The sequence below is a fragment of the Streptomyces violascens genome, assembly GCF_014649955.1.
Classification (GTDB): Bacteria; Actinomycetota; Actinomycetes; order Streptomycetales; family Streptomycetaceae; genus Streptomyces; species Streptomyces violascens.
On sequence record NZ_BMUA01000016.1, the window covers coordinates 1 to 111,827 of the forward strand.

At 70.2% G+C, this 111,827-nt stretch carries 109 protein-coding genes and 4 pseudogenes (1 of these 113 running past the window's edge); 63 read left to right on the forward strand and 50 right to left on the reverse strand.

Features of this window, described 5'->3' with window-relative positions:
• Nucleotides 1–165 (forward strand): annotated as a pseudogene (locus IE206_RS26845) (IS256 family transposase); the annotation flags it as partial.
• A 233-nt stretch (nt 166–398) separates the two neighbouring features.
• Here the strand turns inward: IE206_RS26845 and IE206_RS26850 are convergent.
• Together IE206_RS26850 and IE206_RS26855 are read right to left on the reverse strand one after the other, a co-directional pair.
• Nucleotides 399–1,250 carry a DUF4344 domain-containing metallopeptidase gene (locus IE206_RS26850; protein WP_189966418.1) on the reverse strand — a complete coding sequence of 284 codons (852 nt, stop codon included), beginning with the start codon at nt 1,248–1,250 and terminating at the stop codon, nt 399–401.
• A 278-nt stretch (nt 1,251–1,528) separates the two neighbouring features.
• Nucleotides 1,529–1,678: a hypothetical protein gene (locus tag IE206_RS26855; RefSeq protein ID WP_189966421.1), complete on the reverse strand. Its 150-nt coding sequence runs from the start codon at nt 1,676–1,678 to the stop codon at nt 1,529–1,531.
• Nucleotides 1,679–1,885: 207 nt separating this feature from the next.
• Between IE206_RS26855 and IE206_RS26860 the strand changes: the two genes are divergently transcribed.
• Complete coding sequence (locus tag IE206_RS26860) at nt 1,886–2,770, forward strand: peptidoglycan recognition protein family protein (RefSeq protein ID WP_189966423.1); 885 nt, start codon at nt 1,886–1,888, stop codon at nt 2,768–2,770.
• Between the two features lie 2 nt (nt 2,771–2,772).
• Complete coding sequence (locus tag IE206_RS26865; RefSeq protein ID WP_189966425.1) at nt 2,773–2,988, forward strand: hypothetical protein; 216 nt, start codon at nt 2,773–2,775, stop codon at nt 2,986–2,988.
• A gap of 114 nt (nt 2,989–3,102) precedes the next feature.
• Here the strand turns inward: IE206_RS26865 and IE206_RS26870 are convergent, their stop codons facing one another.
• Both IE206_RS26870 and IE206_RS26875 read right to left on the reverse strand, forming a co-directional pair.
• Entirely contained in the window at nt 3,103–3,873 is a 771-nt protein-coding gene (locus IE206_RS26870) for a hypothetical protein (RefSeq protein ID WP_189966427.1), read from the reverse strand.
• 396 nt (nt 3,874–4,269) lie between these two features.
• Nucleotides 4,270–4,683 carry a hypothetical protein gene (locus IE206_RS26875; RefSeq protein WP_189966429.1) on the reverse strand — a complete coding sequence of 138 codons (414 nt, stop codon included), beginning with the start codon at nt 4,681–4,683 and terminating at the stop codon, nt 4,270–4,272.
• A gap of 404 nt (nt 4,684–5,087) precedes the next feature.
• On the opposite strand from IE206_RS26875, the gene IE206_RS26880 reads away from it, so the two are divergent.
• The 18 genes from IE206_RS26880 (at nt 5,088) to IE206_RS26965 (ending at nt 18,345) form a co-directional block, all read left to right on the forward strand.
• A complete protein-coding gene (locus IE206_RS26880) occupies nt 5,088–5,642 on the forward strand; it encodes a hypothetical protein (RefSeq protein WP_189966431.1) in 555 nt (184 codons plus the stop codon).
• A 597-nt stretch (nt 5,643–6,239) separates the two neighbouring features.
• Nucleotides 6,240–6,632 (forward strand): GNAT family N-acetyltransferase, encoded by a 393-nt coding sequence (locus tag IE206_RS26885; RefSeq protein ID WP_189966432.1) that lies wholly within the window; start codon nt 6,240–6,242, stop codon nt 6,630–6,632.
• Between the two features lie 220 nt (nt 6,633–6,852).
• Nucleotides 6,853–7,185: a hypothetical protein gene (locus IE206_RS26890; RefSeq protein WP_189966434.1), complete on the forward strand. Its 333-nt coding sequence runs from the start codon at nt 6,853–6,855 to the stop codon at nt 7,183–7,185.
• A gap of 512 nt (nt 7,186–7,697) precedes the next feature.
• A complete protein-coding gene (locus tag IE206_RS26895; RefSeq protein ID WP_189966437.1) occupies nt 7,698–9,380 on the forward strand; it encodes an LAGLIDADG family homing endonuclease in 1,683 nt (560 codons plus the stop codon).
• 71 nt (nt 9,381–9,451) lie between these two features.
• Complete coding sequence (locus IE206_RS26900; RefSeq protein ID WP_189966439.1) at nt 9,452–10,597, forward strand: hypothetical protein; 1,146 nt, start codon at nt 9,452–9,454, stop codon at nt 10,595–10,597.
• A gap of 89 nt (nt 10,598–10,686) precedes the next feature.
• Nucleotides 10,687–11,532 carry a helix-turn-helix domain-containing protein gene (locus tag IE206_RS26905; RefSeq protein ID WP_189966441.1) on the forward strand — a complete coding sequence of 282 codons (846 nt, stop codon included), beginning with the start codon at nt 10,687–10,689 and terminating at the stop codon, nt 11,530–11,532.
• Between the two features lie 226 nt (nt 11,533–11,758).
• Entirely contained in the window at nt 11,759–12,172 is a 414-nt protein-coding gene (locus IE206_RS26910) for a hypothetical protein (protein WP_189966443.1), read from the forward strand.
• Nucleotides 12,169–12,687 (forward strand): hypothetical protein, encoded by a 519-nt coding sequence (locus tag IE206_RS26915; RefSeq protein ID WP_189966445.1) that lies wholly within the window; start codon nt 12,169–12,171, stop codon nt 12,685–12,687. Before IE206_RS26910 ends, IE206_RS26915 begins: the two co-directional genes overlap by 4 nt.
• A 678-nt stretch (nt 12,688–13,365) precedes the next feature.
• Nucleotides 13,366–13,719: a hypothetical protein gene (locus IE206_RS26920; protein ID WP_189966448.1), complete on the forward strand. Its 354-nt coding sequence runs from the start codon at nt 13,366–13,368 to the stop codon at nt 13,717–13,719.
• Between the two features lie 79 nt (nt 13,720–13,798).
• Entirely contained in the window at nt 13,799–14,107 is a 309-nt protein-coding gene (locus IE206_RS26925) for a hypothetical protein (protein WP_189966450.1), read from the forward strand.
• Nucleotides 14,108–14,245: 138 nt separating this feature from the next.
• Complete coding sequence (locus IE206_RS26930) at nt 14,246–14,554, forward strand: hypothetical protein (protein ID WP_189966452.1); 309 nt, start codon at nt 14,246–14,248, stop codon at nt 14,552–14,554.
• An 82-nt stretch (nt 14,555–14,636) separates the two neighbouring features.
• Nucleotides 14,637–14,945, forward strand: a complete 309-nt coding sequence (locus IE206_RS26935) for a hypothetical protein (RefSeq protein ID WP_189966455.1) — start codon at nt 14,637–14,639, stop codon at nt 14,943–14,945.
• The gene (locus tag IE206_RS26940; RefSeq protein WP_189966457.1) at nt 14,945–15,121 is read left to right on the forward strand and encodes a hypothetical protein; all 177 of its coding nucleotides are present in this window, start codon (nt 14,945–14,947) and stop codon (nt 15,119–15,121) included. The genes IE206_RS26935 and IE206_RS26940 overlap by 1 nt, the downstream gene beginning before the upstream one ends.
• A 2-nt stretch (nt 15,122–15,123) precedes the next feature.
• Nucleotides 15,124–15,573 carry a hypothetical protein gene (locus IE206_RS26945; RefSeq protein ID WP_189966459.1) on the forward strand — a complete coding sequence of 150 codons (450 nt, stop codon included), beginning with the start codon at nt 15,124–15,126 and terminating at the stop codon, nt 15,571–15,573.
• Entirely contained in the window at nt 15,570–15,806 is a 237-nt protein-coding gene (locus IE206_RS26950) for a hypothetical protein (protein ID WP_189966461.1), read from the forward strand. Before IE206_RS26945 ends, IE206_RS26950 begins: the two co-directional genes overlap by 4 nt.
• Nucleotides 15,803–16,816 (forward strand): DUF3560 domain-containing protein, encoded by a 1,014-nt coding sequence (locus IE206_RS26955; RefSeq protein WP_189966463.1) that lies wholly within the window; start codon nt 15,803–15,805, stop codon nt 16,814–16,816. Before IE206_RS26950 ends, IE206_RS26955 begins: the two co-directional genes overlap by 4 nt.
• A 143-nt stretch (nt 16,817–16,959) precedes the next feature.
• On the forward strand, nt 16,960–17,580 hold the full coding sequence (locus IE206_RS26960; RefSeq protein WP_189966466.1) for a hypothetical protein: 621 nt from the start codon (nt 16,960–16,962) through the stop codon (nt 17,578–17,580).
• A 552-nt stretch (nt 17,581–18,132) separates the two neighbouring features.
• A complete protein-coding gene (locus IE206_RS26965; protein ID WP_189966467.1) occupies nt 18,133–18,345 on the forward strand; it encodes a hypothetical protein in 213 nt (70 codons plus the stop codon).
• Between the two features lie 413 nt (nt 18,346–18,758).
• Here the strand turns inward: IE206_RS26965 and IE206_RS26970 are convergent, their stop codons facing one another.
• Entirely contained in the window at nt 18,759–19,991 is a 1,233-nt protein-coding gene (locus tag IE206_RS26970; protein WP_189966469.1) for a hypothetical protein, read from the reverse strand.
• 404 nt (nt 19,992–20,395) lie between these two features.
• Between IE206_RS26970 and IE206_RS26975 the strand changes: the two genes are divergently transcribed.
• Nucleotides 20,396–21,610, forward strand: coding sequence for an IS110 family RNA-guided transposase (locus IE206_RS26975; RefSeq protein WP_189966733.1), 1,215 nt, complete (start codon nt 20,396–20,398; stop codon nt 21,608–21,610).
• Between the two features lie 15 nt (nt 21,611–21,625).
• Here IE206_RS26975 and IE206_RS26980 read toward each other — a convergent pair whose 3' ends face one another.
• On the reverse strand, nt 21,626–22,339 hold the full coding sequence (locus IE206_RS26980) for a hypothetical protein (RefSeq protein WP_189966471.1): 714 nt from the start codon (nt 22,337–22,339) through the stop codon (nt 21,626–21,628).
• 326 nt (nt 22,340–22,665) lie between these two features.
• On the opposite strand from IE206_RS26980, the gene IE206_RS26985 reads away from it, so the two are divergent.
• The 10 genes and pseudogenes from IE206_RS26985 to IE206_RS27030 all read left to right on the forward strand — a co-directional run.
• Entirely contained in the window at nt 22,666–22,998 is a 333-nt protein-coding gene (locus tag IE206_RS26985; RefSeq protein ID WP_189966473.1) for a hypothetical protein, read from the forward strand.
• Between the two features lie 154 nt (nt 22,999–23,152).
• Nucleotides 23,153–24,214, forward strand: a complete 1,062-nt coding sequence (locus IE206_RS26990; protein ID WP_189966475.1) for an N-6 DNA methylase — start codon at nt 23,153–23,155, stop codon at nt 24,212–24,214.
• A 111-nt stretch (nt 24,215–24,325) separates the two neighbouring features.
• On the forward strand, nt 24,326–24,709 hold the full coding sequence (locus tag IE206_RS26995) for a hypothetical protein (RefSeq protein WP_189966477.1): 384 nt from the start codon (nt 24,326–24,328) through the stop codon (nt 24,707–24,709).
• A gap of 95 nt (nt 24,710–24,804) precedes the next feature.
• A complete protein-coding gene (locus IE206_RS27000) occupies nt 24,805–25,233 on the forward strand; it encodes a DUF6197 family protein (RefSeq protein ID WP_189966479.1) in 429 nt (142 codons plus the stop codon).
• Between the two features lie 210 nt (nt 25,234–25,443).
• Nucleotides 25,444–27,117, forward strand: coding sequence for a ParB/RepB/Spo0J family partition protein (locus IE206_RS27005; RefSeq protein ID WP_189966481.1), 1,674 nt, complete (start codon nt 25,444–25,446; stop codon nt 27,115–27,117).
• Nucleotides 27,118–27,283: 166 nt separating this feature from the next.
• Entirely contained in the window at nt 27,284–27,934 is a 651-nt protein-coding gene (locus IE206_RS27010; RefSeq protein WP_189966482.1) for a hypothetical protein, read from the forward strand.
• A 189-nt stretch (nt 27,935–28,123) separates the two neighbouring features.
• Entirely contained in the window at nt 28,124–28,495 is a 372-nt protein-coding gene (locus IE206_RS27015) for a hypothetical protein (RefSeq protein ID WP_189966484.1), read from the forward strand.
• Between the two features lie 64 nt (nt 28,496–28,559).
• The gene (locus IE206_RS27020) at nt 28,560–29,528 is read left to right on the forward strand and encodes a YgjP-like metallopeptidase domain-containing protein (protein WP_189966485.1); all 969 of its coding nucleotides are present in this window, start codon (nt 28,560–28,562) and stop codon (nt 29,526–29,528) included.
• Between the two features lie 602 nt (nt 29,529–30,130).
• A complete protein-coding gene (locus IE206_RS27025; protein ID WP_189966487.1) occupies nt 30,131–30,697 on the forward strand; it encodes a hypothetical protein in 567 nt (188 codons plus the stop codon).
• 569 nt (nt 30,698–31,266) lie between these two features.
• Nucleotides 31,267–31,569: pseudogene (locus IE206_RS27030) on the forward strand (type II toxin-antitoxin system PemK/MazF family toxin); the annotation flags it as partial.
• Here the strand turns inward: IE206_RS27030 and IE206_RS27035 are convergent.
• Nucleotides 31,523–32,422: a TIGR02452 family protein gene (locus IE206_RS27035; protein WP_189966492.1), complete on the reverse strand. Its 900-nt coding sequence runs from the start codon at nt 32,420–32,422 to the stop codon at nt 31,523–31,525. The pseudogene IE206_RS27030 and the gene IE206_RS27035 overlap by 47 nt on opposite strands.
• A 136-nt stretch (nt 32,423–32,558) precedes the next feature.
• On the opposite strand from IE206_RS27035, the gene egtA reads away from it, so the two are divergent.
• Genes egtA through egtD form a run of 4 tightly spaced genes read left to right on the forward strand, consistent with a single transcriptional unit; the run spans nt 32,559 to nt 36,824 of the window.
• Nucleotides 32,559–33,812 carry an ergothioneine biosynthesis glutamate--cysteine ligase EgtA gene (egtA, locus tag IE206_RS27040; protein ID WP_226599561.1) on the forward strand — a complete coding sequence of 418 codons (1,254 nt, stop codon included), beginning with the start codon at nt 32,559–32,561 and terminating at the stop codon, nt 33,810–33,812.
• A complete protein-coding gene (gene egtB, locus IE206_RS27045; RefSeq protein WP_189966497.1) occupies nt 33,809–35,110 on the forward strand; it encodes an ergothioneine biosynthesis protein EgtB in 1,302 nt (433 codons plus the stop codon). The genes egtA and egtB overlap by 4 nt, the downstream gene beginning before the upstream one ends.
• The gene (gene egtC / locus IE206_RS27050) at nt 35,110–35,862 is read left to right on the forward strand and encodes an ergothioneine biosynthesis protein EgtC (RefSeq protein WP_189966499.1); all 753 of its coding nucleotides are present in this window, start codon (nt 35,110–35,112) and stop codon (nt 35,860–35,862) included. Before egtB ends, egtC begins: the two co-directional genes overlap by 1 nt.
• Nucleotides 35,862–36,824, forward strand: coding sequence for an L-histidine N(alpha)-methyltransferase (gene egtD / locus IE206_RS27055; RefSeq protein WP_189966502.1), 963 nt, complete (start codon nt 35,862–35,864; stop codon nt 36,822–36,824). Before egtC ends, egtD begins: the two co-directional genes overlap by 1 nt.
• A gap of 54 nt (nt 36,825–36,878) precedes the next feature.
• On the opposite strand, the gene IE206_RS27060 is transcribed toward egtD, so the two are convergent.
• Entirely contained in the window at nt 36,879–37,325 is a 447-nt protein-coding gene (locus IE206_RS27060; RefSeq protein WP_189966504.1) for a nitroreductase family deazaflavin-dependent oxidoreductase, read from the reverse strand.
• 234 nt (nt 37,326–37,559) lie between these two features.
• Between IE206_RS27060 and IE206_RS27065 the strand changes: the two genes are divergently transcribed.
• On the forward strand, nt 37,560–38,048 hold the full coding sequence (locus tag IE206_RS27065; protein ID WP_189966506.1) for a DUF2243 domain-containing protein: 489 nt from the start codon (nt 37,560–37,562) through the stop codon (nt 38,046–38,048).
• A 14-nt stretch (nt 38,049–38,062) separates the two neighbouring features.
• Nucleotides 38,063–38,890, forward strand: coding sequence for a cytochrome c oxidase assembly protein (locus IE206_RS27070; RefSeq protein WP_189966508.1), 828 nt, complete (start codon nt 38,063–38,065; stop codon nt 38,888–38,890).
• On the opposite strand, the gene IE206_RS27075 is transcribed toward IE206_RS27070, so the two are convergent.
• From IE206_RS27075 to IE206_RS27085, 3 genes are all read right to left on the reverse strand, one after another.
• The gene (locus IE206_RS27075; RefSeq protein WP_189966510.1) at nt 38,870–40,231 is read right to left on the reverse strand and encodes an NAD(P)/FAD-dependent oxidoreductase; all 1,362 of its coding nucleotides are present in this window, start codon (nt 40,229–40,231) and stop codon (nt 38,870–38,872) included. The two genes, IE206_RS27070 and IE206_RS27075, sit on opposite strands and share 21 nt — an antisense overlap.
• A 210-nt stretch (nt 40,232–40,441) precedes the next feature.
• Nucleotides 40,442–40,942, reverse strand: coding sequence for a peptidylprolyl isomerase (locus IE206_RS27080; protein WP_189966511.1), 501 nt, complete (start codon nt 40,940–40,942; stop codon nt 40,442–40,444).
• Nucleotides 40,943–41,017: 75 nt separating this feature from the next.
• Nucleotides 41,018–42,271 carry an extracellular solute-binding protein gene (locus IE206_RS27085; protein WP_226599562.1) on the reverse strand — a complete coding sequence of 418 codons (1,254 nt, stop codon included), beginning with the start codon at nt 42,269–42,271 and terminating at the stop codon, nt 41,018–41,020.
• Between the two features lie 238 nt (nt 42,272–42,509).
• Between IE206_RS27085 and IE206_RS27090 the strand changes: the two genes are divergently transcribed.
• Nucleotides 42,510–42,731: a dodecin gene (locus tag IE206_RS27090; RefSeq protein ID WP_053725434.1), complete on the forward strand. Its 222-nt coding sequence runs from the start codon at nt 42,510–42,512 to the stop codon at nt 42,729–42,731.
• A 186-nt stretch (nt 42,732–42,917) separates the two neighbouring features.
• On the opposite strand, the gene IE206_RS27095 is transcribed toward IE206_RS27090, so the two are convergent.
• Complete coding sequence (locus tag IE206_RS27095) at nt 42,918–43,406, reverse strand: phosphatase domain-containing protein (RefSeq protein ID WP_189966513.1); 489 nt, start codon at nt 43,404–43,406, stop codon at nt 42,918–42,920.
• An 81-nt stretch (nt 43,407–43,487) separates the two neighbouring features.
• On the opposite strand from IE206_RS27095, the gene IE206_RS27100 reads away from it, so the two are divergent.
• From IE206_RS27100 to IE206_RS27115, 4 genes are all read left to right on the forward strand, one after another.
• Nucleotides 43,488–44,510 (forward strand): LLM class flavin-dependent oxidoreductase, encoded by a 1,023-nt coding sequence (locus IE206_RS27100; protein WP_189966515.1) that lies wholly within the window; start codon nt 43,488–43,490, stop codon nt 44,508–44,510.
• 55 nt (nt 44,511–44,565) lie between these two features.
• Nucleotides 44,566–46,953 carry an ATP-binding cassette domain-containing protein gene (locus tag IE206_RS27105; protein WP_189966517.1) on the forward strand — a complete coding sequence of 796 codons (2,388 nt, stop codon included), beginning with the start codon at nt 44,566–44,568 and terminating at the stop codon, nt 46,951–46,953.
• Nucleotides 46,954–47,063: 110 nt separating this feature from the next.
• Nucleotides 47,064–48,812 carry a carbohydrate binding domain-containing protein gene (locus tag IE206_RS27110; protein ID WP_189966519.1) on the forward strand — a complete coding sequence of 583 codons (1,749 nt, stop codon included), beginning with the start codon at nt 47,064–47,066 and terminating at the stop codon, nt 48,810–48,812.
• Between the two features lie 199 nt (nt 48,813–49,011).
• Nucleotides 49,012–49,683 (forward strand): hypothetical protein, encoded by a 672-nt coding sequence (locus IE206_RS27115; RefSeq protein ID WP_189966521.1) that lies wholly within the window; start codon nt 49,012–49,014, stop codon nt 49,681–49,683.
• Between the two features lie 57 nt (nt 49,684–49,740).
• On the opposite strand, the gene IE206_RS27120 is transcribed toward IE206_RS27115, so the two are convergent.
• Genes IE206_RS27120 through IE206_RS27130 form a run of 3 tightly spaced genes read right to left on the reverse strand, consistent with a single transcriptional unit; the run spans nt 49,741 to nt 53,184 of the window.
• Entirely contained in the window at nt 49,741–50,496 is a 756-nt protein-coding gene (locus IE206_RS27120) for a succinate dehydrogenase/fumarate reductase iron-sulfur subunit (protein ID WP_189966523.1), read from the reverse strand.
• Entirely contained in the window at nt 50,493–52,478 is a 1,986-nt protein-coding gene (locus IE206_RS27125; RefSeq protein ID WP_189966525.1) for a fumarate reductase/succinate dehydrogenase flavoprotein subunit, read from the reverse strand. Before IE206_RS27125 ends, IE206_RS27120 begins: the two co-directional genes overlap by 4 nt.
• A 1-nt stretch (nt 52,479) precedes the next feature.
• Nucleotides 52,480–53,184, reverse strand: coding sequence for a succinate dehydrogenase (locus tag IE206_RS27130; protein ID WP_189966528.1), 705 nt, complete (start codon nt 53,182–53,184; stop codon nt 52,480–52,482).
• A gap of 84 nt (nt 53,185–53,268) precedes the next feature.
• Between IE206_RS27130 and IE206_RS27135 the strand changes: the two genes are divergently transcribed.
• A complete protein-coding gene (locus IE206_RS27135) occupies nt 53,269–54,171 on the forward strand; it encodes a LysR family transcriptional regulator (RefSeq protein ID WP_189966530.1) in 903 nt (300 codons plus the stop codon).
• Nucleotides 54,172–54,187: 16 nt separating this feature from the next.
• On the opposite strand, the gene IE206_RS27140 is transcribed toward IE206_RS27135, so the two are convergent.
• The 3 genes from IE206_RS27140 to IE206_RS27150 all read right to left on the reverse strand — a co-directional run bounded on the left by IE206_RS27140 (nt 54,188) and on the right by IE206_RS27150 (nt 58,391).
• Entirely contained in the window at nt 54,188–56,362 is a 2,175-nt protein-coding gene (locus tag IE206_RS27140) for a putative bifunctional diguanylate cyclase/phosphodiesterase (RefSeq protein ID WP_189966532.1), read from the reverse strand.
• Nucleotides 56,359–57,171, reverse strand: coding sequence for an SAM-dependent methyltransferase (locus IE206_RS27145; protein WP_189966534.1), 813 nt, complete (start codon nt 57,169–57,171; stop codon nt 56,359–56,361). The genes IE206_RS27140 and IE206_RS27145 overlap by 4 nt, the downstream gene beginning before the upstream one ends.
• Nucleotides 57,172–57,428: 257 nt before the next feature.
• Nucleotides 57,429–58,391, reverse strand: a complete 963-nt coding sequence (locus tag IE206_RS27150) for an SCO0930 family lipoprotein (protein ID WP_189966536.1) — start codon at nt 58,389–58,391, stop codon at nt 57,429–57,431.
• Nucleotides 58,392–58,617: 226 nt separating this feature from the next.
• On the opposite strand from IE206_RS27150, the gene IE206_RS27155 reads away from it, so the two are divergent.
• From IE206_RS27155 to IE206_RS27165, 3 genes are all read left to right on the forward strand, one after another.
• The gene (locus IE206_RS27155) at nt 58,618–59,226 is read left to right on the forward strand and encodes a hypothetical protein (RefSeq protein ID WP_189966538.1); all 609 of its coding nucleotides are present in this window, start codon (nt 58,618–58,620) and stop codon (nt 59,224–59,226) included.
• 24 nt (nt 59,227–59,250) lie between these two features.
• On the forward strand, nt 59,251–60,012 hold the full coding sequence (locus tag IE206_RS27160; protein ID WP_189966540.1) for a bestrophin-like domain: 762 nt from the start codon (nt 59,251–59,253) through the stop codon (nt 60,010–60,012).
• Nucleotides 60,013–60,209: 197 nt separating this feature from the next.
• Nucleotides 60,210–60,764 carry a hypothetical protein gene (locus IE206_RS27165; protein ID WP_189966542.1) on the forward strand — a complete coding sequence of 185 codons (555 nt, stop codon included), beginning with the start codon at nt 60,210–60,212 and terminating at the stop codon, nt 60,762–60,764.
• An 89-nt stretch (nt 60,765–60,853) separates the two neighbouring features.
• Here the strand turns inward: IE206_RS27165 and IE206_RS27170 are convergent, their stop codons facing one another.
• The gene (locus tag IE206_RS27170) at nt 60,854–61,342 is read right to left on the reverse strand and encodes a hypothetical protein (protein ID WP_189966544.1); all 489 of its coding nucleotides are present in this window, start codon (nt 61,340–61,342) and stop codon (nt 60,854–60,856) included.
• Nucleotides 61,343–61,673: 331 nt separating this feature from the next.
• On the opposite strand from IE206_RS27170, the gene IE206_RS27175 reads away from it, so the two are divergent.
• Nucleotides 61,674–62,333, forward strand: coding sequence for a class F sortase (locus tag IE206_RS27175; protein ID WP_189966546.1), 660 nt, complete (start codon nt 61,674–61,676; stop codon nt 62,331–62,333).
• A 12-nt stretch (nt 62,334–62,345) separates the two neighbouring features.
• Here the strand turns inward: IE206_RS27175 and IE206_RS27180 are convergent, their stop codons facing one another.
• Entirely contained in the window at nt 62,346–63,191 is an 846-nt protein-coding gene (locus IE206_RS27180) for a polysaccharide deacetylase family protein (protein WP_189966548.1), read from the reverse strand.
• A 129-nt stretch (nt 63,192–63,320) separates the two neighbouring features.
• Nucleotides 63,321–66,593 (reverse strand): bifunctional lysylphosphatidylglycerol synthetase/lysine--tRNA ligase LysX, encoded by a 3,273-nt coding sequence (gene lysX, locus IE206_RS27185; RefSeq protein ID WP_189966550.1) that lies wholly within the window; start codon nt 66,591–66,593, stop codon nt 63,321–63,323.
• 71 nt (nt 66,594–66,664) lie between these two features.
• On the opposite strand from lysX, the gene IE206_RS27190 reads away from it, so the two are divergent.
• Nucleotides 66,665–67,144 (forward strand): universal stress protein, encoded by a 480-nt coding sequence (locus IE206_RS27190; protein WP_189966552.1) that lies wholly within the window; start codon nt 66,665–66,667, stop codon nt 67,142–67,144.
• A gap of 17 nt (nt 67,145–67,161) precedes the next feature.
• On the opposite strand, the gene IE206_RS27195 is transcribed toward IE206_RS27190, so the two are convergent.
• Nucleotides 67,162–68,352: a CapA family protein gene (locus IE206_RS27195; protein WP_189966554.1), complete on the reverse strand. Its 1,191-nt coding sequence runs from the start codon at nt 68,350–68,352 to the stop codon at nt 67,162–67,164.
• 287 nt (nt 68,353–68,639) lie between these two features.
• On the opposite strand from IE206_RS27195, the gene IE206_RS27200 reads away from it, so the two are divergent.
• Entirely contained in the window at nt 68,640–69,260 is a 621-nt protein-coding gene (locus IE206_RS27200; RefSeq protein ID WP_226599563.1) for a sigma-70 family RNA polymerase sigma factor, read from the forward strand.
• On the opposite strand, the gene IE206_RS27205 is transcribed toward IE206_RS27200, so the two are convergent.
• Nucleotides 69,161–69,367, reverse strand: coding sequence for a zf-HC2 domain-containing protein (locus IE206_RS27205; RefSeq protein WP_189966558.1), 207 nt, complete (start codon nt 69,365–69,367; stop codon nt 69,161–69,163). The genes IE206_RS27200 and IE206_RS27205 overlap by 100 nt on opposite strands.
• 122 nt (nt 69,368–69,489) lie before the next feature.
• Between IE206_RS27205 and IE206_RS27210 the strand changes: the two genes are divergently transcribed.
• A complete protein-coding gene (locus IE206_RS27210; protein ID WP_189966561.1) occupies nt 69,490–69,984 on the forward strand; it encodes a hypothetical protein in 495 nt (164 codons plus the stop codon).
• 26 nt (nt 69,985–70,010) lie between these two features.
• Here IE206_RS27210 and IE206_RS27215 read toward each other — a convergent pair whose 3' ends face one another.
• From IE206_RS27215 to IE206_RS27230, 4 genes and pseudogenes are all read right to left on the reverse strand, one after another.
• Nucleotides 70,011–71,192 carry a sensor histidine kinase gene (locus tag IE206_RS27215; RefSeq protein ID WP_189966562.1) on the reverse strand — a complete coding sequence of 394 codons (1,182 nt, stop codon included), beginning with the start codon at nt 71,190–71,192 and terminating at the stop codon, nt 70,011–70,013.
• Entirely contained in the window at nt 71,189–72,868 is a 1,680-nt protein-coding gene (locus tag IE206_RS27220; RefSeq protein ID WP_189966564.1) for a sodium/solute symporter, read from the reverse strand. Before IE206_RS27220 ends, IE206_RS27215 begins: the two co-directional genes overlap by 4 nt.
• A gap of 80 nt (nt 72,869–72,948) precedes the next feature.
• Nucleotides 72,949–73,302: pseudogene (locus IE206_RS27225) on the reverse strand (hypothetical protein); the annotation flags it as partial.
• A 44-nt stretch (nt 73,303–73,346) separates the two neighbouring features.
• On the reverse strand, nt 73,347–74,093 hold the full coding sequence (locus IE206_RS27230; RefSeq protein WP_189966566.1) for a LytR/AlgR family response regulator transcription factor: 747 nt from the start codon (nt 74,091–74,093) through the stop codon (nt 73,347–73,349).
• Nucleotides 74,094–74,216: 123 nt separating this feature from the next.
• Between IE206_RS27230 and IE206_RS27235 the strand changes: the two genes are divergently transcribed.
• Entirely contained in the window at nt 74,217–74,837 is a 621-nt protein-coding gene (locus IE206_RS27235; RefSeq protein ID WP_189966568.1) for a zf-HC2 domain-containing protein, read from the forward strand.
• A gap of 7 nt (nt 74,838–74,844) precedes the next feature.
• On the opposite strand, the gene IE206_RS27240 is transcribed toward IE206_RS27235, so the two are convergent.
• The 7 genes from IE206_RS27240 to IE206_RS27270 all read right to left on the reverse strand — a co-directional run bounded on the left by IE206_RS27240 (nt 74,845) and on the right by IE206_RS27270 (nt 85,860).
• Nucleotides 74,845–75,705 carry an Fpg/Nei family DNA glycosylase gene (locus tag IE206_RS27240; protein ID WP_189966570.1) on the reverse strand — a complete coding sequence of 287 codons (861 nt, stop codon included), beginning with the start codon at nt 75,703–75,705 and terminating at the stop codon, nt 74,845–74,847.
• 29 nt (nt 75,706–75,734) lie between these two features.
• On the reverse strand, nt 75,735–77,069 hold the full coding sequence (locus IE206_RS27245) for a wax ester/triacylglycerol synthase family O-acyltransferase (protein WP_189966572.1): 1,335 nt from the start codon (nt 77,067–77,069) through the stop codon (nt 75,735–75,737).
• Between the two features lie 220 nt (nt 77,070–77,289).
• Nucleotides 77,290–79,284: a SpoIIE family protein phosphatase gene (locus IE206_RS27250; protein ID WP_226599984.1), complete on the reverse strand. Its 1,995-nt coding sequence runs from the start codon at nt 79,282–79,284 to the stop codon at nt 77,290–77,292.
• A 368-nt stretch (nt 79,285–79,652) separates the two neighbouring features.
• Nucleotides 79,653–80,861 (reverse strand): DUF6777 domain-containing protein, encoded by a 1,209-nt coding sequence (locus IE206_RS27255; protein ID WP_189966576.1) that lies wholly within the window; start codon nt 80,859–80,861, stop codon nt 79,653–79,655.
• An 88-nt stretch (nt 80,862–80,949) separates the two neighbouring features.
• The gene (locus IE206_RS27260; protein ID WP_189966578.1) at nt 80,950–83,304 is read right to left on the reverse strand and encodes an alpha-L-fucosidase; all 2,355 of its coding nucleotides are present in this window, start codon (nt 83,302–83,304) and stop codon (nt 80,950–80,952) included.
• A gap of 173 nt (nt 83,305–83,477) precedes the next feature.
• Nucleotides 83,478–85,505 (reverse strand): alpha/beta hydrolase family protein, encoded by a 2,028-nt coding sequence (locus IE206_RS27265; RefSeq protein ID WP_189966580.1) that lies wholly within the window; start codon nt 85,503–85,505, stop codon nt 83,478–83,480.
• 181 nt (nt 85,506–85,686) lie between these two features.
• Complete coding sequence (locus IE206_RS27270; protein ID WP_189966582.1) at nt 85,687–85,860, reverse strand: hypothetical protein; 174 nt, start codon at nt 85,858–85,860, stop codon at nt 85,687–85,689.
• A 343-nt stretch (nt 85,861–86,203) separates the two neighbouring features.
• Between IE206_RS27270 and IE206_RS27275 the strand changes: the two genes are divergently transcribed.
• A complete protein-coding gene (locus tag IE206_RS27275; RefSeq protein ID WP_189966585.1) occupies nt 86,204–86,776 on the forward strand; it encodes an inositol oxygenase family protein in 573 nt (190 codons plus the stop codon).
• A 74-nt stretch (nt 86,777–86,850) separates the two neighbouring features.
• Here IE206_RS27275 and IE206_RS27280 read toward each other — a convergent pair whose 3' ends face one another.
• The 4 genes from IE206_RS27280 to IE206_RS27295 form a co-directional block, all read right to left on the reverse strand.
• A complete protein-coding gene (locus IE206_RS27280) occupies nt 86,851–88,377 on the reverse strand; it encodes an SDR family NAD(P)-dependent oxidoreductase (protein ID WP_189966587.1) in 1,527 nt (508 codons plus the stop codon).
• A gap of 197 nt (nt 88,378–88,574) precedes the next feature.
• Nucleotides 88,575–90,917 (reverse strand): GH92 family glycosyl hydrolase, encoded by a 2,343-nt coding sequence (locus IE206_RS27285; RefSeq protein WP_189966588.1) that lies wholly within the window; start codon nt 90,915–90,917, stop codon nt 88,575–88,577.
• A gap of 220 nt (nt 90,918–91,137) precedes the next feature.
• Nucleotides 91,138–91,686 carry a Clp protease N-terminal domain-containing protein gene (locus tag IE206_RS43215; protein WP_189966590.1) on the reverse strand — a complete coding sequence of 183 codons (549 nt, stop codon included), beginning with the start codon at nt 91,684–91,686 and terminating at the stop codon, nt 91,138–91,140.
• Between the two features lie 2 nt (nt 91,687–91,688).
• On the reverse strand, nt 91,689–91,931 hold the full coding sequence (locus IE206_RS27295; RefSeq protein ID WP_053730920.1) for a hypothetical protein: 243 nt from the start codon (nt 91,929–91,931) through the stop codon (nt 91,689–91,691).
• A gap of 349 nt (nt 91,932–92,280) precedes the next feature.
• Here IE206_RS27295 and IE206_RS27300 point away from each other — a divergent pair, with 349 nt between their 5' ends.
• Complete coding sequence (locus tag IE206_RS27300; protein ID WP_189966592.1) at nt 92,281–93,210, forward strand: DMT family transporter; 930 nt, start codon at nt 92,281–92,283, stop codon at nt 93,208–93,210.
• Here the strand turns inward: IE206_RS27300 and IE206_RS27305 are convergent.
• Nucleotides 93,180–94,349: a transglycosylase family protein gene (locus tag IE206_RS27305; protein WP_189966594.1), complete on the reverse strand. Its 1,170-nt coding sequence runs from the start codon at nt 94,347–94,349 to the stop codon at nt 93,180–93,182. The genes IE206_RS27300 and IE206_RS27305 overlap by 31 nt on opposite strands.
• Nucleotides 94,350–94,580: 231 nt before the next feature.
• Here IE206_RS27305 and gnd point away from each other — a divergent pair, with 231 nt between their 5' ends.
• Nucleotides 94,581–96,023 (forward strand): NADP-dependent phosphogluconate dehydrogenase, encoded by a 1,443-nt coding sequence (gene gnd, locus IE206_RS27310; RefSeq protein ID WP_189966596.1) that lies wholly within the window; start codon nt 94,581–94,583, stop codon nt 96,021–96,023.
• A 27-nt stretch (nt 96,024–96,050) separates the two neighbouring features.
• On the opposite strand, the gene IE206_RS27315 is transcribed toward gnd, so the two are convergent.
• The 7 genes from IE206_RS27315 to IE206_RS27345 form a co-directional block, all read right to left on the reverse strand.
• A complete protein-coding gene (locus IE206_RS27315) occupies nt 96,051–96,317 on the reverse strand; it encodes a hypothetical protein (RefSeq protein ID WP_189966598.1) in 267 nt (88 codons plus the stop codon).
• Between the two features lie 175 nt (nt 96,318–96,492).
• Nucleotides 96,493–97,119 (reverse strand): aspartate/glutamate racemase family protein, encoded by a 627-nt coding sequence (locus IE206_RS27320; protein ID WP_189966600.1) that lies wholly within the window; start codon nt 97,117–97,119, stop codon nt 96,493–96,495.
• A gap of 2 nt (nt 97,120–97,121) precedes the next feature.
• Entirely contained in the window at nt 97,122–97,493 is a 372-nt protein-coding gene (locus IE206_RS27325) for a GNAT family N-acetyltransferase (RefSeq protein WP_226599988.1), read from the reverse strand.
• Nucleotides 97,490–97,918, reverse strand: a complete 429-nt coding sequence (gene panD, locus IE206_RS27330; protein ID WP_189966604.1) for an aspartate 1-decarboxylase — start codon at nt 97,916–97,918, stop codon at nt 97,490–97,492. Before panD ends, IE206_RS27325 begins: the two co-directional genes overlap by 4 nt.
• 156 nt (nt 97,919–98,074) lie before the next feature.
• The gene (locus IE206_RS27335) at nt 98,075–98,599 is read right to left on the reverse strand and encodes a DoxX family protein (protein ID WP_189966606.1); all 525 of its coding nucleotides are present in this window, start codon (nt 98,597–98,599) and stop codon (nt 98,075–98,077) included.
• 111 nt (nt 98,600–98,710) lie between these two features.
• Nucleotides 98,711–99,652, reverse strand: a complete 942-nt coding sequence (locus IE206_RS27340; protein ID WP_189966608.1) for a M56 family metallopeptidase — start codon at nt 99,650–99,652, stop codon at nt 98,711–98,713.
• A complete protein-coding gene (locus tag IE206_RS27345) occupies nt 99,649–100,044 on the reverse strand; it encodes a BlaI/MecI/CopY family transcriptional regulator (protein WP_189966610.1) in 396 nt (131 codons plus the stop codon). Before IE206_RS27345 ends, IE206_RS27340 begins: the two co-directional genes overlap by 4 nt.
• Nucleotides 100,045–100,167: 123 nt before the next feature.
• Here IE206_RS27345 and IE206_RS27350 point away from each other — a divergent pair, with 123 nt between their 5' ends.
• Together IE206_RS27350 and IE206_RS27355 are read left to right on the forward strand one after the other, a co-directional pair.
• Nucleotides 100,168–100,842: a DedA family protein gene (locus IE206_RS27350; protein ID WP_226599565.1), complete on the forward strand. Its 675-nt coding sequence runs from the start codon at nt 100,168–100,170 to the stop codon at nt 100,840–100,842.
• A 43-nt stretch (nt 100,843–100,885) separates the two neighbouring features.
• Nucleotides 100,886–101,563 carry a phosphatase PAP2 family protein gene (locus tag IE206_RS27355; protein WP_189966614.1) on the forward strand — a complete coding sequence of 226 codons (678 nt, stop codon included), beginning with the start codon at nt 100,886–100,888 and terminating at the stop codon, nt 101,561–101,563.
• Nucleotides 101,564–101,633: 70 nt separating this feature from the next.
• Here IE206_RS27355 and IE206_RS27360 read toward each other — a convergent pair whose 3' ends face one another.
• Both IE206_RS27360 and IE206_RS27365 read right to left on the reverse strand, forming a co-directional pair.
• Nucleotides 101,634–101,834, reverse strand: a complete 201-nt coding sequence (locus IE206_RS27360; protein ID WP_189966617.1) for a hypothetical protein — start codon at nt 101,832–101,834, stop codon at nt 101,634–101,636.
• Nucleotides 101,835–102,181: 347 nt separating this feature from the next.
• Nucleotides 102,182–103,396, reverse strand: a complete 1,215-nt coding sequence (locus tag IE206_RS27365) for a polysaccharide deacetylase family protein (RefSeq protein ID WP_189966619.1) — start codon at nt 103,394–103,396, stop codon at nt 102,182–102,184.
• 306 nt (nt 103,397–103,702) lie between these two features.
• On the opposite strand from IE206_RS27365, the gene IE206_RS27370 reads away from it, so the two are divergent.
• From IE206_RS27370 to IE206_RS27380, 3 genes and pseudogenes are all read left to right on the forward strand, one after another.
• On the forward strand, nt 103,703–104,707 hold the full coding sequence (locus IE206_RS27370; RefSeq protein ID WP_189966621.1) for an SPFH domain-containing protein: 1,005 nt from the start codon (nt 103,703–103,705) through the stop codon (nt 104,705–104,707).
• Nucleotides 104,704–105,601: pseudogene (locus IE206_RS27375) on the forward strand (hypothetical protein). Before IE206_RS27370 ends, IE206_RS27375 begins: the two are co-directional and overlap by 4 nt.
• A 146-nt stretch (nt 105,602–105,747) precedes the next feature.
• Nucleotides 105,748–106,005 carry a hypothetical protein gene (locus IE206_RS27380; RefSeq protein WP_189966623.1) on the forward strand — a complete coding sequence of 86 codons (258 nt, stop codon included), beginning with the start codon at nt 105,748–105,750 and terminating at the stop codon, nt 106,003–106,005.
• Nucleotides 106,006–106,029: 24 nt separating this feature from the next.
• Here IE206_RS27380 and IE206_RS27385 read toward each other — a convergent pair whose 3' ends face one another.
• Entirely contained in the window at nt 106,030–106,854 is an 825-nt protein-coding gene (locus IE206_RS27385) for an SAM-dependent methyltransferase (RefSeq protein WP_189966625.1), read from the reverse strand.
• A 384-nt stretch (nt 106,855–107,238) separates the two neighbouring features.
• Between IE206_RS27385 and IE206_RS27390 the strand changes: the two genes are divergently transcribed.
• The 3 genes from IE206_RS27390 to IE206_RS27400 are packed head-to-tail and all read left to right on the forward strand — an operon-like array spanning nt 107,239 to nt 110,821.
• Nucleotides 107,239–108,585 (forward strand): discoidin domain-containing protein, encoded by a 1,347-nt coding sequence (locus tag IE206_RS27390; protein ID WP_189966627.1) that lies wholly within the window; start codon nt 107,239–107,241, stop codon nt 108,583–108,585.
• Entirely contained in the window at nt 108,585–109,844 is a 1,260-nt protein-coding gene (locus tag IE206_RS27395; RefSeq protein WP_189966629.1) for an MFS transporter, read from the forward strand. The genes IE206_RS27390 and IE206_RS27395 overlap by 1 nt, the downstream gene beginning before the upstream one ends.
• On the forward strand, nt 109,841–110,821 hold the full coding sequence (locus tag IE206_RS27400) for a TolB family protein (protein WP_189966631.1): 981 nt from the start codon (nt 109,841–109,843) through the stop codon (nt 110,819–110,821). The genes IE206_RS27395 and IE206_RS27400 overlap by 4 nt, the downstream gene beginning before the upstream one ends.
• A gap of 1 nt (nt 110,822) precedes the next feature.
• Here IE206_RS27400 and IE206_RS27405 read toward each other — a convergent pair whose 3' ends face one another.
• Nucleotides 110,823–111,827 carry the 3' portion of a cytochrome P450 family protein gene (locus IE206_RS27405; protein WP_189966633.1) on the reverse strand. 231 nt of this gene lie beyond the right edge of the window, so 1,005 of the gene's 1,236 nt are visible here — the last part of the coding sequence; its start codon lies off the right edge, out of view; its stop codon occupies nt 110,823–110,825.

A 111,827-nucleotide genomic window follows, 5' to 3' on the forward strand; every position in this document is an offset into this window, starting at 1 on the left:
GCCGGCTCCCGCGCCGCCGCCCTGGCCATGGTCTTCAAGCTCGTCGAGTCCGCCCAGAACCGCTGGCGAGCCGTGAACGCACCCCACCTCGTCGCCCTCGTCCGAGCCGGAGCCCGTTTCGAACGCGGCCACCTCATCGAACGCCCCGAGATCCTCGCGGCCTAGGGTGACCCCACGCTGACCATTTACGACACCTACGGCACCAAGTCCCACAAGGCCAAGGAGCTGGCCGGGCTGCTCGCCCCACTCCTCGATCTGGCCTTCGCCGAGCATGACAGCTACTTCCGAGGCGAATACCTCAAGGCCGAGGCAGGGGGCACCACCATCGAGATCCAGTCCAACGCAATCCCTGGAGATGGCGAAGAAGACGACCTCTACGCGTCGGAGCACGCCGCATTTCAGACCCTCGTGCTGGTCACCGCCCCGGCACCGGACAGCGCGCTCAACTCCACCCTGACCTCCGTCGAAGGGCTCGAAGCACTGTCCCACGAGGCACTCTGACCTGCTGATCCACAACTATTGACAATTACTCGTTTAGAAGGGATACGACTGGTGGTTGCGAGGTCCTGGTTGCGGGTGGAGGCGGAGCCGTAGAGGTAGCAGAGGTGATTGGCTGCTCGTGTGAGGTCCGGGGAGTGCTCGTCTCTGCCAGACGTTTCGGTCGTGATATTCGCGGCTGCGGAGAGTTCGTACGCTTCGGCAGCCGTGCGTAACTGACGCTCGCCGGCAAGACCGGTACGCAGCAGCATCAGGGCAGCGAACTGATCGGCCGCATCCTCTTCTTGGCGGCTGGTGAGGGACACGTCGAGCAGGTCGATCAGTGCGTGGCCGGCTTCGTGATAGACGGTCTCGGCTGCGACGGCGGCTGCTTCGTCGTCGGCGGGGTGGTGTCCGGCATTCTGGAAAAGCACGCGGTCTTCGACTGTGCCGTCATAGCAGAGCTCGATATGACGGGTCTGCGCATCGTAGGCGGATCCCTCACCGTCGCAGGAGCGGCTGACCAGCACTATCTGTCGGTCGAGGGCGACCAGCGTATTGAGGGCTTCCGCGGCTGCCTCAGGCAGTTTCCGGCTGCGCAGGAAGGTGCCTGGTACCTGATCGGCTGCTGAGGGTTTCTCGTAGCGGGTGGTGAAGCCGCTGGAGCTGCCTCTATCGGGACCACGCACGTCGCCGCCGGTCGTGGTGCAGGAGAGCAGCAGTATCGCGCCCAGACCCGCGCCCACTACGTGCCGTAAGTCCCGTGCTCCCATAGGCGCATTGTGAACCATTCGAACTGACACTGCCCTGAAGTCTCCGTACGCTGCCAGGTTGTTGTGGGTGCGGCTGAGCGGTGCAGTCGGTGAACGCGTCTCGCAGGCACAAGCAGCAGGCTGCGTCTGACTGGTCAGCCGATGACCTTTTCTCCAGGGTCGCCGTGTTGGCACTCGTACGATCCAAGTAGGCGCGGGGATCGCCGGGAGTGATCGCGCTGTCTGTGCCGCCGAGCAGCGAGCCCACGCTGTGGGAGCTGCACCGAGCCGTGTCGCAGCTACGCGAGGATCTTCGCGGAGACCTCGCTCAGTTGGCTGCTCGGCTCGATCAGGTGGTCACGCAGGATGTGTACCGGGCGGATCAGCGGGCGACGGAGCAGCGCATCGGGCAGGTCGAGGCTGGGCTGGCCGGGCTTCGTGGTGAGCATGACCAGATCGTTGAGCGAGCGGAGCAGCAGCGCCGGGAGGATCAGGCGCAGGCTGCGGCCACACGGCGGCTTGTTCTGTCATCGTTCGTGTCTCCACTGCTTCTGATGGCTGTGCAGTTGTGGCTGATGTCCCGCGGGACGGCGCCGTAACGCTCTGGGTGAAGTGAGCAAGTTCAGTTCGGGCGCGGGGAGATTTGAGCACCGATCTTGGCAACACCTCTGAGTGCCGATCAGCTGGTTGCGGCACTGCGCGCGGAAGGCGTGCGCGTCGTTGAGCGTTCCGGCTGGCGCACGCACAACAGGAATCGCAAGGGCCCGTGGGGTCCGGTCAACGGAATCATGATCCATCACACGGTGACCAGCGGCACGAGCAGCACCGTCAGCATTTGCGAGAACGGGTACGAGGGCCTTCCGGGCCCGCTGTGTCATGGCGTGATCGCGAAGGACGGCACCGTCCACCTCATCGGCAACGGCCGGGCGAACCATGCGGGCAAGGGAGACGGTGACGTCCTCCAGGCCGTGATCGCCGAGCGTTCGCTGCCAGCCGCGAACGAGGCCGACACGGACGGCAACACGCGCTTCTACGGTTGGGAGTGCGAGAACCTCGGCGACGGCAGGGACCCGTGGCCGGCCGCGCAGCTCGATGCGATCGAACGCGTCTCGGCGGCCCTGTGCCGGGCCCACGGCTGGAGTTCGGCGAGCGTGATTGGCCACCTGGAGTGGCAGCCCGGAAAGGTCGACCCCAAGGGGTTCACCATGGGCAGCCTTCGTGGCCGTGTCGCGAGTCGGCTGGCGGGCAAGCCCACCGGCGGTCAGACCGGTGGCGGCACCGCCTACGTACCGCCGCCGTTCCCGGCTGGTCTCGCACCGAACCGGAACTCGCCGTCCGCGAAGGGGCTTCAGCAGGCGCTCAAGGACACCAGCTGGCTTGACCGTTCCGTACCCCTGTCCGACAACTACGGCCCTCTGACTCAGGAAGCCGTCGCAGGCTTCAACCGGAAGCACAACCTGTTCTCCACCGGCCAGCCCAATGACCCGGCCATCGGCCGACGCGGCTGGGACCTTCTCCACCAACTCGCCTACGGAAGCTGATCTTGAGCAACTTCATCCACGACCACAGCACTCGCCTCTACGCCGTCGTCGCGGCGGCTCTTCCCCTGGTCGCCTTCTATGTTGACGGGCTTCCAACGGGGCTGATCCTGGCGCTTGCCGCAGCCACCCTCGGTACCGGTGAGGTCGTCCAGCGCATCGAGGACAACAAGACCGTCAAGGCCCTCCTTCAGGAGCCCCCGGGAATCACCGAGGGCTAGCGAACGAGTACCGCCGTCTCCTTCCGATGATGCGGGAGGAGACGGTTTCCTCATGGAGTGACCACTTGGCAGGTCGCAGTGGGACGGCGTTGCTCGGCTGAGCAATTCAGACCCTCAACAAGTGCTTATGGGGATGCTGGTGGTGGCTCGGTCTGCATTGTTCGTGTCGAGGTGTCGGGTGAACTGGTAGCACTGTGCGGCTGTTGCAGACACGTCCCGTTGGGCGCGAATGAGGATGGTGATAGTGGCGGTCTGCCCGTGGCGAGCGGTGTCTTTCACCACGTATGTGTCTTGTTGGTGGGCGGGGTCCAGTGCCTGGGTCACGTCTGCGCGGGTGAGTTGGGTTGCGGCCATGTTCTTGACGCGGTCTTTCGCCAGGGTCGCTCGATGGTCGATCGTCTGGCCTGGGCGACACGCCTGCTCGTCCTGTTCCGTCATGGTCGTCGTCCAGCTTGCGCTGGTGTCGCGGGTGGAGGTGAACGTGAAGCAGCGGTTCACCGTGACGGGACCGCCGCCGGGGAGGAGTACTTCCTCGTTGTAGGTGGCGGACTGGGACGCGGTGGCGGTGAATGTGTGGCGGGAGGCGTCGTAGGTGATCAACGGCGCGTGCGTGTGCTGCCAAATAACACCTGTCAGGGTGTCGGTGTCCGTGTTGCTGCTGGTGTTGAGAGCGTGGGTGGTTTCGGTTGTCGCGTGGCGGGCTTGGTCGAGGACCGAGGAGAGGCCGGCTTGCTTACGCTGATGATTGACGTGGCTGGTGTGCCAGGCCGAGTACCAGAAGTAGGCGAGCAGACCGGCTGGGATGATCAGCAGGATGAGGCAGCCGGTGGCCGCGCGGTGGGTGAACCGCCGTGTGGCTAAGGGGCTGTTGGGCGTGAGTGTCATCAGCCGCCCGTGTAGCCAATGCCAGCCAGTGTCTGGTTCATAACCTGAGCGTACGTGGAGGTGTCTGAAGTCCTCCGGTGACAGTTCAGGGTTGCGAGTCATGAGATACCTGTCCGGAGGGCTCGACCTGACGCGCTACCAGCCGCATCCCCACGCCAGTCCTGGCGGGTGATCAGGCGCCAACTGGACGAAAGAGTAGCCCTCTTGAAGGGCATCGCCTCGCTTTCGGGACGTTCGCGTAGCCCGGGGGCCGCGCCAGCTTCGTCGACCCAGCCGAGACGGGAGGACGGGATCTGGGCGAGCGCCGGGGTCAGGATCTGGATGTGACCGGTCGCGGTGTTCACCTGGCGGCGTCCTTTCCGCAGCCCCGTAGGTGACGACCGCCTCTTTGGGCGACTAGGGCTTGGAAATGGACAGGGGCTTGCCTGTGGCCTCGTCCATGATCGTGCGATTGTCCAGCGAGGTCCGGAGCTTGTAACTCACGTGATCGAGTTTGATGTAGGCCGCGCAGACCTCGCCGGATTTCTGATGCGCCGCCAGCGACAACCTCAGCTGTACGGTCGTACCGGTCTCGGCTCCGGTGAGTTGTCCCTTCTGGCACCCTCCGACCGGGATCACAGTGGTGACGGTCTGGCCGTCCGAAGCAAGGACCACCACTCTGGTGATTGGCTGAATGGCTGCGGACGGAGGGGACTCAGGGGTGGCGGCCCTGTCCACACTCCCGCATGCGGTGAGCGCAAGGCTAGTGACGACGATGACGGCGAGGGCGGCCGCAGGACGTGGGCATCGGTTCACGCCGGTGGGACGCATGGGGGGGACTCCCGGTTCCGGTGGGGATGGCGCGGTGGCCGGGCTGGCGGCACGCACGTAACTGCATGAGTGCCACCAGCTTTCTCTTGAGCCTCGTCGGCAGCGGAGAGGGAGAGGTCACAGCTTCCGGTGTCGGGAAGTGAGGCGTTGACCATGGACTGCGTCCCGTGACCCGAGGGGGACCGCCCGGCGACGCCGCATGGGGCAGATCGGCGTCTCCTGGACATCACGAAGACCCCCGGGGCATCGGCAATTTTCGCGGATGTCCGGGGGCCTCGCTACACCTCTTGGAAAGTGTGCCCTCAGCCTAACAGTGCGCAGGTCAGGGGCCCCCGGAGGCGTTATCCCCAGCCTGTGGAAGTATTCTGCTAACTCGCATGTCGCAGAGATGAGAGGAGGCCGTCGTGTCGAAGCCGCTGGTCGTTGGCCGTCATGAGTTCGCAAAGCTGTACGGGGTGGGTGTCACGACGGTGAGCAACGGCTGGGTGCACCGCGGGGACCTTTCGTACGAGGACGCCGTGATCGTGTCGGGGAAGCCGTTCTGGCCGGGCGGCCTGGCGATCCGTGGCCGGCAGAGGGACGAGGCCGTTCTGGTCGAGCTGATGCGGGCGCAGGGTGCGACCTTCAAGCCGGCGTCCAAAGGAGAGCTGCCGACGCTGGTGGGGTTGCAGGAGTACGCGGCGCTGTTCGGGGTCACGCAGCAGGTGGTGGCGCTGGCGCGGCGGCGGATGTTGGCGGGCGAAGGGGCGATGCTGCCGCCGTCGGACTACCTGCTGTCGAGTTCTCCCTTGTGGCTGCTGGACACCGTGCTGGAGGGGGCTGAGGAGACGATGGCGCACTCCCGCAAGGGGACGTGGATGCTCCGCAAGGATGTGGTGGAGGCGTTGCGTTCGGGTCTGTACGAAGGCCCTGGCTCGTCGATCGCCAAGCGCGGCAACTACGGTACGGCCAGCGACTGAAAGCTCTCGGTGGTCTTTCGTTCTTGAGGGCGGTCTGCGGCGATGGTGTGGGGTCGTTTGGCACGGCAGGGCGACGGCCCCGCGGTGGAAAGGCTTGGCGCCGCCGCGTTGGGCCTCTCGGAAGTCACGGGTGAGGGGACGTTCGGTTCAGCGGTTGAACGGCACGGTGGGAGGAGCACCGACGGAACCATGCTGACCAGCAGCGGAAGACTGATTCGGTCAAGTCGATCCCGCGCTGCGCAAATGCGTTCACCTCAGGGGTTCACGCTGGCGGCCCTTCGCGCCTCTTAACTGTGTAAGGCCGTGAATCTCCAGGAAGAAGGATGCTGCCATGCCCGATCGACAGGGGTCCGACTATCGCGACGAAGCCGGTCACGATCAGCTCACCCAGCTCCGCAACGACCTCGTGGTTGGTCTTGGCGCTGTCCTCGACACCGAGCGTGGCCTGCTGGAGATCTTGACGTGCACGGGATCTGACGGCGTTGCGTGCAGTCCCCATCGGCAATCGCTTGATTAGACGGCAATCCGGCGTCGAACAGAGGGCCGCCGGAGTTTCATCGGTGAGGTGGCTCGGCTTTCGTCGGTGACCCTGGGATGGTGCCGGTCCCGTTCGGCTCGGCGGTGGCGTTGATGGCCGGACGCGATGTGGATTCTGAGGCTTCGGGGCTGGTCTATGCGGGTCCGCCGGTGAGGCTGCTTTCTGGCTGCGGCAGGTTCGGGGCGCGGGTGCAAGAGTGTCTGGGCCATGCGCTCACCGAGATCGAGCTCCTGTCGGTTGCACCCGAGGCGCAAAGGGGCGGTTTGGGGGTGGCGCCCCTGACTGCGCTGGAGGAGCATCTCGCGCGGCGCAGTGGGGTTGTGTTGCTGGCCAAGGTCCGTGTGGGCGAGTTCTCTGTGATGCGCTGGTATCGGCGGCGTGGGTTCGTCATCGCGGCGCAGGGCGGAGCCGGTCATCATCTCTGTTGGCGGGTTCTCTGTGCCGTGCGATGACGGTGGCGATGGGTATCACCTGGCGGTCCGATCCCTAACAGGTACCCCTGTCCGCCGAGTGTCACCAACCTGGGTACGCACCTGACTGCCATGGGGCGAGTTGACCCCCACCCTTAGGTAAGTAGAATAACTCTATAGAGCGAGGGTGATCGCGGAGCCCTTGGGTGCGTAGCGCAGAATAGGCCGAGATACATCTCGTCGAGGAGGAATAGTGGCTTGCATGCAGCTAGAGCTGCCGATCGTGCCTATTCGACACCCAGACGCCCCTGGCGACGGGTTGAGCATCCAGGAACGCTTCGAGGTGTTCCACCAGCTCAACCCGTGGATCCTTGAGCAGCTGGAGGCACTGACTGTCGACTGCGTCGACCGAGGGCTCAAGCGCGTCGGGATCGGGATGCTGTTTGAGGTTCTGCGCTGGCAGTACGGACAGGCCACGCGCGGCGAGCCTTGGAGGCTCAACAACGACTTCCGCTCCCGCTACGTCCGGGAGCTCCTCGACCTTCACCCCGAATGGTCACCCCTGTTCGAGACCAGGAAGATCCGCACCAGTTGACATAGGCCGGTGCCTATCTCGAAACCTACCTCTTGGAGATGTACATGTCCGATCAGGCTGTCGCGCGACTGCGCACCCGCAAGCCCACCGGCGTCGTCCCGTGGCCGAAGATCCTCATCGAAGGAGAGGAAAAGGCGGGGAAAGCTCAGCCTCTCGACGCTTTGGTGGCAACTCCACAGGGCTGGACGCCCATGGGAAAGCTCCAGCCCGGCAGTGAAGTTATCGGCGCAGACGGACGGGCAACTAGCGTCACAGCAGTGCACGACCGAGGCGTACTGCCGATCTACCGGCTCGCTACCTCCGATGGCGCATCGGTCGAAGTCGCCGGAGATCACCTGTGGCGCGTCTGGACGACCCGCGACAAGCACCGCCAGAAGAATGGGCGGCGCGTAACTCACCCCGGCCGAGTCCTGACCACAGACCAGCTCAGGGAACGCCTTGCCCGAGGCGACGTGATACATCTGCCACTTGTCGCCCCTGTTCACTACGAGCACGTCGCAGGGGGTCCGCCGATGGATCCCTACCTGCTGGGCCTCCTCCTTGGTGACGGCGGGATGACCCTGGCCAGCGCGCTGTCGTTCACCAGCGGCGACGAACAGCTCCACAAGGCGGTGGAGGCTGCCCTTCCCTCCGGGGATCAGTTAAGGCGGCATACCGACGGCGTCAACGCCCGGATCATCGGCGGCGGGGTGCTCGCCACCCTCCGCGATCTCGGACTCCACGGCAAGCGCAGTGAGCGGAAGTTCATCCCGAGCCAGTTTCTGCGCGGCGATCACGGCTTGCGTTTGGCGCTGCTTCGGGGCCTCATGGACAGCGACGGCGGCATGGAACGCGCAGCCTCCACGTACTCGACGTCCTCTCCTGAGCTCGCCGCCGATGTACGCGAGTTGGTGGAGTCGTTGGGTGGAACAGCTTCGACGACCACGAAGGTCACGTCGTATCGCGGGCGGGACGGAGCTCGCCGTGCGGGGCTGACCTCGTACAGGCTGCGGGTTCGGTTGCCCAGTGACGTGTGCCCCTTCAGGCTTCAGCGGAAGGTGGATCTGTGGCGACAGTCCAGGCCCGCGTTCATCACTGGTCCGATCCGTACGGTGACCGAAGTGACCTTCATCGGGCATAAGGAGGCCCGCTGTATCGAGGTCGCTGCTGCGGATCACCTGTATGTGACCGAGCACTTCCTGGTGACGCATAACTCTCATATTGCTGCCCAGTTCACCGGCTCGGAGCTGACTGGCCAGGCCTACTGGCTGGAGCTGGGCGAGGACACCGCCGACGAGTACGCCAACGTGCCTGGCGCCGACTACCTGCTGATCGACCACAATGGCACCTACCGCGACATCCTCGGCCAGCTCGAAGCAGTGCACGCCGAAGCGAAGCGGGCGGCGGCCGCGAAAGAGCCGCCGGTCGTGCTCGTGATCGACTCCGTGTCCCTGCTGTGGCGGATGCTCGTGAACTGGACCAACGACCGCGCCCGCCGCTCCAACAGCGGCCAGGCCAAGCTCCGCAGGGACCCGGACACCGAGGTCAAGCCGTCGATGAACCTGTGGAACGACGCCGGTGAGCGGTGGTCGAAGGTCATGTACCTGGTGCGGACGATGCCCGCCATCGTGCTTCTCCTCGCGCGCGGGAAGGAGACGGCCGCTGTCGATGGGAACGGCGATCCGATACCGAAGACGAAGGACTGGCGGGTGGAGGGCCACAAGTCCCTGGCTTACGACGCCACAGTGTGGGTGCGGCTGCGCCGCGAGGAGGACCCTCAGATCGTCGGGGCGCGCTCGCTGAAGTTCCAGGTGCCGCGCGACGGGAAGCCCAAGTCCGTGCCGGACTTCTCCGTCGAGAAGCTCGTGTTCGGCCTGATGGGCTGCACGATCCACAACCAGCCCAAGCCCACCCCCGAGTTGACCGGGGACTTGGCGCAGGTGTGGCTGCCGAAGGTCTTGGAGGCCGCGAAGGGCGGCGTGGACAGCCTCAAGAAGCTGTGGCGGGACATCGAGGCGTCCGAGGACCTGTCCCGCGATGAGGTGCGGGTGGTGCGGGCCGACATTGAGCGGAAGGCCGCCGAGCTGAAGAAGCCCGAGCAGCTGTCAGATCCCACCAGCGATGCCGCGAAGCTGCGGGCGGCCGCAGCCGAGCAGGACAGCGATGCCGAGGACTCGACGGAAGAGCCACCAGTCGACGAGTTCGCCGCCGTCTAGTCCTTCAGTCCTCTTGTTGCCGGGGCCCGCTGTGACGGGCCGGGCCCCGGCATGCCCTCTTGGAGATCAGTGTGACCACTCATGCCGTTACCCCGGCGTCCCCAGTGTCGATCTGGGATGCCGCTCATACCGCCGATGCCCGGCGGCCTCGCTCCGTTCAGCGGCAGCTCGGCGCGTCGGACACGATCTGCTCGCGCCGCTCCGGGTACATCCTGGCCGGCGCCGAGCGGACGAACGCCGGGGACAAACGGGCGGCGATCCTCGGCACCTACATTCACCACGGACTGTTGGAGGACGTGCGCCGTGAGTACAACTGGCTCGTTGAGCGCACTGTGTCGGACGACGTGTTGCGCGGGCATGTCGATGTCGTTCAGCTCGATGCCGCGACCGCTGCCCGGCTGCCCAAGCGGCACCGGCCGGTGCAACCGGCTGAGTTCGTGACGGTGGAGGACGTGAAGACCAAGTCCAGCCGTGTCTGGGACCGTGTTGTGCGGTTCGGCCCGACGGCTGCCGAGATGAGGCAAGTCCTCCTCTACGCGGACTTGTTGCGGACGGTCGGGTTCGCGGACATGCCGGGGCAGCGGTACCTGCATCGGCTCGGGCCGGTCGATGTGCAGCGCATCCGCTTTCGCTTCGTGTGCCGCGATACCGGCGAGGAGCACATTGAGGAGTTCCCCGTCGATGAGTGGCTTGTCTTCCAGGCGCGTTGGTGGGTGGACCGCGTCCTGGAGGCCGACAGCCCTGAGGAGCTGCGCCGCGATCACGACGGGCCGGGGTTGTCGCGGATCTGCGACAACTGCCCGTTCATGGACGCCTGCTGGCCCGGGGCCGCGCCGGGCAGGCCAGCGCAGACGATCCTCGTTCATGACGATGCAGAGCGGGCCAAGGCGCTGGACGACTATGTGCGGGCCCATGAGCGGTACCGCGAGAGCAAGCGTGTGAAGGCGCTGGTCCGGGCCATGCTGGACGACTCCCCCGAGGGTAACTACGGGGCCAACCACCTGGGCTGGGGCGGGCAGAACGACCGGGAGGAGACCGACGTCCAGGCCATGGTCGAGGTGTTCGAGGACGCCGACCTGGTGGTGCCGTTGGTCCCGGACCAGAAGGCCATGATCGAGGTCATGCGCCGTGCCGGCATGGTCGTGCCCCGGCGTAAGGCGGCCGGTCAAAAGACCGCCCGCACGATCAAGGTCACCCGGGCCCGCAAGACCCCCTGACCTTGCTTGGCAGCCCCGCACGCCCGTTGCGGGGCTGCCCGTTCTTCTTGCTCTTTCTCCTGCTTGTACCGCCCTTGGAGGCTTGCCCCGTGACCATCCTGCGCCGCCGTCTCAGCACCGGGTTCACGGTGATGCCCACGGCTGCTCTTGAGGACTCTCGCCTGTCGTTTCGGGCGCGGGGCATTCTCGCCTTCCTGATCGCGAAGCCGGACTCGTGGAGGGTGCGGGCAGAGTCGATCGCGGCTGCAGGCAAGGAGGGGCGCGAGGCGGTGCGTACGGCGCTGCGGGAGCTGCGGGACGCCGGGTACTACCGGGTGGTGACCGGCCGTCTGGATGACGGCACGATCGCGACGATCACCGAGGTGTACGACACCGCGCAGGACTGGGCGGCCGAGGAGTACGCCCGGCAGGTCGGGCGGCGTGTGAAGCGCAGGCTGGAGCACGAGGCAGCTAAGGTCGCGGCCCCGGACGCGAGCGGGGAGATGGAGACCGGAGACGGGTTTTCGGACGTCGGTTTCCCGGACGCCGGATCCTCGGGCCTTCTAGTTAGTAACCAGAGCCAATACTCAGAGGAGAAGAACCCCCCTACCCCCACGGCTGGCGCCGCAGGGGAGCCAGCTCCCGCCAACGATGGGCACCTGGACGACGTGGCGGCTGCGGCTGTCCCGGGGTGTGCTGCGCACCCCGACGAGCCGGGGCGTTCCTGTCGTGGCTGCGGGACTACTCCTCGGCAGATCCGTGCGGAGCAGCAACGGGCAGAGAAGGAAAGGTTCAAAGCGGCGCAGGACGCGGCGAACGAGCGGGTCTTGGCGGAGGTGCGCCGCAAACCGGGGGGCGAGGAGTTGTCGGACGTGGCGCAGCGTCGGATTGCAGAGATGCGATTGGCGACGGTCCGCTCGGCAGCGCCGACTGGGCGCGGCAAAGATGCCACCTAACCAAAACTAGGCTGATACCTATCTCTTGCCGTAGCATCAGCTCCGCGATTACTTCCTCACGAAAAGCGGAAGTAGAATACTTCTAACGAAGTCCATCGCCGCCAGCGTCGCGCAATGCCCATCCGCCTGGAGGGCGACCAGCCGCCTGGAGTCGCACGAAACACCTCAGCTAGGGCTGCGAGGCGCAATAGGCCGATGTACATACTCATTCAAGGATCGGAGTTTGATGTTCGAACCAGCCGCTGAAGCAGCCAAGATCCGTGCCTCCTACGGCCCGGAAGAGCTCCAAGCCCTGGAGGCGTACACCGACGTCACCGTCACCCTTGGGACAGCCGGGCTGCATCCGTACATCGAGACCCGCGGTGGCCTCGCCGTCTGCGCATACGCCTCGGACGGGACGCTCGTGGTCGTGGCCAGCCATGACGCGCTGCCGCTTCGGCGCAGCGGGCTCTCGGGGTGGCACATCACGCACGTCCCGGAGGACACCAACTGCCCGCCGTGGCGGTGCGTTGTACACGACACGACACCCGATGACCCCGAGCGCGACCGCCCCGGCGACCTGGACCTGGACGCGGCCGTTGAAGCGATCACCCGGCATCTGTCGGACTGCTTTCACGTCACCGAGGAGGCCGGGGCGTGATCCTCAGCGACGGCGACATGCGCTTGGCGGCACGCGACTTCTTCTCCCCCGCTCTGCTGCTGGAGTTCATCGGCCTGGCTGACAGCGAGGCCCGGGCAGCGTGGGGCGAGCGGGTGATGAAGGAGCGCGGCCTGCGTTTCACGCAGCGCCGTCAGCCCGGTGATCCGGATGCGGGAGCACTGACGATCTGGACACCAGCGCCGGGCGGGTTCCGCTACGCCGTCGAGGCCAAGGCGGCGCAGCGCACCGGGTACGCCACGTGGAACGAGGTTCACGCCGTCATCGTCGAACGGCTGACTGCAGCGCGGCATGTGGCACTGCGCGAAGCCGTGGAGAACTTCCAGGCGCACGACGCGGGATACGTGCCGGGCCCGGTCCCGTTCGCCACCTCCGAGATGTGGCGTGCCCAATTCTACGAGCCGTGGTCCTCCCGCTCCTGCGCACTTCAGCTCGATGCCGCCTCGGCGCTGCTCTCGATTCTGCCGGGCGCCAACGAGAACCCCACCCTGTTCTGATCCCCCACCCAGGAAGCACCGCCGCCGTGATCACCCCCACTACTTCCGCCGCATGGACTGAAAATGCGCCCTGCGCCGGTCTGGACGGCTACATCCCCGACGAGTCCCTTGTACGGTCAGATGGCAAACTGCTGGCCGCCTGCGGGTCGTTGATGCAGGACTGCGCGAACCGGTGCCCATTCGCCGTGCGCTGCTATGACTTGGTCCGACCGAAGGAAAGTCGGTTCGACGGGGTCTGTGCGGCCCGGATATGGGTCAACGGCAAGCAGGTTGCGGCTGCGGAAGGGGCGCCACCGCTGCCGAGGCTCCGCACGAGGGCGGGTTCGTGCGGTACGAGCAGCGGGGTGGCCGGCCATCGTCGGCTCGATGAGCCGCTGTGCGGTGAGTGCCGGGTGACGGCGCAGCGGGCTGAGGTTCGCCGGGCGGGTGCGGCCAGCATCCGCAAGCGGTCCACCCGTAAGCGGCTGCCCGCCGTACCGGCAGGCCTGGTAGCAGCGGGCTCTTGATGAGTGTGAGGCGTTTTCAGGGACTGGGCGAGGGCTTCCCGTTGGCGGGGCACGAGGCCTTGTGCGGCCCTGACCTGCGGAGATGAGTTGACACCCCCTTGGGGGAGAGTAGAATAATTCTTAGTTGAGGGAGGGGGTCATCCACTCCCCGGACCACGCAAAGGAACGTCCGTTGAACGACCTGCCACACGACCCGCTCACCGTTCTCCAGGTGTCAGCCGAGCACGGCATTTCCGAGAAGGAGGCGGAGACGGCCATGACCTGGGCCGCACAGATCCTCGTTCACGCCTGGGACACGTACGCCGATTTCTGGGGCCTTGACAGCGAGGACGGTGCAGCCATGGAGAAATGGGGAGCCCAACTCGGCACGGCCGACCGAAGGGCGGTCCTCGAAACTGCGGTGGCCGCCGTGAAGTCCGCCGACGGGGTACTGGCCGACGTCTACAAGAAACGAGACGCAGGGCGAACAGAGATCCGGCCCGCGCGCGTGATGCGCACCAACCACCCTCGCCTGCACATCCACTGACCGCCACGCATTCCCACCCACCCCGTCAGGGCGGGTCTCGCCATGCCGCAGCCCCGACCAGCAGCAAGGAGCAAAGGCCATGGGCGCCGTCGACTTCTACGCCGTCGCCACGGGCGACGACCTTCAGGACGCCTTCGAGCGGGCGCGCGAGGAAGCGGCCCGGGAGCACGGCCGCGTCGGCTATTCGGGCACCATCGACGAAAAGGACGCCGTGACGCCGATCGAGGAACCGCGGCGCCTGACAGCGGAAGCCATGGAGCGCGCGAGCATGCTTCTGAGTGATGGAGACCGGCACGTGGACAACAAGTGGGGTCCAGCCGGCGCCTTGCCGGTCACGACGGACGGCGGCCGGGATGGCTGGCTGATCTTCGGCGTCGCCTCTTATTAAGCCGCCACCACAGGCAGTACACACAGCAGCCCGATGACCTCCGGGAAATGGGTTGAGACCCCCTGGAAAGTTAGTAGAATAATAGCTACAGGGAGGGGTTGGCCCGCCCTGTAATCCCTCTAGGAACAGGAGCACGACATGGGCGCCACGGACTTCTTCGAGCCCGCCAACGGACGCAATCTCAGCCGGGCCTTTTTCAACGCGAAATGCAAGGCGGCCTGGGAGCACGGCCACCGCGAATACTCCGGGACGGTCTACGACAAGGACGACGTCATCTTGATCGACGAGCCCCAGCGCAGCCTCCCGGAAGCTACCAGGCTCGCCAAGGAACTCCTGGACGCGAGGGACCCGCGGGTCTTCCCCAAGGTGGGGCCTGCTGGCGCTCTGCCGATTGAAACAGACGGAAACCAGCCCGGATGGCTGTTCTTTGGACTGGCCGCCTGCTGAACCCCTTGGGCCGCGCGCCAAAGAAATGGGGCGCGGCCCTCAACACAGCTGTCAGAACGGCCACTTGTCCCGGAAGGAATCCATGCTCGACAAGCACTTGCCGCTGGAAGCGGCCGCCGACGTCATCAACGCCCTCGGCCTCAACCGCGGCCAGACCAAGCAGGCCAACCGCAGCATGCAGCGGATCGTCCAGCGCGCCTGGCTCCGGCGCAGCCCCGGAAAACGCGCCGTCACCTTCCCGGAGTTCGCCGACTCGGTGGCCCCATGCCACTGGGCGCTGATGTTCGAGGTCTGCGCGCTCGTACACCTCGGACGTGACAGCGAGGCCTGCACCCTGATCGCCGCGGCCCGACATCTTGAAGCCGCCCGCACAGCGCAGGGCGCGCTGTAATGCTCCGCCCGCGCGAGGTCGGGCGCCTCGGGCTACGCGACCGCTTCCGCGATGAGGACTACCGCACCAGTGGTGACCGGAGGCGGGCTCGTCGCACCTACCGGAGCCGGGGCAAGCAGCGCGCCCGTGCCGAGATTGCCCGCCTGATCGCCGACATGCCCAACGAGGAGAACTGACTATGACCACTGACCGGCCACCGCGACACCGCACTATGCCCGTCGCTCAGGAAGCCCGCACCATCGTCCTGCTGATGGAGGGAACCCTCGCACAGCACGGATGGGACATAGCCCGCGCCCGCGACAAGAACCGCCTGCGAGACCTGTGGGCCGTCATCGAACCCGAAGTGCGCCGACACATCCTGCTGTTGGCGACCTGGCCGGCACGCAACACCACTGGGAGCGGCACCGACAGCGTGGCAGAGAAGTACGCACTCGAACTCGCGGCGTACGCCGCCCAATGGGCGGCCGAGCACCCTAACGCGGACGGGGCATCGTTCCATCTGATCTGGCATCCCGCGCACAGCCTGGCGTCCTCGCTGGCGTTCGACCGCGATGACCCCGACGTGTCCTGGGCGACGGCATTGACCTTGCTCGCCTACGGCAGCGACCCGGCGAAGGACGCCCGGTGAAGCCCGGCGACACGGTGTGGCTGCACACGCTCGCCGGCCCGCCGCTGGCCGACGCCGACGGGCACCGCATCGCCTTCCGTGTCACCGCCGTGCAGACCCTCAGCCGCTCCGGGACCTGGTACCTGCTTCACACCGAGCACCCGGTCGCCGAGGAGATCTTCGGCGGCTGGCACCCCGCCCGTCCGCTGGCCCGAATCCACCCCGCCGAACAGACAGAAGGACGCACCCTGTGACCGCCAACCTGATCCGCATTGTCCATACCCGTCGCGACGGGACCTTGCTGGAGGGGAGTCGTAAACACGATGGCGCGTCCGAGCTGGTCCGTCCGCACGGCTTCCGCTACTTCCCGTCCCTGGGCTGCCTGGGTATTACTCGCTCGCGGGACCGGCAGGCCCAGAAGTGGAGGATCGACTCCGCGGCCGAGGCTCTCCGAGCGGCTGGCTGGCACGTCGAGGTCGAGATCGACGAAGACGTTCGCCGCAGTTTCGCCGAGGCCGAGCGCACCGAGCAGGCGGAAGCGCGAGCCGAGCGGTTCGCCGGGTACGCGGATAACGCCGCATCCCGCTCCCAGTCCTTGAGCGATCAGGCTCACGGCATGGCGAGCCGTATCCCCTTCGGTCAGCCCGTGCTGGTCGGGCACCACAGTGAGCGGGCCGACCGCAGGTCCCGCGAACGGATCAGCAGCGCGCAGGACAAGTCCTTCGCCGAAGCCGGCAAGGCATCCCACTGGGCAGATCGCGAAAGGGCAACCGCCAGCTACGAGACGTTCCGCAAGAGCCCTCGGCTGACCCTGCGCCGGATCGAGAGGCTCGAAGCGGATCTGCGACGGGTGAAGAAGTGGCGCAAGGGAAAGTCCGCCGGCAGGTTCGAGCGCGACATCGCGAACCCGGAGACGGTCACCGAACTCGACCGCCGATACCTGGAGTTGACGGAGGAGATCTCCTTCTGGCGGGACATCGTGAAGAAGGCTGAGGCGAACGGGCACAAGTTCTGGGGGCAGTGCGACTTCCAGAAGGGTGATTTCGCCAGGGTTCGCGGGCGCTGGTACGAAGTTCTGCGCTCCAACCCGAAGACGCTCACGGTGCCGCGGACGCTCGACCCTCACAACAGGGTGATTACGCGAGCCAACTGCGGTGAGCGGCTGGTGACGCACACCATTCCGTACGACGAGGTCTTCGGCCACAGGTCTGCCGAAGAGCAGGAAGCGCAAATGGCGGCCGGTGACGACCAACCCCCCGCCTGATCTGGGTTGTTCGCAGTTGACCCACCCCCCATTGTTAGTAGAATAAATATAGAAGGGGAGGGTGAACCCCTCCTTTCCCGGGTGCTCCAACGGCCCGTTGGAGCACCCGGCCCAAGCACCTGGCCCCCGGAAGGACCAGCCGCATGACCACGCCGCACCTGTCCACGCTCCTCAAACCCACGCCCCGCAACCTGGACGGACTGAACACCGCCTGGGCGCGCATGCGCGAACTTGCCTATCAAGCAAGGCGCGTTGATGAGCCGGACGGCTGCACCCGCACTCGGTGCGCCGGTGCCCACAACGGCTTCCCCGGCAGTGAGCATCTGTGGGCGCTCACCTGCCTCCTGTGCGGCACAGACGTCGAGGTCTACTACTCCCACATGCGCGGCCGCGGGGGCACGAGCCCCAGACCCCCCTCCCGCCACAAGGGATGCCGCTTCGCGGGCAAGAGCAACGCCGCCCAACGCGCAGCGCGCTACAGCGAACTCGGCATTCCGCTCCCCGCCTGGGACGCCGAGGCTGGTTCGGCGGCCAAGGAGGCGGCTCCCGGCGCCGGAGCAGCCGCAGAGTCGGCCGAGATCGCCACAACGACCCGCACCGCCGCCGCACGAGAACGCGCCGAGAAGCAGACAGCAGCACCCAAGCCACAGCCCCGACCTCCTCATGCCCGCAAGACCCCCACCGCACGGAACGGCGCCCCGAAGCCCAGCCCGCCGGAGCCAAGCGGCCTGGAACTCCTTCGCGAACTCCTCAGCTTCGACTAGCCCATCCGCCCCGGCTTGAACACCAGACAGGCCGCCGTTCAAGCCGGGCCCGGACGCGCCCAGCTCCGGCTAACCCAGCACACCAAGGAGTGACGCCCGCTCATGAGCAGCCCCCACAACCACGTCCCCGAGACGGACAACCTCGACACCACCACGCACCCGACCGAAGCTCGCTACCTGGACCGCGCCCGCCGGGGTGAAGTAGCCGCGGAAATCTACACCTCGCCCCCACTTCGGCAGCACCGTGCTCCGCCTGATCACAAAGGAAGGCGGCGTCGCCTCCCAGAGGCACATGATCCGGCTGGACATCGAGAGGTGGCCCCGGGCAAGGAGCCATGACCAGTGGCGTCCTGAACGCGGCCGGTGAGATGTTGGCGGGCGCGGCTTCCATTACGCACACGGCGCCCCAGTGGGCCCCCTATGCCCGCACGGGCACTCCACACCCCAACCCCCCGGACACGTCGCACGTCGAGATCGTCCCGACGGCCGCCCTATCTCGCCTACATAGAACGGCGGTTCGGCCCCGAGCCGGAATTCACCGCACCGGACGGCATGGACTTCAAGCGAATCCAGCGCGGCATGTGGCTCCACATCGACGCGCGCAGAGGTGCGCTTCGCCTGACGTGGTCGCTGGCTCTCGACGGTGACATGTGGCTCCTGTGGGAGGAGAGGAGCACCAACGCGGTTCGGATCGCTGACCGAGGCCGGGGCGAGTCCGGACCCAAGGAAGCGTTCGCCGAATACCTCACCTCCGACGGCCAGTAGTACCTCCGCCCGAGCCTTGGCCGACGGCTCGCCTGAGCCAGGCCAGAGAGCACCGCGACAGAATGAGTCTCGCCATGACCAACTGCACCATCACCGAGGCCACCCTCATCGACACCATCCAGGTGCAGTTCGCCACCTGGACCGGCGGGGCACTGCGGGTGAGTGTCCCCGACCGGATCAACTCCCTTGCCGACCTAGCCGGGCTCGTAAGACCGCGCGTACGAGTGGGGCGACTACGACGACGAAGCCAGCATTCGGGGGCTGACGGACCTGTTCAACGCGAAGACCTGCTGCACCCCTGCCGCCCGCGGAAGCAGCACGACGCCGCTGCTGGGACGAGGGCTGCACCGGCGCCCACGTCCTGTATGCCGAACTCGCCGCCCGCGGGGTCCATGTCAGTGGGTCCGTTCGCGTCACTCCCTCTGCACGAGACCTGTGTATCCGACCACAGCGAGGGTCGTCAGCGCCCAGCCAAGGCCGGTGGCAATCCACGCGCTGCCGGTGTACAGCCATCCGTACGAGGTGGCTCCGTTGGGACGCCAGTTCTCGACTTGACGCACATTGACGACGGGAATGACCACATCGACGGCGTATGCCGCCGGGTAGAAGCACGGGTAGTCCTCAATGCACTTGGTCGCGGTAGGAGCAGACGCCAGGCTCTTGGTGTCCTTTGCCGGGACGATTGCGGTGTCGTGGTGCTGCGCCACTAGCGAGCCCAGAAACACGAGGAGGTAGACCGTAGCAAGGCCAGCCACCGCCCGCCACGTCTGGTAGCCGTACTTGATGGTCTTGTCCATCAGCCAATTGAAGACTTTGCGGAGTGGCGTGAGGTCGCCGTAACTTCGAAGATCTTGGCGACGGGCGATGGCGATTTCGCGGGCGTCGTTGTCCTGCCCGGCCTGCCGGTAAACACGGGCAAGCTGCTCGTAGGGCTGGGAGGCAAAGCTCGCCGGGTTCCGCGGGGTGGCCGTCGTGTGGTTGCAACGGATCCATCCCAGGCGCTGCTGCCAGGTTGCAAGAGCTGTGCCGCCGAAGGTCTCGTAAGTGAAAGCGACCAGTCGCAATTTTCCATCTGGCGGCCAATGGGCTTTGGGGTGATCACCGTCCCAGCAGTCCACCAGCCGGTGCACCGAGGCCCGTTCCAGATTGACCAGACCGTTCACCTGTGTAGCCGGATTCCACCGAAGCTCGTGGCTAACGTGCATTCCGGCCGCCAGCAGCGCATTCTCAGCTGGTAGCTCAGAAGGCCCCAGCAGAAGGGAGCCATCAATCTGTGCCCCCGCGAGCTTCACGGTGCCCCGGGCTCTGAAACCTTCGTCGAGTAGCACGTGCCCGCCAACCTTGATTCCGTCGGCGACGAGGGCGTAGCTCTCAGAGTTCATGCCCATGAGCTGGGCGCTGGAGCAGATAAGTTGTCCAGCGATGTCAGCGTCCTGAAGTCGCACGGCGCCGGCTGCTCGGAAGTCTTTGTGGAGGAAGACGTCACCCCCGACCTTGATCCCGTCCGCGATGAGTGCGTTGCCGTCGGTGTTGGCTACTGTGAGCTGGGCACTGGAGCAGCTCAATTGACCACCGACGTTTGCGCCATTCACCCGGACGGCACCGGCCGCTGTGAACTTTTTGTTGAGCAGTAGGTGACCGTCCACGTGGATTAGGTCGGCGACAAGCGCGCAATGGTCGCTATCCCTACCGGCGAGCTGGGCGCTAGAGCAGTCCAACTGGCCTGCGATGTGGGCACCAGCGAACCGGACGGCACCGCCGGCTTTGAAGTTCTCGTGCAGGAAGGCGCCACCTCCGACCTTCATGCCGTCGGCGACCAGAGCATTCCATACCTTCCTTGATGTGGGTCTGAACTGATCATTCGTAGGATCGGTGGACCCAGGGATCCCGGGTGTGGCTGTCAGGCATATGCCGCTGAGGTGGCTCAAGGGGATTGGCCGCCCAGGATCCCGCGACGACCCGGCCACTCATTGGGATACGCGAACTGAATCGCTCGTATGGACACGTCGGCGAGGTCGTCTGCAGGGACTGGAACGGAACGACTTCGGAGGTGGCTGTGCCCGAACTCTGGGCCGGTACGGATGCTGGCAAGGGCGAACATCACTGCACGGTGATCGACGCGGACGCGACGGTGGTGCTCTCGCGACGGGTGCCCAACAGCGAGACCGAGCTGCTGGAACTGATCGCGGATGTTCTCGATATCAGCGGGGAGGTCACCTGGGCGATCGATCTGAACGCCGGTGGTGCCGCGCTGCTGATCGCTCTGCTCGTCAATCATGGGCAGAGGCTGGTCTACATCCCTGGCCGCACGGTCCACCACGCCTCCGGCTCCTACCGGGGCAGTGGCAAGACGGACGCGAAGGATGCCTTCGTCATCGCCGATACGGCCCGCATGCGTCGTGACCTTCAGCCCCTGGTGGCAGGCGACGAAGTGGCCGTGGATCTGAAGACCCTCACTGCCCGCCGCTATGACCTGGCCGCAGACCGGACTCGGGCGGTCAACCGGTTGCGGGCCCAGATAGTGGAGTACTTTCCCGCCCTGGAGCGGGCCTTCGACTACAGCAAGTCCAAGGCCGCGCTGATCCTGCTGACCAAGTACCAGACTCCGGCCGCCCTGCGTCGCGTCGGCAAGAGTCGGCTCGCCGCCTGGTTGAAGAACCACGGCGTCCGCACCATCAACGTCGCCACCAGCACCGCGGACGCGGCGATCGCTGCGGCTGAGGCCCAGATCACCGCAATCCCTGGCGAGACGATGGCGGCCGCGATGGCGGCTCGCCTCGCGCAGGAGGTGATAGCCCTCGAAGAGGAGATAGCGGAGACCGATGCCCTGATCGAGGGCCGGTTTCGCGAACACCGCCATGCCGAATCGATCCTGAGCATGCCCGGCATTGGAACCCTGCTCGGTGCGGAGTTCGTTGCCCTGACCGGCGGTGACATGAACGTCTTCGGCAGCGTGGACCGGCTGGCTGGCGTCGCCGGCCTGGCTCCCGTGCCCAGGGACTCCGGCAAGGTCAGCGGCAACATGCGCCGACCACGCCGCTACAGTCGGCGACTCTTGCGCGTGTGCTACCTCGCGGCCCAGGTCGCGGCCGTCCACTGCCCGGTCTCCAAGACGTTCTACGAGCGCAAGAGAGGCGAGGGGAAGACCCATAAGCAGGCCGTCCTCGCCCTTGCCCGGCGCCGCCTGAACGTGCTGTGGGCCCTCATCCGCGACAACCGAATCTTCAACGCCACCCCACCCGCAGGTGCCTCCGCCCCGGCGTGATCGACTCACAGCGCGTCACCGAACCGGCTTGACAACGTCATTGGGAATCCCCTTGACGTCTACGCCCACTTGGGCGCCAGAGCAAATCAGCTGCCCCCCGATATCGACACCTCGTAGCTGCACAGCGCCGGTCGCCTCGAAGTCTCTGAGGAGAACGTCGCCGCCTACCTTTAACCGTTCGGCGGTAAGCGAGCTTCCGACGTCGTCGGAAGTCCGAACTACGGCCGAAGAGCAGTTGAATTGATCGACAATGTTCGCCCCGTCGAGCCGCACTGTCCCTGTGGAGAACCAAGAGCCCGAGAGGTCGAGTGACGTGGTGACGATGAGATTGTTGCCCGTAAAGCCCGCCAGGTTGCACTGGATAAAGCTGAGTTGAGGGGTGGTGGCGAACCTGAAGTTGACCGGTTCGGAGCAACCCAGGTAGCAGTCTTCCAGGATCAGGGGGCAGCGAAGGTACACGGACTCGAGGTCGAGAGCGCCGTCGATACGTGCCGCACGTAGCCGCACACCCTTGGCGTCTACGGGCACTGTCTGCGGGTTGGCTAGGAGGTCTCGCAGCACCGATGCGTGTACGGTTCGCTCCGGTCCCCAGTTATGCATCTCTTCCCGGTCGACCGCTTTCCCGGGCTCAAGGTCGAGCTTCGTTCCGGATACTGCATGCCCGCGTAGCTTCTCCTCCAGGGACAGCTCAGGGGCTTGTGATTCATCGTCGGATGTCTTTTGTTCCATCTATCGACGGTATGTCCGGGTTACCTGATCGGCGAGTGGAATCCTGCGCGAGCAGGATCGCTCTGGCTCACGGCCTGCCGAAACGGCAGAGGCGAGCGGCAGCCTGCACGGCCTGTGGGAGCCCGGCTTCAGCACTCCGACGACGACAGCGGAAAAGTGGAGTACCTCATTTCGGGACGACTGGCCCGCACCGGTTGCACGGCGCTTGTGATGGGCAGGAGCAGCACGCCGAGAGGTTGTCGTGGGCGGAGGACCCAGATCGGTGGGGCACCTTCGGGCTCGTCTAGCTAACGCTTCTGCCCGCGGCCCGATCCCAGGAGAGGGCCGTGACCTGGGTTGCCCTGCAGAAGAGTGGTGCGATCACCGAGCATGGCTGGCCATTCGCCGCCGAGCGTAGGGGGCAACTGCGGGATGAGTCGTGGCGGATCGAGGTGGGCGATCTCCACAGTCGGCTCCGCGAGCGGATCGCTGGATTCGGCGAGTCGCTCGCCGACATCGTTACCACCCTCCCTCGGGAGGTGACGCTCTGGGCGGTCGAGCCTCACACGGACCGCTTCGGTCGCGTCGACTGGATCCTGGTCCGGGACAGCATCAACCGGGGCGGCATGTCGTGGGTGTGGCAGACGCCGTACGGCATGGCATGGATCGACCAGGGCTGAGCACCCCCATTTGAGCTGGGGAAACGGAGTTGACCTCCCCCATGATGTTAGTAGAATAACTCTTAGGGATTGGGGGAGAGACACCCACCACGGCCCGCCCCCGGACGGGGGCGGACCTTCGCATGCCGACACCCTCCACGCCGAAAGACCTCACATGACCGAGCAGCTCGACTTGTTCGCCGCCTTCCAGCCCGACGAGACCCCCGCCCCCGCGCCCGTACCGGCACCCACGCCAGCCACCTTCACCGCGTCTGGCACACCGTCGGCGCACGCCCCGTCCACCGTCCGGCAGCTCCCGGCCAGGGGGCTGATGAAGCACGCCTCCGGCCACGCCTTCGCGCTCGGTGAAGCCGTTGCGAGCACCTGGAACAGGGAGCACGGCGGGCCGCACATCGAAGTGCCGATCGGCCTCGTCGCCGCCCTCTGCTTCATCCGCCAGAAGGACCCCGCGGGCCCGGACCTGAAGGCGCAGATCCTCAGCCAGGACGACCGCCAGCTGATCGACATGTACCGAGACATCTGGTCGGTGCAGTGGATTCACCGGCCAGACCTCATCGACCGCGCCCGCATCCTGCACGAGTGGCTCAACGACGAGGAGCCGGACAAGCACCGCATGTACGTCGTGCGCGCGGTCACGAAGACCATCCTCGATCGGGGCCTTTTCGACATTACCGGCCACGCGGACCCCTACCTGCGCGCCCAGGCGGACGTTCTCTCGCCGACGCTGACCACGCTGCGGTCATTGGGCGCACAACAAGGTCTCGGCGAGTACCACACACCGCCGGCACTCACGGACTCGATCGCGGAGGTGACTTTGGCCAACCTCACCTCCGACCTGATTACCGACCACCTGGCCCTCAAGCGGCGCCAGCACATTCACGATCCGGCGGGTGGCAGCGGGGGGATGCTGCGTTCGGCAGCCCAGTTGTTGCACCGCAACGGCCGGGACCCGGCCGACTACGAGTGGTCGATGGTCGACATCGATCCGATAGCCGCAGCCTGCGGAGCGGTGAATGCACTGACGTGGGGCCTGGGGTCGCACGTCACGGTTGCCTGCGACAACTCACTGGCGAACCCGAGGGCCGTCGAGGACGCGAAGGTACACGCCCGTTCCGTGATCGAGCACCGCAACAGGATGCTCGGGCAGGCACGCATGACCGCCGCGGTCCGTCACGCGCAGGACATGCTGGACCGGGCCATGACTGCGGCCGCTTAACTCCCCCACCCGACCTGACCTGGGAAAACAAACTTGACCCCCCTCCCACGGTTAGTAGAATAAATGCAAGAGGTGAGGGGGAAACCTTCACACCGAACGACAGGAACTCCCATGTCCAGCACCATCCACGCCCTGCTCATCGACGCCACGGGCACCCTCACCGACCTGTACCTCGACGCCGACGAACACCGGCAGTACACACAGGTCCACGACGCACTTGGCGGCCGCTTCGAGGTCATCCGCAACGTGCACACCACCTACGGTCCGGCCACCACCGTGCTCGTCAACGACGAATTCGACAAGCAGCCGCTGAACGCCGTCGCCGCCCGCGTCCTCGGCGCGCTGCTGAAAGAGGACCTCGCCGCGATCACACAGGGCCCTGTGCTCTTCGTCGCCAGGAAGAACACCGGCACCCTCACCTCGGTCCCTGAGGCCATGGCCGACCGGATCCGTGCCCTCTGCTCGGCCACGACCGCCACCCCCACGGCCGTCTGACCACTCGGCCAGCCGACAGCGGGACGGCCCCCATGCCGCCCCGCAGCCTCGCCTCCTGAAGTTGCCGCTCCCGCCGACCACGAACGGACACCGCCATGCCCCGCGTCCGCTACAGCCCCGAAAGTGCCCTCATCACCAGGGACCCCATCGCGATCCTCCAATGGGCCGCATGCCACATCGAGGAGGTCGGCCTCCACCAGGGCCGTGAGGTCTTCGCCGGCGCCGGACGCACCGTCACCCTCGCGTGCTCGCCCCGCGGAGCCATCGACGTCGCCGCCGGGGACGGACGCCGCAGCGGCGACCGCTACTACGACACGGACGCCATCCGACGAGGACGCGCCCGCGCCCTCCGCATCTTCGCCGAGCATCTCGCGGGACACCCGCTCGAAGGCGGCGACCCTCGCGACGCCGAGGACCTCCACTGCGGCGTGATCGACCAGTGGAGCAACGCTCCTGGCCGCACCGCAGCGGAAGCCGCCCAAGCTCTCCGCACCGCCGCCGACCCCACCGAACCGATCTTCTGACCCGGGCCGCTGGAGGCGAGGCACAGCCTCGCCTCCAGCCAAGCCCCGGACCCGCAAGGCCAGCACCACCCAGGCAGAGACGGCCAAGCCCACCCGCCGCGCTACGCCAGGAAAGAAGCCAGCGGCCGCCGCTTCCGCCTGACCCAGCACTCCACCAACCCCTAGGTGCGGTCAGCGCCCTGCCCGCACCCCTGAACTTGAGAGATCGCCATGACCTCCCCCCTGACCGAAACCGCCCCGCCCACCGCCGAAGCCACCGCCGTGATCGACGAACCGCCCGCCGGTATCGAGGGCTTCGAGGGAACCTTCACCTGGGTCGACCCGCGCACCCTGGTCGTCGACCCCTACAACCATCGCAAGCCGCCAGCTCCCGGAACAGAAGACAGCGACGAGCCCCAGCAGGAGGACACCACTGAGCCGGACCCAGAACTCATCGCCTCCGTCCGCGAGATCGGCGTACAGACACCTCTCCTGCTGCGCCCCCAGTCCGACGGCAAAACCCTCGGCATCATCTTCGGGCAGCGCCGCTTCAAGGCCGCGACCATCGCGGTCGAGGAGGCCATAGCCGAAGGCCGGACCTTCCGCCTGGTCCCCGCGATCGTCCGCACCGACCTGCGTGGTGTCGATGATGCCGCCCTGACCATCAGCCTGGTCGAAAACGCCCATCGCAAAGACGCGTCTACCCGGGACAACATCGCGGCGGTGCAGCAGCTGTCGTTGATGAAGATCAGTAAGACCCGGAAGGCGAAGTACGCCCGCTCACTGGGCCTGACCACCGACCAGGTGAAGGCCTCCGAGACCGCTATTAAGCTCAGCGACAAGAGCCTCGCCAATGTGATGAAGTCCGACTTCGACTTCGTCGAGATGGCCGACTTCCACGAGGTCGAAGACGTTGGTGATTCCCTGTGGCAGCTGAAGCGCGCCAAGCGCCGCGACCTGGAGGCCGGGAACGGCGAGCGCGGCAACTGGGCGCACGCCATGCAGGGGTTGCGGGACGAGAAGAAGGACCGGGATGAACGCGTCCGGCTCACCGCTGAACTCACCGACGCCGGCATCCCCGTCGTTGAGCGGCGGTGGAGCTGGGTGACCTCGGATGCCCGGCCGCTCACCGACCTCACGACGGCGGACGGGGAGGCGATTACCCCGGAGGATCACCGCAGTTGCCCCGGGCACGCCGCCTTCCTCGACCGGGACGAGCCGGTCGCGGTGTGGCTATGCCAGGACTGGACGACGCATGAGCACCACCTTGCTCCGGACGCCCCGAAGGACGAGCGGGAGCAGGAGTCGAAGGAGGAGGCTAAGGAGGCTCGGCGGAAGGTCATCCTCAACAACAAGGCCTGGCGGGCAGCCCGCATTGTTCGTCAGGAGTTCCTGGCCACGCTGTGCAGCCGCAAGGGCGACGCGTCCCCCGCGGCTTGGGCGCTGATCATGTCGACGATGACCGGCACGAGCTATCTCTACAGCCACTTCGTCGACAGCTTCAGGACCGACCTGGTGGCCGTTTTCCTCCGCGTTCCCGACCCCAACGAGGGTCGCACCAAATGGCATCGGGTCAGTGACCCGTTCGGCGAACTGATCACCAAGACCCCGCCCGGCCGTCGCTGGCGCATCTTCCTTGCGCACGTCGCTGCCGCGTACGAGCAGCAGGCCATGGGCGACAGTGCGTGGCGCGGACACGTCGACTCCACCACCACGGCCTGGCTGCGCTTCCTGAAGGGCGAGGGATATCCGCTCTCCGAGTTCGAAGCGGAGACCTTGGCCACCGCTGAAGCACAGGCGCAGGAGAGGGCCGCCGAAGAGGCAAGCAAGCGCACCGTGGAGGAAGCCGAAGCGGCGAAGGGGTCCGTCGAGGACGAGAGCGAGACCGAGCCGACCGCAGCCTGACCCGGACCCACCCCAGGGGAGGCCCGCCTGGGCCTCCCCGAAGCCTCGCTTCACTTCACACAGCTGACCTGCGGAAACAAGATTGACCCACTCCCTGAGGTTAGTAGAATAGTTCTAGTAATTGGAGGTAAAAGCACCTCCCCACAGCCCCGAACGGATCACCACCATGCCCACCGCCCTCGAATCCGCAGCCGTCCTCAACGCCCTCGAAAACGCAGGCCGCCCCCTCCAGCGATACGACATCGTCATGGAAGTCTTCTGGGCCGCCGGATACGACCGCACCACCTACCGCACCGTCTACGACCTCAAAGGCGGCAGCGTCGAATGCAGCGCCCTGATCGACACCCTGCGCGCCGACGGCCAACTCATCCTGCTGCCCTCCACCCAGTGGCGACGGATCCTCGGCGACTTCAACACCACACGAGTCCACAAGCAGCGCGGCCACTACTGGTACGCCACCCGCGACCAGCACACCCGATGGACCCAAAGTGACCGCGACCGCGACAACCGCATCGCCACCATCGGCGCCCGCCTCAAAGCCGCAGCCCTCCCGCCTCTCCACGTCCGCAACACCACCTGGACCGACGGCGGCTCCCTCGTACACGACACCCACCCCGACGCACAGCACTGCGCCCTGGAACTCTGCACGCCCGACGAAGACCGCGTCGCCGAAGTCACCTGCAACTACAGCCCCACCGACACCGACAGCCCTACCTCGGCCCTCGCAGGCGCGAAGGCCTCCGCCGAACTCTTCGCCCACGCTCCCACCGATATCGCCTACCTCCTCAGCCTCCTCACCACCGAAGGCCACACGTGACACTGCTCCACGGCGTCCGTCTCCGGGGCATGCCACACCTCGTCCGCTTGGCCGCCTGGCCCGCCGCCCCCCATCAGATCGCCCTCACTCGCTGCGAACACCTCGCCCCGAGCAAGACAGCACGAGCTCCGCCGTCGAGATCCCCCTGCCCGCCTCCGAGCCACCGCCAACACAGAAGAAAGACACGTGATGAGCACCGCCCCCGATCCACCCAAGCCCAACCCCCGCCAGTCTTCGGGCTTCCTCGTCACCACATCGCTCCCCGACCGACTGCCTGCTTCCCGTCTGCAGCAGGGCGACACTTTCGCCCTCCCCGAACACCCCGACGAACCTTTGATCATCGACCTCATCACCCCCAACCCAGAACGGAACGCCAGCCTGCTCATCTCCACCCGGGATAGGACCGCGCCGATCACGCTGCACATGGAAGAGCCCATACAGCCGCTGCGCATGCCGCGAACCTTCAACGTCACCTGCCAGCTGTGTGAGGCGACCACCACCACAGACCTCGAACTCGTCGCCCACGGACAGCCAAAGACCTGGGTCTGCAACCGGCACTAACGCACCACCCTCCGGTGCAGGTCGACACCCCGACCTGCCCCGCCACCACCAAGGACCCAACACCATGAGCGACACCACCAGCCACGCGATGTCCGTCGGCAGCACCCCCGTCACCCTGCGCACCAGCAACCGCACCACCACGGACATCGCCGACAACCTCAGCACCTCTGGCCCCCACAACACCGAAGCCAGCGACATCGTCGAACGGCGCCGCGCATGGCTCTGCCGCCGCCTCACCAAGATCGCAGACAGCACCCCCACCAACCCCGTGAAGACGCTCGTCGACGGTGAAGTCTTCGCCGTCCATGGCCGACCCACCACACTCCAACTAACCGACGAAAGCAACACAAAAGCGGTTCTGGACGGCGCCGCCCTCAAGCTGCCGCGCACCACTGCGGCTAATCCAGACATAGCGCACCGAAACCTCATCAACTTCTACAGCAATATCACCCAAATTTGGCTTGAACAGAACCTCGAACAAATCAGTCGACTCATAGCCGAACCGGACTTACCTGCCTACGCCTCCACCCGCCTCCGCACCAACTGGATCACCCGCCATCCCGCACGAGGCCTCGCCATCCACTGGGCACTCGGTCAACTCCCCTCCCTCCAACTCGGCGAACTCATCCATCGCACCCTCGGCTTGCACACCATCGCCGACCCTCACCAGCTCGACGCCAGCCTCCGCAACCTCTGGCTCGGACGCCTCGCACTCCCCACTCCACCCCACAACGACACTTGCCCCGACTGCTTAGCCTTCATCAACACCTTCCACGCAGAAAGCTGCGACATCGCCCGCTGCGCCAAGACCGGCTACCAACGCGCCCACTGCCACAACGACTGCAACACCATCTGGAGCGGCCGCCTCCCCGGTGAAGCAGAGTGCGAGGAGTACGGCTTCTACTGCCGCACAGGCCCTCACGGCTACGAGCCCTGCAACAGCGACGACCCCCACGCCGACCACGACTTCAATCGCCTCTACCTCGAATGCACCTGGGACATCGCCGCCCAGCGCATGACCCTCCGCATCTAGGGACAGGGAGGTCCATCGGCTGCCGTGCCGTCGGCCGGCCTACCAATCGCTGGGGTGCGGGCTGATTTCCTGATCACCCATGCACTGTCGGAGGGTGCGCCTACGCTGCTCCTCACCAGTTGAGGACAGGGGGAATCGTGAGTGGTGAGGGTCTGCCGACGGGGCTGCACCCAGCGCGCTGGTTACACAACCGCCACGTCGAGAAGCGTGTCAGCCTTGCGGAGAAGGCAGCAGCCGATCTGGGTGTCACTTTCGATGCTCACAGCGTCCGCAGGGCACTCGCCTTTCGATGGAGCCCGTACTTTCGCAGACTGCGACGGGTACTGATCGCGTTCGCCGTGATCGTGATCGCGGCAGCCGTAACCTACCGCCCGGCTTGCCGCCCAGGCGGAATTCTCTACGTTAGCCCCGCGTCCTGTACCTCGTATTCTGCCTACGTTCTTGGGCCTAATGCGGTCCCGTGGGCTTCAGCAACCTTTGTGGCCACAGGAATTGTGCTCACCTGGGTATGGTCTGCGTGGCGCGGAGAACACGTCGCGAGTTGTTATGACCCGCTGTACCCACTACTCGCCTTGCTGGCAGCCAGTGGGAAGTTGGTCACGATGGACGGCAACCGCTACACGCATGCAGTAAAGCTCAACAAAAAGGTCGCCAGGCTCAGCCAGCCACTCTGGCAACTGGCCCGCGATGCCACTTCCGAGTTCCGGAGCAGCCGAACGGTCCGCAGAGAACTCCGTCAGCACGTAAGGCGAGTGACGCTCGCGTTCACGCAGGCCGCCGACGGGCTCATGAGGGATCGCGAGGTTGCTGCTCGGAAGCTCGGTTCGCTGGCCGCGACTGCTGCCAGCAGCATTGCTGTTGACCGCTTCCCAGAGATACTTCCAGAGTCCCTGCTCCCAAGTACGGACTCTGGAGGCTCCCCACTGGAGCCCGACCGGCTGGACGGCCGCCGTCTGGCGAACGCGTGCGGATGGTCACTCATCATCGACACCGCATTCTCACTGTTTCTGGCGTGGCTCGGCGGGCCTGCGGAGGTCCTTGTATCGCTGGCTGTACTGGGCTTCCCTGTTGCGGTCTACGTGATCTTGGCTGCCAAGTACGGGCTTAGTGAGGCAACCCGCCTAACTCGCAGTATCAGTTCGTTCTTCTCCTCCGGGTCTCCGCTTTGACGGTCCAGGTATCGAAGATGAGCTCGCTTCGCGGTTGGGGTGAAGTCCCGCCTGGCCGGGCAGCAACTGACCCCATCCGCCGCGCGCCACGTCGGTAGCGCGGCTCACGCCCCGTTACGGCCACGGCCCGCGCCAATACGGCGCTTACGCGAGGTCACGCTTAGGAGGCATAACGAGCCCCAGCCCACATCGGTGGCCAGCCGTGGGCTTCCCTCCAGCGCCGGGAACTCAGTGAGGCGGCCATCCCAACTACTTTCCCACCCAACCTGCATCGTTCGGACCCGAGCAAGCCTGCTGTCCCCGCCCACGACACCCCCGGGGGACATCAGGGGGACAGAAGGCCGGGGAAAGGCAGGGAAGGGTGAGGAAGGAACTCTGGGGATTACGGCTAGAGACCCTCGGGCTAACCGGACCCCACATGTGGAGTCCGACGGGCCTTATCCGCCTGGCAACCTGCAAAGAGCCTCTGACCAGGCGCTATGCTGCTGATCACCCTGAGCGGGTACACCTCGAACGGCCGCCAGGAGGTCCGGGCAACGAACAGGGGACGGTAGCGAAATCAGCCAAGATCCTGGGTGCCTTTCGAGGAGAACGACGGCCGCGGCAAGGACCGCCCGGTGCTCGTCGTGGCCCGTGAGGCGGCCGGCACGCTGCTCGCGGTGCAGCTGTCCAGCAAGCGGCACGACCACGACCGCGAATGGGTGCCGATCGGTGTGGGTCCCTGGGACCGGGAGGGCCGCGAGTCCTGGGTGGACCTCGACCGCGTGCTGCGCCTGCACGAGCGGGGCATGCGCCGCGAGGCATGCGCCCTGGACCTCCCCCGCTTCACCCTGGTCGCGAACCGGCTGCGCGAACGGTACGGCTGGCGCTGAGGCCGTCCGGGGTGACCCCGACGCGCGGCTGTCGCTCGAACGCCGCCTCGAAGGCCCCCAGGGTGGCCTGATCCTTCGTCCGGTCCAGGACCGCGAAGGCGACCTCGTCGAAGTGGCCCGCGAACCGGCCGTCCCCGGTGAGGTGGTCGCGGAACGCCGCGGCCACCCGCCCCGGGTCGTTGCGGAACACCCCGCACCCCCAGGCCCCGAGCACCAGGCGCCGGTAGCCGTGCAGGGCCGCCGTCTCCAGGACGCGCCCGGCGCGCGCGTCGAGCGCGGGGCCGATGCGATGCGCCTCTTCGGGTGTGCGGGTCCTGATCACCCCGGCGTTCGGGGCGGGCGAGGTCAGGAATCCGGCGAGGTAGGGGTCGTCCAGGAGGCGGCCGCGGTCGTCACGGAACACCGGCACGCCGGGCGAGTGGATGACCCGGTCGGTGTAGAAGACGTCGCGGTCGCCACGGTGGTGGGCGTAGAAGTCCGGGGCGCGCAACAGTGTCGCGTACAGCGCCGACGAGCGGCAGAGCGCCTCCTCCTGGGCCTGGGCGCCGTTGAGGAATCCGCCGCCGGGGTTGCGCGCGGAGGCGAAGGTCAGGACCGCCACCGCCCCGGTGTCGCCCGTGGTCACCATCCGTCGCGCCGCGTCCAGGCTGCTCTCCCCCGTCACCTCGATGCGCGTCACGCGGTCCCGGTCGGGCGTGACGGCGAGCGGTTCCGGGCCGTGCAGGGTCGTACCCGCGAGGGCGGCGGCCAGCGGCTGGGCGATCGACACGGTACGGCCGTTCTCGCTCGCGTATCGGCCGGTGTCCGTGATCTCCACCGTGTGGCGCGCGATCCCGCGCAGTCGTGCACTCATGGCACGCATCGTGAACGTCCGCGGAAGTTTGCCGCAATCGAATATCCGGCCCCGCAGGCGCCCTTGTGCGATGCGGCCGCGCAGACTTAGGTAGGACGGCATGTGTGTCCAATCTCCGGAAGGGGGGCAAGCGTCCATGAACACCAGTGAGTTGACCGAGACAGAGGCCGACGACCTGCTGCGATGTATCTGCTTCAAGACGGGTCCGCCACGCACCGTCGGCGTGGAGCTGGAATGGCTCGTCCACGATCTGCACCACCCCCGGCTTCCCGTTCCGCACGACCGTCTGGAAGCCGCCTACGCCGCCTTGCGCAATCTGTCGCTGCGGTCGCCGCTCACCGTCGAACCCGGCGGCCAGCTTGAGCTCAGCTCGCTGCCCGCCGCCTCCCTCATGGAGTGCATCTCCACCGTCTCCGCCGATCTGGCGGCGGTCCGCGCCGCCCTGAAAGAGCGCGGCCTCGCGCTCGTCGGTCTCGGCCAGGACCCCTGGCATCCCCCGCGCCGCATGCTGCGCCAGGCGCGGTACGACGCGATGGAGGCTCATCTCGACCGTACGGGGCCGGCCGGGCGGGCCATGATGTGCTCCTCGGCCTCCGTCCAGGTCTGCATCGACGCCGGGTACGAGGAGCCCGGCCCGCTCGGCTTCGGGCGGCGCTGGCTGATGGCTCATCTGCTCGGCGCCGTGCTGGTTGCCGCGTTCGCCAACTCCCCCGTCAGGGAAGACAAGTTGACGGGGTGGCGGTCCACTCGGCAGGCCAACTGGAGCGACATCGATCCGGTGTGCGCCCTCGCCCCGCCGCTCGACGAGCCACCCCGCCAATCCTGGGCCGCGCATGTTCTGGACGCCCCGGTCATGTGCGTACGGGCCGAGGAGGGGCCGTGGTCGGCTCCGCCGGGGCTCACCTTCCGGCAGTGGCTGCGCACCGGCCTGCCGCGGCCGCCGACCCGCACCGATCTCGACTACCACCTGACCACCCTGTTCCCGCCGGTGCGGCCGCGCGGCCATCTGGAGCTGCGCATGATCGACGCGCAGCCCGGCGACGACGGGTGGACCGTGCCGCTCGCCGTGACCAGCGCGTTGTTCGACGACCCGGAGGCGGCGGAATTCGCCTACCGGACCGTCAAACCCCTTGCCGAGCGCGCCGGTTCACTGCCCGCCCCGCGCAACCCGCTCTGGCGGGCGGCCGCCCACGACGGGCTCGCCGACCCCGAGCTGCGCGAGGCCGCCACCGCGTGCTTCACCGCGGCGCTCGGCGCGCTCCCCCGCCTCGGCGCCTCCCCGGAGCTCCAGGACCGGGTGGCCGCCTTCAGCGACCGCTATGTCGTACGGGGCCGATGTCCGGCCGACGACACCCCCTCGCCCGTCCCACCGAAGGACATCCGCATATGACCGACCCGGAGCTGCTCAGGGCCCGCGCCCTGACAGCGCTCACCGCTGCGCGCGCCCGCACCGGCGTGCTCACCTCCAGTGTCGACGACCGTGAACTGACCGCGCAGCACTCGCCGTTGATGTCACCCCTCGTCTGGGACCTTGCGCACATCGGCAACCAGGAGGAGCAGTGGCTGCTGCGCGCCGTCGCCGGGCAGGACGCGATCCGGCCCGAGATCGACTCGCTGTACGACGCCTTCGAGCACCCGCGCGCCGCCCGCCCCGCCCTTCCGCTGCTCGCCCCCGCCGAGGCGCGCCGGTACGCCGCCGATGTGCGGGGCCGGGCGATCGACGTCCTGGAGCGCACCCCGTTGCGCGGCGAGCCGCTGACCGACGCCGCGTTCGCCTTCGGGATGATCGCGCAGCATGAACAGCAGCACGACGAGACCATGCTGATCACCCATCAGCTCCGCAGGGGTCCGGCCGCGCTCACCGCTCCCGAGCCGCCGTCCGGCACCACCGAGGGCCTGCCCACCGAAGTCCTGGTCCCCGGCGGCCCGTTCACCATGGGCACCTCCACGGAGCCGTGGGCGCTGGACAACGAGCGCCCCGCGCACCATCGCATCGTGCCCGCCTTCCACCTGGACACGACCCCGGTGACGTGCGGGGCGTACCTGCGCTTCATCGAGGACGGCGGCTACCGCGAGGAGCGCTGGTGGGAACCGGCCGGCTGGGCGATGGTCCGCGAACACGAGCTGAGCGCGCCGCTGTTCTGGCGGCACGAGGGCGGCGAGTGGCTGCGCAGGCGGTTCGGGGTGACCGAGCCGGTGCCGGTCGACGAGCCTGTCCTGCACGTCAGTTGGTACGAGGCGGACGCCTATGCGCGCTGGGCCGGGCGGCGGCTTCCGACCGAGGAGGAGTGGGAGAAGGCGGCTCGCCACGACCCGGTCTCGGGCCGCTCGCTCCGCTACCCCTGGGGGGACGGCGATCCCACCCCGGCGCACGCCAACCTCGGCCAGCGACACCTGCGCCCCGCACCCGTCGGCGCCTACCCGGAAGGCCAATCACCGCTCGGCATACGCCAGTTGATCGGCGACGTGTGGGAGTGGACGTCGAGCGACTTCCTGCCCTACCCGGGCTTCGTGGCCTTCCCCTACCGCGAGTACTCGGAGGTCTTCTTCGGGCCCGGACACAAGGTGCTGCGCGGCGGGGCGTTCTCCGTGGACGAGGTGGCCTGCCGGGGCACCTTCCGCAACTGGGACCTTCCGGTGCGGCGCCAGATCTTCGCGGGCTTCCGCACGGCACGGGATGCCGACTGATGTGCCGTCATATCGCTTACACCGGGCCCATGTTGGGCCTCGTTGAGCTTCTCGTGCGGCCGCCGCACGGGCTCTACCGGCAGTCGTGGGCGCCGCGCCGCCAGCGTCACGGCACGGTCAACGCCGACGGTTTCGGCGTCGGCTGGTACGCGGACGGCGATCCGGTACCGGCCCGCTACCGGCGCACCGGTCCGATCTGGGCCGACCCGAACTTCGCGGACCTGGCCCGGGTGGTGCGTAGCGGAGCCGTGCTCGCGGCGATCCGGGACGCCACCGAGGCGGGTGCGGACGGTGAGGCGGCGGCCGCGCCGTTCGCCGACGGGCGATGGCTGTTCAGCCACAACGGCGCCGTCAAGGGCTGGCCGCTCAGTGCGGCCCCGCTCGCCGACGCGCTGCCCGCACAGGCTCTGCTGCGCCTGGAGGCCCGCTGCGACGCGGCGTTCGTCTGGGCGCTGGTGCTGAGCCGGCTGACCAACGGCGACGAGGCCGGCCAGGCGATGGCCGACACCGTCACCGAGCTGGCCGCCGCGGCCCCGGGCTCACGTCTGAACCTGCTGCTCACCGACGGTGAGACGATCACCGCCACCGCCTGGGGCGACACCCTGTGGTATCTGCACTCCCCCGGCCGCTCCACCGTCGTCGCCTCCGAGCCGTACGACGACGACCCGTACTGGCGCGAGGTGCCCGACCGCACCCTGCTCGCCGCCACCCGCACCGATGTCCTGCTCACCCCCCTCAAGGAGCCCCAGTAGTGCGCCCGTTCCAGTTGACCCGCACCCTGCCCGAGGACGCCACCGGGGCCGCACTGCGCGCCGATGTGCTGCACGGGCTCACGGCGACACCCAAATCCCTTCCGCCCAAGTGGTTCTACGACGCGCGCGGCAGCGAGCTGTTCGAGGAGATCACCCGGATTCCCGACTACTACCCGACGCGGGCCGAGCGCGAGATCCTCGACCACCGCGCCGCCGAGATAGCGGCCGCGACCGGCGCGCACACCCTGGTCGAACTCGGCTCGGGATCCTCCGAGAAGACCCGGCTGCTCCTGGACACGCTGCCCGCGCCCCTGACGTACATACCGGTCGACGTGAGCGAGAGCGCGCTCGCCGGGGCGGCCGAGGGGCTGCTCGCCGACCACCCGGGCCTGCGGGTCCACGCGCTGATCGCGGACTTCACCCAGGTCCTCGAACTGCCCGAGGCTCCCGGCCCCCGCCTGGTGGCGTTCCTCGGCGGCACGATCGGCAATCTGCTGCCCGCCGAGCGCGCCGAATTCCTCACCTCCGTACGGAAGTTGATGACCCCCGGCGACTCGCTCCTCATCGGGACGGACCTGGTGAAGGAGGAGTCGGTCCTGGTCCGCGCGTACGACGATCCGACGGGGGTGACGGCGGCGTTCAACAAGAACGTGCTCAGCGTCATCGACCGGGAACTCGGCGCGGACTTCGATCCGGACGACTTCGACCATGTCGCGCTGTGGAACCGCGAGGAGGAGTGGATCGAGATGCGGCTGCGGGCCCGCCGCGACGTGACCGTGAAGATCCCCGAGCTGGACCTGGTGGTCTCCTTCGCGGCCGGCGAGGAGCTGCGCACCGAGGTGTCCGCGAAGTTCCGTGAGGCGGGCGTACGGGCCGAGCTGAGCGCCGCCGGGTTCGTGCCGTCTCGCTGGTGGACGGATGCGGCCGGACGCTTCGCGCTCTCGCTGGCGACCGCGGGCTGAGCAGCCGTGCGCGCCCCGTGGCGCTCATGCCACGGGGCCCGCACGCGGGCCCGGTCAGTGGCCGCCCGGTACAGGCTCCAGGACGAAGACGGGGATATCGCGGTCCGTCTTCTTCTGGTACTCCGCGTAGTCGGGGAACGCCGCGACGGCCCGCTTCCACCACTCGGCCTTCTCCTCGCCCGTCACCTCACGGGCCGTCATGTCCGTATGTACGGTGCCGTCCTGGAGCTCCACCCTGGGGTCGGCGACAACGTTGTAGTACCAGAGCGGATTGTTGGGAGCGCCGCCCAGCGAGGCGACCACCGCGTACCGGCCCTCGTGCTCGACCCGCATCAGGGGGGACTTGCGCAGCTTGCCGCTCTTGGCGCCCCGCGTCGTCAGCAAAATCACGGGCATGCCGTGCATCGTCATGCCCTCGGTGCCGCCGGACCGGTCGATGAGCTCGACCTGCTCGCGTACCCACTGGGCGGTGCTCGGCTCGTACTCGCCGTCGAGAGGCATGCTGGGGTCCCTTCGTCAGTCAACCTGCGGACCGGCCCGGCTTCGGCCGTCACCCGTACAACACCGGTGGCTCCCTGTGTCTTCCCTGCCGGGCAAGAACGGCCGGATCGGGACGTACGGGGCAGGAAGGCTGGATCCGGACGCTTGTTCGTGCCGGGGGCGGGCAGCGGGACCGGGTGTGCTTGTTCCGTATCGCACGATCTTCCGCAGACTCCCATCGAGGACGTGTGGCCGATGACGACCCCATCCGTTTCCCGGACCACCCCGCAGCAGCCCCGAAGCCGTCCGCTGCCCGCCCGTTCGGCCTGGTCCGGCGTGCTCATCGGCGTGGGCATCGCCGCCTTCGTCGATGAGACGGTCTTCCACCAGCTCCTGCACTGGCACCACTTCTACGACCGCTCGACGCCGGGCGTCGGCCTGGTGTCGGACGGGCTCTTCCACGCCTTCGGCTGGTTCGCCGTGGTCATCGGCCTGTTCATGGTCGCCGATCTGCGCCACCGGGCGGGCCTGGTCGGGCGGGCGCAGGCCGGGGGCATCCTGACCGGCACGGGGGCGTTCCAGCTGTACGACGGCACCGTCCAGCACAAGCTGATGAAGCTGCACCAGATCAGGTACCACGTCGATCTCGTCCCGTACGACCTGACGTGGAACATCCTCGCCGTGGTGTTCCTCGCGATCGGAGTCACGCTGCTCCGTGCTGCCCGGCACATCAACAGCCGGTAATGGTACGAGAGCTGATGGTCCATCAGCACGGCGGCGGGCAGCCGGGCGGGGCCGCTCTGCTCGCTGCCGCGTTCGCGCTGGGGGGTGGGGTCGCCTATCTGCTCGCGGCGGCGCGGCTGCGGCGGCGCGGGGACCGCTGGCCGTTCGTGCGGGACCTCTGTTTCGCGGCGGGCACGGCGGTCCTCGTGGCGGCGGTCCTCGTCACGCCGCCAGGCGGCCCGTTCACGGCCCATATGACCCAGCACGTGGCCACGGGGATGGTGGCACCGCTGCTGCTCGTGCTCGCCCGGCCCATCACGCTGGCGCTGCGGTTTCTGCCGTCGGGCGGGCGGCGCCGTCTTCTGGCCGTTCTTCGCTCCCGGCCGGTCGGGGTGCTCGCGAACCCGCCGGTGGCCGCGCTGCTCGACGTGGGCGGGCTGTGGCTGCTCTACCGCACCCCGCTGTTCACCGCCGCACACGAACGGCCGTGGCTCATGGCCCTGGTCCACCTCCACGTCTTCGCGGCCGGGCTGCTGTTCTCGGCCGTCGTCTGCTCGCTCGATCCGCTGCCGCGCCGCCCCGGGGTGGTCCTCCGGTCGGCCGCGCTGATCGGCGCGGGCGGCGCGCACGCCGTCCTCGCCAAGACGCTGTACGCGACGCCGCCGCCCGGCACCGGCCTGGCGCCGGGCGACCTCTCGGCCGCCGCCGAGCTCATGTACTACGGCGGCGACCTCGTCGAAATCGCCCTCGCGGCCGTCATCGGGCTCCAGTGGTACGCGGCCGGCGGCCGGCGCCTCGCGCGCGAGGGCCGCCGCACGGCGGGGACCGGGGAACCGCCCGCATCAGCCTCGTACGGTCAGTGAAGCGGTGTGTGCGCGGACCTGGTCCGGGGTCATATAGGCGTCGGTGTACTCGAAGTCCTTGAGCGTGGCGGGCTTCTGGGCCTGGAAGCCGGTGCGGACGAAGTCGTCGCCGGCGAGCGCGTTCAGCATCCAGTTGGTCAGGACCCTGGTCTTGGCGACATTGGTGCGCAGCGCCGACCAGTGATAGCCGCGCGCCACCGCCTGGGCGGGCAGGCCGCGCAATTCGATGCCGAGCGGCTTGGAGACGGCGTCGTGGCCGCCGAGGTCGACCACGAGCCCGAGGTCCTTGTGGACGTACGGCTTCAGCGGCTGGTTGCGCAGCGCGGCGACGATGTTGTCGGCGAGCTTGGGGCCCTGGCGCATGGCGTGCTGCGCGGTGGGCGGGCAGAAGGCGCCTTCACCCTTGGCGAGGTCGGGCACGGCGGCTGCGTCGCCGAGCGCGAACACGCCGTCGAGGTCCGGCACGGTCATCTCGGGGGTGACCAGGAGCCGCCCGCGCTCCGTCTCCGCGTCCAGCGTGCCCACCAGCGGGCTCGCGGCCACGCCCGCCGTCCAGATGAGGGTGCGACACGGCAGGACACGGCCGTCGGTGAAGGTGACCTTGTCCACACCGGCCTCGGCGACGGACACCCCGAGCGACACCTCGATGCCACGCTTCTGCAGGACCTCCAGGGCTGCCTTGCCGAGCTTGTCGCCGAGTTCAGGCATGAGCTTGGGGGCGATGTCGATGAGATGCCACTTGATCTGGCGCGGGTCCAGACGCGGGTAGCGCTTGAGTGCGGTCTGGGTGATCCGCTGGAGGCAGGCCGCGGTCTCGGTGCCCGCGTAGCCGCCGCCGACCACGACGAAGCACAGCCGGGAGGCCCGCTCGTCCTCGTCGTCGCTCGCGTCGGCCAGGTCGAGCTGGGAGATGACGTGGTCGCGGATGTAGGCGGCCTCCGCGAGGGTCTTCATGCCGCGGGCGTGGTCGAGCAGCCCGGGGATGTCGAAGGTGCGGGTCACGCTGCCGGGGGCCAGAACGATGTAGTCGTACGGCTGGTCGAGTGTCTCGCCGGTGATCTTGCGGATGACGCAGATCTTCGCCTTGGGGTCCACGCCGATGGCGCCGCCCGGGATGATCCGCGTGCGGTGCTTGGCGCTGCGCCGCAGCGACACCGCCACCGACTGCGGGGTCAGGACCCCGGCCGCGACCTGTGGAAGCAGGGGCAGATACAGCTGGTAGGAGAACGGGGTGACCAGGGAGATCTCCGCTTCTCCCGGTTGGAGGCGGCGTTCCAGGCGGCGTACGCATTCGACTCCTGCGAAGCCGGCGCCTACGACGAGAATCCTCGGTCGTGCCACGGTGTGCGTCCTTTCCCTGGGACCTGCGAACGGGGACGAGAACTGGGCCGTCCACTGCCCGAGTGCCCCTGACCGGCGTTCGCCAACACCCCCATAGTGATCAACCGAGGGCGGCCGCACCACCGAATGCCGCAACCCGGCGACAAGAAAAGGCGCCGCCCGCCCGGGGTGGACCCGGGCGGGCGGCGCCGTTCACGTGTGGGGCGGACGTCAGGCGACGGTGCCGCTCTTGCTGATGACGACCTTGGCGCTCAGGGCGCCGCTGCGGCTGCCGAGCGACTCGATCTGCTTGACGAGGTCCTCGCCCTCGACGACCTCGCCGAAGACGACGTGCTTGCCGTCGAGCCACGGGGTGACGACGGTCGTCACGAAGAACTGGGAGCCGTTGCTGTTCGGGCCCGCGTTGGCCATCGACAGCAGGAACGGCCGGTCGTGCTTGAGGACGAAGTTCTCGTCCTTGAACTTGGCACCGTAGATGCTCTTGCCGCCGGTGCCGTTGCCGTGCGTGAAGTCGCCGCCCTGGAGCATGAACTCGGGGATGACGCGGTGGAAGGCGGAACCCTCGTAGCCGTAACCGTTCTGGCCGGTGGCGAGCTCGCGGAAGTTGCGGGCCGTCTCCGGAACGACGTCGTCGAAGAGCCGGAAGACGATGCGGCCGGCGTCCTTGCCGTCAATGGTGATGTCGAAAAATACGTTCTGCATGGGTCCCATCCTGACATCAGCTGTCCCATGACCCAATCCCGGCTCGCCCCTTCGGCCCTGCCGAGACGCAGAACCGGGCCCCGATCAGGGGAACAGCAGGGTCGTGATCCGGTCGGAAGCGGTCTTGGCGGCCTGCTTCGGGTCGGCTCCTTCGAGGACGGCCGTCATGTACGGCTTGATGGGGTTCTCGGCCTCGACGGCGGCCCATTGCGGCGAGTTGGGCGTGGCCCGCCCCTGCGCCGCGCCCCTGGCCATGGCGGCCGTGCCCGCCTGGCCCTCGACCGTGTGGGCGAGCGTGGACTTGTTGGGTACGTAGTTCATCGTGGTGGCCAGATCGGTCTGCCACTTCTCGCCCGTCAGCGCCGCGACGACTTGGACGGCCTCGGCCCGGTGCGCGGTCTTGCGCGGGATGATCAGGTCCGAGCCGCCGGTGAAGACCGCGCCCGGTCTGGCGTCGGTGGGCCCCGGGATCGGGAAGTAGCCCAGCTTGTCGGCGAGCCGCGGGTTGGCCTTCTGGATGGCTTTGGCGGCGCCGGGCACCGCGATCATCTGGGCGACCTTGCCCTTGGCGAAGACGTCGGCCTGCGGCGGGGTCGCCTCGTCCGCGTTCCTGGGGCCCCGGCCGAGCGCCTGGAGCTGCTTGTAGAACTGCATGCCGCGCAGCGCGGCCGGGCTGTCGAGCGTGCCCTTCCAGTCGCCGGTGTCCTCCTGCGCGAGCTCCCCGCCCTCGTCCCAGACGAATCCTGCCAGCGTGTACCAGTCCTGGCCCGCGAGGTAGATCCCTTGCGCGGAACCGGAGTTGAGCTTCGCGGTGTCGGCGAGCCACTCCGCGCGGTTCTTCGGCGGCCTGGTGATTCCGGCGGCCCCGAAGAGGTCCTTGTTGTAGATGACGACGCGGTTGGCGGCGTACCACGGGATGCCGTACTGCATGCCGTCCACGTTGCCCGGCTGGGCGAGACCCGGCAGCCAGGCGTCGCTGCCCCAGTCGCGCAGCGACTCCAGCGTCATGTCGAGCAGACCTCCGCTCGCCGCGTACTGGGGCACCTGGGTGTTGCCGACCTCGATGACGTCCGGCGCGTCGCCGCTCTTCAGCGCGGCGGTGATCTTCTCGCCGATGCCGGTCCACTCCTGGATCCGGACATCGAGCTCGACGTCCTTGTGCTCCTTCTCGAAGCCCTGCACGAAGCGCTTCACGAAGTCGTCGGAGGCGCTGTCCTTCATCAGCCAGACGGTCACCTTGTCGGCGCCGTCGCCGAATCCGGGTATCGCGCCGCAACCGCTGAGGGCACATACCGAGACAAAGGCTACGGAGCAGGCAAGAGCGCGATGGATCCTCACGAAAGGTCACCTTCTGCGTGTGGGCAAGCAGTCATGACCCGACGTGGGGCAAGCGCGATGCGGCTTGTTCGGGTGTGGCTCGTGAGTTTGGTATGGACCAATGAAGCGGTCAAGCCCCGGAGGGGAGCGAACTTTTCCGGCCACCGCCGGACCGGCCCGCCTCGGCGCGGGCCGCTGTCTCGCGGAGTGCGGCCGGGTGGGGCACGGTGGAGTAATGCGACGAGAGGAGAGCACCTCCATGTCCCACCACACCTACCGCGTCAGCGAGATCGTCGGCACCTCTCACGAGGGCGTGGACCAGGCCATCCGTAACGGGGTCGCCCGCGCGGCACAGACCCTCCGCAACCTGGACTGGTTCGAGGTGACGCAGGTCCGCGGCCACATCGAGAACGGCGTGATCGAGCACTACCAAGTCGGCCTCAAGGTCGGCTTCCGGCTGGACGACGACGCGGAGGTCTGAACGCCGGGCCGGGCATTCCGGCTCGGCAATTCGGGCTCTGGAATCCGGGCCCTGCGATTCCGGCCCCGCGATTCCGGCATGCGCTTCGACTGAAGTCTGACCCTGGACCTCAGCTTCAGGCTTGGCTGCGGCGTACCCGGCCTCCGGTCCACCGCAGCCCATCGGCCGGGCCCCGCAGAGCCGCCCTCAGGTGCGCCCCTCGCGCTCCTGGGCGTCTTTGAGCGCCTCGCTGGGCGCGGTCCAGCGGGCCCGTACGACCCGGAAGCCGGCCTGCTCGGCGGCGTCGCACACGAGCTCGTCGTCGTCGACCAGCATGCGGACCTCGCGGCCCCGGCCGAGCCCGCGCAGGACCTGCAGCTTGGTGACGCGGGCGGGGCGCCGGTCGTCGTTGCGCCGCATGTGCAGGGCGCCGTCCGGAAGCCCCTGCTCGGCGAGCCAGGCCAGGGTGTCCTCGCGGCAGCGTTCGGGCCGCCCGGTGAGATAGACGACCTCGCAGTCCCGGGCCGCCTCCCGGCACAGCGCGACGCCCTCGGCGAGCGGCGGGTCGGCGGGCGCCGCGGCGAAGAACGCGTCCCAGTCGCGGGGCGCCCGGTCGAGGAAGCGCTGGCGGTGGGAGCTGTCCGCGAGCGTGCCGTCCAGGTCGAAGACGGCCAGGGGCCGGGTGTTGTCGATCACGCCCCCAGGCTAGAACCGGCCGAGGGGGCACCCTTCGGCGGGGCGCGGGAATCATGGCGCGCCCCAGACGTTGAACCCTGTGTGACCTCAGTGATCGCGACGACCCGCTTCTCCGTGCTCGACCGCTCGCGCATCCGCGCCGGCCACGACGGGCCGCAGGCCCTGCGGGACACCGTGGCACTGGCCCGCGAGGCCGAGCGGCTCGGGTACCACCGCTTCTGGGTCTCCGAGCACCATTCCGTGCCCGGCGTCGCGGGCTCCGCACCCGCCGTGCTGGCCGCGGCCGTCGCGTCGGCCACGTCCACGATCCGGGTCGGCACCGGCGGTGTGATGCTGCCGAATCATCAACCCCTCGTCGTGGCCGAGGAGTTCGGGGTTCTGGAGTCGCTCTTCCCCGGGCGGATCGACATGGGGCTCGGCCGCTCGGTGGGGTTCACCGACGGGATCCGCAAGGCGCTGGGCCGCGACAAGAAGGACGCCGACGACTTCGGCGCCCAGCTCGCCGAACTGCTCGGCTACTTCGACGGGACCCAGACCGCCCACCCCCAGGTCCACGCCCGCCCCGCCGAAGGCCTCGCCGTCCCCGCGTTCGTCCTTGCCACCGGGCAGGGCGCCCTCGTCGCCGCCGGGGCCGGGCTCCCGCTGGTCATCGCGAACGTACGCGGCGAGGACGCGATGCTGCGGGCCATCGACGCCTACCGCGAGGCCTTCCGCCCCTCCGCGCACGCCGAGCGCCCGTACGTCGTGGTGTCCGGCACGGTCGCCGTCGCGGACACCACGGAGGCCGCCCACCGGATCCTGGTCCCGGAGGCCTGGTCGACGGCCTACTCCCGCACCCGCGGCGAGTTCCCGGCACTGTCCCCGGCCGAGGACATCCTCGCGCGGGACATGACCGACGGCGAGCGGACCCTGTTCGCGGACGCGCTGCGCAGGCAGGTGTACGGGACCGAGGAGGAGGTGGCCGACGCCCTGGAGAAGCTGATCGAGCACAGCGGCGCGGACGAATTCCTCGTCACGACCAGCACGTACGACCGCGAGGCGCTGCTCGACTCCTACCGGCGGCTGGCCCGGATCGCGGACCTGGCGGCCCGTCCGGGCGCCTGACCGCAGGCTCCCGGCCGAAGATCGCGCGCCGTCACCCGAACCGTAGAATTCCGGTATGCAAACCCCCTCTGACCCGTACGTCCGTGTCCGCGGCGCCCGCGAGCACAATCTGCGCGGGGTGGACGTCGACATTCCGCGTGACTGCATCGCCGTGTTCACCGGCGTCTCCGGGTCGGGGAAGTCCTCGCTCGCGTTCGGCACGATCTATGCCGAGGCGCAGCGCCGCTACTTCGAGTCGGTCGCGCCGTACGCGCGCCGGCTGATCCATCAGGTGGGTGCGCCGAAGGTCGGCGAGATCTCGGGCCTTCCGCCCGCCGTCTCCCTGGAGCAGCGCCGCTCGGCGCCCTCGTCGCGTTCGTCGGTGGGCACGGTGACCACGCTCTCCAACTCGCTACGGATGCTGTTCTCACGGGCCGGCGACTATCCGGCGGGCGCCGAGCGCCTCGACTCGGACGCCTTCTCGCCCAACACGGCCGCCGGTGCCTGCCTCGAGTGCCAGGGCCTCGGCCGCATCCACCGCACCTCCGAAGAACTGCTCGTCCCCGACCCCTCGCTGTCGATCCGCGAGGGTGCGATCGCCGCCTGGCCGGGTGCCTGGCAGGGCAAGAACCTCCGCGACGTGCTCGACACGCTCGGCTACGACGTGGACCGGCCGTGGCGCGAGCTCGACCGCAAGGACCGGGACTGGATCCTGTTCACCGACGAGCAGCCGGTGGTCACGGTGCACCCGGTGCGCGAGGCGGGGCGCATCCAACGCCCTTACCAGGGAACGTACTTCAGCGCCCGGCGCTATGTGATGAAGACGTTCGCGGAGAGCAAGAGCCAGACCTTGCGGACGAAGGCCGAGCGCTTCCTGACGGCGGCCGACTGCCCGGTGTGCGGCGGCAGCCGGCTGCGCCCCGAGGCGCTCGCCGTCACCTTCGCGGGCCGTACGATCGCCGAGCTCGTCGCCCTTCCGCTGACTTCGCTTGCCGAGCTGTTGCGCACCGCGGACGGCGGCCCGACGGCCAAGGCCCTCACCGCCGACCTGCTCTCCCGCATCGGCCCGGTGAGGGAACTGGGCCTCGGCTACCTGAGCCTGGACCGGACCGCGCCCACGCTCTCGGCGGGCGAGCTGCAGCGCCTGCGGCTCGCCACCCAGCTGCGCTCCGGTCTCTTCGGCGTGGTGTACGTCCTGGACGAGCCGTCGGCGGGGCTGCACCCGGCCGACACCGAGGCGCTGCTCACGGTCCTCGACCGGCTGAAGGCGGCGGGCAACTCGGTGTTCGTCGTCGAGCACCATCTGGATGTGGTGCGGCACGCGGACTGGCTGGTCGAAGTGGGTCCGCTGGCCGGTGAGCACGGAGGCCGGGTGCTGCACAGCGGGCCGTCGGCGGAGCTCGCCCGCGTCGAGGAGTCGGCGACCCGCCGCTTCCTCTTCGACCGCTCCCCCGCGCCGCGCCGCACGGTCCGCGAGCCGCGCGGCCACCTTGAGCTGACCGGGGTCACCCGGCACAATCTGCGCGGCGTCGACGCGGTGTTCCCGCTCGGCGTGTTCACGGCGGTGACCGGCGTCTCGGGCTCCGGAAAGTCCACCTTGGTCGACGAGCTGACCGAGCAACTCCCGGGCGTGGGACGCCTGGTGAGGGTGGATCAGAAACCGATCGGCCGCACCCCCCGCTCCAATCTGGCCACGTACACCGGACTCTTCGACGTCGTACGGAAACTCTTCACCGAGACCGACGAGGCGAAGGCGCGCGGCTACAAGGCGGGCCGGTTCTCCTTCAATGTGCCGGGCGGCCGGTGCGAGACCTGCCAGGGCGAGGGGTTCGTGTCGGTGGAGCTGCTCTTCCTGCCGAGCACGTACGCGCCCTGCCCGGACTGTCACGGGGCGCGCTACAACCCCGAGACGCTCGAAGTCACCCATCGGGGCCGCACCATCGCCGAGGTGCTCGACCTGACGGTGGAGGCGGCGGCCGAGGTCTTCGCCGACAACCCGTCGGCCGCCCGCAGCCTGGCCGCCCTGCTCGACGTCGGCCTCGGCTATCTACGCCTGGGCCAGCCGGCCACCGAGCTGTCGGGCGGCGAGGCCCAACGCATCAAACTGGCCACGGAGTTGCAGCGGGTCCGCCGCGACCACACCCTGTACGTCCTCGACGAACCGACGACGGGCCTGCACCCGGCCGATGTCGAAATCCTGCTGCGCCAACTGCACGGCCTGGTCGACGCGGGCCACACGGTGGTCGTCGTAGAGCACGACATGAGCGTGGTGGCCGGCGCCGACTGGATGCTCGACCTCGGCCCGGGCGGCGGCGACGAGGGCGGCCGCGTGGTGGCAGCGGGGCCGCCGGCGGAGGTCGCCGACGCGGGCGAGGGGCGTACAGCGCCGTATCTGGCGAAGGCGCTGGCGGAGATCCAACCGGCCGAAGCAGCACCGAACTCGCCTTCACCGCACGTTGGTTGAGCCACAAGGCAAAGCGCACGGAATGAATTGGCCTAGACCCTTGACCGAGTGTTGGTCCAGACCAATCATGGGGCGTCCGCACCCTTCTCTCACCCCGTCGGAGAGCCCCGATGAGACGTCCGAGATCCGTTCGCGCCCTGCTCGCCACGCTCAGCACCGTCGCCGCGTCCGCCGGCCTCGTCATCGGGGCCGGCGGTGCCGCGCACGCCGCGACTCCGCTTCCCGCGCACGTCTTCGCGCCGTACTTCGAGGCGTACTCCTCCGACAGCCCGGCCGATCTGGCACAGAAGTCGGGTGCCAAGTATCTGACGATGGCGTTCGTGCAGGCCGACGCCAAGGGCTCCTGCACCCCGTACTGGAACGGCTCGACGAGCCAGCCGATCTCGACGTCCGTGTTCGGTGCCGACATCTCCACCATCCGCTCGCGCGGCGGTGACGTGATCCCGTCCTTCGGCGGGTACGCGGCCGACAACGGCGGCACCGAGATCGCCGACAGCTGCACCGACGTGGACTCGATCGCGGCCGCGTACGAGAAGGTCATCACGACCTACGACCTCTCCCGGCTCGACATGGACATCGAGGACAACTCGCTGACCAACAAGGCGGGCATCGACCGGCGCAACCAGGCGATCAAGAAGGTTCAGGACTGGGCGGCCGCGGCCGGGCGCTCGGTGCAGATCTCGTACACGCTGCCCACCACCACGGGCGGACTCGCCGACAGCGGGCTCGCGGTGCTCAACAGCGCGGTCAGGTACGGCGCGAAGGTCGACGTCGTGAACATCATGACCTTCGACTACTACGACGGCGCCACGCACAACATGGCGAACGACACCCAGACCGCCGCCACCGGCCTCTACAACCAGCTGGCCTCCCTCTACCCCGGCAAGTCGTCCGCCCAGCTGTGGGGCACGATCGGCGTCACCGAGATGCCGGGCATCGACGACTACGGGCCGGCCGAGACGTTCACCGCGGCGGACGCGACCGCCGTCTACAACTGGGCCACCGCCAAGGGCATCAACACCCTCTCGTTCTGGGCCCTCCAGCGCGACAACGGCGGCTGCCCCGGCACCGGCGGCCAGGACACCTGCTCCGGCATCGCCCAGGACCCGTGGTACTTCAGCCACACCTTCGAGCCGTTCACCGGGGGCGGCGGGCCCGTCCAGGACGACTTCTCGGTGGCCGTTACGCCCGGCTCGGCCTCGGTCGCACCCGGCGGATCCACCACGGCCACGGTGAGTACGGCGGTGACCTCGGGCAACGCCAAGTCCCTCGCGCTGACCGCCACCGGCGCCCCCGCCGGAGTCACGGCGACGCTCAGCCCGGGCTCCGTCACCGCGGGCGCCTCGGCCCAGCTCACGGTCACCGCGACCGCTTCGGCAGCGCCCGGAACGTACCCGATCACCCTCACGGCCACGGCGGGCACGCTCGCCCACTCGACCACCTTCACGCTCACCGTGACGGGGTCCGGCGGCAACCCGGGCGCGCTCGTCAACGGCGGTTTCGAGAGCGGCTCGCTCGCGCCCTGGACCTGCGACAGCGGCGCCGGTGTGGTGTCGAGCCCGGTGCACGGCGGCTCGTACGCGCTGAAGACCGCGCCCACCTCGTCGCAGACAGGCGAGTGCGCGCAGACGCTCACGCTGACCCCCAACACCAAGTACACGCTGAGCGGTTGGGTGCAGGGCAGCTACGCCTACCTCGGGGTGCGCGGCGGCGCCACCGGCAGCACCTGGACCAGCTCCAGCGGCTGGTCCAAGCTGGCCGTGCCGTTCACGACCGGCGCCTCGGGCACGGTCACCGTGTACCTGCACGGCTGGTACGGCCAGGGCGCGGTGTACGGGGACGACCTCTCGGTAGCCTGATCCTTTACACCAACTCTCCACCTGCCGGGGCTTGTTGACGATCTGTAGCACCGGGGCGGCACACAGCAAAGCTGAGCACCCGTCAAATTACTGGCGGGGAGCCGACTTTCGGCCCTTCCGCCCCGGTCCTACTCTCGAGTCACCTGAGTTCCTCCTCGCACCCCCACTCATCGAATCCGTTCGACCGAGGAGTCCCCCCATGGCACTACGCAGCTCACGTGCGCTCTTCCTGCTCGCTCCGGCCGCCGCGGCCACCCTCGTACTCGGCGGCACGGCGGGCGCGAGCGCCCGGCCGGACGCCGGGCCGACCACCATTTCACCGGCCGGCCACTCCTTCGCGGCCCAGCTGACCGGTCAGGCCACCTTCAAGGCCGGGTCCACCACCATGACCTGTACGGTCTCGGCGTCCGTCCCCACCACGGGCGCCAACAACCAGGTGCCGGCCGCACCCGGCAACCACAACGACGCGGGCGTGGTGTCCGTACCCATCAATCCGCCCACGTTCAGCGGGTGTTCGACCAGCATCGGCGGGGTGAGCGTCACCGCCTCCACCCAGGGGGCGTGGAGCGTCTCGGCCCAGAACGGCTCGCCCGTCGCGGCCGGTCTGACCATGCCCAAGGGTGGTTTCGTCCTCAAGACCAGCGGCCTGGCGGCCTGCACGATCACCGCGTCGCCGACCGGCCCCACCACCGTGGCGGGCACCTGGACGAACGGCGCGCCCTCCTCGCTCGCCATCACCGACGCGCCCGTACCGGCGACGGTGACCGGCGGCTTCCTGTGCCCGACGGGCAACCAGACGGCCACCTTCTCGGCCACGTACCACGTCACCGACACGACCGATGCGGCGCAGCGGATCACCGTAACCGGCTGATGGCGAAATGCAGATGAGCGCGCTCCCGGACGACCGGGGGCGCGCTCGTCGCGTACTTCAGCGGCCCACCTTCTTCGCCTTCCTCGTCGCCCGCAGCCACTCCTTGTTCATGGCCGCGATCGACGGGAGCGGGATGCCCTTGGGGCAGGCCGTGGCGCACTCGCCGGTCAGGGTGCAGCCGCCGAAGCCCTCGTCGTCCATCTGGCCGACCATGTCCAGGACCCGGGTCTCGCGTTCGGGAGCGCCCTGCGGCAGTACGTTCAGGTGGTTGATCTTGGCTGAGGTGAACAGCATCGCCGAGCCGTTGGGGCAGGCCGCCACGCAGGCGCCGCAGCCGATGCACTCGGCGTGCTCGAAGGCGAAGTCGGCGTCCGGCTTGGGCACCGGGGTCGCGTGCGCCTCGGGCGCGGCACCCGTCGGGACGCTGATGTAGCCGCCGGCCTGGATGATCCGGTCGAACGCCGAGCGGTCCACCACCAGGTCCTTGACCACCGGGAACGCCGAGGCGCGCCACGGCTCGACGTCGATGGTGTCGCCGTCGCTGAACGACCGCATGTGGAGCTGGCAGGTGGTGGTCCGCTCGGGGCCGTGGGCATCGCCGTTGATGACGAGGGAACAGGCGCCGCAGATGCCCTCGCGGCAGTCGTGGTCGAAGGCGACCGGCTCCTCGCCCTTGAGGATGAGCTCCTCGTTGAGCGTGTCGAGCATTTCGAGGAACGACATGTCCGTCGAGATGCCGTCGACGTCGTAAGTGGCCATGGCGCCGGGCGAGTTGGCGTTCTTCTGTCGCCAGACGCGCAGGGTGAGCTTCATGCGTAGCTCCGCTGGGTGGGGTGGACGTACTCGAAGACGAGGTCTTCCTTGTGCAGGACGGGAGCCTCTCCGATGGCGGCGCTGCGTTCTCCCGGGGGACGCCCCCCGAACCCCCGGAACTCCCAGGCGGCGACGTACGAGAACTCCTCGTCGCGGCGTTCGGCCTCGCCGTCCGGGGTCTGGGACTCCTCGCGGAAGTGGCCGCCGCAGGATTCGGCGCGGTGCAGGGCGTCGAGGCACATGAGCTCGGCGAGCTCCAGGTAGTCGACGACGCGGTTGGCCTTCTCCAGGGACTGGTTGAACTCCTCGCCGCTGCCCGGCACCTTGATGCGGCGCCAGAACTCCTCGCGGATCTGCGGGATCCGGTCGAGCGCCTTGCGCAGGCCCGACTCGGTGCGGGCCATCCCGCAGTACTCCCACATGAGTTCGCCGATCTCGCGGTGGAAGGAGTCGGGGGTGCGGTCGCCGTTCACCGCGAGGAGCAGGTTGATGCGGTCCTCGGTCTCGGCGACGGCTTCGGCGACCGCCGGGTGCTCGTCGGTGACGGGCTCCTGGTGCGGGTTGCGGGCGAGGTAGTCGTTGATGGTCGAGGGAAGCACGAAGTAGCCGTCGGCGAGGCCCTGCATGAGTGCGGAGGCGCCGAGTCGGTTCGCGCCGTGGTCGGAGAAGTTGGCCTCGCCGATCGCGAACAGGCCCGGCACCGTGGTCTGGAGGTCGTAGTCGACCCAGAGTCCGCCCATCGTGTAGTGCACGGCGGGGTAGATCCGCATCGGTGTCTCGTACGGGTCCTCCGCGGTGATCCTCGCGTACATGTCGAAGAGGTTGCCGTACTTCGCCTCGACGGCCGCCCGGCCCATCCGCCCGATGGCGTCGGCGAAGTCGAGGTAGACGCCCTGCCCTCCGGGGCCGACGCCGCGCCCCTCGTCGCAGACGTTCTTGGCGGCGCGCGAGGCGATGTCGCGCGGGACCAGGTTGCCGAACGACGGGTAGATGCGCTCCAGGTAGTAGTCGCGCTCGTCCTCGGGGATCTCGGCCGCCGGGCGGGTGTCGCCCTTGGCCTTCGGCACCCAGATGCGGCCGTCGTTGCGCAGCGATTCACTCATCAGCGTGAGCTTGGACTGGTGCTCGCCGGTGCGCGGGATGCACGTCGGGTGGATCTGGGTGAAGCAAGGGTTGGCGAAGTACGCGCCTCGCCGGTGCGCCCGCCAGATCGCCGTGGCGTTGGAGTTCATGGCGTTGGTGGAGAGGTAGAACACGTTGCCGTAGCCGCCGCTGGCGAGGACCACGGCATCCGCGAAGTACGTGTCGATCTTCCCCGTGACGAGGTCGCGGGCCACGATGCCGCGCGCCTTTCCGTCCACCACGATCAGGTCGAGCATCTCGGTGCGGGCGTGCAACTCCACGTTCCCGGCGGCGATTTGGCGCGAGAGGGCCTGGTAGGCGCCGAGAAGGAGTTGCTGGCCCGTCTGGCCCCGGGCGTAGAACGTGCGCGAGACCTGGACGCCGCCGAAGGAGCGGGTGTCGAGCAGTCCGCCGTACTCGCGGGCGAAGGGCACGCCCTGGGCCACGCACTGGTCGATGATCTCGACGGAGATCTGGGCGAGCCGGTGGACGTTGGACTCGCGGGCGCGGAAGTCGCCGCCCTTGACGGTGTCGTAGAAGAGCCGGTGGATGGAGTCGCCGTCGTTGCGGTAGTTCTTCGCGGCGTTGATGCCGCCCTGGGCGGCGATGGAGTGGGCGCGGCGGGGCGAGTCCTGGAAGCAGAACTGGACGACGTGGTAGCCCTGTTCGGCGAGCGTGGCCCCCGCCGAGCCGCCCGCGAGCCCGGTGCCGACCACGATGACGGTGTGCTTGCGGCGGTTGGCCGGGTTGACCAGCTTGGCCTCGAAGCGGCGGGTGTCCCAGCGCTCGGCGATCGGCCCCCGGGGCGCACGGCCGTCGGATACCGGGTCGCCGAGCGTGTAGTTGGTGTACGAGGTCATGTCAGCTCACCACTTCGGTCATGACGGCGACGGGTACGGAGACGAATCCGGCGAACAGCACCACGGCGAGGACGTTGGCGAGCGTCTTGAGCACCCGGTCCCGGGTGGCGTTGCCCACGCCGAGGGTCTGCGCGGCGCTCCAGAACCCGTGCTGGATGTGCAGCGCGAGGGCGGCCATGGCCACGATGTAGATGACGTTGCCGTACCAGGTGGAGAAGGTGTCCACGACGTTCTGGTAGGGGTGGCCCGGCCGGAAGCCGGAGTGCACGGTGCCGGTCGTCAGGTCGAGGATGTGCCAGACGATGAACAGGGCGAGGATGATGCCGCCCCAGCGCATCGTGCGGGTCGCGTAACTGGCGCGGGCCCGCTTGTGGACGTATCCGCTCGGCCGGGCCTTGATGTCGCGGCGGCTGAGCTGATACGCGGACACGGCGTGGCCCACGACGGCGGCGACGAGGACGACGCGGATGAGCCACAGCGCCCACTCGTAGTGCAGGAAGGGCTCGCCGATGGTGCGCAGCCAGTGCGCGTACGCGTTGAACTGGCCCGCCCCGAAGAAGATCTTCAGGTTGCCCATCATGTGGACGACCAGGTAGGACAGCATGATCAGACCGCTCACGGCCATGACCGTCTTCTTGCCGACGGTCGAGTCCCAGAGTGTGCGCGTCATGGACGGCCGTTTGTCCGTCCGCGTTGCCAGAGCCATGTCATCGACGCTAGAGGCCAAGGACCCAAGAGGTCCAAGACATGGTTCGGCTCATCTCCATAGAGATGACCTATCGTAGGGGTCATGCAGTTCCAGCAGCTCACCTACTTCGTGGCGGTCGCCGAGACCCGGCACTTCACCCGGGCCGCCGAGCGCGTCCACGTCTCGCAGCCCTCGCTCTCCCAGCAGATCAAGGCGCTGGAGAACGAGCTGGGCGCCGAGCTGTTCAGCCGTGCCCGGGGCAACATCGCACTCACCGACGCGGGCGAGGCGCTGCTTCCGCTGGCCCGGCGCATCCTGGCGGACGCGGACACCGCCCGCATCGAAGTCCAGGAGCTGGCCCAGCTGCGGCGCGGCCGGGTGCGCCTGGGCGCGACACCGAGCCTGTGCACGGGCCTGTTGCCGGATGTGCTGCGCGCCTTCCACGACCGCCACCGGGGCATCCAGCTCCTCATCGAGGAGGGCGGCTCCCACGATCTCGTACGTGAACTGGCGCGCGGCGCACTGGACTTGGCGCTCATCGTGCTGCCGCTCCCGGCCGCCTCCCCCGCCCTCACCACGATCGAGCTGCTCCAGGAGGACCTGGTGGTGGTCTCCTCGGCGGCCGAGGCGCCGCCCGGCTCGGGCTCCTCGGTGCGCATCGCCGATCTGCGCGACGCTCCCCTGGTGATGTTCCGGCACGGCTACGACCTGCGGGAGCTGACGGTGGCCGCCTGCCGTGCCGAGGGCTTCGAGCCCGCGTTCACGGTGGAGGGCGGCGAGATGGACGCCGTGCTCGGCTTCGTACGGGCCGGGCTCGGGGTGGCCGTGGTGCCGAGCATGGTGGCGGCGCGGGCCAGGGACCTGCGGGTGACCCCGCTGGCCCGCCCCGGCCTGCGCCGCACGATCGCTCTGGCCCACCGGAGCGACGTGGACCCGCCGCGCGCGGCACGGGAGTTGCAGCGGGTCCTGCTCGGCATCGGGACGGGGCAGCGGGGCCCGGCCTAGGCCCCTCGGCGCCGGGTCACACCGCGTCGACCAGCGCCAGGGAGTGGATCCGGTCCGGCGCCCCGGGGCGCGCGTAGTACCAGCCCTGGGCCGTGTCGCAGCCGAGCTCCTTCAGCTGCTCGGCCTGGGCGCCCGTCTCCACTCCCTCCACGGTGACCGCGAGGGAGAGGCTGTGCGCGAGCGACACGATGCCTTCGACGATCTTGATGTCGACGGGGTCGGCGGGCAGCTGCTGCATGGACTGGGTGAAGGACCGGTCCAGCTTGAGCACGCTCACCGGGAGCCGGCGCAGGTTGGCGAGGTTGGAGTAGCCCGTGCCGAAGTCGTCGAGGGCTATGTCGACGCCCATCTCGGCGAGCTGGCGCAGCGGCTTGAGGAGGTCGTCGTCGGCGCCGATGAGCGCGGACTCGGTGACCTCCAGGCACAGCGCGCCCGGGGCGAGCCCGGTGCGCTCCAGCATCTCGACGGTGTCGGCGACCAGGCCCGGGTGGTAGAGCTGGGTCGGCGACAGGTTGACGTTGATGCGCAGCGGGCCGCCGTCGGTGGCGCTCGGGTGGGCCTCCTGCCAGGCCCGGGCCTGGCGCACCGACTCCTGCATCACCCAGCGGCCGAGCGGGACGATGAGCCCGGTGTGCTCGGCGAGCGGGATGAACCGGTCGGGCCCGAGCACGCCGTGCTGCGGGTGCGACCAGCGGACCAGGGCCTCGGCGCCGTGCACGCTGCCGTCTCCGAGGTGCACAAGGGGCTGGTACTCGATGAAGAACTCGCCGCGCTCCAGGGCCGCGGGCAGCGCGTTGGTGAGCCCGTGCCGGGTGATCGCGCGGGCGTCGGCCTCGGCGTCGGCGAACTCGAAGCGGTTGCCGCCGGCCGACTTGGCCCGGTACATCGTGATGTCGGCGCTGCGCAGCACCTCGGCGGGGCTGCGCTCGCCCGCCGGGCCCTCGACGACGCCGATCGAGCCGCGCACGGTCAGCTCGCGGCCCTCGATGCGGATCGGGGTGGCGAGGGTGTGCAGGATCCGCGAGGCGAGCTCGTCGGCCTCGTACTCGCTGTCGGGACCGGTGGTCAGGGCCACGAACTCGTCGCCGCCGAGCCGCGCCACCATCTCGCCGGGCCCGGTCGCGCAGCTCTGCAGCCGGTCGGCGACCTCGACCAGGAGGCGGTCGCCCGCCGAGTGGCCGAGGCTGTCGTTGACCGCCTTGAACCCGTCGAGGTCGAGGTAGCAGAGCCCGAAGCGTTTGCCGTCGCCCGGGGCGAGCGCCTTCTCCAGGCGCTCGAAGAACAGGGTGCGGTTGGGCAGCCCGGTGAGCGCGTCGTGCGTGGCCTCGTAGCGCAGCCGCAGGTTGAGCAGCCGGCGCTCGGTGGTGTCCTCCATGAGGGCTAGCTGGTACTGCGGCCGGCCCTCGGCGTCGCGAAGGAGCGAGACGGTGAGGTTGGTCCACAGAACGGTGCCGTCGCCGCGGTAGTAGGGCTTCTCGACCCGGTAGTGGTCGCGTTCGCCCCGCACGAGCTCCTCGTACAGCTTCCAGACCTGAGGGGCGTCCTCGGGGTGCACCCACTCGCTGACGTTGCGGCTGCGGATCTGGCCCTCCATGCCGCCGAACATCCGGGTGAGGGTCTCGTTGACCTCCAGGACGCGGCCTTCGAGGTCGGCGATGCCGATGCCGATGGCGGCGCCTTCGAAGACCGCGCGGAACCGCGCCTCGGTGGCGTGCAGGGCCTCCAGGGCATCGCTGCGCGCCGACATCGCGGAGCGCGCGATGGCCTCCTGCTCGGAGCGGGTGCGTTCGCGCAGCGCCGCCGCGAAGCCGGCCGCGAGAGCGTGCTGGAGCCGGGCGCAGCGGGCCCGCGCCTCTTCGGCGGCCAGTTCGTCGCCCGCGCCGCAGTACAGGACGAGATAGGACTCGACCACGCCGAGGGTACGGCTCAGCGCGTCCGGGTCGGTGCAGTGCACGGCGACCAGGGCGGCGCCGATCTCCTGGGCGGGCGACGGGTCGAAGTGCCGGCCGTGCAGGGCGTCGATGAGGCGGCGGGCGAGCGGCACCAGGTGCTGCTCGAACTCGGGCCGGGTCAGCGAGGTCGCCGTCACCGGGAAGATGGCCCGGCTCCAGATCGTGGCGAACCGTCTGAGCCGGTCCTCGGGGCTGTCCGGCGCCAGGTCCGGAGCCTGCGCCTGGGGCGGGATGCTCACGCTTTGCGCCCCACACCGGCGAAGCCAGAGAAGGCGTACGGATCTTCCTGGTCGGCATCGTTCTCCGGCCGCCACAGCGGCATCGGGACAAGGCCGGGCTCCAGCATCGTGTACCCGTCGAAGAATCCGGTGATCTCCTCGCGCGAGCGCATGACCAGCGGGTTCTTGATGCTGCGGTAGACGCCCACGGTGCCGCCGGCCTCCTCCTCGCTGAGCGGGATGCCTTCGTAGGAGGCGTGGGTGAGGACGAGGAGGCTGCCGGGGGCGAGTGCGTCGCGCAGCTCGGCGACCGCCTTGTACGGATCGTCCTGGTTCTCGACGAAGTGCAGTACGGCGACCAGGAGCAGCGCCACCGGCTTGGACAGGTCGAGGAGTTGGGCGGTCTCGGGGGCGTTCAGGATGTCGTGCGGCTTGCGCAGGTCGGCCGCGGCTATCCCGGCCAGTTCGTTGCCCTCCAGGACGGCGCGGCTGTGGGCGACGGCGACCGAGTCGTGGTCGACGTACAGGACGCGGGCCTCGGGGCTTGCCGCCTGGGCGACTTCGTGAACATTTCCGAAAGTCGGGATTCCGGATCCGATGTCCAGGAATTGCGTGATGCCCTCGGAGACCGCGAAGCGCACGGCGCGGCGCATGAACGCCCGGTTGGCCTGCATGACCTTGGGAAGTCCCGGCATGAACCGCATGGCCTCGCGGGCCGCTTCCCGGTCGACCTCGAAATTGTGCGAACCGCCCAGGTAGTAGTCGTAGATGCGGGACACGCTCGGCACCGAGATGTCGATGCCCTGAGGGGCCCAGGCGGGACGCTCCATCAATGTCTCCAACAAGTCGCCGCAGGACGGCCATGACCATGACCATTGTTTGGGCCTGAGGCTACTGATCGTCCGCCGGGAGAGCGAGTAAAAACGGAAAATGCTCGTCCGTTATTGGTCACACGCCGAGGGCATGTGCGCCGGATCGTACGGGCGGAAGCGGGAGCGTGCGCCATCGTATCGGGGGTTGGACACGAGCATCGGCCCGCCGCCGCGCGGGGGGACGCGGTGACGGGCCGACAGGGTTGGGCCCTGGGTTACTTGGGTGCGCCGATGAGCTTGCCCTCGGGGGACACGGCGTACCACGTGCCGCCCACGCCCTGGCCATTGGTGTCGCCGGGTTTGGTGTCGCCGGAGAACGTGTAGACCGGCCAGCAGGTGATGGACTGCTGCTTCACGCCGTCGGGCCGGTCGAAGGTGACGAAGCCCTTGAGGGCGATGCCCTTGGTGTTGGCCTTGTCGACGGGCGCCACCACCGGCCACTTCTCCAGACAGGCGCCGGTGCAGGCGGACTTCATGGGCCAGGCCGAGTCCTTCTTGAACCGGTAGACGGTCATGCCGCGCGCGTCCACGATGACGTCGCCGAGCTTGGGGTCCTTGCGGACGGACAGGCCCGGCATCGCCGCGGCGGGCGCGGGCGCGGCGGCCGCGGCCGCCGCCTTCTTTCCGTCGGGGGCCGCGGCGTGCCAAGTTCCGCCCACGTTCTGCCCGTTGGTGTCGCCGGGGTTGGTGTCCTTGGCGTAGCGGTACATCGGCCAGCCGCCGATGGTGAGCTGCTTGGTGCCGTCGGCGCGGGTGACCGAGCCGAGCGCCGACTGGTCGGTGCCGGCGGCCGCGGTGACGCCGTCGGCGGGCACCGCGGGCCAGGCCTTCGCGCAGTCGCCCTCGCAATTCGACTTGGGCGGACTCGCGGTGTCCTTGTCGAAGCGGTAGAGCGTGAAGCCCGCGTTGTCGGTGACGACCTTGCCGAGCTCCTTGCTGTCGCTGACCACCAGTTGCCCGGCCTGCTTGGCGGACGATTCGGCACCGCCCGCCTGCCCGTAGCCGCCGCTCGACCCGTAGGCGTTGTCGCCGGGCTGCTGGGCGGTGCTCGCGTTGCCCACCGGCTGGCCGTTTCCGCTGCTGTAGCCGCTGCTCTTGTCCTGGCCGCAGCCCGTCGCGGTCACTGCCAGTACTGCCGCCGCCGCTGCCGCGAGCGATGCGCTGCGCCAGGTGACCATGTCAACTCCCGTTGTCCGTAAGGCTGTTGCGGCGCCGGATGCGCCGGGTGATGGCCCTAAGTACGGGTGGCGGGAGGCGGTGCGTTCAACGCGGGCCGAGAATTTTTCCGAACGGCCCCGAACAGCCGGTCAACGTGCCGAACGCAAATCGCCGGGATCTCCCCCGTTCAGGCGAATCGCTTCAGCACCCGACAACACAGGAGCCCGGCGGCCCGATGATCACCCCGTGCACCGACGACACCTAGCCGGGCGGCTGTTCGCCGCCACGGCCTTCACCGCGCTGCTCGCCGTACCGGCACCGGCCGCGCAGGCGGACGCCTGTGCGTACGCCTCCGTCACGCAGGGCAGCAGCGGCTCGCCCTGGGCGATCGCGCAGGCCGGCCATGCCCGGTGCCCCTGGCCGCCCCGGCCGAGCCCGACGCCCACGCCCACGCCCACCCGGGAGCCCCCGGCCCCGCCGTCGCACGCGCCGGCGCCGCCGCCACCCGGGAAGCCCGCGCCCCGGCCCACGCCGCCGCCCCGCCCGGCGCCGCACCCGACTCCGCCGCCACCCGCGCCACCCGCGCCTCCCGCGGCGCACCGGCCCGCCGAGCCGCCGGTGCCGGAGGCGCCGCCCGTCGCACCGCCCGTGGTCCCACCCGCGCCCTCGCCGGGCGCCTCGGCGCACCCCGCGCCGCCGGCGGCGCACCGGATCGCCCTGCACAACTACCGGATGCCGCCGCGCAAGAAGCCCGCGCCCCGGCTATCCCCGGTCACGCTCACCCTGCTCGTCACCGCGCCCGCCGTGCTCGGCGCGGCGCTCCTCCGCTCGCGCTCCGGCTCCCGCTCGCGCTGAGCCCCATCGACCTGAGAGGTCCCCTTGTCCGACTGGCTCGTCCTGCTCATCGCGATGGCCGCCGCCTGCGCGGTCGTCCTGACCATCACCCTGTTCAGCAACCGCCGCCTCGACCCCGACGACGACCCATCCGGAACCCCTGACGTCATCGAATACATGACGATGATGATCGGCGTGGTGTACGCCATCGTGCTCGGCCTCGCCATCGCGGGCGTCTGGGAGGGCCGCGGGGCCGCCCAGGCGGACGTGCAGCAGGAGGCCCAGGCGCTGCACGAGATCGACCAGCGGGTCCAGGTGTACCCGGCCGAGGTGCGCGACCGTACCCGGGCCGACGTCCAGGCGTACGCCTCCTACGTGGTGCACACAGAGTGGAGCTACATGGCCGACCACGGCGACCTCACCGACGAGGGCACCCAGAAGCTGGAGAAGATCCGCCGCGACGTGACCGACTACCACCCGGCGAACGACTACGAGACGCAGGCCTACCAGCCGCTGATCGACCAGGTGGGCGCGGTCGACGAAGCCCGGACCGCCCGCGGGCAGGGGGCGGGCGCCACCATGCCCGGGGTCGTCTGGTTCGGCCTGATCAGCGGGGCGCTCGTCACGATCGGGCTGATCTTCACACTGCAGATCAGGCGCACCTGGCGGGAGCTGCTGCTCGCCGGGCTCTTCAGCGCCCTGATCGCCTTCCTGCTGTTCCTGATCTGGGACTTCGACGCCCCCTTCGGCCGGGGGATCTCGGCGACGGCGGGGCCGTTCCTCGACCTGTTCCCCGGCATCCACTGACAACTGCGTCACCCGTATGGCCCCGTCGGACCGGCGGGGCCTTTTGCTAGGCCGGGCGGGGGATCGCGATGCCCCGTTCGCCGTACAGGGGTCGCGACACGCCGGGCCACCTCCTAGCGTTTCGGGCATCGAGGTGCATCTCCCCCCATATGTGGAATTGGTTCCGCAGCTGCTCCTCGGGGACCGGAGGATCGACCATGGGCGCGATACGCATCGCATCCACCGCTCTGCTCGGCGCCGCCGCCCTCTCGCTCAGCATGCCGGCCGCCGCCACGGCGGCCGATGGAAGCTCCAACGCGACCAACATCCCGCCGTTCGGCTTCAGCGTGACGCCCTCGGTGATCGTGCCCGGGGGCCAGGTCACGCTGAACGTCACGAACTGCCCGGCCAATGCCACGGTGTCCTCCGGGATCTTCGACACGATCACGGTCCCCCCGGAGAGTTCGCGCAACGCGACGGTCGACTCGACCGCCAAACGCGGCGCCTCCTACACCGTGACGTTCGCTTGCAACAACTCACGAGGCACCGCGCAGTTGACGATCGCCGGCGCCACCCCGACCACCAGCTCCACCGTGCGCCCCACCGTCCGGCCCAGCGCCACCGCCCCGCTCGGCGTCCGCGGCGGCCTCGGCGGCAGCGTGAAGGACGGCCTGAGCCCCGCGGAGATGACGGTCGGCACCACGCTGATCGCGACTTCGGCAGCCGGCACCGTCTACTTCCTGCGCCGACGCTGGGTCGACCGCCGGCACTAGGGGTGTCCGATGGCACCCGTCGCCCCCGAGCCCTGGCCGGGACTCGGGGGTGACCGGCCGTTGGGGTCGTTCCGGGGAGGTTCGTCCGGTCAGACCCGCACGTCCTGGCGCCGGCGGCGGGCGACGAACAGCGCGCCGCCGATCGCGGCCGTACCGACGAGGGCGCCGCCCACCGCCATCTCGGTGTCGCTCGGGCCCGCCGCGCCGCCGAGCCCGCCGTCGGCGCCCCGGCCTTCGAGGACCCGGAAGCTGCGCGTCGCCACCCGGTCGTTGTCCCTGCACTTGACCGCCAGTTGGTACTCTCCCGGCGTCGTGTGGTCGTGGATCCTCGCGGTCGCGAAGTTGATGTCGCCCGAGGACAGGTGAACCTCGTCGAAGGCGTTCGAACTGACTCTGCCGCCGTTCTGACAGCCCCTGGCGGTGATCCTCAGGGTGGCGCCCTGGTGGACCACGGAGGGGTCGACCTCGACATTGGTCGGACCGCTGGTCGACGGGCCGCCCGCGACGGCCGTCGGGGCGGCGAGCCCGACCGCGGCGCCGACCGCGAGCGCCACCGTGAGAGCGCGTGAAGCACGCATCGTTGAACCTCCAAGGGAGGACGCCCCAAAGCGGTGCTCCGGGATGATCGACGAGTACGCCTCCCATGACGAACCCTCACCGCCACTCATACAAGCCGCATGTCGGCACTGATCCACCCTGGTGAACCGCCGCGACCCCGGATGGACGCGGAATCTGACGGACCCGCAGGTCACAGACCGTCAGATCGGTTTTGCCACCGCGTTACCCGGATGGGTCAGGCGCACTCGGCCGCCACCCGTTCGCCCTCGTCCGATCGCCGAGTGGGTGCGGCACCTTTACGGTGCTCGGAAGGCGCTCTGAGGGTGGACGGCGAAAGGGATGCGGAGAGACATGGCGCAGGATGAGAGCGGCATGGAGCGTCGCAGGCGCTCCCCGTGGGGAGCCCTGGCCCTGGTGATGCTCACCGGCCTGGCACTGATGCGCAACGGTGCCGACATCACGATGGGCCCGCCGCAGCCGGCCGCGGCGGCGGCGTTGAACAGCCGGTCGGGGAACGCTTCCTCGTCGCGTCCGGTGGCCCCCGTCGAACCGCTCGTCTACGCCCCTGCCTCCCGGATCCGGATCGACGCGATCAAGGTGGACGCGCCCATCATGGATGTGGGCACGGACGCCCAGGGCTGGGTGCAGGCTCCCCCGCCGCAGGACCCGAACCTGGCGGGCTGGTACCAGAACGGCGTGGCCCCCGGCATGCGCGGAACGGCCGTGGTGGTGGGGCACGTCGACAACACGACGGGCCCGGCCGTCTTCTACGGCCTCGGCTCGCTGGAGAAGGGCAACCACATCGAGGTGGAGCGCCTCGACGGGCGCACCGCGGTCTTCGAGGTGTACGGCATCGAGGTGTACGACAAGAACGCCTTCCCGGGCACCCGGGTGTACAGCGACACCGGGCACCCGGAGCTGAGGGTGATCACCTGCGGGGGCGGCTTCTCCAAGAGCCGGGGCTACAACTCGAACGTCGTCGTCTTCGCCCGGCTGATCGCCACGAAGTAACGTTCCAGCAGCTCATCTGCGGCGTGGCGGAACCTTCAACTCATAGCCGCGCGCCAGGAGTTCGGGCAGATAGGTGCGCAGGGCGGCGACGCTCTGCGAGCGGTCGCCGCCCGCGTCGTGCGAGAGGACCACGACGCCCGGTGCCGCTCCGTCCAGGACGCGGCGGATGATGGTGGCGGTGCCGGGCGTGGTCCAGTCGAGGGAGTCGACGGTCCAGGCGAGCGGCTCCATGCCCATCTCGGCCTGGATCTCGAACACGTTGCGGTTCCAGGCACCGTACGGCGCTCGGAACCACTGGGGCGGCTCGCCCAGGGTCTGCTCGATGACTTCGCTGGTGCGGCCGATCTCGGAGCGGATCAGGGCGGGGGCCGTCTTGTTGAGCTGGGGGTGGGTCCAGGTGTGGTTGCCGACGACGTGCCCGTCGTCCCGCATCTCGCGCAGCAGGTCGCGGTTGTCGGTGGCCATCTCGCCGCAGAGGAAGAACACGGCGCGCACGTCGTGTTCGCGCAGGGTCTTGAGGATGCCCGGGGTGTAGCGCGGGTCCGGCCCGTCGTCGAAGGTCAGCACCATCGAGTGCTCCCCCAGCTCGGGCATGCTGAGGAACGGCCTGGTCCGCACCGGCGGCAGCGCCGTGTGGTAGCGCGGCGGGGTGTCGCCGGTCATGGGTTCCAGGCGGTGCCCGCTGGAACCCAGCCGCGGTACGGCGGCCTGGGGTCCCGCGGCCGGCGCCGGCCGGGGCGCGGGCGCGGGGCCGCCGGTGTCCTCGGCGATCAGCATGCGTACCGCGGCGGCGGCCCCCAGGCAGGCGGTGACGCGCAGCAGTGTCCGCCGACCGGGGAGCATCCGATCCCTTTTCATGACATATGGCTTTTGTTCGTCATGGCGGAAGATTAGGGCGTGCGGGTCGCCGCGAGGCCGACGAAACGTCAACACCGGGATGACACCAGCACGAATGGAGTCACCCGGCGCCATCGGCCGCCGGCGCTCTCAGGTGCGGCGGACCAGTGGGAAGGGCAGGGTCTCGCGGATGGTGAGGCCGGTGAGGAACATGACGAGCCGGTCCACGCCGATGCCGAGCCCGCCGGTGGGCGGCATGGCGTATTCGAGGGCGTCGAGGAAGTCCTCGTCGATCTCCATCGCCTCCGGATCGCCGCCCGCCGCGAGCAGCGACTGCGCGGTGAGCCTGCGGCGCTGCTCGATGGGATCGGTCAACTCCGAGTAGGCGGTGCCCAGTTCGGTTCCGAAGGCGACCAGGTCCCAGCGTTCGGCGAGCCTCGCATCGGCGCGGTGCTGGCGGGTCAGCGGGGAGACCTCGGTCGGGAAGTCCTTGTAGAAGGTGGGCAGCTGTGTCTTCTCCTCGACGAGCCGCTCGTACATTTCGAGGACGACGTCGCCGCGCGTGCTGTCCGGGGCGTGCGGGACACCGGCGCGGTCGCAGAGCCGGCGCAGCCTCCCCTCCTCCGTGTCCGCGCCGATCTCCTCGCCGAGCGCCTCGGACACCGCCCCGTACAGCGTCTTGACCGGCCAGGGCCCGGAGATGTCGTACTCGACGACGGTGCCGTCCGGGCCTGTCTTGCGGGCGATCGGGGAGCCGAAGGCGGCGGTGGCGGCGCCCTGTATGAGTTCGCGGGTGAGGTCGAGCATGACGTCGTAGTCGGCGTACGCCTGGTAGGCCTCCAGCATCGTGAACTCGGGGTTGTGCTTGTAGGAGACGCCCTCGTTGCGGAAGGTGCGGCCCATCTCGAAGACCTTCTCGACGCCGCCGACGCAGAGCCGCTTCAGGTACAGCTCGGGGGCGATGCGCAGATACAGGTCGAGGTCGTAGGCGTTGATGTGGGTGGTGAAGGGGCGGGCGTTGGCGCCGCCGTGGATCTGCTGGAGCATCGGCGTCTCGACCTCCAGGTAGCCGCGGTCCAGGAGGCCCTGGCGCAGCGCCTGGACGGCGGTGGAGCGGGCCCGTACGACCTCGCGGGCCTCGGGGCTTGCCACGAGGTCCAGATAGCGGCGGCGCACGCGGGCCTCGGGGTCGGCGAGGCCGCGCCGTTTGTCGGGCAGCGGGCGCAGGCACTTGGCGGTCATCTGCCAGGCGGTGGCGAACAGCGAGAACTCGCCCTTGTCGCTGGCGGCGGTCGTGCCGGAGGCGGTGATGTGGTCGCCGAGGTCGACGTCGTGGGTGAACCGGCCGAGGACGGCCTCGCCCGCGCCTTCGCGGGTGAGGACCAGCTGGAGGTCGCCCGACCAGTCGCGCAGGACGGCGAAGACGACGCCGCCGAAGTCGCGTACGGCCATGACACGGCCGGCCACGGTGGCGCTCGTGCCCTCGCCCGCGGCCCTGAGCCGGGCCAGGCTGTGGGTGCGCGCCGCGATGACGACGGGGTAGGGCTCGGTGCCGTCCGCGCGCAGCCGGTCCAGCTTGCGGTGGCGAACCCGTACCTGCTCCGGAAGTTGACGCTCCGTCACATTGCTGGCACCGGGCCCGGCGAGGCCCAGCGCCTCGATGGAGGGCAGCCCCGCGGTGGTCACGGGTTTGGTGACGCCCTTGGGCTTCCGGCCCTTGCCCCAGAGCTTGCGCAGGCTCGGCACGGAGACGAAGCCCTCGGCGATGCCGGACGCGAGGCCGACCCGGGCGAGCGAGCCGGCGTCGCCGTAGCAGAGGAAGCGGGGGTACCACTGCGGCTGGTACTTCACGTTGGAGCGGTAGAGGGCCTCCAGCTGCCACCACTTGGAGAAGAACAGCAGCAGTCTGCGCCACAGCCGCAGCACCGGACCGGCGCCGATGCGGGCGCCCTCCTCGAAGGCCGAGCGGAACACCGCGAAGTTCAGCGAGATCCTGCGGACCCCCAACTTCGGTACGGCGGCGCACAGTTCGGCCACCATGAACTCCATCACGCCGTTGGGCGCGCTGCGGTCGCGGCGCATCAGGTCGAGCGAGATGCCGTCCGGACCCCATGGCACGAAGGAGAGCAGCGCGATCAGTGTGCCGTCGGCGTCGAAGGCCTCGACCAGGAGGCAGTCGCCGTCGGCCGGGTCGCCGAGCCGGTCGAGCGCCATCGAGAAGCCGCGCTCGGTCTCGGTGTCGCGCCAGGCGTCGGCGCGGTCGATGATCTGCTGCATCTCCTCGTCGGTGAGTGCCGAGTGGCGGCGGATCCGGGTGGTGGCCCCGGTCCGCGCGACGCGGTGGACGGCTTGGCGGGTGACCCGCATGTCACGGCCGTCGAGGTCGAACTTGGCGACGTTCAGGATCGCCTCGTCGCCGAGCTGGATGGCGCCGAGCCCGTGCCGGGCGTAGACGGTGGCGCCCTCTTCGGAGGCGCCCATCACGGCGGGCGCCCAGGCGTACTGCCGCGCGATGTCGAGCCAGGCGTCGATGGCGGGGCCCCAGGCGCCGCTGTCGCCGACCGGATCACCGCTGGCCAGGGCCACGCCCGCCTCGACGCGGTAGGTGACGGCGGCCTTGCCGTTGGGCGAGAAGACCACGGCCTTGTCGCGGCGGGTGGCGAAGTAGCCGAGCGAGTCCTGGCGGCCGTACGCGCCGAGCAGCGCCCGGATGCGGGGCTCCTCGTCGCCGTGCAGAGCGGCCTCCATCCGCTGCGAGCGGAAGAGCGTGGAGGCGGCGGCCAACAGGGCGATGGCGCCGAACAGGCCGAGGAAGAAGTACAGGGGCCGCGGCGGCCGCCCGTCGAACTGGCCGTTGGAGACGAGGCCGCCGAAGACGCGGTTGGTGGCCCACAGCAGGCGCTGGCCGCGCGGCAGGGTGTTGGGGAACAGCTCGACCAGGCCCCAGCCGACGAGGACGCCCGCCGCGAGCCCGAGGCAGAGCACCCCCACCGCCCGGCGGAAGGCGCCGCGCCTGGTCTCCGCGTAGAACTGCTTGCGGGCCAGGATCAGCACCACGAGCGCCGCGGCGCAGAACACCCCGTTGGGGATCCACATCCATTCGGCGACCACGATCAGCAGGACGTCGAGCAGGAACAGCAGTCCCAGGTAGATGACGACCAGCCACCAGGCGACCTTCTTGCGGGCGCCGATCGCGGCCGCGAGCAGCAGCAGGAAGACGGCGTACGCGAGGTTGGCGCTGACCGGCACGGTGACCCGGTCGAGGAACCAGACGATCGGGTAGAGCAGCCGGCGCAGGGGCGGTATGAGGGAGATGAGGCCGCAGAAGAGACCGAGCACGCCGAAGAACATCGCGAACGCTTCGGGCACCCGCCCCAGAAAGCCGGTCCGGGACGGTATCGGCGCCGCCTCGCTGACAGTCATGCTCAGCACTCTAGGGAGACCGGGGCCGGGCCGCCTGTCGGAAGCCCCACCCGGCCGGATAGCCTCGAACAGTGACAGAGCAGCAGCCCCAGTCCCACCCTGAGTCCCAGCGATTCGAACGCGGTACCGACGGTCCGAAGGTGATCGTCGCCGGCGTCGACGGCTCGGACTCCTCGCTCCGGGCCGCGGCCTACGCCAGCGGCCTGGCTCGGCGGCAGAACGCGCTGCTCGCCCTCGTGTACGTCCAGCCCGTGATGTCGGCGGGCGCCGCCCTCGGCGCGCCCGTGGCCGACACCACCGGGGAGATCGCCGAGAGCCTGGTCGCGGAGATCAGGGCGGCGGCCGAACGGGTCCGGGGCATCTGGGACGTCCGCTGGGAGTTCCACACCTTCCGTGGCGACCCGTACTCCGGACTGGTGACCGCGGCCGACGAGCTCAAGGCGGACGCGGTCGTCGTGGGCGCGTCCGAGTCGGCGGGCCACCGCATCATCGGATCGGTGGCCGTCCGCCTGGTGAAGGCGGGCCGCTGGCCGGTCACGGTGGTTCCGTAGGCGTCCCGCCCTCTCGGCTAGCGAGCCATCGTCAGGCCGTCCTTCGCGGCGCCGCGGCCGAGGACGGCCTCGCGGATGTGGTCCTGGGCCTCGGTGTAGTCCTCGCGCCCGGGTGACTTCGCGAGCGCTTCGGGCAGGCTCATCACGCGGCCGCGCTCCACGTCGATCCACTGCGGAATGAACTCCGCCTTGGTGACCCGCCAGCGGTCCCCCCGCCGGAGCGGCGGCGCGAAGGTGAAGCGGGCGATCGAGCTCATGTTGCCGCGGTGGTCGCGCGCACCGGTCTCGTTGAACATCTCGCCCGCGATCTGGTCGCCCTCGCCGTAGACGATCCAGGTTCCGTTGACCTTCTCGTACGCCTGCGGGATGTGGGCGTGGGTGCCGAGGATCAGGTCGATGTCGGGGCGCCCGCTCGTCTGGGACGCGGTGAGCGCCTTGCCGAGGCCGAGCTGCTGTTCGTCGGGCTCGGTCTGCCACTCGGTGCCCCAGTGGAGGCTGACGACGACGATGTCGGCGCCGGATGCCCGGGCCGCCCGGGCATCCGCGATGATCTTCTTCTGGTCGATGAGGTGGACCGCCCACGGCTGGCCGTCCGGCATGGGATAGCCGTTGGTGTCGTAGGTGTAGGCGAGCTGCGCGACCCTGGCGCCGCCCGCCGACAGCCGCGCGGGCGTCGCCGACTCCCTCGCCGTGCGGCCGGAGCCGGTGTGCTTGAGTCCCACCTTGTCGAAGGCCTTCAAGGTGCGGGCGATGCCGTCGGAGTCGTCGTCCAGGGTGTGGTTCGAGGCCGTCGAGCAGGAGTCGTACCCGGTGTCCTTCAGCGCGGCGGCCACCTGCGGCGGCGACGTGAAGGCCGGGTATCCGGAGAAGGGGCCCTCGTCGGCGCCGTACACGGTCTCCATGTGACAGATCGCCAGATCTGCCTGGGAGATGATCCGCTTGACCCCGGCGAGCATGGGCCTGAAGTCGTAACCCCGGCCGCCCGCATCGGAGTTGGCCCGCTCGATGGTCGAGTCGTGCGGCAGTACGTCGCCGGTGGCGACCAGCGTGAAGGGGCGCTGCGCACTGGCAGTTCCGGAGGCCGGGGCGCGCGGGGTGTCCTGAAGGTGCGGCGGCCGGTGCCCGCTGCTGCATCCTGCTGTGGCCGCGAGAAGGAGGGCCGCGGCGGCCGCCGCCCTCACTCGCGCGCGCTGGGTCGGCTGGTGCATCGGGCTCCGTTGATCGGGTGCGGTGGTCTGTCCGAAATCCACCTCCCGAGAACGGGCCAGTCAAGGATAAAAGCCGTTTATAAGACCGAAGACCGCTGAATCGGACGCACCGGGACCGGCCCTCTCCGGGTCGCGGACCGCTCGCCGCACCATTCACCGCTCGGTTCGACCGCTTGTCGCACGGCGCGGCGCGACGGCTGTCCAGGCCCGCCCGGATGCGCTCCGATACGGCTGCGGTCGACGGAATCCGGAGGAACCCGGAGGAACCCAGGGAAGGAGAGTGCACGGTGACGACGGCACTCGCGGGCAGCCGGCGGTACGCCCATGAGCGGGATCTGGCCGAACTGCAGCGTGCGCACGGCCCCGCACTGCTGCACTTCCTGCTCGGCCTGACCTACGGCGACCGCCAGCGCGCCGAGGACCTCCTCCAGGAGACGCTGGTACGCGCCTGGCAGCACCCCGAGGCCTTCGAGGCGCCGTACTGCTCGATGCGGCCCTGGCTGTTCACCGTCGCGCGGCGTCTCGCGATCGACGCGCGGCGCAGCCGGCTCGCCCGCCCCACCGAAGTCGGCGACGAGGCGCTGCTCGCGACGGCGGAGCCCGGCGACCCCACCGAGCGCTGCACGGCCGCGCTCGACGTCCGCGCGGCCGTGAAGTCGCTCACACCCCAACACCGCGCGGTCCTGGTGCAGTTGTACTTCCGCGGACTGAGCGTGACCGAAGCGGCCGAAGTGCTGGGTGTTCCGCCCGGGACCGTCAAGTCCCGTTCGTACTATGCCCTGCGTGCGCTGGCCCGGGTGCTGCCCGGCTATTCTGCGTCAGGCCCCGAAGGGCTCTCCTCGGCGGGTTCCAGGTCCGCCTCGGTGAGCAGGGCGAGCAGCGAAGGCGCCTCGGCGACCTCACAGTAGGCGGTGCGGCACGGCGCGCACCGGCGCAGATGCGCGGCGACGGCGCGGTCCTCGCCGGGCGCGAGGGCGCCGAGTACGTACGCGCCGAGCAGCTGCCGCACATGCATGAGCACCTCGTGTCTTGTGACGGATCCTGCCCTTCTGGCCACGGCGGGCACGCGCCCCCGGTTCAATGCTCCCTGGAGCTCCCCGGGAGCGCCGGGACGGTCGATGAAAGAGGCGAGACAGGATGCGTCCGGAGGGAAGTAGCGGGACCAGTGGTGGCGAGCTGGTGGTGCCGATGGCGTGGATGTACGCCGAGTACATCGCTGATGAATTACTGCGTACCGGCGATCTGATGCCGCCGACGACACTGGAGTTCCGGGCCGGGCGCAACGCCCTCGCCCTGACGATCTTCCTGTCCGACGGGGCGGTCGGCGGCGCCCGGGTGGTGGCCCGGCTGGATGAGTGGAGCTCGCTCACCGCGGCCGGGCGGCCGTGGCGGCGCTGGGTCTGTTCGCGGCTGCGCCGGCTGGCCGGCGACCAGGAGCAGGGGCCCGATCTGGAAATGGCGCGGACCGCCTGGCGGTGGCTGGAGGAGACCGAGCTCCTGGCGACGGATCTGGACGCGGTGGTGCCGGGCGGGGTCGACCCGCACGCGGACGAGGAGGACGAGCCCCGGGTGTGGACACCGGCCTGGGAACTCGGCCTGCCGCTCGGCCACTTGGCGATCCATCTGTTCTGAAGCGGGTTCCTGTTACTGACGCTACGTCAACCATGCACTCCGGCGCGGTACTTGGGGATACGGGCGGTCACCTTCATGCCCGCGCCGATGCCGGTCTCGATGACCAGTCCGTACGTGTCGCCGTACACCTGCCGCAGTCGCTCGTCGACGTTGAGCAGGCCGATGCCGCCCGACGGGTCGCCGTCGCCGCGCAGGATGCGGCGCAGCTCCTCGGGGTCCATGCCGGCGCCGTCGTCCTCGATGACGACCTCGGCCTCGCTGCCCGCGTCCAGAGCGCTGATGGTGATGCGGCCTGCTGTGACGGCGCCCTCGATGCCGTGCTTGACGGCGTTCTCGACGAGCGGCTGGAGGCAGAGGAAGGGCAGGGCGACCGGGAGGACCTCGGGTGCGACCTGGAGGGTGACGGAGAGCCGGTCGCCGAAGCGGGCCCGCACCAGGGCCAAGTACTGGTCGATGGAGTGGAGTTCGTCGGCGAGCGTGGTGAAGTCGCCGTGCCGGCGGAACGAGTAGCGCGTGAAGTCGGCGAATTCCAGGAGCAGTTCGCGGGCCCGCTCCGGGTCGGTCCGTACGAACGAGGCGATCGCGGCGAGGGAGTTGAAGATGAAGTGCGGGGAGATCTGGGCACGCAGGGCCTTGATCTCGGCTTCGATCAGCCGGGTGCGGGAGCGGTCGAGTTCGGCGAGTTCGAGCTGTACGGAGACCCATCGGCCGACCTCTCCCGCCGCGCGTGCGAGCACCGCCGACTCCCGGGGCGCGTACGCGACGAGCGTGCCGAGGACCCGGTGGTCCACGGTCAGTGGGACGGCGACCGCCCAGCGCAGCGGGCAGTCCAGGTCGTCGCAGGACAGCGCGAACGCCGTGTCGCGCCCGGTGTCGAGCAACGCCCTTACCTGGTCCATGACGTATCCGCCGTGGTGCTGCTCCCCCGCCCCGTCCCAGGTCAGGATGGTGTCGCGGTCGGTGAGGCAGAGCGCGTCGGTGCCGAGCAGGGAGCGCAGTCCGCGGGCCGACTTGCGGGCCGCCTCGCTGGTGAGCCCGGCGCGCAGCGGGGGCGCGGCGAGCGAGGCGGTGTGCAGGGTCTCGAAGGTGGCGTGTTCGACGGGGGTTCCGACATCGCTGGTACGCCCCTGCCGGGCGGTGCGCCGGCCGAGCAGGAACCCGGCGGCGGCGAGCAGCGGGCCGAGGAAGAGCAGGGCGGCCAGGGTCATCGGCGTGCGCCTCCCTCGCGGGCCAGGGCCTCGGGCAGATGGAAGCGGGTCATCGCGGCGTTGGTGCCCGCCGGAATGCGGCCCGGGGTGGCCAGCGAAACGCCGATCATGGCGAGGAAACCGACCGGCACGGACCACACGGCGGGCCACGCGAGCAGCGCGTGGAGCAGGCCCGGCGGGGCCACCCCGAGGACGGTGGCGGCGACGGCGAGCAGCGCCGAGCCACCCCCGAGCAGCAGCCCGGCGGCCGCGCCCGGCGGGGTCAGTCCCCGCCACCAGATGCCGAGGACGAGCAGCGGGCAGAACGAGGACGCCGACACCGCGAACGCCATCCCCACCGCGTCGGCCACCGGCACCCCGCTGACGAGCAGCGCGCCGATCAGCGGCACGCAGATCGCGAGCGGCGTCGCGAGGCGGAAGTGGCGTACGCCGCGCGAGGGCAGCACGTCCTGGGTGAGGACTCCGGCGACCGCCATGGTGAGCCCGGAGGCCGTGGACAGGAACGCGGCGAACGCGCCGCCCGCCACCAGCGCGCCCAGGAGATCGCCGCCGGTGCCGCCGACGAGCCGCTCGGGCAGGAGCAGCACGGCCGCGTCCGCGTCGCCGGTGAGGGCGAGTTCGGGGGCGTACAGGCGGCCCAGCGCTCCGTAGACGGGCGGCAGCAGGTAGAACGCGCCGATCAGGGCGAGGACGACCACGGTCGCACGGCGGGCTTCGCGGCCGCCCGGGCTGGTGTAGAAGCGCACGACGACGTGGGGCAGGCCCATGGTGCCGAGGAAGGTCGCCACGATCAGCCCGTAGGTGGCGTACAGCGGGTGTTCGGTGCGGGCGGCGCTGCCGGGGACGCGGGTCGCCTCGGCGAGCGCGAGCCGGGTGCCTGCCTCGACGCGGTGCGCGCCCGGCGGGAGCGTCAGCGCCTCGCCGTTGTGACGGCGGCCGTCGACGGTGCCGTCCGCCCGGACCGGGAGAGGGCCCGTCAGACGCAGGGTCAGGGTGTCGGCGAAGCGGACGGTCTGCTGGTGGCGCAGCGCGGCCGGTTCGTCGTAGACGGGACGTGGCGCGCCGTCGCCCTGCCAGGCGAGGACCAGGAAGAACACGGGTATGAGCAGCGCGGTCAGCTTCAGCCAGTACTGGAAGGCCTGCACGAAGGTGATGGAGCGCATGCCTCCGGCGGCGACCGCGAGCACCACGACGGCCGCGACGAGGACCGGCCCGAGCCAGCCCGGCGCACCGGTCAGGATCTTCAACGTCAGCCCCGCTCCCTGGAGTTGGGGCACCAGGTACAGCCAGCCCGCGCCGACCACGAACACGCTCACCAGGCGCCGCACGGCCCGCGATTCGAGCCGCCCCTCGGCGAAGTCGGGCAGCGTGTACGCGCCCGAGCGGCGCAGCGGAGCCGCGACGAAAAGGAGCAGCACGAGGTATCCGGCGGTGTAGCCGACCGGGTACCAGAGCATGTCGGGGCCCTGGACCAGGACGAGTCCCGCGATGCCGAGGAAGGAGGCGGCGGAGAGGTATTCGCCGCTGATGGCGGCCGCGTTGAGACCGGGACCGACCGTGCGCGAGGCGACGTAGAAGTCGGAGGTGGTGCGCGAGATGCGCAGGCCGAACCCGCCCACGAGGACGGTGGCGAGCACGACGGCGGTGACGGCGACCACGGCATACGTCTGGCTCACGGGGCGGGGCGGCGTTCTGTCGGGCGGCCTTCTGGCGGGTCGACTCGCGCCGGGTACGGGCCTGTTGGGCGGCTCTCTGTCGGCCGGTCGGCGACCAGACGGGCGAAGTCGCCTTCATTGCGCTCGGCGGTGCGCACGTACCAGCAGGCGATGAGGCCGAGCGGCGCGTAGACGGCGAAGCCGAGCACCCACCAGGTGACGGCGTCGTCGTCCAGGGCGCGGAAGGCGAGCGGCAAGGTCGCGACGGTGAGGGCGAGCACCGCGAACCCGGTGAGGGCGGCACGGAGTTGGCCGCGCATCAGGGAGCGCACATAGGCGCCGCCGAGCGCGGTCTGCTCGTCGATCTCGGACTGGGCGCGGTGGCGCGGCAGCGGGCGGACCCTCCTCGGCTCCCCCGTGACCGTCTCGCGCCGCGCGGCCTGCTCCGGTGACATGGCGCGGAGTGTACGCAGCCGATCACCGCTCGGGGAAGGCCAGGTCAGCGGCTGGTGCGGCGCAGGAGGCGGTCCCGTACCGTGCGGGCGTGGCGCCGGCTGACGGGGAGCTCGGCGGCGCCGACCCGCACGGTCATGCTGCCCGCGTCCAGGCGGAGTTCGTCGATCCGGTCGAGCGCGACGAGGTGGCTGCGGTGGATCCGGACGAAGCCACGGCTGCGCCAGCGTTCCTCCAGGGTGGACAGCGGGATCCGTACGAGGTGGCTGCCGCGGGCGGTGTGCAGCCGGGCGTAGTCGCCCTGGGCCTCGGCGTACGCGATGTCGGCGACGGGCAGGAAGCGGGTGATACCGCCCAGTTCGACGGGGATCTGGTCGGGCTCCTGGACGCTTGCGCCGCGGTCGCCGATCAGCTCGGCGACCCGGCGGACCGCTTCGGCGAGCCGCTCTGCGCGCACCGGCTTGAGGACGTAGTCGACGGCCTTCAGGTCGAAGGCCCGGACGGCGAAGCCCTCGTGGGCGGTGACGAAGACGATCAGCGGCGGGCGGGCGAACCCGGCGAGCAGGCGGGCGATGTCGAGCCCGGTGAGCCCGGCCATGTGGATGTCGAGGAAGACCACGTCGACGCCCTGCTCGCCGTCCTCCCCCGCTTCGAGCGCGGCCCCGATCAGCCGCAGCGCCTCGGTGGCGCCGGTGGCGCCTTCGGCCGAGCCGATCCGGGAGTCGGAGCGCAGCAGGTAGAGGAGTTCTTCGAGGGCCGGGGCTTCGTCGTCGACCGCCAGTACGCGCAGCATGAGGCCGGAGTTTAGGTGGTGTCCGCCGGGCCGTGACCGGGGCCGCGGCCCGCCGGACGCCCCTTGGGCGTGGGATGCCGGTGTGTCTTGAGTGTTCCGGACTGATTCTGCGTACCTGACGGCATGAGTTCGCCGCAGATCCACGAGGACGTCGGGGCCTATGCCCTCGGCGTGCTCAGTGTCGCCGACACTTTCCGCTTCGAGGAGCATCTCGCCGGATGCGCCCCGTGCAGACGGGCGTTGACCGAGTTCGGGAGTGTGACGGCGCTGCTCGCCGCGTATGCCGAGGACGGGGCGATGCCGGCGGGCCCGGTCTCGCCCGCGGTGCTGCACCGGATGCTGGGCGCGGTGGCGAAGCGGCGCCGGCGCGGGCGCACGCTGCGGATCGGCCTGGTGGCCGCGGCCGGGGTCCTCGTGGTGGGCGGGATCGGCGTCGTCCTGGCACCGGTGGCGCCGCGCTGGCAGGTGGCCTCGCACGCACCCGGCGTGACGGCGTCGCTGGTGACCGCGCCCAAGGAGTGGGGCACCGATGTGGAGCTCGGCCTCGCGGGCGCGGCGCCCGTCTCGTGCACGCTGGTCGCGGTGGGCCGGGACGGCTCGGAACAGACGGTGTCGACTTGGGCGGACCGCGGCGGGCAGCCCGTGCGCATGCGGGGCGCGGCCGCGCTGGCTCAGGACGCCATCGCCCGGTTCGAGGTACGGGCCGCCGACGGGACCCGGCTTGCGACGATCACCCCCCGGTGAGCCGGTATCACTTGAGGAGCTTGGACAGGCGCCGGTCGGCGAGGATCTTGCCGCCCGTCTGGCAGGTCGCGCAGTACTGGAGGGAGGAGTCGGCGAACGACACCTCGCGGACGGTGTCGCCGCAGACCGGGCAGGGCTGTCCGGTCCGGCCGTGCACGCGGAGCCCGCTCTTCTTCTCCGCCTTGAGACGGCCCGCCGCGAGCCCGTGCGAGCGCTCGACGGCTTCCGTCAGGGTGGCGCGCATCGCCTCGTACAGCGCGGTGATCTCGTCCTCGGTGAGGTGGGCGACCGGCTTGAAGGGCGACATCTTCGCCACGTGCAGGATTTCGTCGCTGTACGCGTTCCCGATGCCCGCGATGAGGGACTGGTCGCGCAGCGCGCCCTTCAGCCGGCGCCGCTCGCCCGCGAGCAGGGCCGCGAGGTCGTCGCGGCCGAAGCCGGGAGCCAGCGGGTCGGGGCCGAGCCGGGCGATGCCCGGGACATCCGAGGGATCGTGGACGAGGTAGGCGGCGAGGCTCTTGCGGGTGCCCGCCTCGGTGAGGTCGAAGCCCGCCCCGCCGGCCAGCGTCACCCGCAGCGCGAGAGGGCCCTTTCCGGGTTTCGGCGGGGCCGTAGGCAGCGTGTCGTACCAGCGCAGCCAGCCCGCGCGGGCGAGGTGGACGCACAGGTGCAGCCCGTCGGCGTCGATGTCGAGGAACTTGCCGTGCCGGGCGACACCGGTGACGGTGCGCCCGGCCAGGGCGGTGTACGGCGGGTCGTACGTCTTCAGGACGCTGATCGCGACGGGCAGAGCGCCCGCGATCTCCTTGCCGACCAGGTGGTCGGAGAGGAAGTCCCGCAGGGCCTCGACTTCGGGCAGTTCCGGCATACGTACCAGGGTGCACCGGCCGCGCGGGCTCAGCGAGCCGCGCTCGCCCCGAGGAGGTCCGCGAGCTCCTGCCCGAAGGATTCGGCGAGCCGGTCCAGGTCGGGCACGGCCTTGCCGTCGGCGACCAGGCCGATGTGCACCCGGCCGCCGTACGTGGACATGGCGATCGCCAGGGACTGGCCGCGGGCGAGCGGCGCCATCGGGTGGATCGCGCGCAGCGGGCAGCCGCCGAGCGAGAGCCGGGAGCGGGGCAGCGGCACGCTGGTGACGAGCAGGTCGAAGAGGATGCGGGCCGCGTTCCCGGCGAGCGGCGCCCCGAACCGGTGCGCAAGCGGCGGCAGTTGATCGGCGAGCAGGGCGACGGCTCCGGCGCCGCGCCCGGGCCCGGCGGCCTTGTTGCGGTCCATGGCGGCGCGCACCGCGGCGAGCCGGGCCAGCGGGTCGGGCTCGGCGACCGGCAGGCCGAGGAGATACGCGGAGAGCTTGTTGCCGGAGCCGGGCGGAGCTCCTGGGCGGCGGCGCGAGACGGGGACCAGGGCGCGTGGTTCGGCACCGGGGATGCGCGAGTCGCGCTCCAGGAGCCAGCGGCGCAGCCCGCCCGCGACGACCGCGAGGAGTACGTCGTTGGCGGTGCCGCCCTCGGCCCTGCGTATCCGCTGGACGTCCTCGTGGTCGAGCACGGCCGTGGCGAGGCGGCGGGTGCCGCTGGAGTCGGCGGCGAGCGCGGAGCCGGCGCCGAGTTCGAGGCGGCTGGCCCGCATCACGGAGGCGCCGATGCCCACGGCGCGGGTGAGCTCACCGACCCGGTCGCGGGCGAATCCGGCGACCTGGCGCGGGCCCGGCAGCCAGGAGCGGGGCGGCACGGGGCGCCGGCGCCGGGCGCTCGGGGCTGCGAGCTGGTCGAGGATGCCCGCGCCGATGGCGACGGCGCGCATGCCGTCGGCGAGCGCGTGGTGCAGTTTGACCAGGACCGCGAAGGCACCGTCGTCCTCGCCGGTCAGAACGTACATCCGCCAGGGCGGCAGGCCGCGCTCCAGGGGCCGTTCCATCAGCTCCCCTGCCACCCGGACGGCTTCGGTGTCGAAGTCGCCTGCGGGCAGGCGGACCCTGCGGACGTGGCGGCGTACGTCGAAGTCCTTGTCGGCGACCCAGGCCGCGCCGCCGATGGGCAGCCACACGCCGCGTACGCACATCCGCAGGCGCCCGATGGCCGCGGCGCGCTCGGCGAGGAGTTCGAGGATCTGCCCGCCGTCGGTGCCGGGACGCGGGTCGAAGTGTGCGAGCGCACCCAGGTGCATGGGGTGCTCCGCCGATTCGAGGTGCCAGAACGCCAGATCAAGAGGTGCAAGCAGCTCACTGCTCAAGAGGGTCCTCGTGTCGGTCGGAAGCCGGTCGGGCGGCAACGGTGCCGCCCGTACAGAGTGAGCAGTCAAACCCCGACGAACGGTTACGGTCAAGTAATGAGTTGTTACGTATAGTTACCGCCAAGTATTGATCAGTTCTTGATCGGGCGTTGTTCCCCCGCCGGACACGGAGCATCGGTACACGCCCCTCAGCGGCCCCTCGTCGCGCTTCTCATGCCTCTCAGTGGCCGGTGCCTCGTTCCGGGACGACGAACTCGCACCACACGCATTTGCCGCTGCCGCGCGACTCCACGCCCCAGACGTCCGCGAGCCGGTCCACCAGCATCAGGCCGCGCCCGGAGACCCCGGAGGAGCCTGCCTCCCTGCGGCGCGGCAGGGCGCTGGAGCGGTCCTCCACCTCGACGCGCAGGCGGCGCTCGAGGCCGGAGAGGACCCGGATGGTGACGATCGCCCCGCCGTCGGTGTGCATCAGGGCATTGGTGATGAGCTCGTCGGCGGCGAGTTCGATCTCGTCGGACCGCTCGCGGGCGCCCCAGGCCCGGACCGCCGCGCGGATCATGTGGCGGGAGGAGCTGAGCGCCTCCGGGTCGTTCTGCGCGACGTGCTGGCGCAGCCGGCCGCCGCCCTGCGGCACCTCCATGGCGCTCCGGCGCAGGAGCAGCAGCGCCACGTCGTCGTCGCCGGCCCGCTCGTCGACCACGTCGCAGAGCCGGTCGGCGAGCGCTTCGAGGTCCTCCGGGCCCGTCCTGACGAGGGAGGCGAGGACCTGCATGCCGTCGTCGAGGTCGGTGCCCGGCTGCTCCACGAGGCCGTCGGTGTAGAGCAACAGGGTCTGGCCCGGATCGAGTTCGACCGTCGACACCGGGTATTCGAGGCGCCCGAATTCGGCCGAGAGCCCGAGCGGTAGGCCCCCCTCCACCGGCAGTCTGCGGCAGCTGCCGTCCTGGAGGCGGATCAGCGGGTCGACGTGCCCGGCGCGCACGACCTGCACCACGCCGGTGCTCAGGTCGGCCTCCGCGTAGGTGCAGGTCGCGAACCGGTCGGTGTCCAGCTCGTACAGGAAGACCGACGCCCGCGCGATCACGGTGGCCGGGGTGTGCCCCTCGGCGGCGTACGCGCGCAGCACGATGCGCAGCTGCCCCATCACGGCGGCGGCGTGCGTGTCGTGTCCCTGTACGTCGCCGATGGCCACGCCGACGCGTCCACCGGGCAGCGGGATCACGTCGTACCAGTCGCCGCCGATGTCCCGGCCGAACCGTGCCGAGCGGTAACGGACCGCGAGCTGGGCGCCGGGCACCTCGGGGATGCGGCGCGGCAGCATCGCCTGCTGGAGGCCTTCGGCGAGGTCGTGCTCCTGCTCGTACAGCATGGCGCGCTGGAGGGACTGGGCGATCGAACTGCCCAGCGCGACAAGGAGGTTGCGCTCGTCGCTGGTGAATCCCCACTTGTCGCTGTAGAGCAGGCCGATCGCGCCGATGGGGCGGGCCTGGGCGATCAGCGGGAGGTAGGCGGCGGAGGTGATGCCGAGGCCGCTGATGTTCGGCCACAGGCCCGGATAGGAGTCGGCGAAGTCCTGCGGCGACTCGATGAAGCGGGGTGCGAGGGTGCGGACGACCTCGCTCATCGGGTACTGCTCGTCGACCCGGGTCCACCGGGTGCCCGGCACGAAGCTGCCCTCGGGGCCCTCCGCGATCAAGTGGATGCGGCCCGCCTCCAGGAGACCCATCACGAGGCTGGTGGCGCCGAGGTATTCGGGGCCCTGCGAGTCCTTCATGACGTCGATGACGTCCTTGACGGTCCTGGCGTGCGCGAGGGCGGCGGTGGTGGCCTCGACGACGCTGGTCGTGCGGCGCCGTTCGTCGTCGAGGCCGACCCGCGCGGTGGACTCGGCGAGCTCCTGGGTGGCATCGCGGACGATCCCGATGATGCGCAGCGGGCGGCCGGTCTCGTCACGGCGTACGAAGCCCTGGGTGTGGGTCCAGCGCAGGCTCCGGTCGCGGCAGCGGATGCGGAAGTAGACGCCGTAGTTGACGCTGCCGTTCTTGAGCGCCTGCGAGACGAGCGCGTCGAGCCTGTTGGCCTCGGCGCGCGGCACCCGGGCGGCCAGCGACTCGGGGCGGTTGTCGTACTCGTCGGGGCGCAGGTCGAACACGTCGAGCGCGGGCTCGTCCATGTGCATCAGACCGGTGCCGAGGTCCCAGTCGAAACTGCCCATTCGCAGGTCTCGGCCGTACGAGTGAAGGAAGCGGCAGTCCTCGCCGCCGGCCGGCTCGCCGCAGTGGCACAGTTCGGCCGCCCCTCCGCCCCCTGTACCCGCGTCCATGGGGCCACGCTAGGCGCAGCCCGGATCACGCGCATCAGGGAGGCGGCGGGAAGGGGCGGGGTGGGGTGGGCGAGAAGTGAAACGTCCGTTTCCTGGGGCTCCGCCCCAGACCCCGTTCGCGCCTCAAGGGCGCTCGTCCTGAAATGCCGGACGGGCTCGAATGCCCCGGTGCGGGCCGGCGCCACCCTGCTGGGGGCGCGGGGTGGAGGAGCCCCGGTCACCGGCGCGGCACGCCGGTGACCGGGGTCCTACGCACTCCGTCAGACGTTCTCCGACTCCGGCGAGGGGGACCCGAACATGTCGGAGTTCGGTCCGCTCGGCAGGTTCGTCGGGATGCCGGTCGGGAGCGAGGGCAGGTCGCTGGGCGCGCTCGTGTCGGGAGGCAGCACCGGCGTCGAGGGCGCCCGGGGCGAAGGCGTCGGCAGGGACGGCGTCGCGGTGACCGTCGTCGTGGCCGTCGGGCAGCTCGGGGTCGGCGTGGGCGAGCCCGGCAGCCGGGCCGGCGGTTGCTGCGGCGTCAGCTTGGGGGTCTGGGTGACCGTCACGGTGGGCGTCGGCGTCTGGCAGTTCGGGCTGGGCCGCGGCGAGCTGCCCGAGGGAGAGCTGCTGGACGAGGGCGACTTGCTGGTCGGTGGTGAGGTGCTCGGACTCGCCGAAGGTGACGGCGGCACGGTGACCGGCGGCTTGGTCGGGTCGATGTGGATGTCGGGCCGCTTGCGGTCGTGCTGCCCGTCGTCGCCGCGCGGCCGCTCGATCCAGGTGTTGTTGGTGATGTTGACGATGATGAAGTTGTTGATGACGGCCGTCGTGGGCCGCACCACGACGACGCGGTCGGCGCGGAACCCGGGCCAGGGCTCGCCCTTGTCGCGCCAGGCGCCCTGGTGGCCGTTGGCCGGCTTCAGCGGGTTCCCGCAGGCACACCGCACGCGCGGCGCACCGTGGTCGTCGACCAGGACGGCGGTGCCCGCCTGGAGCACCGACTGGAAGCTGGTGGCCGAGCCGTCGCGGAAGCCGTGGTTGGTGACCCGGGTGTCCACGCGCAGCACGACGGGCGTGAGCCCGCGCAGGAAGCCCGCCACGGAGCCCGGGTCGACCCCAGCGGCATCGGCGAACGCCCGGGTCTTGGCCTGGTCGCCGCCGAGGAAGCGGATCTGCTTCTCCACGTCGCAGCTGGCCACCGACTGCGTGCCGCCGTACAGGCCCGGTGTGGCGCCCGAGACGGTGCTCGGCGACAGCGTGCCCGGCGCCGGGGTGCGGTTCCCGGTGCCGGGCGGCGCTGCCGGCGTGGGGGTCGCCGTCGACTCGGCGGTGGACTTGGTGAACGGGTCCGGACCGGCGGCGGCGATCGGCTGGAGGTTGAGGTCCTGCTCGCTGTCGGCGCCGATGGCGCCGCCGCCGCATCCGGCGGCGAAGGCGCCGACGGACAGCACGGCGGCGGCAGCGGCTATTCTGCGCAGGGTCGAGGGCACGTGGATCTCCCACCTGTACGCCCCGAGTTGCCCCTACATTGTGTGCCGCAGGCTCGCGTCTCGCGCAAACGGACGGGGTCCGCCCGGGTCACCCGAGCCATTCCACCTTGAACACCCAGGCGTGGCTGCCCGCGGCCCGCGCCGCGGCCGGCACGTCGATGACGAGCCCGCTGCCGCTGGTCCGCCAGGTGAGCGGCCGCCCGTACCCGAGCATCGTGACCCGGTCCCCGGCCCGGATCGGCACGGGCGCCTCGACGGTGAGGGTGGCCCCCGGCCTGGCGAGCGAGTGGATGTAGAAGGCGCGGCCCGGCCGGACGGTGAACCTGAGGTCGGCGCCGAGCTGCGGCATCCGCGCCCAGTACGTGGACCCGTAGATCGCCTCGCCGTTGGTCTTGAGCCACTGCCCCGTCTCGCGCAGCCTCAGCCGCATGATCTCGGGGATGGTGCCGTCCGCCCGCGGTCCGATGTCGAGCAGGAAGTTGCCGTTCTTGCTGACGATGTCGACGAGGGTGTGCACGACCTCCTCGGTGGTCATGTACTTGTCGTCCGGGGTGGCCCGGTTGTAGCCGTAGCTGAACGGGTCCAGGCCCCGGCTCGCCTCCCACTTCGCGGTAACCACCGTGTCGTACGTGGCGTACTCGGGCGTGGTGAAGTCGTGCGGCCCGATGCCGGAGCGGTTGTTGACGGTGACCTCGATGGGACGGCTCCGGTTCTTCGCGTGGTTGAAGTACTCCGCGAGCACCCGGTGGCTGTCATTGGCGCCGCCGATGTCGCACCACAGGATCTCCGGGTCGTACCCCTCGACCAGCTCCAGCATCTGCGGGGCCTGAAGGTCCTTGATGTAGTCCTTGCCGGGCGTGTACCCCGTGTACGGGAGCGGCTGGAGGGTGTACGGGTTGCGCGGGCCGTGCCCCTGCCAGGGGCTGTCGGGGTTGAACCACTCCGGCATCGAGAAGTAGAGCCCGCGGTGCAGCTGCGGCGCGTACTGTCTGGACGCCTCGAACAGGGCGCGGACCAGGTCCTTCTTCGGGCCCATCCGGACCGCGTTGCGGTCGGACACCTTGGTGTCCCACAGCGCGAAGCCTTCGTGGTGCTTGGAGGTGAGGACGTGGTACTGGGCTCCGGCGTCGCGGAACAGCTCGACCCAGGAACGGGGATCGAAGCGTTCGGCGGTGAAGCGCGGGATGAAGTCGTCGTAGTTGAACGACTCGCCGTAGGTGGTGCGGTGGTAGGCGTACGTGGCGTTGTTCGGGTCCTGCATCTGGGCCCAGTACCACTCGGCGTACTGCAGGCCGACGGGCGCCCAGGCGGGCACCGAGTAGACACCCCAGTGGATGAAGATGCCGAACTTGGCGTCCTGGAACCAGTACGGCGCCCGGTGCGAGGCGAGCGAGGCGTCGGTCGGAGTGAAGTCCGGTACACCCAGGGTGAGTTGACGGGCAACGGAGGCGGCCTCCTGGCCCCGGCCGCGCGCGACCACGCGTCCGGGCCGCACCGTGCCCGGGGCGGTGCCGGTCCCCGGCCGGATGCCGATGCGGACCCTGGCCTGCTCGCCGGGTGCGAGCCGGGGTATCCGGGCGGCTTCGACCGTACGGGCTCCGTCGACGTCGACCTGGACGCTCAGCGCGTCGGAGGCGAGCAGGGTGACGGTGCCCGCGTTGATGACGGTGGCCTCGACACTCTGGGCGCCCGAGGCCAGCGTCGTGGTGGTCGAGTGCGCGTCCCGCAGGGTGACCGCGCGCCCGTTCGCGGCCGGTTGCAGCGAGAGCGCGAAGACGTGCAGGGAGGGCTTGTCCGGCTGGGCGGGATTGGTGACCGGGAGGGTGAGGGCGACGGCCTCGCGGGTGGGGTCCATCGCCAGCTCCGCGCTCGCGACGACGACCTGGTGCGGGTCCTTCACGCCGCCCGGGCCATAGCGGTACGCGGCGGTCAACTGCCCGCTGCCGCTGTACCAGTCGGGGCCGCCGAGCGCGGCGGCGGAGGTGCTGCCGTCGGCGTAGTGCACGGTCGCCCGGCCCGATGCGTCCCCGTAGCTGGACGCGACGAGGAACAGCCCGGACAGATAGCGCCCTCGGGGCAGGTCGATGCGCTGCCCGAGGGCGACGACGTTGTTCTTCGCCCCGGCGGCGGCGCCGGGAAAAACATACGTGACACCGTCCAACTGGACGTTTCCTGACGGGAGTTCATCCCCGGGGAAGGTATAACCGGATCCGTCGAAGTCGCCGCCGCGGGCGCTCGCGGTGTCGATGCCGTCGTTGTCGAACCAGCGGTCGAGCGCGACGGGAACGGCCGCGGGAACCGTGCCCCATTCACCGCCCTTCGCGGCAGCGCCGGTCGAGGTGGTGAGGGGGTTCGCATCGGCCGTGGCCGGGGAGAGAAGGGCGGCGCCGACTGCCGCCCCCGCCGTCATTCCGAGTACATGGCGTCTGGGAAGTTCGGTCATGACATCCGATGATTGAGGCGAGCCGAGGGCGTGTCAATGCGCTCCACCCAACAGAAATACGCCACATGCTCGAACTCATCCGACCTATTGCCGCCCGGCCGTCGGCCCGGCATGCTGTGGGCATACCGGACCGCGAACTCCCCAGCCGCGCATGGCATCAACTCACCTACAGATCACACCAGTTCTGGCCGCTGCCACTCCTCGCCGAGCACATGGTGGTCGAGGAAGTTGAGCAGGGTCGCGTACCAGAGGCGGGCGGCGTTCGGGGCCAGGATCCAGTGGGCCTCGTCGGGGAAGTACAGGAATTTCGTGGGGACTTCGCAGCGCTGGAGTTCCTGGAACAGGGCCATGCCCTGGCCGACGGGGACCCGGTAGTCCTTCGCGCCGTGGACCACCAGCATGGGCGTGCGGATGCGGTCGACCCGAAGGGACGGCGAGTTCTCCTCGTAGCGTTCCGGCCGGGCCAGGGGGTCGCCGAAGATCCGCCGGAAGTAGGCCGAGGCGTCCGTGTCCGACTGGAACGACCGCAGGTCCCAGATCGAGGCGTGCGAGACGATCGCTCTGAACCGGTCGGTCAGGGTGGCGATCCGGTTCGCCATGTAGCCGCCGTACGAGGCGCCCGCGAGGCCGGTGCGGGTGGCGTCGATGTCGGGGCGGGCCTCGGTCGCGTCGGTCATCGCCATCAGGTCCCGGTAGGGCCGGCCGCCCCACTGCCCCCAGCCGCGCTCGTGCATCCGCGGGCCGTAGCCGGCCGAGAGCGCGGGGTCGGGCAGCAGCACCGCGTAGCCGCGGGCCGCGAAGGGCCACGGGTTCCAGCGCCAGGTCCAGGCGTTCCAGGACGTCTCGGGGCCGCCGTGCGGGAAGACGAGCAGCGGCGCGGGCCGCTCGGCGGACGCGCCCCCGGGCAGCACGAGCCAGGACCGCAGCGGGAATCCGTCGTCGGCCACCGTGTGCACCTCGGTCAGGGTGCCCGGCAGCCGGCCCGCCCCGCCGGGAGCCTTCAGGACAGCGGGTTCCTGGTCGGCCGCGGCGGCATCGAGGCGGACCGGGGTGGGCGGGGCATCGACGGAGCTGCGCAGCGCGTACAGGGCGCGTCCGTCGGGCGCGACGCAGAGCGAGGTGTACGTGCCGGAGGCGGTGAGCCGGGTGACGGTGCCGTCCGCGTCGCGCCGGAAGACGGGTGAGTGGCCGAGCTCGTCGGCGGCGAACCAGACGGTCGCGTCGTCGGCGCGCGGCGAGACCACCGCCCCGATGGGCCAGTTCTCGAAGTCCGGCACGAGCTCGCTCTCCGCGCCGCTCGCGAGGTCGATGCGTACGAGGGTGTAGACGAAGGGCTTCTCGTACGTCTCGATCAGCTGGCGGGTGCAGATCAGGCCGGTGCCGTCGGAGGTGAACTGCGGGGTGGAGTACAGGAATCCGTCCTGGTCGACCACGCGCAGCTCTTCGCCGGTCGCGGCGTCGGCGACCACGACGACGGTGCGGTTGCGGTCCGGCACCCCGCCGTCGACGAAGCGGGTGTGGGCGACGCGGGTGCCGTCGGGCGAGAGCGCGGGCGCGTCCTCGCTGACGAATCCCTGGCCGCCCGCGTCGACCGGTGAGCCGTGCTCGTCGCGGGTGCGGCGGACGAAGGTGTGCGGCTCGTCCGGGCCGAGGTCGCTGTCCCAGAACCGGGTGAGCCCGGCCTCGTACAGGATCGCGGTGACCTTGGCGTCGGCGCGGTCCTTGAGCAGCTTGCCGTGCGCCTCGGCATCGGCCGCGCCGGGCAGCAGCCCCGCGGTGTAGGCGAGGGTGCCGGCGTCACGGGCGAGGGAGAACCCGGCGATTCCGCCGGGGTGGCGGGCTATGAGCGAGGCTTCGCCCCTCTCGGGCAGTGCCCACACGCCGGAGCCCTCTTCGCTGTCCTTGGCCGCGGCGGGGTCGGTGTCCTCGCGCCCGGAGAGGAAGCACGGGGTTCCGTCCGCGGCGAACGCGGGCGCGGACTCGCCCTTGCGGGAGCGGGTCAGGCGGTGGGGCTCGCGCACCCCGGCCGGGTCGATGTCCCACAGCCCGGACACATAACCGTTGCCCTCGGCGTTGAGGCTCTGCACCGCGGCCACAAGCCGCTTCCCGTCGGGTGAGAGCGCGAGGGCGTTGACGCGCGGGATGGCGAGGAAGGCGGACAGGTCGTGGAAGGCGGTGGTGTCACCGGGTGTCTCGGACATCCGGTCATCCTGCCTTGCCCGACTCCCGGACAACAGGGCGCCAAGGGGCACACCGGCTGCCTGACACACCGTCACATTTCTGGTCGGGCGCCGCGGTTCCGGCCCCTTTGACGGGCGATGGCCACCACAAAGTCCGTGCCCCCGGCGAGCAAGGGGCACGGACTCGTGGTTCCGCCGTGGTTCAGTCGACCCCGGGCAGGATGTGCGGCTCCGCGAGGTCCTCCTCGTAACCCGCGAGACGGATCGGGGCCGAGCGGGCCCAGACCTCGATGTTGCGGAGCTTCTCGGGCCGTGCGGCCCGTTCGCCGCCGCGTTCCGGCGTCCGACGTTCGCGCTCTGTGGTTTCTGGTGTCACCGCGCACTCCTTTGTGTCGCAATAACCCTGGGCGTCCCGGCACGCGTCGTTCTCCGACCCGGTCGTCCGCCCGCAGGGCAGGGGCAAGGGCAGTTCTGACGCGGTGGCGCCGGCACTCTGTCCGCATCACGGCCACAGGTTGTGGGACGGATCCGGAACGGGCCTCGAGGGTTGGTGGACCCGCTGTGGCTACCGTTCGCACTAGAGTAACCAAATGAGCGCGGTCGCGCTCGATAGGGCCACTTCCTTTGCGTCAACTTTCCTTCGCCGGGCGTTCAGCCCGATGTTCATCCCACCGTGATCTGCTGGCGGTGTCGGCTGCCGCGCGCGGGGAGGGGACCACATGGAGCTGTCGAGCAGGCCCGGTCACGACCGGCCGGTGCGTTCGGTCGACGAGCTGATGGAACTGCTTCACACCTGCCGGGGCGCCTGGGACACCCCCGACCGCAGCGGCGATCCGGTCGATCTGCACGACCATGCGCTCCAGACCGCCCATCTGCTGCGCCGGTCCCACCCGGCCGACAAGGAGCTCCAGTTGGCGGGCCTCGTGCACGATCTCGGGCATCTGCTCCGCCCCGGTGACGATGCGGGGCACGCCGACACGGCGGCGCGGGCGGTGCGGCCGCTGCTCGGCGCGCGGGTATCCCGCCTCGTACGGCTGCACGTGCCCGCGAAGCGCTATCTGGCGGCGGTCGAGCCGGACCGTACGCTCTCGCCGCAGAGCGCGCTGACGCTGCGGGCGCAGGGCGGGGTGATGGGGCCCGCGGAGGCCGCGGCCTTCGCGCGGGACCCGCTGGCCGAGGACGCGGTGATCCTGCGGCAGGCCGACGACGCGGGGAAGGTCGTGGGGCTCGACGTGGGTGTCATGGAGGACTGGCGTCCGGTCCTGGAACTCGTCGCGGAGTACGTCGAGTAGCCCTCGGGAAGCGTCTGTTGACGCCGAGGGGCGGCACGCGCGATGCGTGCCGCCCCTCGCTGTGAAACCGAGGCCTACCAGTTGGCGGGCGCGTAGTCCTTGAGGAAGACGCTGTGCAGGTCCTCGCCCAGCTCGCCACGCACGATCGGGTCGTAGACGCGGGCGGCGCCGTCGACGAGGTCGAGGGGGGCGTGGAAGCCCTCTTCGGCGAGCCGCAGCTTGTCGTGGTGCGGGCGCTCGTCGGTGATCCAGCCGGTGTCGACCGAGGTCATCAGGATCTTGTCGGTCTCGAACATCTCCCGGCCGCTGGTCCGGGTGACCATGTTCATGGCGGCCTTGGCCGCGTTGGTGTTGGGGTGGCCCGCGCCCTTGTAGCCGCGGCTGAAGACGCCTTCCATCGCCGAGACGTTCACGACGTACGCGCGGCCGTTCGGCGCCTTGCGGGCGGCCTCGGCCATCACCGGGCGCAGCCGGCTGATCAGGATGAACGGCGCGGTGTAGTTGCACAGCTGGGTTTCGAGCAGCTCGACCGGGGAGATCTGGTCGATGGACTGCACCCAGGTGTTGGTGTCGACGACGTCGGGGAGCAGGCCGCCCGCGTCCAGGGCGGTGCCGTCCTGGTACTTGGCGATGCTGGCGTTGCCCGCGACCAGGGCGAGGTCGGCGACCCGCTGGGCGTCGAGGCCCGAGGTGCCGACGGGCAGCGCGGTCAGGCCGTCGACCGCGCCGGAGTTGAAGGCTCCGATGACCGCGTGGGCGGGCAGCTCACCGGCCGGCAGCGGGGCGCTCTCGCCGTCCACCAGGGCGGCGTAGGCGGAGGGCAGCCGGCGCACGGTCTGCGTGGCGTTGTTGATCAGGATGTCCAGCGGGCCCGCTTCGGTCGTCCGCTCGACGAGGGCGACCACCTGGGCCGGGTCGCGCAGGTCGATGCCGACGACTTCGAGGCGGTGCATCCAGTCCGCGGAGTCCTCCATCGCCTTGAAGCGGCGGATGGCGTCCTTGGGGAAACGGGTGGTGACGGTGGTGTGCGCGCCGTCGCGAAGCAGCCGCAGCGCGATGTACATGCCGATCTTGGCGCGGCCGCCGGTGAGCAGGGCGCGCTTGCCGGTGAGGTCGGTGCGCGCGTCGCGGCGGGCCCGGTTCTCGGCGGCGCACTTCTGGCACAGCTGGTGGTAGAACGCGTCGACCTCGACGTACCGGGTCTTGCAGATGTAGCAGGACCGGGGGCGCTGGAGTATGCCCGCGATCTCGCCGGTGACGGACGAGCTGGGCAGCAGGCCCTCGGTCTCGTCGTCGATGCGCTCGGCGGAGCCGGTGGCGGTCGCCTCGGTGACGGCCCGGTCGTGGGCGGTCTTGGCGGCGCGGCGCTCCTGGCGGCGGCGCTGCTTCACGGTCCGGTAGATGCCGGCGGTGGCGCGGCGCACGGCGATCGCGTCGGGGTGGTCGACGTCGATCCGGTCGAGTTCCGCCAGCACGCTCAGGCAGAGCGCGAGCCGCTCGGGGTCGATGCCGGGGCCGAAGTCCTGGCCGACGCCCTGCTCGGGCCGCTCGTCGACACCGGGACCGTGCTCCTGGTCCTGGAAGTCCTCTGTCACCGTCATCGCCGCTGCGTTCCTCGATCAGTCGTGAATATCAAGTTCCCAAAAGCGCCATGGTACGGACCGATCCCCCCTCATACCAAACCGCCCGCCCCCGGGGGAAGAGGGGGCGGGCGGTGGTCAGGGGGCCGTGCCCTTCAGGGGCGCGGGGAACCGCGCGACCAGCCACGACGGACCCGCAGCCGAAAACCGGGACGCGCTCAGCGCACAACGGGCGGTGCAGCCGAGGGCGCCGTGCCCCACCCGGAGGGGGCGGCACCCACCGTGAAGGCCAGGTTCCGCCCAGCCCTGAGATCCGCCCCGGTGAGGTACGTGCGGGCCAGATCACGGCCATCGACCCGGGCCGACCGAACGTACCGGTCGGCAAAAGACGTGCCCGGAGCCGTCACAGTGAACCCACCCCGCGGGTAGTACCGCCGGTCGAGAGAGAGGTCGACCCGGTCGAAAACGGGCGTGGACAGCCCCCACGTGTCCGTTCCGGGCTGGACGGGAAAGATCCCGATCGAGGACAGCACCATCCACGCCGACATCGTCCCGAGGTCGTCGTTGCCGGTCATCCCGGTCGGGGTGTCGGTGAACAGGGTCAGCGCCGCATGCACCACATCCGTCGTCTTCCACGGCTGCCCCGTCGAGAGATAGGTGTACGGAGCGATGAGGTCCGGCTCGTTCTGCGGGTTGTACTTGTCCGCGTTGTAGTACGAGTACGGCCCGTTCACCCACACCTCGCGGGCGGTCCTCGCGGGGTCACCGAGGAGCTGGTCGTAGGCGAAGAACGAGTCGAGCCGCTGGTTGGCCGCGTCCTGGCCGCCGATGAGCGAGACCATCCCGGGCAGGTCCTGCGGGACGAGCCACTGGTACTGCCAGGACGTGCCCTCGTGGAAGCCCTCGCTCTTCGCCGGGTCGGCGGGTCCGGTGAAGGCGCCCTGCGCGTCGCGGGCGCGGAAGAACCCGGTCGAGGGGTCGAAGATCTTCCGGTAGTTCTGGGCGCGGGCGGTGTAGCGCGCGGCGTCCTCGGGGTGCCCGAGCTCGCGGGCCATCCTGCCCAGCATGGCGTCGGCGAGTGCGTACTCCAGGGTCGCGGACGCGCCGTGGTCGAAGTCGGAGTCGCCGGGCTTGGCGTGCGGGCGGTCCTTGATGTACGGGGCGTAACCATCCCTGATGTACGGGGAGTTGGCCTCACGGCCGACGGCCGGGGAGCCGGCGGGCGGCACCCCGTCCGCGTTCTTCTTCAGTGCCCGGTACGCCTCGTCCTCGTACCCCTTGAGTAGCCCCTGCGCATAGGCGTTGGTGAGGAACGGGGTGACCGGGTCGCCCGTCATGATGTTCGTCTCGACGGTGCCGTAGCCCCACTTGGGCAGCCAGCCGCTCTCCTCGTCGATCTTCAGCACGGAGATCGCCATGTCGCGGGCCTCGCGCGGGGCGAGCAGCGAGAGGAGCTGGGTCTGGGTGCGGTAGGTGTCCCAGAGCGACCAGTTCTGGTAGTAGTCGAAGCCGCTCGCTCGGTGGATCTTCTGGTCCCAGCCGGTGTAGCGGCCGTCGGCGTCACTGCCGATGTCGGGGGCGAGGAACGAGCGGTAGAGCGAGGAGTAGAAGGTGCGGCGCAGGGTGCCGCTGCCGCCCCGGGCCCGTACGGTTTCGAGCCTGCGCTCCCAGGCGCCCCGGGCCGCGCGGGCGACCCGGTCGAAGCTCTTGCCGCCCTCGGCGCGCAGGTTGCCGGCCGCGCCCGCCGCATCCACGTAGCTGAGCGCGGTGGTCGCCTCGACGGTGTGGTCCTTGGTGGTGTCGAAGCGCAGCCAGGCACCGTTGCCCCCGCTGCCGCTGGACTTCTTCGTACCCTCGCTGACCTCGCCGTCCTTCCAGGTGCCGGACGCGGTGAAGGGGCGGTCGAAGCGGGTGACCGTGTAGAGGGTGTACGGCTTGGTGTCCTGGCAGAAGCCGCTGCCGGTGATGGCGGTACGGACGGTGCGCGCGTCCAGGATCTCGACGGCGGTGGAGATCGTCCTGTGCAGCGACTGGCCCGCGTTGAGCAGGACGTTGGCCTTGTCGGTGGCGGGGAAGGTGTAGCGCTGGACGCCGGTGCGGGTGGTGGCGGTGAGCTCCGCGGTGATCCCGGAATCGAGGCCGACCCGGTAGTAGCCGGGGCTCGCCTTCTCCGTGTCGTGGCTGAACCTGGCGGCGTAGCGGGCGTAGTCGGTCTCGGTGATGTCTCCCGTCGTGGGCAGGGTGGGCAGATCGCCGCCGAGCCCGCAGCCGACCCCGGACAGATGCACGCTGGAGAAGCCCCGGATGTGGTCCTGGGCGTGGTCGTAGCCGGTGTTGTGGCCGGTGTCCGGGGAGAGCTGGACCATGCCGAACGGCACGGCGGCGCCCGGATAGGTGTTGCCCTCGTTCTCCGTGCCGATGAACGGGTCGACCAGATCGGTCAGTTGACCGCCACCGGCCGGTGGTACGGCTCGGGCGGCGGGTGCGGCGAGCACCCCGGCAAGCAGCGCGAGAGCGGCGAGCGCGATGCCCGTCCCCCGTGTTCTCCGGTTCGGACGCATGAGTGGGACCGCCTCCCTGGACACCGCGGACGAAGTGAACTCCATGGACCACGTGGACACCATGGACAACGTTGTCAGAGCGCGATCATTCTTCGGCCTCGCGCGTGTACGCGTCAAGGGTCCGGGCGGGGGCTGGAGCACGGGTTGGTGGCTCGGCGGATATTTCACGCCGAGCCACCAACTCCCTTGCCGTTCCTGCCCCTTACCCGTGGACCGGCATTTACACGTGGTCCGGAGCGACCCGCGAGAGGACCTCCGCGCGCAGCCCCGCCGGGTCCGTGCCGAGGGCCGCGAGGACCTCCAGCCCCCGGCCCCCGTCACCCGCCGCGAGCAGCCCGAGCAGCATGTGCTCCGTACCGAAGCGGTCGTGCCCGAGGGCCTTCGCCTCGCGGAGGGTGGCCTCCAGGACCTTCTTGGCGCGCGGCGTGTACGCGGGCCGGGGGTACTGGAAGGCGCCGGGGCCGAAGGTGCTGTCGGCCTGGCGCTTGATCTCCTCGACGTCGATGCCGATCGAGGCGAGCGCGTCCTTCGCGGGCTGCCCGCCGGTGCTCGGCACCCCGGCCGCTTCGAGGATCCGTACGGTCTCCCGGCGGGCCCGGTCCACCTCGACACCCCGCGCGGTCAGCGCGTCCCAGGCAGTGCTGTCGTCGGTGCCGGCGAGGCCCAGCAGGATGTGCTCCGTGCCGATGAAGTCGTGGCCCAGCGCGAGCGCCTCGTCCTGCGAGGCCACGATCGCCCGCTTGGCACGCTCAGTGAAAAACTCGAACACCTTCAGTCCTCCTTGCCCGTGGCTTTGCGCCTGCTCGCATGCTTCTCGTGCACCGACTGCCTGCTGACGTTCAGCGAGGTGGCGATGGACTGCCAGGACCAGCCCTGGTCCCGGGCGTTGTCGACGTGGACGCGCTCCAGCTCCTCCAGGAGGCGGCGCAGCGCGACGACCGCCGCGAGTCCGACGGCGGGGTCCTTGTTGGTGACTTGTCCGGCCAGCGAGGCCGGTGTGTCCTCAGCTCCCATGCCTGTCAGGGTGCCCTGACAGAGAGTTCATTGTCAAGGAATCCTGACAACCTCCGAGCGGCGTCCCGGTACTGCCCAGTAGGTGGCAGTTCGCGCCACCGTGGCACGTACTTGTCGGTGGCCGGTTTCCACCCCACGGGCAGCGGCGTTCGCCGAACGGCACCAAGAGGCGGACCAATCCACGGAAGGTGATCTTCCGATCTCCTTGACGCCTATTTTGAGCTGCGGTTTTACTGAAAGTCCGATATCTGGGACGACTTTGGTCGTACGTCCCTACTCCTTCTGGAGTACTGAGCAATCGGTGCTCAGGGACGACGACACGGGGTCCGCAACGAGACATCGTGGAGCCATGAGCGCCCTTGTCCTGGCCGTGCTGCTGTCCCTGGTCTCCGCCGTCGCGTACGCGGCGGCGGCGATCGTGCAGGAGCGCGTCGCCGCGTCCGGGCCGAGCAGCACGTACGCCCCCGTGCGCCGCCCGGCCTGGTGGGGCTCGGTCACGCTCAACGGGCTCGGCGCGGCGCTGCACGTGGCGGCCCTGGCGTACGGCCCGCTCACGCTGGTGCAGCCGATGGGCGCGCTCACCATCGTGTTCGCGCTGCCGATGTCGGCCGTGTTCATCAGACGCAGGGCCGGGGCGGCGGCCTGGCGCGGCGCGGTCATGGCCACCGCGGGCCTGGCCGGGCTGCTCGCGCTGACCAACGGGGCGGACGCGGACGACCTCGCCATGGGGTCGCGCCTGGTGCTCGCCGCGGCCGGGTTCGGCGCGGTTGCGGCGCTGTTCGTGGCGTCCAGGGCCCTGCGCCGGGCGGCCACCCGCAGCGTCCTGCTCGCCACCGCGGCGGGCGGCGCCTTCGGACTCGCCTCGGTGTTCACCAAGTCCGTCGCCGAGGACTGGCAGTCGGGGCTTCCGCTCGGCGAACTGCCCCTCCTGTGCGCGATAGCCGGCTTCGCGATCTCGGGGCTGCTGCTCTCGCAGGCCTCCTACCGAGGCGCGGGGCTCGCGGCACCTCTGGCGACGGTCACCGTCGTCAACCCCGTGGTCGCCGCGGCCATCGGCCTGACCCTGTTCGGCGAGTCGTTCCGGTACGGGACGGCGGGCACCGCGATCGCCCTCGGCTTCGGTGTCGTGGCGGCGGGCGGCCTGATCCTGCTCACCACGGAACGGCTGAGCGCCGCCCACCACGCCAAGCCGGTGCCGCCCCCGGGCCCACCCCCTGCGCCCGGTGGACGCCAGGGGGACACCCCGGATCAGACGGCGACGCCACCCGCTCTCAGGTAGGCCAGCGGGTCGACATCGGATCCGTAGGCCGGTCCGGTGCGTATCTCGAAGTGCAGATGCGGCCCGGTCGCGTTGCCGGTCGCGCCCGAACGCCCTATCCGCTGGCCGGTGTTGACCGTCTGGCCGGCCTTCACATTGACCGCCGACAGGTGGGCGTACTGGCTGTATCTGCCGTCGGGGTGGTGGATCACCACCTGGTATCCGTACGAGCCGCCCCAGCCCGCCTCGACCACCGTGCCCGCCGTGACCGCCTTCACCGAGGTGCCAGTGGCCACGGGGAAGTCGACGCCGGTGTGGTAGCCGCTCGCCCAGGACGAACCGGCCTGGTGGTACGGGGTGCTGGGGTGCGCGTCGACGGGCGCGGTGAACCCGGCCGACTTGGTGGCCACCTTCGCCGCGGGCGGCTTGGCGGCGGGCGGCTTGGGGGTGGACTTCGGCGGGGTCGTCGGCTTCGCGGGGGCGGCGCCGGGCAGGGTCAGGTGCTGGCCGGGCCGGATGAGGTCGGGATTGGCCCCGACGACCGTGCGGTTCTCCGCGTACAGCTTGGGCCAGCCGCCCTGGACGCGCTCGCGCTCGGCGATCGTGGACAGCGAGTCGCCGTGCACGACGGTGTACGACTCCCGTTGGCCGGGGACCTTGGTGGGGCTCGGCGGCTCGGCCTTCTTCGCGGGGGGCGCCGGGGACTTCGGCGCGGCGGGGGCCGCCTTCGGCTTGATCTCGGTCCGGCCCTTGCTCGCCGTGGTCAGCTGCGGGGCCGCGCCGCCCCGGGTGAGACCGGCCTCGCCGGAGCAGACCGGCCAGGCACCGGGCCCCTGCCCCTTGAGCACCTTCTCGGCGACCGCGATCTGCTGGTCGCGGGAGGCCAGGTCCGCGCGCGCCGCGTACTGGCGGCCGCCGTACGCCGCCCAGGTGGACTGGCTGAACTGGAGCCCGCCGTAATAGCCGTTGCCCGTGTTGATGTGCCAGTTGTTGGTCGACTCGCAGGCCGCGACCTTGTTCCACACGTCCACGGAGGCGGCGTCCGCGGTGCCCGCGCCGATCAGCGGCAGAGCGATGCCCGCCCCGCCGGCCGTGACCGTCAACGACGCCCGGTTGATCCGGCTCGGCTGATACCGGCGGTGCCGGCCGCGTAAGGCCATGAGTCCCCCTCGAAGGCATCAAGAGCCGCCAAAATAGGGGCTGCGAACTGGTCATGACAAGGGGTCGGACAAGCGGAGGGCGGCCCTCTACGGCGTCGGGGCCTTCGGACCCTCGTGTCGGGAATCCCGACCGTGCCGGATGACGTGGCACCTTCCGTAGGGTGGGCGGCAACCGTGCGCCGTGACGGTCGCTCGTGGCGCCGCGAACCCCGAGGATCCAGGAGCACACGCATGAGTGGAACAGCCCAGATCGGCGTCACCGGACTCGCGGTCATGGGCCGCAACCTCGCCCGCAACTTCGCGCGCAACGGGTTCACGGTCGCCGTGCACAACCGGACGGCCGCCAAGACCCGCGCGCTGGTCGAGGAGTTCGGCACCGAGGGCAGCTTCGTCGCGGCCGAGTCGCCCGAGGAGTTCGTGGCCGCCCTGGAGCGGCCGCGCCGGCTCGTCGTCATGGTCAAGGCGGGCGAGCCGACGGACGCGGTGATCAAGGAGTTCGCGCCGCTCCTCGAAGAGGGCGACGTCATCATCGACGGCGGCAACGCGCACTTCGAGGACACCCGCAGGCGCGAGCGTGAGCTGCGCGAGCGCGGTATCCACTTCGTGGGCGTCGGCATCTCGGGCGGCGAGGAGGGCGCGCTGCACGGGCCGAGCATCATGCCGGGCGGCTCGGCCGAGTCGTACGACTCTCTCGGGCCGCTCCTGGAACGCATCGCGGCGAAGGCTCCCGACGGCACCTCGTGCGTCACCCACGTGGGCCCGGACGGCGCGGGCCACTTCGTGAAGATGGTGCACAACGGCATCGAGTACGCCGACATGCAGCTCATCGCGGAGGCCTACCACCTGCTGCGTACGGTCGCGGGCTACTCCCCCGCGAAGATCGCCGAGACGTTCCGGGGCTGGAACACCGGCCGCCTCGACTCCTACCTGATCGAGATCACGGCCGAAGTCCTGGCCCATGTCGACGCATCGACGGGGAAGCCCTTCGTCGACGTGGTCGAGGACCAAGCGGAGCAGAAGGGCACCGGCCGCTGGACGGTGCAGATCGCGCTCGACCTGGGAGTCCCGGTGTCGGGCATCGCCGAGGCCGTGTTCGCCCGCTCCCTGTCGGGCCACGCCGAACTGCGCGAGGCGGCCCGCTCCCTTGCCGGGCCGGCCGCGGCGCCGCTGGGCGAGGCCGAGGCGGCGGCCTTCGCCGCGCAGGTGGAGCAGGCGCTGTACGCGTCGAAGATCGTGTCGTACACGCAGGGCTTCCACCAGATCCAGGCGGGCAGCGAGAACTACGACTGGGGCGTCGATCCGGGTGCGGTCGCGGCGATCTGGCGGGCGGGCTGCATCATCCGGGCCGCGTTCCTCGACCGGATCCGCGGCGCCTACGACGCACAGCCCGACCTGCCGAGCCTGCTCTCGGACAAGCGGTTCGGCGACGAGATCGGGGCGGCACAGGACGACTGGCGCGCGGTGATCGTGGCGGCGGCCCGGCAGGGCGTGCCGGTGCCCGGGTTCTCGGCGGCACTCGCGTACTACGACGCGCTGCGCGCCGAGCGGCTCCCGGCGGCGCTCACCCAGGGCCAGCGCGACTTCTTCGGCGCGCACACCTACCGGCGCACCGACCGCGAGGGCTCGTTCCACACGCTGTGGGGCGGCGACCGGTCCGAGGTCAGCACAGGCTGACCAGCGGCTTTGCCGGACCCGGCGCCGTCAGCCGGCCGGCTCGGGCTCCGGCGGACCCGGTACGGGGTCGGGGCCCGGGGGCTGCGGCACGGGGTCCGGCAGACCGGGGTCGGGGTCCGGCTCGGGCGGCTTGGGATCGGGCCCGGGGCTCGGCGGCCGGGGGTCGGGTCCCGGAGCGGGCCTCGGCGGCACCGGGTCGGGGCCCGGTCCCGGCGGGTTGGGGATGGGGCCCGGTTCCGGGTCGGGCAGCGGTGTGGGCCACGGCGGGACGGGATCCGGGTGCGGGACGGTCATGGTCGGCCTCCTCAGAGTCTGAGTTCAGCTTCACCCGCGCGCCTTCCCGGCGCCCGCCGGTTCAACCCGTCCGGGTCAGAGCCCGTGCCCGCACGGCGGCCGGCTCGGACCGCGGCATCCCGAGCCGCGCGTGTGCCGGGCGTCGCATGCTCGGACGGAGCTCCGGAGCAGGCTCTCAGCCCACCACGGCCGCCGCCGCGCGCAGCCCGGGCCGGGGGCTGGACAGCACGGGGACCTCGATCGTGGTCCGTGCGGCGGCGGGAGCCATGGAGGCCTGCGCCAGGACGACGGCATCCACCTCCGTCAGGGCATCCACCACGCGGGCGATCTCCGCGAAGTACGCGTCCGGGTCACCGGATGCGAAGTGCTGCCAGGCGTCCTCGGCGAGCACCGTACGCAGGGCGAGGGGCCGGTCGCCGGCCTCTTCGCGGATCAGCTCGGCGGTCGGCTCCAGGGTGGAGGCGAGCGTGGCCACGACGGCGATCCGGTGGCCGTGCACCAGGGCGGCCGCGGCCATCGGCCGGTCGACCCGGAGCACCGGGACGCCGAGCAAGGCCGCTGCCGCCTCGGCGATTCCACCGATCGTGGAGCAGGTGCACAGGACCGCGTCCGCGCCCTGGGCCACCGCCTCGGCGAGGGCGGCGTGGACGTCTCCCGTCACGGCTTCCAGGCCCAACTCCCCTGCCCGGCTGAGCAGTTGCTCGCGCACGAGGTGGCGCAGTTCGAGGTCCGGGGCGTCCTCGTCGCGCAGGGCGTCGAAGACCGGGACATGGGCGGGCGAGGTGTGCAGGAGCACGAGCATGGTCACCAGAGTTCCGGGTTGGCGGCGAGCTGGGCCCGGGCGGCCTCGACGAGGCCGCCCGGGGCGGCGGGCGCCTCGTCCGGGTGGCGTTCGGCCCACTTCGCGGCGTACGGACAGAGCGGCACGACCGGCACACCCTCGCGCGCGGCCAGGGCGTAGAACTCCCGCACCAGGGCGCCCGCGATGCCCTTGCCCTCGTACGCGGGCTCCACGACGGTGTGCACCGCGACCAGCGCGGCCGGCTCGGCGTCGAGGGTGAAGTAGGCGATGCGGCCCGCCACTTCACCGCCCTCGAAGGCCGCGAGCAGCCCCCGGGAGCGGTCGTCTCGGATCTCTGCCATGGTGCGGGTCCTCTTCGGTGGTGGCCGGTTCAGCTCTGGGCGGGAATCCGGGCGTGCGGGCTGCGCCGCTGGTCGCTGCCGGGGACCGGCGCCGAGGCGTCGGTGCCGAGCTCGACGATCCGGTTGTCCGCGTCCACGTGCACCACGCTGGGCTTCAGCGCGCGGGCCTCGGCGTCGTCGACCTGGGCGTAGCTGATGAGGATCACCAGGTCGCCGGGGTGCACGAGGTGGGCGGCGGCACCGTTGATGCCGATGACGCCGGAGCCCCGCTCGCCCTCGATGACGTACGTCTCCAGGCGGTTGCCGTTGTCGATGTCGACGATGTGGACCAGCTCACCGGGCAGCAGGTCGGCCGCCTCCATGAGCTCGGCGTCCACGGTGACCGAGCCCACGTAGTGGAGGTCGGCCTGGGTCACGGTGGCACGGTGGATCTTGGACTTGAACATGGTGCGCAGCATCGCGTCACACTCCTGCCGGACAGAGGGTCGCGGCCCCGGGCGGGGTACGCGCCAATGTCTGACAGGGTACGACTCCGGATCATCGGGCGTGGAGGCGCCCGGCTGTTGGACGGGTGGCTCAGCAAGGACGACGGCGCGCTTGGGCGGTCGACCGCCTCAGTCGAACGTCTCGACCTCGGCCTGTTCCCTGGCCCGGCGGCCGACCACGGCGGCGGCCGCGACCGCGCTGGCGAGGAAGGCGAGCGCGACGGTCCAGGGCTGGTCGAGTACGTGGTCCGTGGCGTGGTCGAGAGAGTAGCGGCCCGCGCCCGCGAGGCCGATCGCGGCGGCGGTGAAGCCGAGGAACGCCGGGTATTCGAAGCCGCCGCCCGCGGCGAAGAATCCGGCCGGGGCGTGCACGGAGACCGCGCCCGCCATGGCTCCGGCCGCCGCGGCCCCGGCGGCCGGGGTGGCGAGGCCGACGGCCAGCAGGGCGCCGCCGCCCATCTCGCCGAGCCCGGCGGCGATGGCGCTCTGCTTGCCGGGCCGGAACCCCATCTTTTCCATGGAGGCGGCCGTGCCTTCGAGTCCGGCGCCGCCGAAGCAGCCGAAGAGCTTCTGGGCACCGTGCGCCACGAGTACCGCGCCGGTACCGGCCCGCAGCACGAGCAGTCCGAGGTCGCGTCGGTTGAGGCAGGTCATGGCTTCTCCCGGAGCGTGGGGCGATGGGCTCGGGATCCACTCTCCGGGGCGCGGGGTGCCGACCCGCAGCGTTGCTGGGCCGTACGGGTCACGGGGGCGGCAGGCGCGCCCTCAGCGGCCCGCTTCGCCCTGCGCTATCTCGATCCCGCCGTGCAGGTCCGCCGCCGCCTCGATCGCCGAGGCCGCCGAGACGCACAGGCAGCCCAACAGGACGGCCGCTATCAGGCGGGCTCCGTGCGAGCGGGGCAGCCGGGGCGCGGGGCGGCGGTCGAGCAGGGCCGCGACCCTGCGCGGCACCGGCCCCGCCGTCGCGGCGAGCACCGCGCGAGGCCGGGCCCGGCCGGGTGCGGCGGCGCGGGAGGCGAGGGCGGCGCGGCCGATCGCGCGCGCGGCGAGCCTGCGGTCGCCAACGGCCCCGGCGGCGTACTCGTCGGCCGTCCGCTCCAGGGCGAAGGCGAGGGGCGCGCGCAGCGAACGCAGTGCCGGGTGACAGTGCCCCGCGAGTTCGGCGGCGGCCAGGAACAGGTGGTGGCGGCCGACGAGGTGGGCCCGCTCGTGGGCGAACAGGGCCTCGCGCTCGGCCGGTTCCAGGGCGCGCAGCATTCCGGTGGTGACGACGATCCGCCCGGGGCGGCCGGGCAGCGCGTAGGCGTCGGGGCTGGCGTCGCGCAGCACGGCGAGCTCACCGGCATCGGGCCCCAACTGGCCGCGGGCGGCGCGCAGTTCGGCGAGATGGCGCCGCGCGGTGCGCACCAGGGCGACCCCGGAGGCGGCGACGAGACCGGCCGCGACGGCAGCGGCGGGTATGGCGAGCCAGGCCGGGAGCGCGTCCAGCGGGGCCGTCAGGTTTTCGAGGGAGGCGAAGAAGGGCAGCCGGAGCGCCCCGGCCAGCGCGATCAGCCCCAGCGCGGCGGTCGAGCAGGCGGCGAGGCCGGTGGCCGCGGCGGCAAGGAGCCAGGCGGCCGGGCGGGGCGGCAGCGCCTCGGCGAGCCGGCGCGCGGCGGGCACCGCGAGGAACGGCACGAGCAGCGGGATCCACACCGAGAAGATCATCGTCCGTCGCTCCCGGAGTCTTCCAGGAGGGAGCGAAGCAGCTGCTCGTCCTCGTCGCTGAGCTGGGAGACGAACCGGGCGAGCACCGTCGAGCGGTCTTCCTCCTTCGCCAGCTCGGTGTGCATGCGGCGGGCGGTCAGCCCCGGCGCGTCCTCCGTCGGGGTGTACGCGTAGCCGCGCCCCGCCCGCTGGCGGGTGACCGCGCCCTTGTCGTGCAGGCGGGTCAGGATCGTGGTCACGGTGGTGCGGGCCAGCCTGCCGCCGAGGGCGGCCTGGACCTCGCCCGGGGTGAGCGGTGCCTCGGCGGCCCAGAGCGCGGCGAGGACTCCGGCCTCCAGTTCACCCGCGGGGCGTCGTGCGTCCCCGTGCCCGACGTCTCCCGTGGCTGTCATGGAACACTCCTCCCGCTTCATTCGTCTACAGTGCCGTAGACCGTCTACATCACTGTAGTCAGCCGGGCCGTGCGCATCCGCAGGACGAGCGGCCCGACCACCATTATGGGAGGGCCCACTGACATGGCAGTCGCACCCCTGTTCGCAGCCTCGGCCCCACAGGCCGTGAACGTCCTCGACGCGGGCTCGCTGCTGTCCGCGTTCGGCGCGCTCGGCATCGCCGTGGTGCTCTTCGCCGAGACCGGCCTCCTCGTCGGCTTCCTCCTTCCCGGCGACTCCCTGCTCTTCACCGCGGGCCTGCTGTGCGTGCCCGGCGGCAACGGACCGGTGTCGCTCTCGCTGCCGCAGGTCCTGATCTGCTCGGTGGCGGGCGCTCTGGTGGGCGCGCAGGTGGGCTACTGGATCGGCCGCCGCGGCGGCCGCACCCTGCTGGCCCGCAGCAAGTCCCGCAAGCTGCACGAGGGGGCGGCCCGCGCCGAGGAGCTGCTCGCCAAGTACGGGCACGCGAAGGCGATCGTCCTCGCACGCTTCGTGCCGATCGTCCGCACGGTGCTCAACCCGCTCGCGGGCGTACTCGGCGTGCCGGCCCGGGTCTTCGCCCTCTGGCAGATCGTCGGCGGCCTCGTGTGGACCTGCGCGCTGGTGCTCGGCGGCTACGCGCTCGGCTCGTCCGTGCCGAACATCGACCGCTATCTGCTGCCGCTCGTCGCACTGGTCGTGGCCGTCTCGCTCACGCCCGTCGCCCTGGAGATCCTGCGCGCCCGCCGCGCCCGTACGGCCACCGAGGATCCGCGCTGATGTCTGCCGACGACAACCGGCCGCGGCCACCGGTGACCGCTCGATGAGTCCGGCGCGGCGCACGGGCGCGGCGGCCTGCGTGCTGCTTCTCCTGTTCGTGCTGCTCACGGTGCTCGTCGCCGTACGCCACGGGGCGCCGCTGCCGGGCGACGAGGCCCTGCACCGCTGGCCGATCGATCACCGCCCGCCGGTCGCCGTGGCCACCGCCCGCGCTGTCACGGCGACCGGCTCCGGCGCGCTCCCCTACGCCCTGGCCGTCGTCGCGGGTCTGATCGCGGGCCGCGACAAACGACAGCGCCTGTACGCGGCGGCCGGCGCGCTCGCGGTGCTCCTCCTCGGCCAGGCCGTGCGGTACGGCCTGATGTCGGCCGTCGCCCGCCCTCGCCCGTCCGCCCTCGACTGGGCGACCACGGCCTCGGGCCACTCCTTCCCCTCGGGTCACGCCACCACCAGCGCGCTCACGGCCGGACTGCTCGTGTGGGCGCTGGCGACCCGCACCGCGGCCGCCCGCCCCGCGGCTGCCCTGCTGCTGCTCTGGGCGGCCGCCGTCGGGCTCTCCCGGATCTACCTCGGAGTGCACTGGGCGAGCGACGTCCTGGGCGGCTGGCTCCTCGCCTCCCTCTGGCTGTGCCTCGCGGTCCTGGCCACGGCCCCTCTCGTACGCGCGCATGGAGCAGACCCCGCCCCCGATCCCGACCGGCCGGCGGACCAACTCCCTTGATCCGCGATCCACTTGAGGGGTGACCACGAAACCCCGCACCAACGGCCCCCCGTTCACGGGCATCCGGACCTCAGCAGGCGGCCATGCAGATCCCGCAGTAGCGGTCGGCGTTGGTCAGGTCCGGCTTCTGCGGAGTCGCCGCCTCCTGGCGGGCGAGACTGCGACCGCACAGGGTGGTGGGGTCGTCGGTGCTCATCACGTGCCACAGGAGAGCGCCGCGGTCCTCCGCGCCCGCCCGGTCGAGAACCGCTTCCGCTCGCAGTTCGCGCATGGTGTGCTCCCTCCGCCCCGGAACCGCGCCGGGGCCGCTTTCCGCTCCGAGTGCCGCGGCCGCCGTTGTTCGCGGCCGGGCGGAGCCGGCGCACCCTCGCACCGGCCGACCCGGCCGGGGCCCGCTTCCCTGTTCCGAGCAGACCCCGGGGGCCGTGCGCCCGCCTCCCGACGCCGCCCGAACCGCCCCGCCGCATCCGGCGTGTTGCACTTGACGGCATACATCACCGCAGGATGCGACGGTCAGGCCGGTTCCGGGCAAAATGCGGAACCCGGCGCCCGATCGAGTGATCACGACAGGGGCGCCGTCAACTGCGCACCCCTTATGCGGTCTTGACACGCCTCGTATCAGGCCGCCTTGAAGTAGGCGTTCCAGCCGCCCGGGGGCGCCTGCCCCACCTGGAGGGCGCGGAGCCGGTCGAGCACCTTCGGGTCCTGCACATCGAGCCAGTCCGCGAACTGGCGGAACGACACGAGTCGTACGTCCTCCTTGCCTGCCATCCCCTTCAGCGCTTCCTCGACGGCGTCCATGTAGATGCCGCCGTTCCACTCCTCGAAGTGGTTGCCGATGTAGAAGGGCGCGCGGTTCGTCTCGTACGCGCGCCTGAAGCCCGCCAGATACGAAGCGGTGGCCTGGGCCCGCCAGCCGGGATAGCGCGAAGGCATGCCTTTGGTGGTGTTCTTCGACTGGTTGGCGAGCATGTTGTAGTCCATCGACAGGACCTCGAAGGAATGCCCGGGGAACGGGATGCCCTGGAGCGGGAAGTCCCATACGCCCTCGCGCTTGTCCGGCCACCTCTGACGGCCGCCGGGCGACGAGGCGTCGTAGCGCCAGCCCCGCTCCTTGGCGGTGGGCAGCAGGTTCTCCTGGCCGAGCAGACACGGGGTGCGGCCGCCGACGAGTTCCTTGTGGTAGTCGAACGGCAGCGGGGCCTCGTCGGTCCAGCCGGTGTTGGTGCGCCATTCGGTGACGAAGGAGACCGCCTGGTCGATCTCGTTGTGCCACTGGGCGGCCGTCCAGTTGGCGACCGATCCCGAGCCGGCGCAGAAGTGGCCGTTGAAGTGCGTGCCGATCTCATGCCCCTCCGACCAGGCCTGCCGGGTGTACTTCAGCGTCTCCTTGACGTGCTCGTCGGTGAGGTAGCCGATGTCGGAGGCGCCGACGGGGTTGTTCGGCGGCTTGTAGAGGCTCTTCTTCGACTCGGGGAGCAGATAGAGGCCGGACAGGAAGAACGTCATGCCCGCGCCGTGGTTTCTGGCCAGTTCGAGGAAGCGCGGGAAGAGCCCGTTGCCGACCTCGCCCGCACCGTCCCAGGAGAAGATCACGAACTGCGGCGGAGTCTGGCCGGGTTCGAGCGGAACGGGCCCGTCGGGCTGGTTCGGCTGCTTGCCCGTGTCCGCCGTCGAACCGTCACCGATCAGCCTGGCCTGCGGCTTTGCTGGTTTCGCCGGGCCCGGTCCACGCACCGGCTCACCCCCTGACGAGCCACACCCGGCGAGCCCCGCCGCGGTGACCGCCCCAAGCCCCGCGCCCAGCAATCCCCTTCGACTGATGCCTGGCATGCCTGCTCCCGTCACTCGTCGCACGGACCCCTGATGTGTAGACCGAATGGTCCAGAATTAACCAGATATCCATACAAATTGAGCCGCCCGCCGCTCCACACAGCCCCCGGCATCACCACGCGTAACCACCTGGCAACTCAGCGTTCCCAGCCCACTCGAAAACGGCTTGAACGGCACCCCTCCCGCCTCGGCCGCATGCCCACTGCGCCTTACGTCAGACAAGTCGATCCCCTACCCATTCATGTCACCTTGACGATAACGAGAGGGGGTCCTATCGTCGATCTGACGAAAAGAAAGGGGTCCGGCATGGCCGACATCTCCAGGCGCTTCGGCTGGCGCCATCTGCGTTCCGCGCCCACCTCGCACATCCGGCACCACAAGAACGGCCGTCCCGCCCACGACGGGGTCGGCCTGAGCTTCTGGTTCCAGCCGCTCAGCGCCGCGCTGTCCGAAGTGCCGGTCAACGACCGGGAACTGGCCATGGCCTTCCACGCCCGTACCGCCGACTTCCAGGACGTCACGGTGCAGGCGACCGTGACGTACCGGATCAGCGAGCCGGGCAGCGCCGCCGACCGGCTCGACTTCTCGATCGACCCGGACACCGGGATCTGGCGCGGCGACCCCCTGGAGCAGTTGTCGACGCTGCTCACCGAGACGGCTCAGCAGCACGCCCTCGACGTGCTCGCGCGCACCGAACTCGCGGCCGCCCTGGCCGACGGTGTCGCCGCGGTACGGGAGCGGATCGCGGCCGGGCTCGCGGCGGAGTCCCGGCTGCCCGCGACCGGCATCGAGGTGGTGGCGGTACGGGTCGTCGCGATCCGCCCCGAGCCCGAGGTGGAGCGCGCGCTGCGCACCCCGGCGCGCGAGCGGATCCAGCAGGAGGCGGACCGGGCTACGTACGAGCGGCGGGCGGTGGCGGTCGAGCGGGAGCGGACCATCGCCGAGAACGAGCTCGCCAGCCGCATCGAACTGGCCCGCCGCGAGGAGCAGTTGGTGGAGCAGCGCGGCACCAACACCCGGCGCGAGGCGGAGGAGGAAGCCGCGGCGGACGCGGTACGCACGGAGGCGGAGGCCGCCCGCACGGTACGGCTGGCCCAGGCCGAGGCCGAGGCGGCGCGCGTGTCGGGCGAGGCGAAGGCCGGGGCCCAGGCGGCCTGGCTCCAGGTGCACGGCGAGGCGGACGCGGCGACTCTGCACGCCCTGGCCGCGACGCGGCTGGCCGAGAACCTGCCCAGGATCGACAGCCTCACCCTCTCCCCCGACATGCTCACCACGCTGCTCGACCGGCTCGGCCGGGGTGAGCGGCCGTGAGCCTGGCGCCGCGGGCGGTCCTTGTCCACCGCACCTCGGAGTACGAGGAGTTGCTGGCCCGGCACGGCACGCACGGCCAGGCCGACTTCTTCCTGTCCTCGCGGGACCGGAGCATCCGCGAGGTGGCCGAGCGGCACCATCGGGCACTGCGGGCGCTGGCCGACGTGGCGGCGGCGATTCCCTCGCAGTGGCGCCAGGCCCGGGTCGAGCGGGCCGACCTCGACCGCTTCCTGTTCGCCCCCGAGGACGTGATCGTGGTGGTCGGCCAGGGGCCTGGTCGCCAACGCCGCCAAGTACCTGTCGGGGCAGCCGGTGCTCGGCATCGATCCCGAGCCGGGGCGCAATCCGGGTGTTCTGGTGCGCCACCGGCCGTCGGCCGCCGCGGCACTGCTGCCCGCGGCGGCCTCGCGGGGCTGCGCGGTCGAGGAACTCACCATGGTGGAGGCGCTCACCGACGACAGCCAGCGCCTGCTCGCGCTCAACGAGATCTACCTCGGCGCGCCCGGCCACCAGAGCGCGCGCTACCGCATCGGCCCCGACGACCCGGCCGCCTCCGCCGAGGCGCAGGCCTCCTCCGGCGTCCTGGTCGGCACGGGCACGGGGGCCACCGGCTGGCTGCGCTCGCTGTGGCAGCAGCGCGCGAACGCCCCGGCGCTACCGGCTCGCGCGGATGCCCGCCTGGTGTGGTTCGTACGCGAGGCCTGGCCGTCGCCCGTGACCGGCACCTCGCTCGTGGACGGGGAGTTGTCCCGGACCGAGCGGCTCCGGATCACCGTCGAGTCGGACCGCCTGGTCGCGTTCGGGGACGGCATGGAGTGCGATGCGCTGGACCTGACGTGGGGCCAGTCGGTGAGCCTCGGCGTCTCGGACACGGCGCTGCGGCTGGTGGGCTGAGAGCCTGTGTCGGCATTCCGTGCGGATCGGGCAAGGGCAGGGCTCTGAGCAGCGATCGGCCGCGCGTCAGCGGGCCGTGACGGTCGATTGTCAGTGGCGTACGGCATCGTGATGGATGAGCCCGTACTGCCGAGGGAAGGCTGCCGATGACCGCCACCACCCTGATGACGTCCCATGAACGCTCCGCCGCCCAGGCCTATCTGCGCCTGTTGAACACGGTGCGCGCCGCCCTCGACTCGCCTACGGACCGCCCGCTGGGGCCGCTCGCCCTGGAAGGGGTCATCGCCGAGGCGGACGACGCGCTGGCGCGGGCCGGGCTCGCGGGCAACGAGGCCGAGTTGTTCGCGCTCGTCGGCAGCCTGCACACCGGCGGGGCGCCCACGCAGGGGAAGCCCCGCCCGTGAACGCGGCGGCAGGGGGGCGCCGCGTCAGCGCTTGTGGCCGACGCCGCCGTACATCGCCACCTCGTCGGGGAGTGTGTCGCCCGCCTCCGGACGCCAGCGCGAGCACGACACGACGCCGGGTTCGAGCAGGTCGAGTCCGTCGAAGAACCGGGCCACCTGCTCCGGGGTGCGCTGCGTCAGCTTCGGCGTGCCGTGCTCGTTCCAGAACGCCACCGCGGCGTCGACGTCGGGCATGGCCGGGCTGGTGATGGTGTGCGAGAGCACGAGGTAGCTGCCCGGGGCGAGTTCCTTCATCAGCTCGCGTACGAGGCGCAGCGCCTCGCCTTCGTCGGGGATGAAGATGACGACGCCGAGCAGCATGAGCGCGACCGGCTTGCTCAGGTCGAGGGTCTTCGCCGCGTGTTCCAGGATGGTGGCGGTGTCCCGCAGGTCGGCGTCGAGGTAGTCGGTACGGCCTTCGGGGGTGCTGGTCAGCAGGGCGCGGGCATGCGCGAGGACCAGCGGGTCGTTGTCGACGTAGACGATGCGGGCGTCGGGCGCGATCCGCTGGGCGACCTCGTGGGTGTTGTCGGCGGTCGGCAGCCCGGTGCCGACGTCGAGGAACTGGCGCACCCCCCGGTCGGCCACCAGATGGCGCACGGCCCGCCCGAGGAACAGCCGGTCGGCCAGGGCGTAGTCGCCGATGCCCGGGTGCAGCGATCTGATCTGGTCGCCGACCCCCCGGTCGACGGGGTAGTTGTCCTTGCCGCCGAGCCAGTAGTTCCAGATCCGGGCGGTGTGCGGCTGCGCGGTGTTGATGCGGTCGCGCACATGGTCGGGCGTCGACGAGGGGGTGGGGTTCTCGGTCACGGGTGTGGTCTCCTGAAGGTGCGGCGCTGCGGCGTCAACGGCCAATCTAGATACTCGTGTTGCGAACTGTCACAGAGAACGTGCCGCGGCGCACGGGCATCTCGGACAGGCCCGCACCGGCGGCTTTCACCCCTTCCCCATCTCCCCCCGTCCGAACGGCAGTTGAAGGGTCGACCGCAGCACTGGTAGGAAACTTTCCTGTCCTATACGATTCCCGCGGCGGCTTGGCGCGGTGCCCGAACTCCCCCGTGGGCATGACGCGCTCAGCGAGAGCTCTGATTTGGCCGTCGCGACGCTGCCCCCTGCCCCTCCACAGGGACAGGGGTGCGGCGCCGCGAGCTCCGGTGTCCAGCTCTCGCCGCCCCCAAGGCAGGGAGTCCAGGTATGCGCCTGAACGCCTCCGTTCCCCCCTTCTCGCCACCGCGCCGCCCCACCGTGGGCCTCGCGCTGGCCGCCGTCCTCGTCCTCGTCGCCGGTCTGCTGCTCGCCTGGCCCGACCGGGCCGGGGCCGCCTCCGACCCCCTCATCTCCCGTGACAGGCCCGCGACCGCATCGTCCTCCGAGAGTTCCTCGCTCGGCCCGCAGAACGCGGTCGACGGCTCGGCCACCACCCGCTGGGCCAGCGCCGAGGGCAAGGACCCGCAGTGGATCCAGGTCGACCTCGGCGCCACCGCCGACGTCACCGGAGTCGCCCTCACCTGGGAGGCCGCGTACGCCAGGGCGTACCGCGTGGAGATATCCGCCGACGGCGCCACCTGGACCCGTCTGGCCGCCGAGACCGCCGGGAACGGAGGCGCGGACGACTGGACCGGCCTGTCCGGCAAGGGCCGTTACGTCCGGGTGTACGCCACGGCCCGCGGCACTTCCTACGGCTACTCGCTGTACGACTTCGCGGTGTACGGCACCCTCGGCGGCACCACACCGCCGACCGGCGCGTTCACCGTGGTCGCGGCCGGCGACATCGCCGCCCGGTGCACCGCGTCCGACAGCGCCTGCGCCCACCCCAAGACGGCGGCTCTGGCCCAGAAGATCAACCCGCGCTTCTATCTGACGATGGGCGACAACCAGTACGACGACGCCCGCATAGCCGACTTCCGCGCCTACTACGACAAGACATGGGGCGCCTTCAAGGCGAAGACCCATCCGGTGCCCGGCAACCACGAGACGTACGACCCCGCGGGCACCCTGTCCGGCTACAAGGCGTACTTCGGCGCGATCGCCTATCCGCAGGGCAAGAGCTACTACAGCTACGACGAGGGCAACTGGCACTTCATCGCCCTGGACTCCAACTCCTTCGACCAGACGGCCCAGATCGACTGGCTGAAGTCCGATCTGGCCCGCAACAGCAAGGGCTGCATCGCCGCGTACTGGCACCACCCGCTGTACTCGTCGGGCGGGCACGGCAACGACCCGGTCAGCAAGCCGGTCTGGAAGATCCTCTACGACGCCAAGGCCGACCTCGTCCTCAACGGCCACGACCACCACTACGAGCGGTTCGCCCCGCAGAACCCGGACGGGAAGGCAACTGCCGACGGCATCGTGGAGATCGTCGGCGGCATGGGCGGCGCCGAGCCGTACCCCATCGAGCAGGTCCAGCCCAACAGCCAGAAGCGGATCAGCGGCCAGTACGGCGTCCTGAAGCTCGACCTCAACGACTCCGGCTACACCTGGAGTTACGTCGGCACCGACGGCCAGGTCAAGGACTCCGCACCGAACTACACCTGCCACTGATGTACCTGGCGACCACCGGTCGCCGGGACGCGCCGCCCCCGTCCGCCGCCGGCGGGCCCGGGCGGCGCGTCCCCGCCACCGTCCTCGCGCTCGGCACGGTCAGCCTCGTCACCGATGTGTCATCGGAGATGGTGACGGCGGTCCTGCCGCTCTACCTCGTGGTCGGCCTCGGCCTCTCCCCCCTCCAATTCGGCTTCCTGGACGGCCTGTTCAACGGCGCGGCCGCCGTCGTGCGTCTGCTCGGCGGGCACGCCGCCGACCGCGGCGGGCGCCACAAACGCGTCGCCGGGCTCGGCTACGCCCTCTCCGCCTGCTCCCGCCTCGGCCTGCTCCTCGCGGGCGGCGCCACCGGCCAGATCGTCGCGGCGCTCGCCGTCGACCGCGTGGGCAAGGGCATCCGCACCGCGCCCCGCGACGCGCTGATCACCCTGAGCAGCCCGCCGCACCTGCTCGGCCGTGCCTTCGGCGTGCACCGCGCGATGGACACGACGGGCGCCCTGCTCGGCCCGCTCGCCGCGTTCGCCCTGCTGTGGGCGACGGCGGACGCCTACGACGCGGTGTTCGTCGTCAGCTTCTGCACGGGCCTGCTCGGCGTCCTCCTGCTCGTCCTGTACGTCCCGGCCACACCGGCAGAACCATCAACTGGCCGACGGATCAACCCATTTGGAGCCCTGCGCAGCACGGCCTTCCGGCGGATCCTGTGCGCCGCGGCTCTGCTGGGCGCGGCGACCGTCGGGGACTCCTTCGTCTATCTGCTGCTGCAGCGCGGGCTCGACATCCCGGTCGGGTGGTTCCCGCTGCTTGCGCTCGGGTCCGCGGCGGCGTATCTGCTGCTCGCGATCCCGGCGGGTCGCATCGCGGACCGCGTCGGCCGCCGGCTGCCGTTCCTGTACGGCCATGTCGCGCTGCTCGGCGTGTACGCGCTGCTGCTCTTCCCGGCCCGCGGACCCGCCCTCGCGCTCGTCGCGCCCGTGCTGATCCTGCTCGGGGCCTTCTACGCGGCGACGGACGGCGTGCTCATGGCGCTGGCCGCCCCGGAGCTTCCGGAGGGCGGGCGGGCCGGCGGGCTCGCCCTGCTCCAGACCGCCCAGGCGCTGACCCGGCTCCTCGGCACGGCGGGGTTCGGCGCCGCCTGGACGGTGTGGGGTCCTGGCCAGGCGCTGTGGGCGGCGACCGCCGCGCTGCTCGTGTCCCTCGCGGGCGGCTGGGCGCTGCTGCCCGGCACACCGACCGCCGATCCGGAAAGGCCCACCGCATGAGCCCCCGCGTGAAACTCGCCGTCGTGGTCGTCGCCGTCCTGCTGCTCGCGACCGGCTCGCTCGGCTACGTACTGCACTCGGCACACCGAGGACCCCAACAGGCCGCCGCAGACGGCTCGTTCACCTTGGAAGGCCCTGGCTTCTACTTCCGGGACACGGCCACCGGGCGCATCGCCCGACTGCCGCTCGGCGCGCCACGCGGTGCCCGCACCGGCGGCGGTCCCGTGTGCGAGCGGTTCTACGCCGCTGGGGACACCGTGGTGTGTCTGCGGCGGGACCCCGGGGTGCCGCCCCGCGCGTACGCCGTCATTCTCGACCGCCGCCTGCACGAGGTACGCCGGATCGCCGTGCCCGGCATCCCGAACCGGGCCCGGGTCTCCGCCTCGGGACGGATGCTCTCGTGGACCGTGTTCGCCGTGGGCGACTCGTACGCCACCACCGCCTTTTCCACCCGCACCTCGATCCTGGACCTGCGCACCGGCTATCTCATCAAGTCGATGGAGGAGATCCCGCTCACCCTCGGCGGCACCCGCTATCACGCCCCCGACGTCAACTACTGGGGTGTGACGTTCGCTCGCGACGACAACCGGTTCTACGCGACCGTCTCGACGAAGGGGCGGACGTATCTCGTGGAGGGGAACATGGCGGACTGGTCCGCCAAGTCCCTGCGGGAGAACGCAGAATGTCCCTCGCTCTCCCCCGACAACACGCGCATCGCCTTCAAGAAGAAGGTCTCGGACGACCCCGCCGCGCCGTGGCGGCTGTACGTCCTCGATCTCACGACGCTCGGCGAACACCCCCTGGCCGAGCGCCACAGCGTCGACGACCAGGCGGCCTGGCTGGATGACCGTACGGTGGCGTACGCACTGCCCGGCCGGGCAGGCCGCGCGAGCGATGTGTGGACCGTGCCGGCCGACGGCAGCGGCGCCCCCGAACTCGCCGCGGAGGGCGCCTCGTCTCCCGTCGTGGTGCGCTGAACTACTGCCCGATGCGCGCCGGTATCTCCTGCCAGCCGAAGGCGATGAAGGACGGAATCTGCTTCAACTCATCCGCCTTTACGGCCAGTTCGAGATCGGGGAAGCGGTCGAAGAGGGCCGGAAGGGCGGTGAGGGCTTCCATCCGGGCGAGCGGGGCGCCGATGCAGCGGTGCACACCGATGCCGAAGGCGAGGTGGTCGTCGGCGCCGCGGGCGGCATCGAAGGTGTGCGCGTCGGCTCCGAAGTGCGCCGGGTCGAGGCCCGCGGCCGCGTACGTGGTGATGATCGCGTCGCCCGCCGGAATGGTGACGCCGTCGACCGTGATGTCGCCGATCGCGAACCGCAGCGGGAGATTGGCGATCGAGGGATGGGCGCGGAGGGTCTCGTCGACGACGGCGTCCCAGCTGACCGCGCCCGAGCGGACGGCCGCCAGCTGCGCCGGGTCGTCCAGGAGCGCGACGATGGCATTGCCGATGAGGTTGACGGTGGTCTCGAACCCGGCACCGATGACCAGGAGCAGCGTGTGGACGAGCTCCTCGGCACTCAGCCGGTCGCCGTCCTCGTTGCGCACCTTGATGAGCTCGGTGGTCATGTCGTCGCCGGGCCGCTCGGTCTTGTACGCGACGAGGGCGGGGAGCACGGTGGCGATCTGCTCCTGCACGAACGCGGCGTGCTGCGGGCTCGGGTCGGAGGTGTCCATGATGGCGGCGATCAACGCCCCGGTGGACTCGGTCAAGTGGTCCGGCACGCCGAAGAGCTCGCAGATGAGACGCATCGGCAGCGGGTGGGCGTAGCCCGACTTGAGGTCGACGGGCCCGCCCGACGCCGCGGCTTCGCCGAGCCCGTCGAGGAGTTCGGCCGTGATCGCCTCGACTCGGCCGCGCATCGCCTCGGTACGCCGCGCCGTGAAGCTGGGCGCGACGAGCCTGCGCAGCCGGGTGTGGTCGGGGCCGTAGGTGGACAGCATGTTGATCACGCCGACCCAGCCCAGGATCCAGCCCCACTC

Bases quoted from the DNA above. Each gene is read 5' to 3' on its own strand.
- IE206_RS27370 (WP_189966621.1), top strand. From the start codon at position 103,703: ATGGCCGACATCTCCAGGCGCTTCGGCTGGCGCCATCTGCGTTCCGCG.
- IE206_RS26990 (WP_189966475.1), top strand. From the start codon at position 23,153: ATGACCGAGCAGCTCGACTTGTTCGCCGCCTTCCAGCCCGACGAGACC.
- IE206_RS27275 (WP_189966585.1), top strand. From the start codon at position 86,204: ATGGAGCTGTCGAGCAGGCCCGGTCACGACCGGCCGGTGCGTTCGGTC.
- IE206_RS27130 (WP_189966528.1), bottom strand. From the start codon at position 53,184: ATGGCTCTGGCAACGCGGACGGACAAACGGCCGTCCATGACGCGCACA.
- IE206_RS27195 (WP_189966554.1), bottom strand. From the start codon at position 68,352: ATGCACCAGCCGACCCAGCGCGCGCGAGTGAGGGCGGCGGCCGCCGCG.
- IE206_RS27260 (WP_189966578.1), bottom strand. From the start codon at position 83,304: ATGACCGAACTTCCCAGACGCCATGTACTCGGAATGACGGCGGGGGCG.
- IE206_RS27320 (WP_189966600.1), bottom strand. From the start codon at position 97,119: ATGCTCGTGCTCCTGCACACCTCGCCCGCCCATGTCCCGGTCTTCGAC.
- IE206_RS27135 (WP_189966530.1), top strand. From the start codon at position 53,269: ATGCAGTTCCAGCAGCTCACCTACTTCGTGGCGGTCGCCGAGACCCGG.
- IE206_RS27295 (WP_053730920.1), bottom strand. From the start codon at position 91,931: ATGGGAGCTGAGGACACACCGGCCTCGCTGGCCGGACAAGTCACCAAC.
- IE206_RS27340 (WP_189966608.1), bottom strand. From the start codon at position 99,652: ATGATCTTCTCGGTGTGGATCCCGCTGCTCGTGCCGTTCCTCGCGGTG.
- IE206_RS27215 (WP_189966562.1), bottom strand. From the start codon at position 71,192: ATGACCCTGGCCGCCCTGCTCTTCCTCGGCCCGCTGCTCGCCGCCGCC.
- IE206_RS27285 (WP_189966588.1), bottom strand. From the start codon at position 90,917: ATGCGTCCGAACCGGAGAACACGGGGGACGGGCATCGCGCTCGCCGCT.
- IE206_RS26875 (WP_189966429.1), bottom strand. From the start codon at position 4,683: ATGCGTCCCACCGGCGTGAACCGATGCCCACGTCCTGCGGCCGCCCTC.
- IE206_RS27395 (WP_189966629.1), top strand. From the start codon at position 108,585: ATGTACCTGGCGACCACCGGTCGCCGGGACGCGCCGCCCCCGTCCGCC.
- IE206_RS27240 (WP_189966570.1), bottom strand. From the start codon at position 75,705: ATGCCGGAACTGCCCGAAGTCGAGGCCCTGCGGGACTTCCTCTCCGAC.
- IE206_RS27350 (WP_226599565.1), top strand. From the start codon at position 100,168: ATGGCAGTCGCACCCCTGTTCGCAGCCTCGGCCCCACAGGCCGTGAAC.
- IE206_RS27010 (WP_189966482.1), top strand. From the start codon at position 27,284: ATGCCCACCGCCCTCGAATCCGCAGCCGTCCTCAACGCCCTCGAAAAC.
- IE206_RS27005 (WP_189966481.1), top strand. From the start codon at position 25,444: ATGACCTCCCCCCTGACCGAAACCGCCCCGCCCACCGCCGAAGCCACC.
- IE206_RS27335 (WP_189966606.1), bottom strand. From the start codon at position 98,599: ATGACCTGCCTCAACCGACGCGACCTCGGACTGCTCGTGCTGCGGGCC.
- IE206_RS26890 (WP_189966434.1), top strand. From the start codon at position 6,853: ATGCAGCTAGAGCTGCCGATCGTGCCTATTCGACACCCAGACGCCCCT.
- IE206_RS27300 (WP_189966592.1), top strand. From the start codon at position 92,281: ATGAGCGCCCTTGTCCTGGCCGTGCTGCTGTCCCTGGTCTCCGCCGTC.
- IE206_RS27205 (WP_189966558.1), bottom strand. From the start codon at position 69,367: ATGCATGTGCGGCAGCTGCTCGGCGCGTACGTACTCGGCGCCCTCGCG.
- gnd (WP_189966596.1), top strand. From the start codon at position 94,581: ATGAGTGGAACAGCCCAGATCGGCGTCACCGGACTCGCGGTCATGGGC.
- egtA (WP_226599561.1), top strand. From the start codon at position 32,559: ATGAACACCAGTGAGTTGACCGAGACAGAGGCCGACGACCTGCTGCGA.
- IE206_RS27355 (WP_189966614.1), top strand. From the start codon at position 100,886: ATGAGTCCGGCGCGGCGCACGGGCGCGGCGGCCTGCGTGCTGCTTCTC.
- IE206_RS26930 (WP_189966452.1), top strand. From the start codon at position 14,246: ATGGGCGCCACGGACTTCTTCGAGCCCGCCAACGGACGCAATCTCAGC.
- lysX (WP_189966550.1), bottom strand. From the start codon at position 66,593: ATGACTGTCAGCGAGGCGGCGCCGATACCGTCCCGGACCGGCTTTCTG.
- IE206_RS27175 (WP_189966546.1), top strand. From the start codon at position 61,674: ATGGCGCAGGATGAGAGCGGCATGGAGCGTCGCAGGCGCTCCCCGTGG.
- IE206_RS27020 (WP_189966485.1), top strand. From the start codon at position 28,560: ATGAGCGACACCACCAGCCACGCGATGTCCGTCGGCAGCACCCCCGTC.
- IE206_RS26895 (WP_189966437.1), top strand. From the start codon at position 7,698: ATGGATCCCTACCTGCTGGGCCTCCTCCTTGGTGACGGCGGGATGACC.
- IE206_RS26910 (WP_189966443.1), top strand. From the start codon at position 11,759: ATGTTCGAACCAGCCGCTGAAGCAGCCAAGATCCGTGCCTCCTACGGC.
- IE206_RS27065 (WP_189966506.1), top strand. From the start codon at position 37,560: ATGACGACCCCATCCGTTTCCCGGACCACCCCGCAGCAGCCCCGAAGC.
- IE206_RS27145 (WP_189966534.1), bottom strand. From the start codon at position 57,171: ATGGAGCGTCCCGCCTGGGCCCCTCAGGGCATCGACATCTCGGTGCCG.
- IE206_RS27230 (WP_189966566.1), bottom strand. From the start codon at position 74,093: ATGCTGCGCGTACTGGCGGTCGACGACGAAGCCCCGGCCCTCGAAGAA.
- IE206_RS27360 (WP_189966617.1), bottom strand. From the start codon at position 101,834: ATGCGCGAACTGCGAGCGGAAGCGGTTCTCGACCGGGCGGGCGCGGAG.
- IE206_RS27125 (WP_189966525.1), bottom strand. From the start codon at position 52,478: ATGACCTCGTACACCAACTACACGCTCGGCGACCCGGTATCCGACGGC.
- IE206_RS27380 (WP_189966623.1), top strand. From the start codon at position 105,748: ATGACCGCCACCACCCTGATGACGTCCCATGAACGCTCCGCCGCCCAG.
- IE206_RS26870 (WP_189966427.1), bottom strand. From the start codon at position 3,873: ATGACACTCACGCCCAACAGCCCCTTAGCCACACGGCGGTTCACCCAC.
- IE206_RS26855 (WP_189966421.1), bottom strand. From the start codon at position 1,678: ATGCTCACCACGAAGCCCGGCCAGCCCAGCCTCGACCTGCCCGATGCG.
- IE206_RS26995 (WP_189966477.1), top strand. From the start codon at position 24,326: ATGTCCAGCACCATCCACGCCCTGCTCATCGACGCCACGGGCACCCTC.
- IE206_RS27390 (WP_189966627.1), top strand. From the start codon at position 107,239: ATGCGCCTGAACGCCTCCGTTCCCCCCTTCTCGCCACCGCGCCGCCCC.
- IE206_RS27180 (WP_189966548.1), bottom strand. From the start codon at position 63,191: ATGAAAAGGGATCGGATGCTCCCCGGTCGGCGGACACTGCTGCGCGTC.
- IE206_RS27235 (WP_189966568.1), top strand. From the start codon at position 74,217: ATGAGTTCGCCGCAGATCCACGAGGACGTCGGGGCCTATGCCCTCGGC.
- IE206_RS26965 (WP_189966467.1), top strand. From the start codon at position 18,133: ATGGACTTCAAGCGAATCCAGCGCGGCATGTGGCTCCACATCGACGCG.
- IE206_RS27305 (WP_189966594.1), bottom strand. From the start codon at position 94,349: ATGGCCTTACGCGGCCGGCACCGCCGGTATCAGCCGAGCCGGATCAAC.
- IE206_RS27210 (WP_189966561.1), top strand. From the start codon at position 69,490: ATGCGTCCGGAGGGAAGTAGCGGGACCAGTGGTGGCGAGCTGGTGGTG.
- IE206_RS26935 (WP_189966455.1), top strand. From the start codon at position 14,637: ATGCTCGACAAGCACTTGCCGCTGGAAGCGGCCGCCGACGTCATCAAC.
- IE206_RS26850 (WP_189966418.1), bottom strand. From the start codon at position 1,250: ATGGGAGCACGGGACTTACGGCACGTAGTGGGCGCGGGTCTGGGCGCG.
- IE206_RS27090 (WP_053725434.1), top strand. From the start codon at position 42,510: ATGTCCCACCACACCTACCGCGTCAGCGAGATCGTCGGCACCTCTCAC.
- IE206_RS26925 (WP_189966450.1), top strand. From the start codon at position 13,799: ATGGGCGCCGTCGACTTCTACGCCGTCGCCACGGGCGACGACCTTCAG.
- IE206_RS26960 (WP_189966466.1), top strand. From the start codon at position 16,960: ATGACCACGCCGCACCTGTCCACGCTCCTCAAACCCACGCCCCGCAAC.
- IE206_RS27315 (WP_189966598.1), bottom strand. From the start codon at position 96,317: ATGACCGTCCCGCACCCGGATCCCGTCCCGCCGTGGCCCACACCGCTG.
- IE206_RS27105 (WP_189966517.1), top strand. From the start codon at position 44,566: ATGCAAACCCCCTCTGACCCGTACGTCCGTGTCCGCGGCGCCCGCGAG.
- IE206_RS27115 (WP_189966521.1), top strand. From the start codon at position 49,012: ATGGCACTACGCAGCTCACGTGCGCTCTTCCTGCTCGCTCCGGCCGCC.
- IE206_RS27150 (WP_189966536.1), bottom strand. From the start codon at position 58,391: ATGGTCACCTGGCGCAGCGCATCGCTCGCGGCAGCGGCGGCGGCAGTA.
- IE206_RS27070 (WP_189966508.1), top strand. From the start codon at position 38,063: ATGGTCCATCAGCACGGCGGCGGGCAGCCGGGCGGGGCCGCTCTGCTC.
- IE206_RS27025 (WP_189966487.1), top strand. From the start codon at position 30,131: ATGGACGGCAACCGCTACACGCATGCAGTAAAGCTCAACAAAAAGGTC.
- IE206_RS27250 (WP_226599984.1), bottom strand. From the start codon at position 79,284: ATGGGCAGTTTCGACTGGGACCTCGGCACCGGTCTGATGCACATGGAC.
- IE206_RS27035 (WP_189966492.1), bottom strand. From the start codon at position 32,422: ATGAGTGCACGACTGCGCGGGATCGCGCGCCACACGGTGGAGATCACG.
- IE206_RS26980 (WP_189966471.1), bottom strand. From the start codon at position 22,339: ATGGAACAAAAGACATCCGACGATGAATCACAAGCCCCTGAGCTGTCC.
- IE206_RS27080 (WP_189966511.1), bottom strand. From the start codon at position 40,942: ATGGGACCCATGCAGAACGTATTTTTCGACATCACCATTGACGGCAAG.
- IE206_RS27365 (WP_189966619.1), bottom strand. From the start codon at position 103,396: ATGCCAGGCATCAGTCGAAGGGGATTGCTGGGCGCGGGGCTTGGGGCG.
- IE206_RS27400 (WP_189966631.1), top strand. From the start codon at position 109,841: ATGAGCCCCCGCGTGAAACTCGCCGTCGTGGTCGTCGCCGTCCTGCTG.
- IE206_RS27170 (WP_189966544.1), bottom strand. From the start codon at position 61,342: ATGCGTGCTTCACGCGCTCTCACGGTGGCGCTCGCGGTCGGCGCCGCG.
- egtC (WP_189966499.1), top strand. From the start codon at position 35,110: ATGTGCCGTCATATCGCTTACACCGGGCCCATGTTGGGCCTCGTTGAG.
- IE206_RS27120 (WP_189966523.1), bottom strand. From the start codon at position 50,496: ATGAAGCTCACCCTGCGCGTCTGGCGACAGAAGAACGCCAACTCGCCC.
- IE206_RS27280 (WP_189966587.1), bottom strand. From the start codon at position 88,377: ATGACGGTGACAGAGGACTTCCAGGACCAGGAGCACGGTCCCGGTGTC.
- IE206_RS27060 (WP_189966504.1), bottom strand. From the start codon at position 37,325: ATGCCTCTCGACGGCGAGTACGAGCCGAGCACCGCCCAGTGGGTACGC.
- IE206_RS27110 (WP_189966519.1), top strand. From the start codon at position 47,064: ATGAGACGTCCGAGATCCGTTCGCGCCCTGCTCGCCACGCTCAGCACC.
- IE206_RS27015 (WP_189966484.1), top strand. From the start codon at position 28,124: ATGAGCACCGCCCCCGATCCACCCAAGCCCAACCCCCGCCAGTCTTCG.
- IE206_RS27165 (WP_189966542.1), top strand. From the start codon at position 60,210: ATGGGCGCGATACGCATCGCATCCACCGCTCTGCTCGGCGCCGCCGCC.
- panD (WP_189966604.1), bottom strand. From the start codon at position 97,918: ATGCTGCGCACCATGTTCAAGTCCAAGATCCACCGTGCCACCGTGACC.
- egtB (WP_189966497.1), top strand. From the start codon at position 33,809: ATGACCGACCCGGAGCTGCTCAGGGCCCGCGCCCTGACAGCGCTCACC.
- IE206_RS26940 (WP_189966457.1), top strand. From the start codon at position 14,945: ATGCTCCGCCCGCGCGAGGTCGGGCGCCTCGGGCTACGCGACCGCTTC.
- IE206_RS27000 (WP_189966479.1), top strand. From the start codon at position 24,805: ATGCCCCGCGTCCGCTACAGCCCCGAAAGTGCCCTCATCACCAGGGAC.
- IE206_RS26945 (WP_189966459.1), top strand. From the start codon at position 15,124: ATGACCACTGACCGGCCACCGCGACACCGCACTATGCCCGTCGCTCAG.
- IE206_RS27265 (WP_189966580.1), bottom strand. From the start codon at position 85,505: ATGTCCGAGACACCCGGTGACACCACCGCCTTCCACGACCTGTCCGCC.
- IE206_RS27345 (WP_189966610.1), bottom strand. From the start codon at position 100,044: ATGACAGCCACGGGAGACGTCGGGCACGGGGACGCACGACGCCCCGCG.